The organism is Arthrobacter sp. M2012083 (assembly GCF_000281065.1).
GTDB lineage: Bacteria > Actinomycetota > Actinomycetes > Actinomycetales > Micrococcaceae > Arthrobacter.
In genome coordinates, this window is sequence record NZ_AKKK01000009.1 from 1 (window position 1) to 115,343 (window position 115,343).

The 115,343-nt window shown below is 61.8% G+C and carries 95 protein-coding genes and 4 tRNA genes (1 of these 99 running past the window's edge); 47 read left to right on the top strand and 52 right to left on the bottom strand.

What is annotated here, in order from left to right; translation table 11 throughout:
• Window positions 1-386 precede the first annotated feature (386 nt).
• The 3 genes from A477_RS0105610 to A477_RS0105620 are packed head-to-tail and all read right to left on the bottom strand — an operon-like array spanning window position 387 to window position 7,934.
• Window positions 387-4,049: a 1,4-alpha-glucan branching enzyme gene (locus A477_RS0105610; protein WP_017198041.1), complete on the bottom strand. Its 3,663-nt coding sequence runs from the start codon at window positions 4,047-4,049 to the stop codon at window positions 387-389.
• 1 nt (window position 4,050) lies between these two features.
• Window positions 4,051-5,847, bottom strand: a complete 1,797-nt coding sequence (gene treS / locus A477_RS0105615) for a maltose alpha-D-glucosyltransferase (protein WP_017198042.1) — start codon at window positions 5,845-5,847, stop codon at window positions 4,051-4,053.
• A complete protein-coding gene (locus tag A477_RS0105620; protein ID WP_192811981.1) occupies window positions 5,847-7,934 on the bottom strand; it encodes an alpha-1,4-glucan--maltose-1-phosphate maltosyltransferase in 2,088 nt (695 codons plus the stop codon). The genes treS and A477_RS0105620 overlap by 1 nt, the downstream gene beginning before the upstream one ends.
• A gap of 125 nt (window positions 7,935-8,059) precedes the next feature.
• Here A477_RS0105620 and glgP point away from each other — a divergent pair, with 125 nt between their 5' ends.
• The gene (gene glgP / locus A477_RS0105625) at window positions 8,060-10,684 is read left to right on the top strand and encodes an alpha-glucan family phosphorylase (protein WP_192811979.1); all 2,625 of its coding nucleotides are present in this window, start codon (window positions 8,060-8,062) and stop codon (window positions 10,682-10,684) included.
• Window positions 10,685-11,759: 1,075 nt separating this feature from the next.
• On the opposite strand, the gene A477_RS0105630 is transcribed toward glgP, so the two are convergent.
• The 3 genes from A477_RS0105630 to glgX are packed head-to-tail and all read right to left on the bottom strand — an operon-like array spanning window position 11,760 to window position 14,751.
• Window positions 11,760-12,119, bottom strand: a complete 360-nt coding sequence (locus A477_RS0105630) for a barstar family protein (RefSeq protein ID WP_017198045.1) — start codon at window positions 12,117-12,119, stop codon at window positions 11,760-11,762.
• Between the two features lie 8 nt (window positions 12,120-12,127).
• Window positions 12,128-12,607 carry a guanyl-specific ribonuclease gene (locus A477_RS0105635; protein WP_017198046.1) on the bottom strand — a complete coding sequence of 160 codons (480 nt, stop codon included), beginning with the start codon at window positions 12,605-12,607 and terminating at the stop codon, window positions 12,128-12,130.
• Between the two features lie 29 nt (window positions 12,608-12,636).
• Window positions 12,637-14,751, bottom strand: coding sequence for a glycogen debranching protein GlgX (glgX, locus tag A477_RS0105640; RefSeq protein ID WP_017198047.1), 2,115 nt, complete (start codon window positions 14,749-14,751; stop codon window positions 12,637-12,639).
• A 238-nt stretch (window positions 14,752-14,989) separates the two neighbouring features.
• Here glgX and A477_RS0105645 point away from each other — a divergent pair, with 238 nt between their 5' ends.
• Window positions 14,990-15,799 (top strand): carbon-nitrogen hydrolase family protein, encoded by an 810-nt coding sequence (locus A477_RS0105645; RefSeq protein ID WP_017198048.1) that lies wholly within the window; start codon window positions 14,990-14,992, stop codon window positions 15,797-15,799.
• A gap of 599 nt (window positions 15,800-16,398) precedes the next feature.
• Here A477_RS0105645 and rlmB read toward each other — a convergent pair.
• The 6 genes from rlmB to A477_RS0105675 form a co-directional block, all read right to left on the bottom strand.
• Window positions 16,399-17,388, bottom strand: a complete 990-nt coding sequence (rlmB, locus tag A477_RS0105650) for a 23S rRNA (guanosine(2251)-2'-O)-methyltransferase RlmB (RefSeq protein ID WP_017198049.1) — start codon at window positions 17,386-17,388, stop codon at window positions 16,399-16,401.
• An 80-nt stretch (window positions 17,389-17,468) separates the two neighbouring features.
• Window positions 17,469-18,923 (bottom strand): cysteine--tRNA ligase, encoded by a 1,455-nt coding sequence (gene cysS, locus A477_RS0105655; protein WP_017198050.1) that lies wholly within the window; start codon window positions 18,921-18,923, stop codon window positions 17,469-17,471.
• A 35-nt stretch (window positions 18,924-18,958) separates the two neighbouring features.
• Window positions 18,959-19,312 carry a hypothetical protein gene (locus A477_RS0105660; protein WP_026005376.1) on the bottom strand — a complete coding sequence of 118 codons (354 nt, stop codon included), beginning with the start codon at window positions 19,310-19,312 and terminating at the stop codon, window positions 18,959-18,961.
• Window positions 19,305-19,862: a 2-C-methyl-D-erythritol 2,4-cyclodiphosphate synthase gene (ispF, locus tag A477_RS0105665; protein ID WP_017198052.1), complete on the bottom strand. Its 558-nt coding sequence runs from the start codon at window positions 19,860-19,862 to the stop codon at window positions 19,305-19,307. The genes A477_RS0105660 and ispF overlap by 8 nt, the downstream gene beginning before the upstream one ends.
• The gene (gene ispD, locus A477_RS0105670; RefSeq protein ID WP_026005377.1) at window positions 19,862-20,644 is read right to left on the bottom strand and encodes a 2-C-methyl-D-erythritol 4-phosphate cytidylyltransferase; all 783 of its coding nucleotides are present in this window, start codon (window positions 20,642-20,644) and stop codon (window positions 19,862-19,864) included. The genes ispF and ispD overlap by 1 nt, the downstream gene beginning before the upstream one ends.
• Window positions 20,645-20,709: 65 nt before the next feature.
• Entirely contained in the window at window positions 20,710-21,192 is a 483-nt protein-coding gene (locus A477_RS0105675; RefSeq protein WP_011690592.1) for a CarD family transcriptional regulator, read from the bottom strand.
• Between the two features lie 293 nt (window positions 21,193-21,485).
• On the opposite strand from A477_RS0105675, the gene A477_RS0105680 reads away from it, so the two are divergent.
• Entirely contained in the window at window positions 21,486-22,022 is a 537-nt protein-coding gene (locus A477_RS0105680; protein WP_017198054.1) for a hypothetical protein, read from the top strand.
• A 191-nt stretch (window positions 22,023-22,213) separates the two neighbouring features.
• Here A477_RS0105680 and A477_RS0105685 read toward each other — a convergent pair whose 3' ends face one another.
• Both A477_RS0105685 and A477_RS0105690 read right to left on the bottom strand, forming a co-directional pair.
• Window positions 22,214-22,894, bottom strand: a complete 681-nt coding sequence (locus A477_RS0105685; RefSeq protein ID WP_017198055.1) for a winged helix-turn-helix domain-containing protein — start codon at window positions 22,892-22,894, stop codon at window positions 22,214-22,216.
• A complete protein-coding gene (locus tag A477_RS0105690) occupies window positions 22,891-24,168 on the bottom strand; it encodes a sensor histidine kinase (protein WP_237715739.1) in 1,278 nt (425 codons plus the stop codon). Before A477_RS0105690 ends, A477_RS0105685 begins: the two co-directional genes overlap by 4 nt.
• 199 nt (window positions 24,169-24,367) lie before the next feature.
• On the opposite strand from A477_RS0105690, the gene phoU reads away from it, so the two are divergent.
• Window positions 24,368-25,021 (top strand): phosphate signaling complex protein PhoU, encoded by a 654-nt coding sequence (phoU, locus tag A477_RS0105695; RefSeq protein ID WP_017198057.1) that lies wholly within the window; start codon window positions 24,368-24,370, stop codon window positions 25,019-25,021.
• A 72-nt stretch (window positions 25,022-25,093) separates the two neighbouring features.
• Here phoU and A477_RS0105700 read toward each other — a convergent pair whose 3' ends face one another.
• Complete coding sequence (locus A477_RS0105700) at window positions 25,094-25,843, bottom strand: phosphoglyceromutase (protein ID WP_026005378.1); 750 nt, start codon at window positions 25,841-25,843, stop codon at window positions 25,094-25,096.
• A gap of 96 nt (window positions 25,844-25,939) precedes the next feature.
• On the opposite strand from A477_RS0105700, the gene A477_RS0105705 reads away from it, so the two are divergent.
• The gene (locus A477_RS0105705) at window positions 25,940-26,761 is read left to right on the top strand and encodes a class I SAM-dependent methyltransferase (protein WP_026005379.1); all 822 of its coding nucleotides are present in this window, start codon (window positions 25,940-25,942) and stop codon (window positions 26,759-26,761) included.
• A 22-nt stretch (window positions 26,762-26,783) separates the two neighbouring features.
• Here the strand turns inward: A477_RS0105705 and A477_RS0105710 are convergent, their stop codons facing one another.
• Window positions 26,784-27,125 carry a DUF2516 family protein gene (locus tag A477_RS0105710; protein WP_017198060.1) on the bottom strand — a complete coding sequence of 114 codons (342 nt, stop codon included), beginning with the start codon at window positions 27,123-27,125 and terminating at the stop codon, window positions 26,784-26,786.
• Between the two features lie 10 nt (window positions 27,126-27,135).
• Window positions 27,136-28,320 carry a trans-sulfuration enzyme family protein gene (locus A477_RS0105715; protein WP_017198061.1) on the bottom strand — a complete coding sequence of 395 codons (1,185 nt, stop codon included), beginning with the start codon at window positions 28,318-28,320 and terminating at the stop codon, window positions 27,136-27,138.
• Window positions 28,321-28,393: 73 nt separating this feature from the next.
• Here A477_RS0105715 and tmk point away from each other — a divergent pair, with 73 nt between their 5' ends.
• Genes tmk through A477_RS0105730 form a run of 3 tightly spaced genes read left to right on the top strand, consistent with a single transcriptional unit; the run spans window position 28,394 to window position 31,901 of the window.
• Window positions 28,394-29,092 carry a dTMP kinase gene (gene tmk / locus A477_RS0105720; protein WP_017198062.1) on the top strand — a complete coding sequence of 233 codons (699 nt, stop codon included), beginning with the start codon at window positions 28,394-28,396 and terminating at the stop codon, window positions 29,090-29,092.
• Window positions 29,089-30,240 carry a DNA polymerase III subunit delta' gene (locus A477_RS0105725; RefSeq protein ID WP_017198063.1) on the top strand — a complete coding sequence of 384 codons (1,152 nt, stop codon included), beginning with the start codon at window positions 29,089-29,091 and terminating at the stop codon, window positions 30,238-30,240. Before tmk ends, A477_RS0105725 begins: the two co-directional genes overlap by 4 nt.
• Window positions 30,241-30,248: 8 nt before the next feature.
• A complete protein-coding gene (locus A477_RS0105730; protein ID WP_017198064.1) occupies window positions 30,249-31,901 on the top strand; it encodes an alpha/beta hydrolase in 1,653 nt (550 codons plus the stop codon).
• Here the strand turns inward: A477_RS0105730 and A477_RS0105735 are convergent.
• Window positions 31,898-32,644, bottom strand: a complete 747-nt coding sequence (locus tag A477_RS0105735) for an HAD family hydrolase (RefSeq protein ID WP_017198065.1) — start codon at window positions 32,642-32,644, stop codon at window positions 31,898-31,900. The genes A477_RS0105730 and A477_RS0105735 overlap by 4 nt on opposite strands.
• Before the next feature lie 233 nt (window positions 32,645-32,877).
• Between A477_RS0105735 and A477_RS0105740 the strand changes: the two genes are divergently transcribed.
• A tRNA-Thr gene (locus A477_RS0105740) sits at window positions 32,878-32,950 on the top strand.
• Window positions 32,951-33,123: 173 nt separating this feature from the next.
• Here A477_RS0105740 and A477_RS0105745 read toward each other — a convergent pair.
• Window positions 33,124-34,044 (bottom strand): LysR family transcriptional regulator, encoded by a 921-nt coding sequence (locus A477_RS0105745; protein WP_017198066.1) that lies wholly within the window; start codon window positions 34,042-34,044, stop codon window positions 33,124-33,126.
• Window positions 34,045-34,174: 130 nt separating this feature from the next.
• Between A477_RS0105745 and A477_RS0105750 the strand changes: the two genes are divergently transcribed.
• Window positions 34,175-34,876 (top strand): type 1 glutamine amidotransferase domain-containing protein, encoded by a 702-nt coding sequence (locus tag A477_RS0105750; protein WP_017198067.1) that lies wholly within the window; start codon window positions 34,175-34,177, stop codon window positions 34,874-34,876.
• Window positions 34,877-34,996: 120 nt separating this feature from the next.
• Window positions 34,997-36,850, top strand: a complete 1,854-nt coding sequence (locus A477_RS0105755; protein ID WP_017198068.1) for a helix-turn-helix domain-containing protein — start codon at window positions 34,997-34,999, stop codon at window positions 36,848-36,850.
• Between the two features lie 24 nt (window positions 36,851-36,874).
• Here A477_RS0105755 and A477_RS0105760 read toward each other — a convergent pair whose 3' ends face one another.
• Window positions 36,875-37,321: a MarR family winged helix-turn-helix transcriptional regulator gene (locus tag A477_RS0105760; protein ID WP_017198069.1), complete on the bottom strand. Its 447-nt coding sequence runs from the start codon at window positions 37,319-37,321 to the stop codon at window positions 36,875-36,877.
• Between the two features lie 143 nt (window positions 37,322-37,464).
• Between A477_RS0105760 and A477_RS0105765 the strand changes: the two genes are divergently transcribed.
• Together A477_RS0105765 and A477_RS0105770 are read left to right on the top strand one after the other, a co-directional pair.
• The gene (locus tag A477_RS0105765; protein WP_017198070.1) at window positions 37,465-38,688 is read left to right on the top strand and encodes an MFS transporter; all 1,224 of its coding nucleotides are present in this window, start codon (window positions 37,465-37,467) and stop codon (window positions 38,686-38,688) included.
• A 96-nt stretch (window positions 38,689-38,784) separates the two neighbouring features.
• Window positions 38,785-39,678, top strand: coding sequence for an LLM class oxidoreductase (locus A477_RS0105770; RefSeq protein WP_237715733.1), 894 nt, complete (start codon window positions 38,785-38,787; stop codon window positions 39,676-39,678).
• On the opposite strand, the gene A477_RS0105775 is transcribed toward A477_RS0105770, so the two are convergent.
• A complete protein-coding gene (locus A477_RS0105775; protein WP_017198072.1) occupies window positions 39,675-40,469 on the bottom strand; it encodes an SDR family NAD(P)-dependent oxidoreductase in 795 nt (264 codons plus the stop codon). The two genes, A477_RS0105770 and A477_RS0105775, sit on opposite strands and share 4 nt — an antisense overlap.
• 141 nt (window positions 40,470-40,610) lie before the next feature.
• Here A477_RS0105775 and budC point away from each other — a divergent pair, with 141 nt between their 5' ends.
• Window positions 40,611-41,396, top strand: a complete 786-nt coding sequence (budC, locus tag A477_RS0105780; protein WP_017198073.1) for a meso-2,3-butanediol dehydrogenase — start codon at window positions 40,611-40,613, stop codon at window positions 41,394-41,396.
• Window positions 41,397-41,563: 167 nt separating this feature from the next.
• Here budC and A477_RS0105785 read toward each other — a convergent pair whose 3' ends face one another.
• The 6 genes from A477_RS0105785 to A477_RS0105810 form a co-directional block, all read right to left on the bottom strand.
• Window positions 41,564-42,598 (bottom strand): ABC transporter permease, encoded by a 1,035-nt coding sequence (locus A477_RS0105785; protein ID WP_017198074.1) that lies wholly within the window; start codon window positions 42,596-42,598, stop codon window positions 41,564-41,566.
• 35 nt (window positions 42,599-42,633) lie between these two features.
• Window positions 42,634-44,163 (bottom strand): sugar ABC transporter ATP-binding protein, encoded by a 1,530-nt coding sequence (locus A477_RS0105790; protein WP_017198075.1) that lies wholly within the window; start codon window positions 44,161-44,163, stop codon window positions 42,634-42,636.
• Window positions 44,164-44,224: 61 nt separating this feature from the next.
• Window positions 44,225-45,259 (bottom strand): substrate-binding domain-containing protein, encoded by a 1,035-nt coding sequence (locus A477_RS0105795; RefSeq protein ID WP_083848018.1) that lies wholly within the window; start codon window positions 45,257-45,259, stop codon window positions 44,225-44,227.
• Window positions 45,260-45,482: 223 nt separating this feature from the next.
• Window positions 45,483-46,259, bottom strand: coding sequence for an SDR family oxidoreductase (locus A477_RS0105800; RefSeq protein WP_017198077.1), 777 nt, complete (start codon window positions 46,257-46,259; stop codon window positions 45,483-45,485).
• 1 nt (window position 46,260) lies between these two features.
• Window positions 46,261-46,659, bottom strand: coding sequence for a NifU family protein (locus A477_RS0105805; protein WP_237715740.1), 399 nt, complete (start codon window positions 46,657-46,659; stop codon window positions 46,261-46,263).
• Window positions 46,660-46,661: 2 nt separating this feature from the next.
• Window positions 46,662-47,825, bottom strand: a complete 1,164-nt coding sequence (locus A477_RS0105810; RefSeq protein ID WP_237715734.1) for an amidohydrolase family protein — start codon at window positions 47,823-47,825, stop codon at window positions 46,662-46,664.
• A 16-nt stretch (window positions 47,826-47,841) separates the two neighbouring features.
• Here A477_RS0105810 and A477_RS0105815 point away from each other — a divergent pair, with 16 nt between their 5' ends.
• The 7 genes from A477_RS0105815 to A477_RS0105845 all read left to right on the top strand — a co-directional run bounded on the left by A477_RS0105815 (window position 47,842) and on the right by A477_RS0105845 (window position 53,935).
• Complete coding sequence (locus A477_RS0105815) at window positions 47,842-48,807, top strand: LysR family transcriptional regulator (protein ID WP_157367048.1); 966 nt, start codon at window positions 47,842-47,844, stop codon at window positions 48,805-48,807.
• A gap of 125 nt (window positions 48,808-48,932) precedes the next feature.
• Window positions 48,933-49,820 carry an NAD-dependent epimerase/dehydratase family protein gene (locus A477_RS0105820; protein WP_017198081.1) on the top strand — a complete coding sequence of 296 codons (888 nt, stop codon included), beginning with the start codon at window positions 48,933-48,935 and terminating at the stop codon, window positions 49,818-49,820.
• Window positions 49,821-50,092: 272 nt separating this feature from the next.
• The gene (locus A477_RS0105825; RefSeq protein ID WP_017198082.1) at window positions 50,093-50,887 is read left to right on the top strand and encodes an SDR family NAD(P)-dependent oxidoreductase; all 795 of its coding nucleotides are present in this window, start codon (window positions 50,093-50,095) and stop codon (window positions 50,885-50,887) included.
• 32 nt (window positions 50,888-50,919) lie between these two features.
• On the top strand, window positions 50,920-51,369 hold the full coding sequence (locus tag A477_RS0105830; RefSeq protein WP_017198083.1) for a cupin domain-containing protein: 450 nt from the start codon (window positions 50,920-50,922) through the stop codon (window positions 51,367-51,369).
• Window positions 51,370-51,384: 15 nt separating this feature from the next.
• Window positions 51,385-51,723, top strand: a complete 339-nt coding sequence (locus A477_RS0105835) for a Dabb family protein (protein ID WP_017198084.1) — start codon at window positions 51,385-51,387, stop codon at window positions 51,721-51,723.
• A 43-nt stretch (window positions 51,724-51,766) separates the two neighbouring features.
• The gene (locus A477_RS0105840; RefSeq protein ID WP_017198085.1) at window positions 51,767-52,732 is read left to right on the top strand and encodes an NAD-dependent epimerase/dehydratase family protein; all 966 of its coding nucleotides are present in this window, start codon (window positions 51,767-51,769) and stop codon (window positions 52,730-52,732) included.
• 126 nt (window positions 52,733-52,858) lie between these two features.
• The gene (locus tag A477_RS0105845) at window positions 52,859-53,935 is read left to right on the top strand and encodes an SDR family oxidoreductase (protein ID WP_017198086.1); all 1,077 of its coding nucleotides are present in this window, start codon (window positions 52,859-52,861) and stop codon (window positions 53,933-53,935) included.
• 85 nt (window positions 53,936-54,020) lie between these two features.
• On the opposite strand, the gene A477_RS0105850 is transcribed toward A477_RS0105845, so the two are convergent.
• From A477_RS0105850 to A477_RS0105870, 5 genes are all read right to left on the bottom strand, one after another.
• Window positions 54,021-55,073, bottom strand: coding sequence for a 1-phosphofructokinase family hexose kinase (locus A477_RS0105850; protein WP_237715735.1), 1,053 nt, complete (start codon window positions 55,071-55,073; stop codon window positions 54,021-54,023).
• A gap of 12 nt (window positions 55,074-55,085) precedes the next feature.
• Window positions 55,086-56,027: a transketolase family protein gene (locus A477_RS0105855; protein WP_017198088.1), complete on the bottom strand. Its 942-nt coding sequence runs from the start codon at window positions 56,025-56,027 to the stop codon at window positions 55,086-55,088.
• Window positions 56,024-56,911, bottom strand: a complete 888-nt coding sequence (locus A477_RS0105860; protein WP_017198089.1) for a transketolase — start codon at window positions 56,909-56,911, stop codon at window positions 56,024-56,026. Before A477_RS0105860 ends, A477_RS0105855 begins: the two co-directional genes overlap by 4 nt.
• 140 nt (window positions 56,912-57,051) lie before the next feature.
• Window positions 57,052-57,795: an IclR family transcriptional regulator gene (locus A477_RS0105865; RefSeq protein WP_017198090.1), complete on the bottom strand. Its 744-nt coding sequence runs from the start codon at window positions 57,793-57,795 to the stop codon at window positions 57,052-57,054.
• The gene (locus tag A477_RS0105870; protein ID WP_017198091.1) at window positions 57,767-58,588 is read right to left on the bottom strand and encodes an IclR family transcriptional regulator; all 822 of its coding nucleotides are present in this window, start codon (window positions 58,586-58,588) and stop codon (window positions 57,767-57,769) included. The genes A477_RS0105865 and A477_RS0105870 overlap by 29 nt, the downstream gene beginning before the upstream one ends.
• A gap of 146 nt (window positions 58,589-58,734) precedes the next feature.
• On the opposite strand from A477_RS0105870, the gene A477_RS0105875 reads away from it, so the two are divergent.
• Both A477_RS0105875 and A477_RS0105880 read left to right on the top strand, forming a co-directional pair.
• Complete coding sequence (locus A477_RS0105875; RefSeq protein WP_017198092.1) at window positions 58,735-60,213, top strand: NAD-dependent succinate-semialdehyde dehydrogenase; 1,479 nt, start codon at window positions 58,735-58,737, stop codon at window positions 60,211-60,213.
• Between the two features lie 434 nt (window positions 60,214-60,647).
• Window positions 60,648-60,845, top strand: a complete 198-nt coding sequence (locus tag A477_RS0105880; RefSeq protein ID WP_026005385.1) for a hypothetical protein — start codon at window positions 60,648-60,650, stop codon at window positions 60,843-60,845.
• 416 nt (window positions 60,846-61,261) lie between these two features.
• On the opposite strand, the gene A477_RS0105890 is transcribed toward A477_RS0105880, so the two are convergent.
• Genes A477_RS0105890 through A477_RS0105910 form a run of 5 tightly spaced genes read right to left on the bottom strand, consistent with a single transcriptional unit; the run spans window position 61,262 to window position 66,808 of the window.
• Window positions 61,262-62,761, bottom strand: a complete 1,500-nt coding sequence (locus A477_RS0105890; RefSeq protein ID WP_017198095.1) for a carboxyl transferase domain-containing protein — start codon at window positions 62,759-62,761, stop codon at window positions 61,262-61,264.
• On the bottom strand, window positions 62,762-63,979 hold the full coding sequence (locus A477_RS0105895) for a CaiB/BaiF CoA transferase family protein (protein WP_017198096.1): 1,218 nt from the start codon (window positions 63,977-63,979) through the stop codon (window positions 62,762-62,764).
• A gap of 21 nt (window positions 63,980-64,000) precedes the next feature.
• Window positions 64,001-65,230 (bottom strand): amidohydrolase, encoded by a 1,230-nt coding sequence (locus tag A477_RS0105900; RefSeq protein WP_017198097.1) that lies wholly within the window; start codon window positions 65,228-65,230, stop codon window positions 64,001-64,003.
• Window positions 65,231-65,279: 49 nt separating this feature from the next.
• Window positions 65,280-66,011, bottom strand: a complete 732-nt coding sequence (locus tag A477_RS0105905; RefSeq protein WP_017198098.1) for a hypothetical protein — start codon at window positions 66,009-66,011, stop codon at window positions 65,280-65,282.
• A gap of 50 nt (window positions 66,012-66,061) precedes the next feature.
• Window positions 66,062-66,808, bottom strand: a complete 747-nt coding sequence (locus A477_RS0105910; RefSeq protein ID WP_017198099.1) for a DUF5058 family protein — start codon at window positions 66,806-66,808, stop codon at window positions 66,062-66,064.
• Window positions 66,809-67,082: 274 nt separating this feature from the next.
• Between A477_RS0105910 and A477_RS0105920 the strand changes: the two genes are divergently transcribed.
• A complete protein-coding gene (locus A477_RS0105920; protein WP_017198101.1) occupies window positions 67,083-68,531 on the top strand; it encodes an amidase family protein in 1,449 nt (482 codons plus the stop codon).
• Here the strand turns inward: A477_RS0105920 and A477_RS0105925 are convergent.
• The 8 genes from A477_RS0105925 to A477_RS0105960 all read right to left on the bottom strand — a co-directional run bounded on the left by A477_RS0105925 (window position 68,512) and on the right by A477_RS0105960 (window position 76,019).
• The gene (locus tag A477_RS0105925) at window positions 68,512-69,468 is read right to left on the bottom strand and encodes an Lrp/AsnC family transcriptional regulator (RefSeq protein ID WP_017198102.1); all 957 of its coding nucleotides are present in this window, start codon (window positions 69,466-69,468) and stop codon (window positions 68,512-68,514) included. The genes A477_RS0105920 and A477_RS0105925 overlap by 20 nt on opposite strands.
• Before the next feature lie 142 nt (window positions 69,469-69,610).
• Complete coding sequence (locus A477_RS0105930; protein WP_026005386.1) at window positions 69,611-70,450, bottom strand: aldo/keto reductase; 840 nt, start codon at window positions 70,448-70,450, stop codon at window positions 69,611-69,613.
• Between the two features lie 138 nt (window positions 70,451-70,588).
• On the bottom strand, window positions 70,589-71,029 hold the full coding sequence (locus A477_RS0105935) for a hypothetical protein (RefSeq protein ID WP_017198104.1): 441 nt from the start codon (window positions 71,027-71,029) through the stop codon (window positions 70,589-70,591).
• Window positions 71,030-71,037: 8 nt separating this feature from the next.
• On the bottom strand, window positions 71,038-71,691 hold the full coding sequence (locus A477_RS0105940) for a bacterial proteasome activator family protein (protein WP_017198105.1): 654 nt from the start codon (window positions 71,689-71,691) through the stop codon (window positions 71,038-71,040).
• A gap of 91 nt (window positions 71,692-71,782) precedes the next feature.
• Window positions 71,783-71,974 (bottom strand): YbdD/YjiX family protein, encoded by a 192-nt coding sequence (locus A477_RS0105945; RefSeq protein ID WP_017198106.1) that lies wholly within the window; start codon window positions 71,972-71,974, stop codon window positions 71,783-71,785.
• A 15-nt stretch (window positions 71,975-71,989) separates the two neighbouring features.
• A complete protein-coding gene (locus A477_RS0105950; protein WP_017198107.1) occupies window positions 71,990-74,260 on the bottom strand; it encodes a carbon starvation CstA family protein in 2,271 nt (756 codons plus the stop codon).
• Between the two features lie 158 nt (window positions 74,261-74,418).
• On the bottom strand, window positions 74,419-74,988 hold the full coding sequence (locus A477_RS0105955; protein WP_017198108.1) for a PadR family transcriptional regulator: 570 nt from the start codon (window positions 74,986-74,988) through the stop codon (window positions 74,419-74,421).
• A 47-nt stretch (window positions 74,989-75,035) separates the two neighbouring features.
• Window positions 75,036-76,019, bottom strand: coding sequence for an NAD(P)H-quinone oxidoreductase (locus A477_RS0105960; protein ID WP_017198109.1), 984 nt, complete (start codon window positions 76,017-76,019; stop codon window positions 75,036-75,038).
• Window positions 76,020-76,120: 101 nt separating this feature from the next.
• Here A477_RS0105960 and A477_RS0105965 point away from each other — a divergent pair.
• The 3 genes from A477_RS0105965 to A477_RS0105975 all read left to right on the top strand — a co-directional run bounded on the left by A477_RS0105965 (window position 76,121) and on the right by A477_RS0105975 (window position 81,927).
• A tRNA-Ser gene (locus A477_RS0105965) sits at window positions 76,121-76,208 on the top strand.
• Between the two features lie 213 nt (window positions 76,209-76,421).
• Complete coding sequence (locus tag A477_RS0105970) at window positions 76,422-77,207, top strand: VOC family protein (protein ID WP_017198110.1); 786 nt, start codon at window positions 76,422-76,424, stop codon at window positions 77,205-77,207.
• 190 nt (window positions 77,208-77,397) lie between these two features.
• Entirely contained in the window at window positions 77,398-81,927 is a 4,530-nt protein-coding gene (locus tag A477_RS0105975) for an ExeM/NucH family extracellular endonuclease (protein ID WP_192811980.1), read from the top strand.
• A gap of 113 nt (window positions 81,928-82,040) precedes the next feature.
• On the opposite strand, the gene A477_RS0105980 is transcribed toward A477_RS0105975, so the two are convergent.
• Window positions 82,041-83,990, bottom strand: coding sequence for an FAD/NAD(P)-binding protein (locus tag A477_RS0105980; protein WP_026005387.1), 1,950 nt, complete (start codon window positions 83,988-83,990; stop codon window positions 82,041-82,043).
• A gap of 59 nt (window positions 83,991-84,049) precedes the next feature.
• Between A477_RS0105980 and A477_RS0105985 the strand changes: the two genes are divergently transcribed.
• Both A477_RS0105985 and A477_RS0105990 read left to right on the top strand, forming a co-directional pair.
• Window positions 84,050-86,260, top strand: a complete 2,211-nt coding sequence (locus A477_RS0105985) for a prolyl oligopeptidase family serine peptidase (RefSeq protein WP_017198113.1) — start codon at window positions 84,050-84,052, stop codon at window positions 86,258-86,260.
• Window positions 86,261-86,325: 65 nt separating this feature from the next.
• A tRNA-Ser gene (locus A477_RS0105990) sits at window positions 86,326-86,413 on the top strand.
• A 37-nt stretch (window positions 86,414-86,450) separates the two neighbouring features.
• Here the strand turns inward: A477_RS0105990 and A477_RS0105995 are convergent.
• Window positions 86,451-87,881 (bottom strand): MFS transporter, encoded by a 1,431-nt coding sequence (locus A477_RS0105995; protein WP_017198114.1) that lies wholly within the window; start codon window positions 87,879-87,881, stop codon window positions 86,451-86,453.
• A gap of 141 nt (window positions 87,882-88,022) precedes the next feature.
• Entirely contained in the window at window positions 88,023-90,188 is a 2,166-nt protein-coding gene (locus A477_RS0106000) for a RecQ family ATP-dependent DNA helicase (RefSeq protein ID WP_017198115.1), read from the bottom strand.
• Between the two features lie 125 nt (window positions 90,189-90,313).
• On the opposite strand from A477_RS0106000, the gene A477_RS0106005 reads away from it, so the two are divergent.
• The 5 genes from A477_RS0106005 (at window position 90,314) to A477_RS0106025 (ending at window position 94,915) form a co-directional block, all read left to right on the top strand.
• A complete protein-coding gene (locus tag A477_RS0106005) occupies window positions 90,314-91,732 on the top strand; it encodes a phosphomannomutase/phosphoglucomutase (protein WP_017198116.1) in 1,419 nt (472 codons plus the stop codon).
• Between the two features lie 12 nt (window positions 91,733-91,744).
• Entirely contained in the window at window positions 91,745-92,662 is a 918-nt protein-coding gene (locus tag A477_RS0106010) for a hypothetical protein (protein WP_017198117.1), read from the top strand.
• Window positions 92,659-93,114, top strand: coding sequence for a hypothetical protein (locus A477_RS0106015; protein ID WP_017198118.1), 456 nt, complete (start codon window positions 92,659-92,661; stop codon window positions 93,112-93,114). Before A477_RS0106010 ends, A477_RS0106015 begins: the two co-directional genes overlap by 4 nt.
• Window positions 93,115-93,136: 22 nt before the next feature.
• The gene (locus tag A477_RS0106020) at window positions 93,137-93,607 is read left to right on the top strand and encodes an RrF2 family transcriptional regulator (RefSeq protein ID WP_017198119.1); all 471 of its coding nucleotides are present in this window, start codon (window positions 93,137-93,139) and stop codon (window positions 93,605-93,607) included.
• A 150-nt stretch (window positions 93,608-93,757) separates the two neighbouring features.
• Window positions 93,758-94,915 (top strand): globin domain-containing protein, encoded by a 1,158-nt coding sequence (locus tag A477_RS0106025; protein ID WP_017198120.1) that lies wholly within the window; start codon window positions 93,758-93,760, stop codon window positions 94,913-94,915.
• Window positions 94,916-95,030: 115 nt separating this feature from the next.
• Here A477_RS0106025 and A477_RS0106030 read toward each other — a convergent pair whose 3' ends face one another.
• The gene (locus A477_RS0106030; protein WP_017198121.1) at window positions 95,031-96,857 is read right to left on the bottom strand and encodes a phosphoenolpyruvate carboxykinase (GTP); all 1,827 of its coding nucleotides are present in this window, start codon (window positions 96,855-96,857) and stop codon (window positions 95,031-95,033) included.
• Between the two features lie 284 nt (window positions 96,858-97,141).
• Here A477_RS0106030 and A477_RS0106035 point away from each other — a divergent pair.
• Window positions 97,142-97,215: transfer RNA gene (locus tag A477_RS0106035), tRNA-Arg, on the top strand.
• Between the two features lie 224 nt (window positions 97,216-97,439).
• Here A477_RS0106035 and A477_RS0106040 read toward each other — a convergent pair.
• The gene (locus A477_RS0106040) at window positions 97,440-98,168 is read right to left on the bottom strand and encodes a FadR/GntR family transcriptional regulator (protein ID WP_017198122.1); all 729 of its coding nucleotides are present in this window, start codon (window positions 98,166-98,168) and stop codon (window positions 97,440-97,442) included.
• Window positions 98,169-98,491: 323 nt separating this feature from the next.
• Between A477_RS0106040 and A477_RS0106045 the strand changes: the two genes are divergently transcribed.
• From A477_RS0106045 to A477_RS0106100, 12 genes are all read left to right on the top strand, one after another.
• Window positions 98,492-100,129, top strand: coding sequence for an ABC transporter substrate-binding protein (locus tag A477_RS0106045; protein WP_017198123.1), 1,638 nt, complete (start codon window positions 98,492-98,494; stop codon window positions 100,127-100,129).
• A 101-nt stretch (window positions 100,130-100,230) separates the two neighbouring features.
• Window positions 100,231-101,187, top strand: a complete 957-nt coding sequence (locus A477_RS0106050; protein ID WP_011773574.1) for an ABC transporter permease — start codon at window positions 100,231-100,233, stop codon at window positions 101,185-101,187.
• Window positions 101,188-101,190: 3 nt separating this feature from the next.
• Window positions 101,191-103,302 (top strand): dipeptide/oligopeptide/nickel ABC transporter permease/ATP-binding protein, encoded by a 2,112-nt coding sequence (locus tag A477_RS0106055; protein WP_017198124.1) that lies wholly within the window; start codon window positions 101,191-101,193, stop codon window positions 103,300-103,302.
• Window positions 103,299-104,105, top strand: a complete 807-nt coding sequence (locus tag A477_RS0106060; RefSeq protein ID WP_017198125.1) for an ATP-binding cassette domain-containing protein — start codon at window positions 103,299-103,301, stop codon at window positions 104,103-104,105. The genes A477_RS0106055 and A477_RS0106060 overlap by 4 nt, the downstream gene beginning before the upstream one ends.
• A 37-nt stretch (window positions 104,106-104,142) precedes the next feature.
• The gene (locus tag A477_RS0106065) at window positions 104,143-105,060 is read left to right on the top strand and encodes a dihydrodipicolinate synthase family protein (RefSeq protein ID WP_017198126.1); all 918 of its coding nucleotides are present in this window, start codon (window positions 104,143-104,145) and stop codon (window positions 105,058-105,060) included.
• A 5-nt stretch (window positions 105,061-105,065) separates the two neighbouring features.
• Complete coding sequence (locus tag A477_RS0106070) at window positions 105,066-106,052, top strand: ROK family protein (RefSeq protein ID WP_017198127.1); 987 nt, start codon at window positions 105,066-105,068, stop codon at window positions 106,050-106,052.
• A 10-nt stretch (window positions 106,053-106,062) separates the two neighbouring features.
• Window positions 106,063-106,749: an N-acetylmannosamine-6-phosphate 2-epimerase gene (locus A477_RS0106075; protein ID WP_017198128.1), complete on the top strand. Its 687-nt coding sequence runs from the start codon at window positions 106,063-106,065 to the stop codon at window positions 106,747-106,749.
• 167 nt (window positions 106,750-106,916) lie between these two features.
• Window positions 106,917-108,374: a dihydrolipoyl dehydrogenase family protein gene (locus tag A477_RS0106080; protein WP_017198129.1), complete on the top strand. Its 1,458-nt coding sequence runs from the start codon at window positions 106,917-106,919 to the stop codon at window positions 108,372-108,374.
• Between the two features lie 88 nt (window positions 108,375-108,462).
• Entirely contained in the window at window positions 108,463-109,254 is a 792-nt protein-coding gene (locus A477_RS0106085) for a P-loop NTPase family protein (protein ID WP_017198130.1), read from the top strand.
• Window positions 109,251-111,287, top strand: coding sequence for a YhgE/Pip domain-containing protein (locus A477_RS0106090; protein WP_017198131.1), 2,037 nt, complete (start codon window positions 109,251-109,253; stop codon window positions 111,285-111,287). The genes A477_RS0106085 and A477_RS0106090 overlap by 4 nt, the downstream gene beginning before the upstream one ends.
• Window positions 111,284-111,943: a TetR family transcriptional regulator gene (locus A477_RS0106095; RefSeq protein ID WP_017198132.1), complete on the top strand. Its 660-nt coding sequence runs from the start codon at window positions 111,284-111,286 to the stop codon at window positions 111,941-111,943. The genes A477_RS0106090 and A477_RS0106095 overlap by 4 nt, the downstream gene beginning before the upstream one ends.
• Window positions 111,944-112,087: 144 nt before the next feature.
• Window positions 112,088-112,723, top strand: a complete 636-nt coding sequence (locus A477_RS0106100) for a hypothetical protein (RefSeq protein ID WP_237715736.1) — start codon at window positions 112,088-112,090, stop codon at window positions 112,721-112,723.
• Between the two features lie 170 nt (window positions 112,724-112,893).
• On the opposite strand, the gene A477_RS0106105 is transcribed toward A477_RS0106100, so the two are convergent.
• On the bottom strand, window positions 112,894-114,312 hold the full coding sequence (locus tag A477_RS0106105) for an NAD(P)/FAD-dependent oxidoreductase (RefSeq protein WP_017198133.1): 1,419 nt from the start codon (window positions 114,310-114,312) through the stop codon (window positions 112,894-112,896).
• A gap of 38 nt (window positions 114,313-114,350) precedes the next feature.
• On the bottom strand, window positions 114,351-115,343 hold the 3' portion of the coding sequence (locus A477_RS0106110) for a dipeptide ABC transporter ATP-binding protein (protein WP_017198134.1). 612 nt of this gene lie beyond the right edge of the window; only the last 993 of its 1,605 coding nucleotides appear in the window; its start codon lies beyond the right edge, outside the window; its stop codon occupies window positions 114,351-114,353.

Consider the following 115,343-nt stretch of genomic DNA (forward strand, 5'->3'; position numbering starts at 1 on the left):
AACCAATTGAAAAACAATCGGTATCAACAAACTTGGCACACTATTGAGTTCTCAAACAACAGACACTACCGGCACCACCAAACCCCCACCCAAGGGACCAGGATCGCTCCGGAGCAACTTTTCAAACTTACCGGCTGGATCTCTCAGAGTCAAATCGGCCAGCATGACTTGATATTTTCCTTGCGGTATCTTGTCTGCGTGGCGATCTCCACTCGGGGACCAGCGCGGGTACTAACTATACGCCTACTTCTCCGAGATGGCAAAACCCGGCAGCGACACGCTCCTTCCGCCAGGCAAAATCCCCGGAAACACGGGCGGAACGTCCCGGAAAACACAGGAAAGAGGGCCCGGAAGCCAAGCTTCGGGCCCTCCCCTGACGTAGGTAACTACTCAGCCGGCGTGAACCAGGAAGCCCCAAGCGGGGGAAGCGTGACAGTCAAAGCTGCGGGCTGGCCATCAGTTCCGGGTGTCGAAGCCTTCAAACCTCCAGCGTTGACGACTCCGGAGCCGCCGTACGTTTCAGAGTCGGTGTTCAGGACTTCCGTCCACTCACCTGCTGCCGGCACACCCAGGATGTAGTCCTTGTGAGGCCCCCCCGAGAAGTTCACTGCACAAACCAACGGCTTGCCATCCTGATCCCAGCGGATGAAAGTCAGAACGTTGTGATCGGCATCCGCGCCATTAATCCACTGGAAACCGCCGGGTTCGTTGTCCCGCTGGTAAAGGGCCGGCGTTGACGTGTAGAGCCCGTTGAGGTCCTTAACCAGAAGTTGCAGTCCGCGGTGCGCGGGGATATCAGCAAGGAACCAATCCAGCCCGTACTGTTCGGACCACTCGGCTTCCTGGCCGAACTCCGTACCCATGAAGATCAGCTGCTTGCCCGGGTGCGCCCACTGGTAGGCAAAAAACGCACGCAGGTTTGCCAGCTGCTGCCAGCGGTCGCCGGGCATCTTTCGCAGCATGGAGCCCTTGCCGTGAACTACTTCATCGTGGCTGATGGGTAGCAGGAAGTTCTCGGTGAAGGCATAGACCATGGAGAACGTGATGGTGCCGTGGTGCCACTTGCGGTTGATGGGGTCTTCGGAAATGTACTTGAGCGAGTCATGCATCCAGCCCATGTTCCATTTGAGGCCGAAGCCCAGCCCGCCGTGGTTGGTGGGCGCCGTAACCCCCGGGAATGCCGTGGATTCCTCGGCGATGATGATGGCCCCGGGGTGGGACTTGTAGACGGTGGCGTTGACTTCCTGCATAAAGGAAATAGCCTCGAGGTTCTCCCGGCCGCCGAACTTGTTGGGCCTCCACTGACCTTCTTCACGGGAGTAGTCCAAGTAGATCATTGAGGCCACGGCATCAACGCGCAGGCCGTCGATGTGGAATTCCTCCAGCCAATACAGAGCGTTGGCCACCAGGAAGTTGCGGACCTCGCTGCGTCCGAAGTCGAAGATCAGGGTTCCCCAGTCGGGGTGTTCGCCCAGGGCGGGGTCTGAGTGCTCGTACAGCGGCTGGCCGTCGAACTGGGCCAGCGCCCAGGAGTCCTTGGGGAAGTGTGCGGGCACCCAGTCGAGGAGGACGCCGATGCCGGCTTGGTGGAGCGAATCCACCAGGAACCGGAACTCGTCCGGGTGTCCGAATCGTGAGGTCGGAGCGAAATAGGACGTCACCTGATAGCCCCACGAACCGCCGAAGGGATGCTCCGCGACCGGCATGAACTCAACATGGGAGAACCCAAGCCACTTCACGTAGTCCACGAGTTCCTTGGCGAGTTCCTTATAGCCAAGGCCAAGTCGCCAAGAGCCCAAGTGCACTTCGTAGACGCTCATGGGCGAATTGTGCGGATCCTTCCGGGCGCGGTCATTCATCCACTCCGCATCCTTGAAACGGTAGCTCGCGTCCACCACACGTGAAGCAGTCAGCGGCGGAACCTCAGTTCCGAAGGCCAGCGGGTCGGCTTTTTCCACCCAGTGACCGGCCTTGGTCAGGATCTCGTACTTGTAGCACGCCCCTGCTACAACGCCTGGGATGAAGAGCTCCCAGACACCCGAGGAGCCCAGCGAGCGCATACCGTGGGAACGGCCATCCCACCCGTTGAAGTCGCCCTTCACGCGGACGGCTTGGGCATTCGGGGCCCAAACCGCGAAGGAGACTCCGTCCACCTCGCTCAACGCCGAGCGGTAGTGCTGGACGTGCGCGCCAAGGACATCCCAAAGGCGCTCGTGGCGACCTTCGCCGATCAGGTGCAGGTCCACCTCACCTACGGTAGGCAAGTAGTGGTACGGGTCATCGATGGTGACGGGTTCGGCGTCGTACACCACTTCCAAACGGTAGTCCGGCACGTGGCCGGCCTGCAGCGGTTCCAGGACTGCAGTCCAGACGCCGTGGGCCTCATGGGTCATTTCCGTGCGGCCGGCTTCAGTCACTACAACCACGGACTTTGCCAAGTGTTTCACCGTACGGATAGTGACGTGGCCATGATCGTCCAAGTGCGCGCCAAGTACTGAATGCGGCGCGTGGTAAGCGCCGGCGGCCACGCGTTCCAAGGTCTCGGAGTCCACGTGCAGGGGAACTCGGGGCCGTTCGGTGCGTGCAGAGCCAGTCATGTCATTACCTTCCGCTGTAGCTGCCGCATGCTTGCCGCGGCTTGTGTTGTCGAGGATTCGTCGAGATGCGTTCACCGGGATCGACAGCCAGTCGGGCCGGTTCCGCAACTCGTAAACAACCTCGTATAAGGCCTTGTCCAGCCACAATGCCACAAAGAGCGGCGAGCGGCGGTCTATGGTTCCCGGGGTGACTTCGCTGTACCCCTCAAGGAATGCGGCAGCGCAGTCATCCACCCAGGTCTCAGGCACCTGCACGGCCGCTCTTTCATTTTCGCGCGTGGCGGCGCCGGCTGCGTAGTCGAATGAACGCAGCATGCCCGTGACGTCCCGCAAGGGAAGATCGGGGGTGTTCCGTTGATCGATGGTCCGGAGCGGCTCGCCCTCGAAGTCAAGGATGGCCCACCGTCCCGGCTGCCCCTCAGCCCCGGGAACCCACAGGATCTGCCCCAGGTGGAGGTCGCCATGAACGCGTTGCAACTGGCCGACGTCCCCGGGATTCAGTGCTGCCAGCAGCTCATCAAGGTTGTCGTCATAAGGCCCGACGGCGGATGAGGCTTCCGCCCAGGAGCCGCGGACACGCCTCGCTACAGTCGCGATGATATCCGGCCCCTGTTCCTGTCCGTCCTGGGTGCCGAACGTTTCTGCGAGCCTGGCGTGAACCGTGGCAGTAGCAGCGCCGAGACCGCGGGCTTCTGCCGTGAAATCCTTGCCGGCTGCGGCTGCCTCTACGGCCAGGCGCCAGGCATCCATCCCTCCGGCAAGGAATTCGTGGGCGACCGTCAGCTCACCTGTGGCCGCTATGGAACCGTTCGACGCCGGCTCGTGCCACGAGCCGGTAACCCAGCCGAGCGTCGCGGGAACTTCGCTCGTTCCCGCTGCCGTCAGGGCGGCGCCAAGTTCCACTTCGGGATTCTTGCCGGCGGATAGTACCCGGAAGATTTTAAGGATCGCAGCCGAGTCGCCGTCGTCAACGATGACGGACGTGTTGGACTGCTCGCCGGACAGGACTTTCACAGAGGTAGGTTTTTTCGGCAACGCAACGCGGCCGCGCGTGAGGTGCCCTTGGGCTCCGCCCGCCTTCCCTTCACTGCGCATAAGTTCCAGCCAGGCGGTGACAAAATCCGCATCGTAGACGGCGTCGTACACGAGCTGCAGCCCAAGGTCGGGACCCGCAAGCTCGCCCAGCAAAGCTGTAGGAGCATCAGCCAGGGGTTTGCTTCGGTAACTCAACGGAACCTGAACGACGTCGGTCCGCGAACCGCCGTCGGCTGTCCTGTGGGTCACCGCCATCAGCACAACTTCAAGCACGGCCTCTCCGCCGGTATCCGGCAGCCTGAAACCGCCCACCTGCTCCAAGGCAAAGTCGGGGCTCTTGACCGGGAACCAGCGCTTGCCTGGCAGCCAGTTCCGGAGAAGTCCTTCAATGGAGGGGTTCAAGTTTTCCTTGCTCATCTCATCCTTTGGAGGTCACCACGGGAATCGCCTGGGTAAAAGGCGACGAGGGATTCGAAAATGCCGAGCGCACCCGCAGCCAATAGAAGCTGTGGCTGCCCAGCATCACGGTCAAGTGACCGTTATCGCCGACCGCCGGGAAAGGCTGGCCGCCGAAAATATCGCGCAGGCCGCGGCCTGCAAACTCAGGCACATCCAACGTTGCCGCAACGGGGTGCTGTGAAAGGTTGAAAACGCACAGAATGGTCTCCGCGTCCTCTCCTTCAGGGTTGCCAGCCGGCAACTCCCTGACGTAGGCCAACACGACTTCATGGTCCGCCTCAATATGCCGGAAGCCGCCCAAGCCAAACACCGGGTGGTTCTTCCGAACGCTGAGGATCTGGCGGGTCCAGCGCAGCAGCGAACCGGAGTGCGCGGCCTCGGCTTCAACGTTGGCCATGCTGTAGTTGTAAACCAGCGACTGTATGACCGGAAGGTAAAGCTTGCCCGGATCGGCTCCTGAGAAGCCAGCGTTGCGGTCGGGGTTCCATTGCATCGGGGTACGGACGGCATCGCGGTCGTCGAGCCAAATATTGTCTCCCATGCCGATCTCGTCCCCGTAGTACAGAAAGGGGCTCCCCGGCAGGGAAAGCAGCAACGCGTTGATGAGCTCGATCTCGGAGCGGGAGTTATCCAGCAGCGGAGCCAAACGTCGGCGGATACCGATGTTTGCCCGCATCCGGGGATCCGGGGCATACCAGCCAAGCATGGCGGCGCGCTCTTCCGCAGGTACCATCTCCAGCGTCAGTTCGTCGTGGTTCCTCAGGAAAGTCCCCCACTGCGCACCCTTCGGAATTTCCGGCGTGTTCCGCAGGGTCTCAATGATGGGAGCGGCCTTCTGGTCCCGGAGGGCGTAGTAAAGCCGCGGCATGATGGGGAAATGGAAAGCCATGTGGCATTCCGGGGCTTCCTCGGTGCCGAAGTACTCCACCACTTCATGCGGAGGTTGGTTTGCCTCGGCAATGATCACCCTGCCGGGGTAGTTGGCGTCCACCATCCGGCGAAGGTCCTGCAGGAACGTGTGGGTTGCCGGCAGGTTCTCGCAGTTGGTGCCGTCTTCTTCGAACAGGTAGGGAATGGCGTCGGCCCGGAAGCCATCAATCCCTTGGTCCAGCCAGAACCGGATCACGTCATAGAGCGCCTCGATCACTTTGGGATTCTCGAAGTTCAAGTCTGGCTGGTGACTGAAAAAGCGGTGCCAGAAGAACTGGCGGCGGATGGGATCGAAGGTCCAATTAGATTCTTCGGTGTCAACGAAGATGATGCGTGCGTCCTGGTATTTCTCGTCCGTATCGCTCCACACGTAGAAATCGCCGTAGGGACCCGTTGGATCCTTGCGCGACTCCTGGAACCAAGGATGTTGGTCCGAGGTGTGGTTCAAAGGCAGATCGATGATCACCCGGACGCCACGGGCGTGGGCCTCGGCAACCAGTCGCTTGAAATCGCTGATGGTGCCGAACTCGTCCAGCACGGACGTGTAGTCCGCGATGTCGTAACCGCCATCGCGCAACGGGGAATGGAAGAACGGGGGCAACCACAAGCAATCGACACCCAGCCACTGGAGGTAGTCCAGTTTCTCGATCAGGCCGTGGAAGTCGCCGGAACCATCCCCGTTGGCATCCGCAAAGGCCCGCACCAGTACCTCATAGAAGACTGCCTTGCGGTACCAGTGCGGATCATGCTGGAGACCTGGGGCGTTCAACTCGAAGGTGTTCTTCGGAGTGAAGTACTGGCTGGGGTTCTGCGGAGAAAAACTCACTAAGGCTGCCTCCGGATGCTCAGTATGTGTGCCGGTTCAACGTGGGCGTCCAGCCTGACGTAGTTGTGCTCGCCCCACTCCCAGCTCTGGCCACTGATCAAATCGTCCACCCGGAAGCGGCCGTCCTCGTTGAAGTCCGTGGGGTCCAGTTGCAGGGCCGCCAAGTTCAGCGAGACTGTGCTTTCCCGGGTGCTGTGAGGATCCACGTTGACCACGATGATCAAAGTGTCCTTGGTGCCGTCCGGGAGCGTTTTGTGCTTGGAGTACACAATCGTGGCGTCGTCGGTGCTGCTGTGCAGCGTCAGGTTCTGCAGGTCGCCCAAGGCCAGGTGGTTCTTGCGGATGGTGTTGAGCCTGGTGATGTACGGCGCCAAGGTACGCCCTGACTCAGCCGCACCCTCCCAGTCCCTCGCCTTGTACTCGTACTTCTCGTTGTCGATGTACTCCTCGGCGCCCGGACGGGCCACGTGCTCGTACAACTCATAACCGGCGTAGACGCCCCACAACGGGCTTGCCGTAGCAGCCAATACGGCCCGGATGCGGAACGCGGCCGGACCACCGTACTGCAGGTACTCGGTGAGGATGTCCGGGGTGTTCACGAAGAAGTTCGGACGGAAGAACGCGGCGGTCTCATGGCTGACCTCGTGGAAATACTGCTCCAGCTCAGTCTTGGTGTTCCGCCATGTGAAGTAGGTGTAGGACTGCTGGAATCCTGCGCGGCCCAAAGCATGCATCATTGGCGGGCGTGTGAAGGCCTCCGCCAGGAAGACAACCTCGGGGTTCTTCTTGTTGATCTTGCCGATCAGCCATTCCCAAAACCACACAGGCTTGGTGTGGGGATTGTCCACGCGGAAGACCTTGACGCCGTGGCTGATCCACAGTTGCACGATCCGCAGGATTTCCTTGGAAAGGCCGGCCGGGTCATTGTCGAAGTTCAGGGGATAAATGTCCTGGTACTTCTTCGGCGGGTTCTCTGCGTAGGCAATGGAACCGTCCACGCGTGTGGTGAACCATTCAGGGTTGGACGTCACCCAAGGGTGGTCCGGAGCTGCTTGCAACGCCAGGTCCAGGGCAACTTCGAGTCCCAGCTCGTTAGCGCGCGCCACGAACGCATCAAAGTCCTCAAACGTACCCAGTTCCGGATGGATGGCGTCATGTCCACCGTCCTTGGAACCGATGGCCCACGGCGAACCTGGATCCTGCGGCCCCGGCGTCAGCGTGTTGTTGCGCCCCTTGCGGTGCTGGTAACCGATCGGGTGGATGGGCGGCAGGTAAATGATGTCGAATCCCATTTCCGCCACGGCGTCGAGCCTCCTGGCTGCCGTGCGGAAGTTGCCGGAGGTCCACACGCCGGTGGAGTGATCCAACACGGCGCCCTCTGAACGGGGGAAGAACTCGTACCAGGAACCGCGGCCCGCGAGGTCGCGTTCCACCTGCAGCGGGAAACGTTCCGAAACGGTCACCAACTCACGGATCGGAACGCGTCCGACGGCGGCCAGCACCTCGGGGCTGAAACCGGCACCAAGGCGCTCCTCGGCAGTCTTGGTGGTGTCGGCCAGCACGACGGAAGCGGCACGCAAGGTGCGCTTCTCCACTGCGCTGCGCCCGGCGTCGTCGTCAGCGGCTTCCGCGAGGAGGGCAGCGCCTTCGGCGAGCATCAGCTCGACGTCAATGCCGGCCCCTACCTTGACCTCGGCGTTGTGATGCCAAGTGCCGTACCGGTCATGCCAGGCCTCAATGACGAAGGACCAGGCACCGGTGCCGGTGGGCGTGATCAGGCCCACCCAGCGGTCCAGGCCCTTCCATTGCTCGCCCTGGGCCGGGGTCAGGCGTACTCGCTGACGCTCCTTGCCCCGGGGATCGAGCAGCACAGCGGAGACGCCCAGCTGGTCATGGCCTTCACGGAAGACCGTGGCGCCGACAACCAGGTCCTCGCCTGGCAAAGCCTTCGCCGGGAAACGGCCACCCTCAACCACCGGCTGCACGGCCGTGATGGGGAACCGGCCGAAGCGAAGTCCCTCGGTGATGTCCGTAGTCGTCTTGGATTTCAGAGCGGTGATGGTTCGCGCGGTTTTCGTCACAACCACGACGTTAGCGACAAAAATCACAGAATGCTAAGCACACGACCTATCTCCTTGACGCAAGATGACTTTTACCTAAAAGAAACCCAATCCAGTTCCGGCTGCCATGCGAGTCCGTTAGTGTGGCGCTCGTGAAGGCTATTCGAAGGTTTACAGTCCGTACCGTCCTCCCCGAGCCCATCAGGCCCCTGGCCCGTCTGGCAACCAATTTGCGCTGGTCCTGGCACCGGCCCACACGGGAACTTTTTGCGAGCCTTAACCCGGCTCTCTGGGAGGAATCGCAGCACGACCCCATAGCCCTGCTGGGGTCGATCAGCCGCGAGCAGTTACAGGATCTGGCCAATGACGGCGAGCTGGTGAACCGGGTCCAGAGCGCCGCAGCAGACCTGGACCGATACCTGAGCGAACCGCGCTGGTATCAAGGCCTCGGCGAAGACGCTCCGGCCTGCATCGCGTACTTCTCGCCCGAATTCGGCATCACCGAAGTACTCCCGCAATATTCCGGGGGCCTCGGCATCCTCGCCGGCGACCATCTCAAGGCCGCCTCCGACCTCGGCGTGCCGCTGATCGGCGTCGGGCTTCTGTACCAGGCCGGATACTTCAAGCAGTCGCTCTCCCGCGACGCCTGGCAGCAGGAGACCTACCCTGTACTGGACCCTGACGGCCTGCCGCTGACCTTGCTGCGCCACCCGGCCAAGGACGGCGCCCAAGGTAAGCCGGTCCACATCTCCCTGCCGCTGCCCAACGGCCGCGAGCTCCACGCACACGTGTGGCGTGCCGACGTCGGACGCGTTCCGCTGCTGCTGCTGGACTCGAACGTCCCCTCCAACGACGAAGCCGCGCGTGGCATCACCGACCGCCTGTACGGCGGCGGTGGCGACCACCGGCTCCAGCAGGAACTCCTCCTGGGCATGGGCGGCGTCAAGGCGCTGCGCGTCTACCAGGAACTCACCGGCACACCTGCTCCGGAAGTGTTCCACACCAACGAAGGCCACGCAGGCTTCCTGGGGATCGAACGCATCCAGGAAGCCATGTCCGACGCCAACTCGCCCCTCAGCTGGGACGAAGCCCTCGCCGCCGGCCGCGCGTCCACTGTCTTCACGACGCACACGCCCGTCCCCGCCGGCATCGACCGCTTCGAGACCGTGCAGATCAAGCACTTCTTCGAAGCTGGCTTGGCGCCTGCCGTGCCTACCGAGCGGATCCTTGAACTCGGCCGCGAGAATTTCGACGGCGGCAACCCGTCCGTATTCAACATGGCTGTGATGGGCCTTCGGCTGGCGCAGCGTGCCAACGGTGTGGCCAAGCTGCACGGTGTGGTCTCCCGCGAGATGTTCGCCGGTCTCTGGCCAGGATTCGACCACTCCGAAATCCCCATCACCTCCGTTACCAACGGTGTCCACGTGCCCACGTGGGTGGACCCCCGTATCTCCTCCCTGGCACGAAACCAGTTCGGCGCGGAAGCCGAAGCCCTGGGACGCTGGGACCTCGCGTACAACGTCAGCGACGAAGACGTCTGGGCCCTCCGCCGCGAGCTCCGAGCACAACTCATCGAAGACGTTCGACGCCGGCTCCGGGCCTCCTGGAAGAAGCGCGGCGCTGCCGATGCCGAACTCGGCTGGACCGACTCCGTATTGGACCCCGATGTCCTCACCATCGGATTCGCACGGCGTGTGCCCACCTACAAGCGGCTCACCCTCATGCTGCGCGACCCTGCCCGTTTGAAGGCCTTGCTGCTGGACCCCAAACACCCCATCCAGCTGGTCATCGCCGGAAAATCGCACCCCGCAGACGACGCCGGCAAGAAAATGATCCAGGACCTGGTCAAGTTCACCGACGACCCGCAGGTCCGGCACAGGATCGTGTTCCTGCCCAACTACGACATCGCCATGGCGAGGACATTGTTCCCCGGCTGCGACGTCTGGCTCAACAACCCTCTTCGACCCCTGGAAGCCTGCGGCACCTCCGGCATGAAAGCCGCCATCAACGGCTCGCTCAACCTCTCCGTCCTGGACGGCTGGTGGGACGAAATGTACGACGGCGAAAACGGCTGGGCGATCCCCACAGCCAACAACAACGCATCCTCCGAGGAGCGCGACGACATCGAGGCATCGGCACTTTACGAGCTGCTGGAAACTCAGGTAGCGCCGCGGTTCTACGGAACCACTGTTGCCCAAGGCGCCGGAGCAGCAGGACCCTCCGAATCCAGCCGCGAAACCGTACCCACCCACTGGGTGTCCATGATCAAGCACACGCTGGCTAACCTCGGCCCTGCAGTCTCGGCCGAACGCATGCTCCACGACTACGTCAACAACCTTTACTGCCCGGCCGCTGTATCCGGGCGACGCGCCGTTGCCGAGTCCTTCAAGGAAGCCAAGGAACTCGCAGCCTGGACCACCAAGGTCCGGAACGCCTGGCCCGAGGTAGTGGTGGAACACGTTGACTCCGTGGGCGTCTCCGAGGAACCCCAGGTAGGCGACTCGCTCCAAGTCAACGCCTACGTGGCCCTCAACAACCTCACCCCGGACGACGTCTCCGTGGAAGTGGCCTTCGGCCGCGCGGAAGACACCGACGAGCTCGAGGACATCGTGGTGGCCGAACTGGACTCTTTGGAAGACCTCGGCGGCGGACGCCACCTGTTCAGCGGCTCCCTGGTGATCAACCGCTCAGGGTCCTTCGGCTATACCGTCCGCGTGTTCCCGAAGCACTCGGCGCTGGCTTCCAAGGCTGAACTGGGATTGATCGCGAACGCCTAGACCTTTGTCCTCCGGGACGTTCCTGGCCCGCTTTTCCGTTGTTGTTCAACGACGGATAAGCGGGCCAGCGACGTCGGGGCCTGGCTCCACGTACTTCCTGATTGCTGTCGGCTTCAATCGTGGCGATTCGCCGCCTTGATCCCGGCCGGGATGCTAACAACCGACGTGACATGGTTGTGGTCCAACGAAGAGGGCCTCGTCCGTGGTGCGCTGCGGGGGTTTTTCGCGTTCAGGTCCCGGCCACAAGCAGGACAAGACCCCAGAGGAAACCTAAGGGGCTTATATAGCGATCGTGATCGTCTGCGTCGGAGGCGTGCAACTTGCATGCTGACTAGCGGAAACTGCCTGTCCTGCACGCCTGTTCTTGCCTGTGTCGTCGCACCAGTCGATGTCGAATGGGAATGCCACAACGGCGGCTTCCCCTGGCGCAGTCTCGAGTGGAACTCTAAAAGTGTAAGTAAATCCACCAGCGTCATCCATTGGCGCCAAAGCGTCAAGGACTTTGCGTCCGGATGAATCTTTAATTGTTATCAGAATTCGGGCGTTCTTTCCGTAGCGGGGATCGCATCTCGCATCTTGCGCCTTCACGGTGACCTCTTCGCCGACTCTTGTGGGCGAGGGAGTGACCGAAAAATCAGGTGGGAGACACGGGGGCCGCCCTTGGGAGGAAGAGTTGCATCCTGACATTGCCGCGGCAATGACCAGCACACTCAACGCGGCAACTGGTGCCCGAAGGAAGCCTTGGACTCGAAAAGGACGGCCGGAAGAGAACATCATTTCTTGATTCTCCTCACAGTATTTGTCCTTTGGAATCCGGTCTCAGAGTTTGTAGCCACATCGTTAATTTGCATCGAATGATACAAGTCAAAATGGATAAAGTACTCCAGTGCAGGCCCGCATGAAACGAAGCAATTTGTTGCTAATATGCATCACTTCACCGGGCCAGCTTTGCACTGGAAACTTCAATCTCAAACTTTTGAAATAATCGGAATATCTATAGAAATATTCAATGTTTCGCGTCACGATTGAGTTGCATGCACAAGGACGCCGGTGCCGTAAGGCCCCGCTGGACCGACTAATTCTCGAAGACCGCGATGACTGCCAGGTCTCGTCCGGCGTAGCGCTCGGCGTCTTGGAGGATTTCGCAGACAACACCGAAGGACCGGTCCGTACGGTAGGCCGCGGGGACCTGCCAGAGCATAGTGACGGGGCTTCCGTCGTCCTCCGAGAGGGCGTCGGCGTAGTCGTGCAATGAGTCGTTGAGGGCGTCGAGGTTCACGCCGTAGTACTCGGGGAAATCGAGGACCTGGCCGAAGACCTCGAGGACTGCCTGCTTTGTGGTTGCCGGCGGGACCAGAAGTGTCCTTCGGCCGGCGTCGGAGATCTGCTCTTGCAGTTCTTCGAGGGTCCAGGTGTCCGCGGAGTAGATTTTCATGGGCTCCTCTATTTGCCTTCGACGATAAACATGAACGACTCGTAATGGTCAGGGGTGTAGTACTTGGCGGAGTCCTTGCCCACAATGATCCGGCGGGCACCCCGGTCAGACTCTCCCGGCGTGGGCACGGTGTATTCCTTGTAGAAACCGCTGGACTTCTTAGGCAGCAAACCCTCGAAGTTGCCGAAGTTCACCCCATCACGGTCGTACGGGTACGGGCCGCCTTTGGCGATCAGGGCAAGGGTCTGACGGGCTTCCTTGGGCAGCTGCGAAGCGTTGATCGTGGGCAGCGCCGAGGGGTTCGCAACGGCTGGCGGCGTCGGCGCGGTGCCGGGTGCCGGCGTCGTGCTTTGCCCTGCGGTTGGGACGCCGGAGGGCGGCGCTGTTGTGGGCGCCAGCGAGCCACCGCCCACCATCGCAACCACCAGCACGACGACGGCAATCACCAATGCCGCGAAAGCCGCCAGCTTGTTGGGGTTTCGGCTCATCCGGTGGGCTCCCCTCGACGGTTGCTTGGTTACGTGCGGTAGATGTTGATCGTGTTGGCTTGCAGGATATCCCGCTCACCCGAGGCCACCAACGCGCCCTTCCGGCGCTCGTGCAACACCGACGTAGTAAAGCGGAGCTCGAACATGCGCTTCCCGATGCCCGACTCGCTCAGGATCTCCGGCAAGACCATTTTGACGTCCTGATTGCTGCCGTTCACCGAGATCAAGCCACGAATCTCACTGTCCTCGTGCCCCATCAGCAGCTGGATCGAGCGGACGGTGGGATCATTCCAGCGCGCCGGAGTCATCTTCTTACCCTTGTCGTCAAACCACTGAAGGCTCGAGTCATTGGCCTGCCCTGGGAAGCTTTCAGGTTGGTGACGCAGGAACCAGCGTCGGAGTCGAACCAGTTCACGAGTAGTCCTGAACATGGCGTTGGCTTCCTGGGTCCGGCTCCAGTCCAGCCATGCCGTGGGATTGTCCTGGCAGTAGGCGTTGTTGTTGCCCTGCTGTGTACGGCCGATCTCGTCACCGGCTGTGATCATCGGAACGCCAAAGGACAGCAGCAGCGTCGCCATAAGGTTGCGGATGGACAGTGACCGGGCAGCCACGATGGCCTCGTTCTCGCTGCGGCCCTCGAAACCGTGGTTGTAGCTTCGGTTGTCGCCGTGTCCGTCGCGGTTCTGCTCGCCGTTGGCCTCGTTGTGCTTGCGGTCGTAGCTGACCAGGTCCTTCAGCGTGAAGCCGTCATGGGCGGTGATGAAGTTGACGCTGGCAAGGCGGGTGCGGCCGGATGATGCGAAGAGATTGGCAGAACCCGCCATGAGCTCAGCCAAAGACGCCACCGAGCCACCATGTCCACCGGCCTCCATAGCCGCCCGGTCGGACAGCCAGAAGCTTCGGACTCCGTCGCGGAAGTGGTCATTCCAGTCAGACCATCCCTGCGGGAAACGGCCGGTCTGCCAGCCGCCGTAACCAACATCCCAAGGCTCGGCGATCAGCTTGACCTCAGAGAGCACTGGGTCCTCGGCAATTGCTTGCAAGAAGGGGTGCTGGGGATCGAAAGTGTTGCTGGCATCCCGGCACAGGGTCACTGCGAGGTCGAAGCGGAACCCATCCACATGGAAGTCGTTTACCCAGTACCGCAGGGAATCCAGGGCCAGATCCACCACTACGGGATCACTGAAATCCAAGGTGTTGCCGCACCCGGTGGTGTCCAGGTAGCGGCCGTGGGCATCGTGTCTGTAGTAGCGTTTCTCAGCCAAACCGCGGAAGCTCAGCGGCGGGCCGTCAGGGCCTGCTTCGGCAGTGTGGTTGTACACCACATCCAGGATGACCTCGATCCCCGCCGCATGGAGCAGTTTGATCATCCCCTTGAGCTCGTCCTGCACCGCGTGGGGGCCCGCATTCCGCGCCGCTTCCGTTGCGTAGTCCGAGTGTGGGGCGAAGAACGCTGCGGTGTTGTAGCCCCAGTAGTTGGTCATGCCCAGGTCCTGGAGGTGCGACTCATCCAAGTGGAAATGGATCGGGAGCAGCTGGACAGCAGTAATGCCGAGTTCAGTCAGGTGCTGGATCATCACCGGGTGCGCCATGCCCGCGTACGTTCCGCGAAGGTGCTCCGGGATGTCCGGGTGGAGCATCGTCTGGCCGCGGACATGCGCTTCATAAATCACCGAAGTGCGCATGGGCGTTCGCGGCGCCTGATCATCGCCCCAGTCAAAACCTGTCTCCACGTGGACGCTTGTGAGGAACTCGCCCCGCTGGTCCACCGCGCGGCCGTAGGGATCGAGCAGCAGCGGCTGGTCGCCGTCGTCGTCCAGGTCCAAAGCCGGGATGGACAGAGGGAGGCCGCCCTCGCTGGGGGCAGCGCGGAAACCGTAGCGGGTGCCCGGGGGCATGCCGTCCACCAGGCCAAAGTGCACGCCGTCCTGCACATTGGACAGAATATGCGCGCGCCAAGGTGTGCCTGGTGATTGGAACACCACTTCCACCCGTTCCAGGTCGGGAGCGAAAACGGCCACGTTCACCGAATGGTTCTGCGTGGTTTCGGCGTCGAAAACCCCGGGCTGGGGCGTGCTCAGTCCGAGGGGCCTGGGCTGCGACGCGTCCAGGGCAGCTTCTGTGTCAAAAATTGGCATAACCATTGCTTGCAAGTTTAGTTCCACGCCAAGTATGTACCGCGCGGGCCTGCCATGTGACGACGTTCAGCGTCGTGATTTCATTACTTGCCCGAAACTGGCGGGATTTCATCCGCCGCTCACGTGCTGGAATGCTGCCTTCGCACTCTCCGCGATTGAGCTGGTTCGCATCGATTGTGTCGCGTCCACTGCCCCGGACCAGTCCGCTTGGCATACTGGGACGGAGACAACAGGAGGTCTTATCGTGCGCGTGGCACTTGCCCAAGTCATCACCGGCCGGGATCTGGCCGCGAACCTGCGGCTCCTTGAGGAGTACGCCCGCCGGGCCAAGGACGGGGGTGCCGAGCTGGTCGTCTTCCCGGAAGCGATGATGCGCGCGTTCGGAAACTCGCTGCTGGACATTGCCGAGCCATTGGATGGGCCGTGGGCGAACCAGGTGCGATCCCTCGCTGACGAACTTCAGTTGGTGATCGTGGCTGGCATGTTCACCCCGGGCACTCCCTCCGATTCGGGATCCCCGCGCGTGCGGAACACGCTCCTCGCCACCGGACCCGGCGTGGAAACGAGCTACGACAAGATACATCTTTTCGACGCGTTCGGCTTCGCGGAATCGGACACCGTTGAGGCCGGTACGGATCCGGTAACGTTCGACGCCGGTGGCCTCACCTTTGGGTTGGCCACCTGTTACGACATCCGTTTCCCTGCCTTGTTTACGGCTAACGCACAGCGCGGAGCCATTGTGAATATCGTTTCCGCCTCGTGGGGATCCGGACCGGGTAAGGCCGAGCAGTGGCAACTTCTGGCCCGCGCCCGCGCAGTGGACACCACCACGTTCGTGCTCGCCTGCGGCCAGGGCGATCCCGCCACTCAGGGCGTTGAGGTCAAAGGGACCGCGCCCACCGGAGTGGGGTACTCCGCCGTCGTGTCCCCGTTCGGCCAGGTATTGGAAGCCCTGGAGGGCGAACCGGGCGTCATTTTCTACGATCTCGACCCCGCAGTCGTGGAAGAAGCCCGTACCAAACTCCCAGTGCTGGCCAACCGCCGCGACTTCTAACCCTCTCTCACCTCCCCACCCCTTCCCACCACCCCTCTCTCACCTCCCCACCCCTTCCCACCACCCCTCTCTCACCTCCCCACCCTCACGGTGGCCGTATGGTTTTCTGCGACAGCAAGGTGGGAGATTGCGTTTCGGATGAACACGCCCAGAAGAAAATACGGTGCGGCGTTTCGTGAGGAAAGGTCAGCGCCTTCTTTGCCGTGCAGCAAAAGTAGAGGGCTTCTACGAGTACAACTAAGCGGAGAAGGCCAACCAATCCGGGGCCGCCGTGCCGGCGTTGAAGGTATCCGGCAGAACATCGGCCGCAAGACCGCGGGACATGAGCGAGCGACCCACCCAAGCCCGCGGGACATGAGAGAGCGACCCACCCAAACCCGCGGGACGTGAGAGAGCGACCCACCCAAACCCGCGGGACATGAGAGAGCGACCCACACAAACCCGCGGGACATGAGAGAGCGTTGCACCGCAGGCGCACGAAAGGCGCCGCGAGGGCCATCCGTAAGCGTGCGTCAATGCGACGAAGGAGCAGCACGCGGAGGATGGCGCTTGCGGCGCCTTGGCGAGGAGGATGGCGCTTGCGGCGCCATGACTGAGGACTAGCTGGCGCGCTGCCTCGACACTTCGTACAGCGAGATTCCGACGGCCATGGACGCGTTGAGCGACTCCATGGCGGAGTCGATCGGAATCGAGACGATCTGGTCGCAGTTCTCGCGGACTAGCCTGCTGAGGCCCTTGCCTTCGGAACCGACCACGATGCAGACGGGTTCGGTAGCAACGGTGAGGTCGGGCAGCGAGACGTCGCCGTCGCCGTCCAAGCCAAGGACGTAGATGCCCATGTTCTTGAACTGCTTGAGCGCGTTGTTGAGGTTCGCAGCGCGGGCAACCGGGACGCGCACAGCGGCGCCGGCACTGGTCTTCCATGCGGATGCTGTGACGCCGACGGAGCGACGTTCGGGGACGATGACGCCGTGGCCGCTGAACGCGGATACGGAGCGGATGATCGCGCCAAGGTTGCGGGGGTCGGTGATGCCGTCCAGTGCAACGAAGATGGGGGCGTTGGAGATGTGCCCCTTCTTCCACTTGGCGAGGGTTTCCTCGGCGAGGTCGTAAGCGTCCTCGTATTCGTACGGCGGGATCTGCAGAACGAGGCCCTGGTGGACGGCGTCCTCCGTCATGCGGTCCAGCTCAGCCTTGCCGGTTTCGAGCAGCGGGATGCCACGCTCAGCCGCGAGTTTGAGGGACTCCTTGACGCGGTCGTCCATCTCAATGCGGATGGCGACGTGCAGGGCCTTGGCCGGGATGCCTGCGCGGAGGGCTTCGACCACCGAGTTACGGCCTGTCACGAGCTCTTCAGTGGCACGGCCCTTGGGACCGGAGCGGGCGCCGGCGCCACCGGGACGGGTGCCCGTTCCGCGCTTGGCAGCCGAGCGCTCAGCCAGCTGCTTGTTCTTGTATGCCTTGTGGTAGGTGCGTTCCTCCGCCTTGGGCGTTGGACCCTTGCCCTCCAGGGCCTTGCGGCCGTGGCCACCGGTTCCGGTGGTGGGGCCCTTCTTCTGCTTGACCGACCGGCGACCATTGTTGGCCATGAGATTCCATCCTTGATTTTGTGAGTAAGTCTGGAATCAAGTCTACTGACCCGATGCAATTCGGCCGCCGCGCCGGTTCCTCAGTCGCGTTTGAGGCTCCAAGTGGCGCCATCCGCACCATCTTCGACGACGACGCCGGCCGCGGCAAGTGTGTCCCGGATCGCATCGGATGCTGCCCAGTCCTTGTTGGCCCTGGCAACGGCACGGGCTTCGAGTTGGGCTTCGATCAGCACTTCCAGAGCGGCATGCTCGCGCCCTTGAACAGCTTCCGGGCGTTTCACCGAATCAAGGCCAAGAACTTCGGTCATGGAGAGCACGCTGTAGAGAGCGGTTTTCGTACTCTCCAAGTCGCCGGAAGCCAATGCCGTGTTTCCTGCCCGCACGGTTTCGTGCAGCACGCCGAGGGCCTGAGGCACGTTGAGGTCGTCATCCATGGCCGCGATGAAAGCAGCGGGCATGTTGGCCTGCGGGGACACGTCCGAGGCGCCTGTACCCACCTTGGAGGATGCTTTGTGGATGAAACCGTCAATACGCTCGACGGCGGCTGCGGCTTCCTGCAGCGACGTAGGCCGGTAATCCAGGATGGAGCGGTAGTGTGCTTGGCCGAGGTAATACCGAACCACGCGCGGTGGGGCGAGCTCCAGCATTTCGGCCGGGCTCACGGTGTTGCCGATGGACTTGGACATCTTTTCGCCCTCGTAGGTGACCATGCCGTTGTGCATCCAAAAATTGGCGAATTCGTCACCGGCGGCCTGGGACTGGGCCATCTCGTTCTCGTGGTGCGGGAAGCGAAGATCCAGTCCTCCACCATGGATATCAAACCGCGGGCCCAAATACTTGGTGACCATGGCTGAGCACTCGAGGTGCCATCCGGGACGGCCGGCACCCCAAGGGGATTCCCACTTGGCGGTGACGGGTTCGCCGTCTTTGAAACCCTTCCACAGCGCGAAGTCGCGGGGATCGCGCTTGCCTCGGGGGTCGGCGTCGGGCGCTCCCTGCATGTCATCGATGTTCTGCCGCGTCAGCGAGCCGTACTTGCTCCAGGAACGGACGTCGAAATAGACGTCACCGGAATCATCCAGTGCGGGGTAGGCATGGCCTCGGTCGATGAGACGCTGGATGAGCGCGTGCATTTCCGGGATGTGCCCGGTAGCACGGGGTTCATAAGTGGGCCGTTGGACACCGAGGGATTCATAGGCGTTCTCGAATTCCTGCTCATAGCGGTAGGCCAAGGCCCACCACTCTTCGGCTTGGCGCGCCGACGGTTCAGCGTCCCAGTCCGGACCGAACGACTGCGCGGACTTGGCCAGGATCTTGTCGTCGATGTCCGTGACATTGCGCACTACCGTAACCCGGAGGCCGCGGAATTCGAGCCAGCGGGTCAGTTGGTCGAAGGCTATGGCCGACCTGACGTGCCCCACGTGCGGCATTCCTTGGACGGTGGCCCCGCAGTAGTACACGCTGGCCTTGCCGTCTTCGAGGGGAACGAAGTCACGGACTTCGGCGGAGGCGGTGTCATAGAAGCGCAGGGTCACCGCTCCAGATTAGCCGATGACGCGGCTAGGCCTGCCTACTTGCAGTATTCGCCGATCTTGTTGAACTGCACCTTGAGCTTCTCCTGCTGGTCCTGGGTAGCTGCCCCGAGGGACGACGACGCCGCTTCGTCCATGATCGCAGCCATTTCCTTAATGGGGTTACCGATCTCCGGAGCGAGTTTGCCTGCGATCTGGTGATAGTGCTCGGCGATCTGCTTGGACTGCTGTTGCTGGTTGCCGTCGGGCTTGAAGGTGTCGTTGTTCAGGAACTCGCAGCTGGCTGTTACGTCCATCGTTTGGGTCCCGCCGCAGCCGCTCAGCAGGAGCGATGCAGCCAAGCCTGCGGACACCATAGCGGAGCGCACGACGCCGGCACGTGGCTTAACCATGAGGCGCCCCTTTTGCGGGACCGGGCTCGGTTGCCGTCGTCTCGTGTCCGGAGACCGGGTACACCAGGGCCGTGGCAACAGCGGAGATACCTTCGCCGCGACCGGTGAAACCGAGGCCGTCGCTGGTGGTTGCCGTGACACTGATCGGCGCGCCGGCAGCTTCGCTCAAGACCTTCTGGGATTCTTCCCGGCGCGGACCGAATTTGGGACGGTTGGCCACGAACTGCACTGCCACATTGCCGATCTCGAATCCGGCCGCGCGCACAATGCGTGCCGCTTCGCCAAGAAGCTTGACCCCTGAGGCACCTGCGAACTCGGGACGGTCAGTGCCGAAGTGGGTGCCCAGGTCACCGATTCCGCACGCAGAAAAGAGCGCGTCGGCAGCGGCGTGAGCAACGCAATCGCCGTCGGAATGCCCTGAAAGCCCCTGTTCGCCTTCCCAGAAGAGCCCGCCCAACCACAGCGGCTGCGGGTCATTTTCGGGAGCAAACGCATGGACGTCTATGCCCACACCGGTGCGGGGAAGCACCATGTTTTGGTTCAGTGTCATCAGCCTTCAACCCAACGAATCCCCAGCGGGCCTTCCAGCAATCCCTCGGCAATGATGAGATCCAACGGCGTGGTGATCTTCAGCGACTGGCTGGCCCCGCGGACAGCGTGGACCGGAACGCCGAGGAGTTCCACCAGCATGGCGTCGTCGGTGACAGCTGCGGACTGCTTGTCGTCGAAAAGTTCAGCGGCTTCGTGTGCCCTCCGCAGGACCGCCAGTTCGAAACCCTGCGGGGTTTGCACGGCCCGCAACTGTTCGCGGGGAGCTGTTCCCGTGACAACTTCCGGGGCGATGGAGGAGTCTGAGCCATTCGTCTCGGCAACAGTTTTGATAGTGTCCACCACAGGCATGGTGGGAATGACGGCCTTCGCACCGGACGCCAAAGCGTCGGAGACGCGCTGGAAAACCCGTTCGGGTGTAAGGGCACGTGCGGCGTCGTGGACCAGGACCAGTTCGGTTCCGTCCTCCAAAGCAGCCATGGCAGCCCGGACGGAATCCGCGCGGGAGGAACCGCCGTCGACAACTGAAATTTCGGGGCCGCCGTCCACCAGGTCAATGGTGAACTCGGAGATCGATTCGCGCAGTGCCGTGTCCCCCTTGGGCACGGCGACGCAGATCTGGCGCGCGACATCCGAGGCAACCACCCCACGGAGGGCATGCATCAGGATGGTTTCTCCGCCCAGTGGAACCTGGGCCTTGGGCATGCCGTAGCCGAGTCGCTCACCGGAGCCGGCAGCAACCACGATCACCGCCGTGACGGCGCGCTTGGAAGGAATACTCATGGACACCAGAGTACTTCGTGGCAAAAAGAAACCCGGCGGCGCTTTCGCACCACCGGGCTCAATTCTTAGGAAGCCAAGACCTCGTCGAGAACGCTTGCAGCCTTCTCTTCGTCTGTCTTCTCAGCCAGGGCCAGTTCTGAAATCAGAATCTGCCGCGCCTTGGCCAGCATCCGCTTCTCACCTGCGGAAAGGCCGCGATCGTGATCACGACGCCAAAGATCGCGAACGACCTCTGCCACCTTGATGACATCGCCTGAAGCAAGCTTCTCCAGGTTCGCCTTGTAACGACGTGACCAGTTGGTAGGCTCTTCAGTGAACTCGGCGCGGAGAACGTCAAACACGTGCTCCAAGCCTTCTTTGCCCACTACGTCCCGGACCCCAACAAGGTCAACATTCTCTGCTGGAACTTCAATGGTCAGATCACCCTGAGCCACCTTGAGCTTGAGATACATCTTCTCTTCGCCCTTGATGGTGCGCATCTTGATTTCCTCAATTTTTGCTGCACCGTGGTGAGGGTAAACTACTGTCTCGCCGACCTCAAAAACCATGTGGACTTTCCCCTTTCCCGCAGATTAGTCTATCACGATTAAGGCATACGACTGGCATCGGACAGGCCCTTCTGCCGCGCCAATAAAGGGAATAAGGCCTTAAACGACTTCCTCCAAGGTCTTGACGTATTCCGGTAAAGGTGCTTTGAGCAAGCAACGTGCGATCAAGATCTCCTCCGTTGACGGCGCCACATAGCCTTCCCGAATCCATATTTCCGGGGGTTTGCCGATAGGCTATGGCTGAAAAGTGTTCCAATGACTCTTGAGGAGTAGGTGTCGTGCGCAATACTGCGATGAACCCTGTCCAGCGCGGCAAGCTGGCAATTGCGGCGGCTGCAATCGGCGTCGGTCTTCTGTCCGTCACCGGCTGTGGATTCGTCAACGCCCAGCAGACTACCCACCAGTACTCGGCATCGGACGGGATCAAAGCTGATCTCGGTCCCCTGCAGCTACGCAACATCCTGATTGTTGCCTCGGGCGAGAACGAGCCCGGCCGCGTTATCGGCGCCGTCTTCAACACCTCCGCCACCGACGCCACCCTCACCGTGAGTGGGGCCAACGGCGCCCAGACCGAAATCCCGGTCAAGGCCAACGGGGAGACGTTCCTGAACGACACCGCCGATGCGGCGATCCTCAGCACCGCGGGCGTCATCCCAGGTGGCCTGGTTCCGATCACCATCCGCAGCGGTTCCGACTCCGCTACCGTCAACGTCCCGGTGCTTGACGGCACTCTGCCTGAGTACGCCAAGTACCTGCCCACCACGCCGACCCCGACGGCAACGCCGACGTCCACGGCTACGTCCTCGGAGGCACCGGCCGCCGGTCACTAGGCACGCTACACACCATGCAGCAAAGGAAGGGTCCCGCCTCGGCGGGACCCTTCCTTGTGTGTGTAGCTGCCAAGCTGACGACGCCCAAATTTGCCCGGGCCACCCTGCCGGGCCGACGACACCCAAATCCGGGCATCGTCAGCCGCTTTCCGTGGTGCCAACGAATATGCGCGTCGCCGGTAGGGAAAGCTCTACGGCTCGAACTTGTACCCCAGTCCGCGCACTGTGACCAAGTAACGCGGCGCTGACGGGTCCGGCTCGATCTTGCTGCGAAGCCGCTTCACGTGGACATCGAGTGTCTTGGTGTCCCCCACATAGTCCGAACCCCAGACACGGTCAATCAATTGTCCACGCGTCAATACCCGGCCTGAGTTGCGGAGCAGCATCTCCAGCAGCTCGAACTCCTTGAGCGGCAGCGAAACCTGCTCCCCGTTGACGCTCACCACGTGACGTTCGATGTCCATGCGGACTGGACCGGCCTGCACGGTGGACGTCATGAGTTCCTCCGGCTCACCCTGCCGGCGCAGCACCGCACGGACGCGGGCCACGAGCTCCCGGGACGAATAAGGCTTGGTGACATAGTCATCCGCTCCAAGCTCCAAGCCAACAACCTTGTCGATTTCCGAGTCCTTGGCCGTCAGCATAATGACGGGAACACTGGAACGCTGGCGAAGTTGTCGGCACACTTCCGTGCCCGGCGTTCCCGGCAACTGCAGATCCAGGAGGACAAGGTCGGCACCGTTCCGGTCGAATTCCACCAAGGCGTCGCTGCCGTTGTCCACTACCTCGACGTCAAAACCCTCTTTGCCCAGGAGATAGGACAGGGGGTCGCTGAAGGACTCTTCGTCCTCCACTATCAAAATCCGGCTCAAGCGCTGGCTCCTTGCTCTTGGGCGCCACTGGCGCCCCCTTGATGATTCACGTGATGGGGTTCTTGAATCGCGTGATGAGGCTCGACGGCGGCATCAGCCGCCGGAAGTTCGGAAGATGCAGCCGCAGCGGAAGCCGGAAGGCCGGCGTCGTCATCCTGGCCTTCCATCTCAGGCAGGCGGATGGTGAAGGTTGATCCTTGGCCGGGCTGGGACCACACGGTTACCTCGCCGCCGTGGTTGGACACGACGTGCTTGACGATGCTGAGCCCCAGGCCAGTGCCACCGGTATGCCGCGATCGTGCTGCGTCGACGCGGTAGAACCGCTCGAACACACGCTCCTGGTCCTCCGGAGTCAGGCCTTCGCCTTGGTCCGTGACAGAGATGGCCACCACGCCCTCGCGCGTCCGGACGCCGACACCTACACGCGTGTTTTCCGGTGAATAGCGAATGGCGTTGTCGATCAGGTTGCGGAGTGCTGTCACCAGGAGGTCGCGGTCGCCGAAAACCAGCGACTCGGAGTGCCCGCCCACCACGATCTGGATATTCTTGCTCTCAGCCGGCAGCTGCGAGCGGTCCACGGCCTCGGTGATCACCGTATTGATATCCACCGCGTGGCCCTGCTGGGCAACGTTGGCGCCCTGCAGGCGGGAAAGTTCAATGATGTCCTGGACCAAGGCCGCCAGCCGGCCGGACTCCTTGTGCATGCGCTTGGCGAACCTGCGCACGGCTTCTTCGTCATCAGGCGACGCTTCCAAGGCCTCGGCCAGGAGCGAGATGGCGCCGACGGGTGTCTTGAGTTCGTGGGACACGTTGGCCACGAAGTCGTTGCGGATCTCCTCAGTGCGGGTGATCTCAGTGCGGTCGTCAGCCAGCAGCACGATGTATTCCCAACCGAGCATGGCTGCCCGGACCTGGACCACAATGGTGCCCTTGCCCAGCGGACCGCGCGGGAGTTCGTACTGTTCCTCGAGGATCACCCCGTCCCGGCGGACCTTGGCGGTCATGTCCAGGAGTTGCTTGTGGACCACCGTGTGGCCACGCACCAGGCCATAGGCATACGCTGCCGGACTCGCACGGACTACGCCGTCGATGGCGTCCACCACGACAAAGGCGCGCCCGACGACGGCAAGTACTTCCGCTGCGCCCTCAGGAAGCAGTGGCTCAGTCACGTCCAGGTCCACGATGCTGCGTTGCCGCTCGCTGATCCTGAACGCGAGCATGCCAAAGACGCCCAACGACAGGCCTACGAGACCTGCGACGACACCTATGAGCAATGGATCCACGTGTCCAGCTTATGCTGTGGAAACACGGGCAAGCAGTGATCCAGCGCCAAACGCCGACGGTTCAACTAACGTTCATCTAAAGGAGCCGAACAGTTCACTGGCCCCTGACACAGTTACTGGTTGGACTGTCAATGGTTTTGAAATCCGACCCCCATTGTGGGAATAGGATTTCCAAGGAAAGGACGCCTTAGTGCGCAAGGTTTTTCAGGAGGAGCTCACCCAGGTAGGTGACGACCTCATCGAGATCTCCAAGCTGGTTCACGAAGCAATCACGAAGGCTACTACGTCCTTCGAAGGCGCCGACGTGGATCTTGCCCAGGACGTCATCGCGGCAGATGCCCGCATCGACTTCCTGCAGAACAGCCTCGACGAGCGCGCCATCGACATCCTTGCCCTGCAGGGTCCTGTCGCGAGTGACCTCCGCATGATTGTGGGTTCGCTGCGTATGAGTGCGTCGCTTGAACGCATGGGAGACCTGGCCCGCCACGTTGCCCAGCTGGCGCGCCTGCGCTACCCGGCCACCGTGATTCCGGCGTCGCTGACCCAGACCTTCAAGGCCATGGCCCAGCACGACATCGAAATTACCGCCAAGGTGATCGAACTGCTGGAGACCCGCGATCTTGAGGTAGCCCGCGACATCCTCAAGATCAACATCGCCGTGGACGACCTCCACCTCAGCGTCTTCAAGGCCATTGCTTCCCCCGAGTGGAACGAAAGCCCGTCCACCACGGTGGATGTCGCCCTGGCCAGCCGCTACTTCGAGCGCTTCGCCGACCACGGCGTCTCCGTCGCCCGCAAGGTCACCTACTTGGTGACGGGCGAATGGCAGCCTGAAGGCTTCTAGCCTTTCGCTACTGCAGAACAAACGACGACGGCCGGTCACCTAAGTGACCGGCCGTCGTCGTAGTTTCAACAGTTAGGACTTTTTGCCCTGGTTGGCCACTGCGAGGATGGCCTGTGCTGCTGCGTCGGGGTCCAGGTAGGTTCCGCCCGGGTTGATGGGCTGGAAGTCCTCATCCAGTTCATAGACCAGCGGGATGCCCGTGGGAATGTTCAGCCCGGCGATGGCGTCGTCGCTGATGCCGTCCAAGTGCTTCACGAGGGCACGCAGGGAGTTGCCGTGGGCGGTGACCAGAACGGTCTTGCCGGCCTTGAGGTCTTCCTTGATGTCCGATTCCCAGTAAGGGAGCAGGCGGACCAGGACGTCCTTGAGGCATTCGGTGCGCGGCAGTGCGTCGCCGAGGTCCTTATAGCGGACGTCGTGTGCCTGCGAGAATTCGCTGTCGTCGGACAGGGGCGGCGGCGGGGTGTCGTAGCTGCGGCGCCATTCCATGAACTGCTCTTCGCCGTATTCGGCAAGGGTCTGGGCCTTGTCCTTGCCCTGCAGGGCGCCGTAGTGGCGCTCATTCAGGCGCCAGTCGCGCTTGACGGGGATCCACCCGCGGTCGGCCTTGTCCAAGGCCATGTTGGCGGTGTTGATGGCACGCTTCAGGAGCGAGGTGTAGAGGACGTCCGGAAGGATCTCGTTCTCAACCAGGAGCTCTCCACCGCGCACTGCTTCTTCGCGGCCTTGATCGTTCAGGTCAACGTCCACCCAACCGGTGAACAGGTTCTTGGCGTTCCATTCGCTGTGGCCATGGCGCAGCAGAATCAGCTTGTAAGTCATGGTTTTCATCCTAGCCGAGCACTTACGTGCCCTGCCCGGCGTTACGTCCGGCAACGAACCCCGCGGACTGATGCGGGCAAGGATAAAGTGGGGGCCGTGGTACAAAAAGCGGAACGGGTGGGCTCTCCCCGCAGCCGGGGCGGAAAGCCGGTTGGCAACATCACTCGCGGCACCACGAATCCCAATCGCATGCGCCGCTTGGACCGCTGGTTGGCGGGACCCCAAGCGTGGCGGCTGCGCGCCGCCGTCGACCCCCTTGTTGTGGACCTTGGCTATGGCGCCTCGCCGACCACCGCCGTCGAGCTTTTCGAACGGCTGCAGGCCGTGCGCCCGGATGTCCGGGTCTGCGGGATTGAGATTGAACCGGAGCGCGTGCGCAGCGCCAAAGCACTCGAGCGACCAGGACTGAGCTTCCACGTGGGCGGCTTCGAAGTCCCTGTTCCCGGTGACCCGGTTTTGGTGCGGGCATTCAACGTGCTGCGGCAATATGAGGAAGCGGACGTCGCCGGAATCTGGCGGTTGGTGCAGTCACGGCTGGCGCCCGGCGGCCTGTTCATTGATGGAACCTGCGATGAAATAGGCCGGCGCGTCACGTGGGTGGCGTTGGATGAGGAACGTCCCTTGAGCCTGAGTTTCTCCATGCGGTTCGGCAGTTTCGAACTGCCTTCCGAGGTCGCGGAGCGGCTGCCCAAAGCCCTGATTCACCGCAATGTGCCGGGCGAACCGGTCCACGCGTTCCTACAGGCCATGGATAAGGCCTGGCTGGAAGCGGCACCCTTGGCTTCGTTCGGAAACCGGCAGCGCTGGACGGGCATGTGCCGTTCACTGCGAGACGTCGGATGGCCGCTTCAGGATGGTCCGGCAAGGTGGCGTCTAGGCGAAGTTACCGTGGCATGGGACGCCGTAGCGCCCCGCTAAGCCTTATTTTCCAGTATCGCCTTTACCAGGGGCCGTACGGACCGACATTTCGGTTGCCGCCACTGCCGGCCTCACGCACGGCGGGGCGGACATCGGCAAGGTAGACGCAAGCAGCGGTCACGGCAGCGATGCCAAACAACCCCAGCCCGCTGCCGCCGGTGAGGACGGTCAAGGCGCCGATGGCCAGCGCCACGCCAGTGAGCGCAAGCCAAAAGGTCTTGGTGCGCTTGGAAGCCGCCACGAAGAGCGTCGGCTTATGGCGCAGGCAGTCCGCGAAGGCCCACAGTTCCAAGGCAAGGGCTACCAAGCCAAGGATGAAGTACACCGCGTTGGTGACAATCGCGATCAAGAATTTTCCGTCCACGTTCTCCAGCCTAACCGTCCAGCGACTTCAGCGCTTGCTCAAGGTCGGACCAGAGGTCCTCCACGTTCTCGATCCCGACGCTCAACCGGACCAGATTCTCCGGGACGCTGAGCGGCTCAGCCGTGTGACGGCGTCGGCGTTCAATCAGCGACTCAACCCCGCCCAGGGACGTCGCCGGAAGCCAGAGCTGCAAAGCTCGGACCATTTCGTCTGCGGCGTCGGCACCGCTGCGGTGTTCGTCGCCTGCGATGTGGATGCAGAGAATGGAACCGAAACCCTTCATCTGCTCCTTTGCGCGTTGATGGCCCGGGTCCGTGGGGAGGCCGGGGAACCGGATGGCTTCTACGCGAGGGTGGCTGCTGAGGCGTTCAGCGAGCGTCGCAGCCGAGGCTTGGGAACGCTCGATCCGCAGCGCCAACGTACGGAGGCCGCGCAGTGCCAGCCAGGCCTCAAAGGGTCCGGCGATACCGCCGTGGATGATTCGGTGGTGAAGCAGGGTGGCGCGCAGTTCCGGGTCGGACGTCACCAAGGCACCAAGGACAACGTCCGAATGGCCGGCCAGGTACTTGGTCACTGAATGAAGCACGACGTCGGAACCCAGGCTGAGCGGCTGCTGCACCAAAGGCGTGGAGAAGGTATTGTCCGTGACCACGATTGCGCCCGATGCGTGTGCGGCCTCAGTGAGCGCGCGGACGTCGGCGATGCCGAGCATCGGGTTGGTGGGGCTTTCCAGCCAGAGCAGGTCCGCATTCTTGCCGTTTTCAGGCTTGATGAGGGCTTTCACCGCGTCCGTGTCCGTGATGTCAACGGTCCGAAGCTCCAGGAAGCCCTTCTCCGCCAGTTCAGTGGCCATAACCAGGGAACCTGCGTAACTGTGAGAGGGCATCACCACCACACCGCCGGCGGGAACAAGCGACAACGCTGAGCTGACCGCTGCCAGGCCGGAGGCATACAGCAGGCCCGGCAGGGTGGCGCCTTCAAGTTTGGCCAGCGCATCCTCGAAAGGATCCCAAGTAGGGTTCGCGTAGCGTCCGTAACCGCGGTCGCCGTCGCCTAATGAACCTGTTCCGAAGTATGTGGAGGACAGGACGATTGGCGGATTCACTGGCTCGTCGTGAGCACGGTCGGGGCGACCGGCCGCAACGACAACAGTTTCCGGAGACAAATCGGCGGCGTGCTGATCGGAAAGGCTCATGGTTTCAGCGTAGTCGTGGGCAATGCTGTGGATAAAAGCCGTCTCGTATGCCGGTGGTCGGTAGGCTAGTCGAGTGAGTATTAAGAGCCCAGGCCTTTTCATCGCCTTCGAAGGCGGGGACGGAGCGGGCAAGTCCACGCAGGCCGCCCGGCTCTCTGACGCCCTCGAGTCACGGGGCTTTTCCGTGCTGCGCACGCGCGAACCAGGCGGCACCCCCATCGGCGAGAAACTGCGTTCCCTGGTCCTGGACCACGGGCACGGCACCATCGATCCCCGTACCGAAGCCCTCATGTTCGCCGCCGCCCGCGCAGCCCACGCCAGCCAGGTGATTCGTCCCGCCCTGGCCGACGGAACCGTTGTCATTACGGACCGCTACATCGATTCGTCCGTTGCCTATCAGGGCGCCGGCCGCGGCCTCGGCGCCGAGGGCGTTTTGTCACTCAACGAATGGGCCACCGAAGGCCTGCATCCGGACCTGACAGTACTGCTCGACGTCGACCCCTCCGATGGTCGCCAACGGCGCACAGCCGGGGACGCCACCGAGGACAGGCTGGAGTCTGAGCCTGACGACTTCCATTCCGCCATCCGGCACGCTTTCCTGGACCTTGCAGCAGCTGCACCGTCCAGTTATCTGGTGCTGCCCGCCAACGCCGACATTGAAACGTTGGCCGCCCGGATTTTGGAGCGGGTGGAGTCGCTCCTCGTTGACAACGGAGTGCCTGCTAATTCCGCGTCGCTGGAAAGCGAAACCGTTACGGGCGACCGCCCGTGAGCGTCTGGGACGACCTCCAAGGGCAAGCGCCAGTCGTTGCCCAGCTCAAGCAGGCGGCGCAAGGCGAAACCGGACTTACCCATGCTTGGCTGTTTACCGGCCCGCCGGGATCCGGCCGTTCGAACGCAGCCAAGGCCTTCGCCGCCGCCTTGAACTGCGAGCAGGACGACGTCACCATGCGTGGCTGCGGCGAGTGCGCAGCGTGCCATACGATCCTCGGTGAGACGCACTCGGATGTAACGTTCGTGCGCACCGAGAAGGTCACCATCACCATCGACGAGGCCCGCGAACTCGTGTCCAAGGCGGGCGACCGACCGGCAACGGGGCGGTGGCGGATCATCGTTGTGGAGGATGCTGACCGCATGGCAGAGCGCACCACCAACGTTCTGCTGAAAGCCATTGAAGAACCCACTCCCAGGACCATCTGGATGTTGTGTGCGCCCTCCCCCGCCGACGTCCTTGTCACCATCCGTTCGCGATGCCGTCCCGTGAGCCTGCGGCTGCCGCCAGCCTCCGACGTCGCTGACCTTCTGGTGAGGCGGGACGGCGTCGAGCGCCAACTCGCGGACCGTGCGGCGCGTGCCGCGCAAAGCCACATAGGGATCGCCCGGCGCTTGGCCCGCGACGCTGATGCGAGGCAACGTCGGATGGATACCGTTCGTATCCCGCTTGGCCTGCGAGGCGTCACCGCTGCCGTGATGATGGCCGAAAAGCTGGTCAAGATCGCCACCGAAGAAGCCAACAGCTCCAACGATGAACGCGACGCCGCAGAGAAGATCGCGCTCCTGGCGAGCCTGGGCGCTCCGGAATCCGGCACGCTTCCACCGTCCATGCGTAGCCAGGTCAAGCAACTTGAGGACGACCAGAAACGGCGTGCCAAGCGCTCCATCACCGACTCGTTGGACCGCACGCTGACGGATCTTCTGTCTTTCTACCGGGACGTCCTCATCATCCAATTGGGGAACGCAGTGGAACTGGTCAACGTTGAACTCAAGAGCGAACTGGAAGAATTCGCGGGCCATTCAACGCCGGAAACCACCCTGGCCCGGATGGATGCCATCAACAAAGCCCGTGTCCGAATCACCACCACCAACGTGGCGCCGCTGTTGGCGGTCGAGTCCATGGCCACCAGCCTCATCCAGCAATAGGAGAATGCATGAAGTCCGCACCCCGCCGGTCCGCCGGTACCCCTTCAAGGGACCGGTCTGCCCAGCTTGATGCGGGTGGTGGTTCGGCAGGCCGGGGTGCTACAGGGCGGGGTTTAGCAGGGCAAGGATCCCGCCGTGGGTTCGCGGCGCTATGCATTGCCGTTGCTTCCATGCTGGTATTGAGCGCCTGCACCCTTCCGTTCATGCCAACCCCAACGGCCAAGCCATCCACCAGTACGGTGGATCCGTCCATCGCTGCCTCAGCTCCTGAAGGCTTGGAAAAGTTCTACTCGCAGTCGGTGGAGTGGGGTTCATGCGAAGACGGCTACCATTGCGGCAAGGTTCAGGTGCCGAAGGACTACGCTGATCCGGCGTCCGGGGACATCACGCTTTCCGTCATCAAGTTGCCCAGCACCGGCAACAAGCAAGGGTCCATCCTGGTAAACCCCGGCGGACCTGGTGGCTCCGGCGTCGACTTCATCAAGGATGCCGGCAACACCCACTTCACCGAGAAGCTGCGGGCCAACTACGATGTGGTCGGTTTTGATCCCCGGGGCGTGGGCCGCTCCGCTCCTGTGACCTGCATGACCGACGCCGAACGTGACGCCGCCCGTGAAAAGGTGTTCCGCAAGAACACGGACGAGGGTCTTGCTGCCGCCCTTGCCTTCAACAAAGCCTTCGCTGAGCAGTGCGCCCAGCAGACCGGTGATGTCTTGGGCCACATCGATACCGTGAGCGCCGCCAAGGACCTGGACATCCTTCGCGCCGTGGCGAACGATGCCAAGCTCAACTACCTGGGCTTCTCCTATGGCACGTTCCTCGGATCCACTTATGCTTCGCTCTTCCCGGACAACGTGGGCCGCGTGGTCCTTGACGGCGCCGTGGATCCAGCAATCAGCAACGAGGAGCTAACAGCCGGTCAGGCACGCGCCTTCGAAAGGGCCCTCCGCACCTATGTGACCAGCTGCCAGGGACAGCAGCAGTGTCCCCTGAGTGGATCCGTGGACAACGGTGTGCAGGAAATCCGTGACCTCATCAACGCCGTTGACCAGAATCCCCAGACCGCCAAGGACGGCCGTCTGGTGACGTCCAACGACTTCGTCAACGGCCTCATTCTGCCCCTCTACAACGACCAAAGCTGGCCGGCCCTTACTCAGGCCCTGGAGAGCGCCTTCTCCGGTGACGTCTCGCAGATGATGCGGCTCGCGGACCTGGGTGCAGACCGCGAACCCAACGGAACATACAGCTCCAACTCCGCTTTCGCGTTCCAGGCCATCAACTGCCTGGACTACCCGATGGTTACGGACACTGCCGGCATGCGGGCCGAAGAAGACCGTCTCTTGCAGGACTCCCCCACGTTCGGTGCGTTCTTCGCCTACGGAGGTGTCACCTGCAAGGACTGGCCCTACCCCAGCACCCGCACACCGGCACCCGTGGATTACAACGGTTCTGCGCCCATTGTTGTGGTGGGTACCACCGGCGATCCCGCCACCCCGCTCGAGTGGTCCCAGTCGCTGCGCAAGCAACTTGAGAATGCTTCGCTCGTCACCTGGGAAGGTGAGGGGCACACAGCCTACGGCCGCGCGAACTCGTGCGTCAGCACCGCCGTCGACGACTACTTCGTAGATGGAAAGCTGCCGCAGGACGGCCTCACATGCTAAAGGTGCCTGGCTTCCCGCTTCTCCACCAGGAGGGGGAGCTGCTTGATGGAATCCACGACGACGGTGGCTCCGGCCGCGCGTAGCGTCGCTTCCGAGTGGGAGCCGGTGAGGACGCCCGCCACGAGGGATGCTCCGGAACGAACGCCCGACAGCATGTCCGAACTCGTATCGCCCACCACTGCCACCTCCCGCACGTCGTCGAGGTCCAGTGCGAGCACGGCAGTCAGGATCATGTCCGGGTAGGGACGTCCGCGCCCGGCATCGGCAGGGCAGAGGCTTAAGTCCGCCAGGCCCATCCACCCGAGCGATTCCAGCACCATGTTTTGCGTATGGCGGCCGAATCCCGTGGCCAGGCAAATCTGCATACCGGACTCACGCATCCATAGAATGGCGTCCTCCGCTCCGGCAATGGCGCGGACACCGCCGTCCTCAATGAGATCGTCATAGGTGTTTTCGAAAACTTTGTTGGCGCTTTCGGCCACGGCCGGATCCTCGAAGAGGTGACTGAAGACCGTCATTTTCGAGAAGCCCATGGTGTCCCGGGCATAGCCGAGCATGCTCTCGAACCTGTTGGTGCCCGGTTCGATGCCGTGTTCCACAAGTGCTTTGGACATGGCCCGCTCTGTGCGGCCATCATCGGTGATGGTCGTGCCCACCATGTCCACGACGGCTAGCCTCAGCCGGTTCGGTGCATGGCTGTCGTCCCTGCTAATTTCGTCCCCGTTCAATGCGTCCCCGGTCATGGAGCGGCTCCTTCAGCTTGTTACGCGACTTCGCTTGTATGCATGGCGGATGGATCTCGCCACAGTTGATTCCCCAGCTTCCGGCTGCAGGGAAACCACGGCCTGAACCCGGTCCGACGCGCGGGTGAACATCCCCGCAACGGCCGCCACTGCCCTCGTTTTGACCCGGGTGCGGTGCCTCTATTACAGTTATGTCTTGCGTGATCGCCCGGGAAACCGGTGATGAACGCGGTGCTTCCTTAGCTCAGTCGGTAGAGCGTTTCACTCGTAATGAAAAGGTCATCAGTTCGATTCTGATAGGAAGCTCGTAGACAACCCCCGGAAATCAAGGATTTCCGGGGGTTTTCTGTTTTCTTGACACATCTAGAACCCGTGAAAATCGGCGAGGCATCTAGTGTTCCTGGCGCTGGCACAGAAGATATCAGAGGCGCATGGCGGCCAACTTACTATTGAACCCAACCAAGATGGTGGCCTGACTGTCACGGCTTTGTTGGACTCTTACCAGAGGTCTGACTTAGGCGCTCGATAGCGGATGCGAGGGAGCGTAACGGATGGCTGCGGTTAAGGTCGCCGGTTCGGGTGGCCAGATACACGGTGTTCAGCGGCGCAAACTCGGGGGTGTGCAAGGCCACGAGTTTCCCCGCGACGATATCTTCTTCCACTAAATAGCTGGGCAACACAGACATTCCGGCGCCAGCCAGAACGGCCGCGCGCACTCCGCGAAGATCCGGAACGATGCAGTTGCTCCTGAGATCATCAGGACGTCTCTGGAAGACGGTCCGCCAGTAACGGCGAACGATCGGCAGGTTCTCGGCGTAGGCAACCACAGGAATCCTTGCCAGTTCAGCCTCCATTGGCTCGTCACCCGGGAGGCTGGTTTGCCAGGACGGCGCTGCCACCAGTACAAATTCTTCGTCGAAGAGGGGCGATGCCGTAACACCCTGGAGCCGGGGACGGACTGCGCTGACCACCATGTCCAGGTGGCCGGCGCGCAACTGCTCAAGCAAGTCGTCAACCAGTCCAAAGCGAATCCTTAGCCTGACTCCAATGGCTTGGGTGAGCTCCGGGGTTCCCGGCAAGAGCATGGCCGTGACGAACTCTGCCGGACCGCCTAAGTGAAGAGACTCATCTGCTCCTGAAACGTTGTACACAAAGGCGAGATCGTCCAAGGCGTCGATGTGCGGGCCAACGTCACGCGCCAATTCGTCGGCTTTAGGAGTCGGGGTGACGCCCGCGGGGCTCCGCTCAAAGAGCCGCAAGCCAAGGTTCAGTTCCAGGGAGTGGACATGCGTTGAGGCTGTTGGCTGCGAAATGCCCAGCATTCTTGCGGCTTCGGTCAGGGACCCCACACGGTAAACCGTGAGGAAGGTCCGTAAGTGTTCCATGTTGTGAGTGGCCATCGGTGCAATCCTCGCATGGGCACGCCCAAAGAATTCCTATGGGGGCCACAGCATTCTCTATGCCAATGCGGCAGTCGCGAGGAGCACCATCGAATAGCGACCCGCTTTACCTTCTCCCGAAAGGAACCTCATGTCCCGCATTCTTATGGTTGTTTCAGCAGCCGATTCCCTGGAACTCGCTGACGGCACCCTCCACCCCACGGGCGTCTGGGCCGAGGAACTCGTAGTTGCCCATAAAGCCCTCAAAGCCTCGGGCGCAGCCATCACCATCGCCAGCCCGGGCGGAAAGAAGCCAACGGTGGACCCTGGCTCGTTGAACCCGGACATCGTGGGCGACAAGGAAAAGGTTGAGGAGTTCAAGCAGTACATCGGGGAAATAGCAGACGAACTCGAAACCCCCCACTCCCTGGGCGCCGTCAATGTGGCCGAATTCGACGCCGTCGTCCTGCCGGGCGGGCACGGTCCCATGGCCGATCTTGCCACGGACGCCGAGCTCGGTGCCTTGCTCGTAGCGGCGGACCATAGCGGAAAAATCATCGCTCCCTTCTGCCACGGCCCCGCGGGCTTGCTCAGCGCCACTGCCTCGGACGGCAGCTTCGCTTTCGCTGGCCGTGAGCTGACGGTATTCACAGACGAGGAAGAGCTCACCGGCGGCACCGGCGAGAAAACCCCCTGGCTGGTCGCCACCACGCTCGCCGAGCGGGGCGCGATCGTGAAAGCAGGCCCTGCCTGGAGCAGCTTCGTGGTCCGCGACGGCAACCTCATCAGCGGTCAGAACCCGCAGTCCAGCGAGGCTGTAGCGGCCGCCGTCGTCTCCGCGCTCACCGAGTAAACCCAGCCGCTAAGAACCGCCAACGACGGCGACCCGACCGGACCGCTGTCAACCGCGGCGCGGTGGCGTCGCCGTCGTTTAGCTCTATCCTCCCAATCCAACAATGGCAATACTGAGACTGTGAAAGAGCGGTCAGATCGAGCGGCCGAACGCCTCCGGAACTGGCTGAAGGCGCTCGGCTCCATAGGTTCTGCAGTGAACCAGGGAGTATCCGTTGACGAGCTTCTGACCATGGTGGCCAAAACCGCCAGCGAATTGATGAGTTACGATTTTTCCTCGGTGACAGTCCCCGATGCCACTGGTACGGTCCTGCAGATCCGAGGTTCTTACGGCCTCTCCGATGAGTACATCCGGGACGTCAACTCACTCCACCCGATCCGCTTGCGAGGCACGTCCTTGCGCTCCCCGTCCAGCCAGGCCTTTGCTATGGGCATACCCATCCAAATCCAGGATGCCGGCACCGATCCGTCCCTTGGCCCATGGGCCGCGGCAGCGCTTGAGCAAGGCTACACGTCGATGATCGCTATCCCGCTCAACGCCCCGGGTGGCACCTTGGGGATCCTCAATTGCTTTACACGGCGGGCCCATCATTTCGACCCGGAGGAAGTTTCACTGCTTGCGGTCCTGGCAGACCAAGCTGCAATCGCCATCAACACCGCCCGACTTCGTGCCGATCAAACCAGCACCATCATTAAGCTGAATGCGCTGAATCAGACGTTGGAGGAACAATACGAGCTCCAACGGCAAGTGGCCGAAGTTCACCAGCGGCTTACGTCCTTGGCTCTCAGCGGAGGTGGCTTGGATGACATAGGAACGGCGCTTTCAGAGCTGCTTTCACGCGCCGTGGTGATCCGAAGCGGCCACGAAACGGTAATGTGCGGCTCCGCGTCTAAGTCGGACATGCAGTTGGAAGCGCTGATGAAAGAGGCAACTCAAGGCGTTCGACATCCCGTAAAAGCCGGCACAGGCCTCACCAACGTTACGTTGCGCCTCGGTGATGGGTCACGAGCCTCTGCCATTCGTGCTGCCGTGGTGGTCAAGGAAGAAGTCGTAGCCTGGATATGGACTATCGGCAGCGTAGAAGAATTCACCCCGTTGGACCTGAGAGCGATCGAGCACGCGGCCACAGTTGTTGCCTTGGAACTCCTCAGCGCCCGGAGCGCCGCCGAAGTGGCTTGGCACCAGGCGGGGGAAATCCTCAGGGAGATCCTTACCACCCGGGGTCCGCTGCCAGCCTCACTCATCACACGGGCTGCGCGGATGGGGCACAATCTATCCCAATCGCATGCCCTCATCCTTTGGTCTGGCATCCCGGAGAACACCACTGGCCTGCAGGATCGGCTCGCTGGCGCGGTTCACCACCTGGTGGAGTACACCCGTCCCCAACCGTTGATGGGCTTTCACCATGATTTTGTTGTCACGCTGTGGCCTTTAGGGGACAGCCCAGTGGAGTCCATCCGCCCCGTCGCAGAAAGTCTGCGCCTCGTCCTGAGGGATGGCGGTGAGGGAATCGATGCTTCCCTTTCGGTACTTACGGGACCGCTATCCGGCCCGCAGGGTTACCTCGAGGCGTTCTCCGTGGTCATGGGCGCGGCCCATCTGGCCCGGCTCAGGGGAATCGGCGGGCGAACCCTGCTGGTGTCCGATTTGGGCACGGCGGGGCTATTGCTTCAGGTGCCGGACTCCTCCAAGGTCCGATCCTTTTGCGAAGAAGTCCTGGGGCCTTTACGCCGGCACGACTCGTCCCGACGGACAACCCTGCTTCAGACGCTCAGGACCTTGATGCGGAACAACCTGGACGAGGGCGTGACAGCCGCACAGCTATCACTGGACATAGATGCGATCGCGAGGGACCGACGGTTGGTCGAGAAACTCCTGGGTAGGGAGCTGACGAATGTGGCCACCCTGACGCATCTCGCCGCCGCGTTGGAGCTGGAGGATGTTCTTACCGCGCTTGATGCAGGGGGACACTAAACCTGGTCCCATGAGAGTCGCTGGTCACACGAAGGCTGCTTGCGGCAAAGTGCGCACCAGGGGTGCCAGTTCAGCAATTCCTTCGGCCTCCGCTAGTGCCTGTTCCAATGCGCCGTCATGCACGGGCCGCGCTGAAGCAAGCAATTCACTCCCTTCGGTTGTGAGCTCCGTGTAGATACCGCGCCTGTCATCGGCACAGAGGATCCGCCGAAGTAGTCCGCGCTGCTCAAGCCTGTTCACCAGGCGCGTCGTTGCGCTGGGAGAGAGAGCCGTGGCCCGCGCCAGCTGTTGCATGCGCATGTGCCATCCGTTTTGCCGGTCCAAAGCGTCTAGGACGGTGTACTCAACCACGGACAGGTCCGCCGTAGTTTGGAGCGCTTGTTCAAGCGCTCCTTCAATCAGCCCATGGAGGGCAGTCAACGTTCTCCAGCCTTGGGCGCGCACTTCTACGGCGTCGTCTTTGATGCTCATGGTTGTTCCTTTCGAGGCGGCGTGACACCGAATGAGAGATAGTTGCTTGCGCGCTATATTTTCGTATGCAATGATTTATACAGCGCCTGCAACTAACAGCTTACGCGCACTATCCTCTTCCGTACAGTTAAAAGGAGAACGTCATGCCCATTGGGCTCATAGCCTTGGCCTTAGGTGGCTTCGGAATCGGACTCACGGAGTTCGTCATCATGGGACTTCTCCCCGAGGTCGCCGCTGATTTCGCGGTCAGTGAGGCGACAGCCGGCTGGCTGATCTCGGGTTACGCCCTCGCCGTAGTGGTGGGCGCATTACTGCTGACGCTGGCGATGTCGCGCATGGACAGGAAGACGGCCCTTGCCATACTCCTGGGTGTCTTCATCGTAGGAAACGTCCTATCGGCGTTCGCTCCGGACTATTGGACCATGATGGCGGGCCGGATTATTGCCGCGTTGGCACACGGAGCGTTCTTTGGCATCGGTTCCGTCGTCGCAGCCGGCATGGTGGACCGCACCAAGAAGGCCGCGGCCATTGCCATCATGTTTACCGGCCTCACCGCCGCCAACGTCCTGGGAGTGCCGTTCGGCACCATGCTGGGACAAGCAGCAGGCTGGCGCTCCACTTTCTGGGCCATCAGCGTGATCGGCATCTTGGCTCTCGTGGGAATCCTTACCCTGGTCCCCCGCCCCAAGGACGCCGACTCCACTGAGTCCGCGACCCTTCGCAGCGAACTCAGGGCGTTCAAGTCGGGTCAGGTTTGGCTGTCCATTGCCGTCACCATCCTGGGATATGGCGGAATGTTTGGAGCCTTTACCTACATCGCTTTCACGCTGACCGAGGTTTCGCACTTCCCGGCCGCCACCGTCCCCTGGTTGCTGATCCTCTTCGGTGTGGGACTCTTCGTGGGAAACGCCCTTGGAGGAAAGGCTGCTGACCGAAACGTCGACCGGACCTTGCTGGTGATACTTTCCGTGCTGCTTGTGGTCCTGGTGGCGTTTGCCCTGACCGCGGACAACCAGCCTCTTGCCATCGTGTCCTTGGTACTCATGGGCGGCTTCGGTTTTGCTACCGTCCCAGGTCTGCAAATGCGCGTCATGGCCTATGCCAGGAGTGCCCCCACCCTGGCATCCGGGGCAAACATAGGCGCGTTCAACGTGGGCAACGCTTTGGGAGCCTGGCTGGGCGGCGTCACCATCACGGCGGGCCTCGGCTATACCTCCCCTATTTGGGCAGGTGCGGGGATCACACTACTTGGGCTCATTGTCATGGTGTTCGCTGCAACAGCCGCCCGACGCTCCGCCCAGCGAGTGGCACAATCCCCCGAAGAACAGCAACCAACTGAGCAGCAACTCGCGGGATCCCAACTCTAGCCCTCCCCGGATCGAGAGATGATAATGACCTTGGAAACAGCCCCCTTTCCTGCTCGTTCGCCCGCCCTTAGTGCCCTCTGCCGGAACGGTTCCGGCTTGAGTATCGGCGTCGAGTTCCCCCTGGACAACGACTTTGCCAGGCATGGTCGGCCAGGGTCGTCCGAACAGTTGGGCATTCCGGACCTGACCCACCAGCGGCGCAGGGCCGAATTGGCGGACCGGCTGGGTTTCAAGGCCCTATGGCTGCGCGATGTTCCCCTGTGGGTTCCAGCCTTTGGTGACGCCGGTCAGGTGTTTGACCCGTTCCCTTACCTGGGATACCTGGCCGGGGTCACGGATTCGATCCTGCTGGGAACAGCCGCAGTGGTCTTGCCTCTGCGCAATCCGCTCCACGTAGCCAAGATGGCTGCCTCCATTGATCAGTTGTCCGGAGGCCGCCTCATACTCGGGGTTGCCTCAGGCGACCGGCCCAACGAATATCCGGCGTTCGACGCCGATTTCGACTCCCGCGGGGAGCGGTTCCGTTCGTCAGTGAACGCCATCCGGACGGCCTGGCGGGAGAGTTTGGGACCGAAGGACACCGTGAAGGTCCTGCCCCCGCCCGCCCAGGACGCCATTCCGTTGGTAGCAGTGGGACGCGCGCAACAAACCACTGACTGGATCGCCTCCACCATGGACGGCTACATGACCTACCACCGTCCCGGGCCACTGATGCAACCAGTCGTGAACCGATGGAACCACGCAGTCCCGGACGGCAAGCACAAACCCTTGCTGACAACCATGCTGCTTGACTTGGTCGATGATCCCTGGGCGCCGGCCGACCCGATCCGATTTGGCGCCCGGTTGGGTCGCAACTCACTTATCCGGTACCTCGAGGAGCTGGAGGAGTCCGGCGTCGGGCATGTGGCGCTGAATTTCAGACCCAGCCAGCGCCCCGTCGAAGACGCGCTGGAGGAAGTTGCGAAGCACGTCCTGCCGGCTTTTTCCTAGGGGAAGATCGAGTCGACGTATCCGCCGTCTACCCTCAAGGCGCCTCCCGTGGTGGCCGAGGCCTGGGTCGAGCTGAGGTAAACCACCATGTTGGCAATCTCCAGCGGGTCGATGAGCCGTTTGATCAGGGAGGCAGAACGCTCGGTGGACATGAATTTGTCCTCGGCATCTTCCCACGGCAACTCCGAGCCAAACTTCTCTCTGATGAAGCGGACGGCGCCATCGGTCTTGGTGGGCCCTGCGATCACCGAATTCACCGTCACGCCGGAGCCCGCGGCAACCTTGGCGTAGCCCCTAGCCGCGGCCACCAAGGCAGTTTTGGAAACGGCATAGTGCAGCATGTCATGCGGCACGGAGATGGCTGCATCGCTGGCGAGGTAGAGAACCCTCCCCCATTTTTGGCGCATCATGGCTGGCAGGAGGGCCTGCGTCAGCCGAACAGCGGAAAGGAGATTGACGTCCAGGTACTCTTGCCAGTCCTCGTCCGTAATATCCAAAGCATCCTTCGACTCGTAGATACCGAGGTTGTTCACCAGGATGTCCACTCCTCCTACCTCGCGGGCGAGCGCCGCAACCCCCTGCTTGGTGCCGAGGTCCCCCGCTACGGTCCTGGGCTTGCGGACATCAGCGGCGGCCGAGATGTCGGCAGCGGCGTTGTCCAGCGAATCCTGGCTGCGACCGCTGAGCACCACCGTCGCTCCGGCCTTGGTCAGCTCCTTGGCGATCGCCAAGCCAATACCTTGGGAAGAGCCTGTAACCAAGGCGGTCTTACCGGTGAGATCTATCTTCATGGTGAATGGAATCCCTTCGAAACGACTGTCGAGTGAAGTACTCTATTTTCTATGCTACGGACAAACTGTCCGCAATGCGATATATGCGTCGCTGATTTCTTTGGCGTTCAGGCGCAGGGCTTGATGAAAGTGGAGTAGGAAATGGATCAGAATCGATTCCTGGGAAAAACAGTCATGGTCACGGGCGCTGGGTCCGGGTTGGGCGCTGCTGTCTTCAAGAGGTTCCTCCTTGAAGGAGCAAACGTAATCGGCGTGGACCTCAGCGCAGAATCAATGGAGCGGTTCCGTGAGCGGAACTCCGTCCTGTCCGGTCAAATGACGCTCAAAGTTGGCGACGTCGGTGACTCCGATGCTATCGAAGCAATCATCAATGAAAGCGTGGAAGAACTAGGGGCGTTGGATGTCTTGGTCAACAACGCTGGGATAGCTCCGACCGGGCCCGCAGCGGCTACATCGAACGAACTTTGGCGGTCCGTCATGAAGGTCAACGTGGATGGTTTGTTTTACGCAACACGGGCTGCGCTCCCGCACCTGATCCGGTCCCAAGGCAACATTGTCAATACCGCAAGCGTCTCGGGCATTGGCGCGGACTACAACTATGCCGCCTACGACGCCTCGAAGGGTGCTGTCCTTAACTTCACGCGCAGCGTAGCGGTCGATTACGCCCAACGGGGTGTGCGCTGCAACGCCGTGGCACCCGGGCCAGTCCTCACGCCCTTGCTGCAGAAGAACCTCGACTCCATGGAGGGGCTGAAGGAGGCATTCGGACGCTCCATCCCCCTGGGCCGGATAGCGGCATCCGAAGAAATAGCACCGGTCTTTACCTTCTTGGCCTCGCCTGATGCATCCTATGTCAACGGGCACATCCTCACCGCAGATGGTGGTGTGACGGCCTGGAACGGCCAGCCCAATCCCAACGACCTTTAGACATGACCGCGTCTCCCGGAATCGCATCGGTTACTCCGAGACGGTTCCGGGGGTGGCACCTCTTTCCACCTCACTGCTGGTTAGGGACCCGACGCCCGGTCCGGGTGCCGGAACGAAAAGCTCCCTGCGCAAATCACGCAGGGAGCTTCGCTGGATCAAAGTGTCAATCAAGTCCGTTTGAGAGGAAGATTGCCACGGTCGCTGATGACGGCCAGCACAATGACCACTCCAATGACCACGGGTTGGAGATTCGGCGACACGTTCAACAGGGTAAGCCCGTTGTTGAGAACTCCGATGATGAGAAGACCTATGAACGTACTGAACATCGAGCCAACACCGCCTGACAGACTGGCACCACCGATGACTACTGCCGCGATCACGCTTAGGAGATCTGAAGCACTGCCCGCGGTTGGCTGGGCTGAATCCAGCCGAGCTCCCACAGCCAGGCCCGCCAAGGCGGCCAGGAAACCGGCGATGACGTACACGCGTGCCTGGGCCAGCCTCACACTGATGCCGGAGAGCCGGGCGACCTCTTCATTGCCGCCGATGGCGTAGAGCTGCCGTCCAGAGGGCCGGTACCGCAACCATAGCGCTGCGAGGACGAAGACCAGCAGCATCAGATACACCTGCAAAGGTATGCCCAGCAGTCGCGTCCGGGACAGGCCGAGGAACCACTCAGGGAAGCCGATAACCGGGTTCCCGTTAGTGATGTACAAAGCGAGTCCCGCCCCGGCAAACATGGTTGCCAACGTGGCGATAAATGGCTGGACGTGCCCGAAAGTCACCAAGAGTCCGTTCACCAGTCCGATGAAAGCCCCAAGAATGAGCCCGCAGACCATGGCAAGCCAAAAGGGCAAACCTATTTCCTTGTAAAGGAAAGCGGTGGCCATGAACGACAATGCCATCGTGGAGCCCACGGACAGGTCAATGCCTCCCAGGATAATGACCAAGGCGGCGCCTACGGCCATCATTCCGATGTAGGAAACCTGGCTGAGGACGTTGATGAGGTTGTTCGGCGTCAGGAAGTAGGGCGAGAGCAGGGACATTGCGATGCAGATGACCACCAGCCCTATCACCGGGCCCGGAATATTCTTGGCGAGTTGCTTGATTCTCGTTTGCCATGGCTCCTGGCCAATACCTGCTCCGGTATTCGCCCGGGCGCCTGGCTCGACTTTAGGGCCGACGGTGTTTGTAGAAGGCACAGTCTTATCTTTCTTTTTTGAAGGGTATGGGTGCACTACGGCACTGAGAGTTCCATGACACGGTCAGGGAGGGCCTCGTCACGGCTGAGAATGCCGCGCTGCTGCCCCCCTGCCATGACGAGCACACGATGAGAGAGTCCGAGGACCTCTTCGAGCTCTGAGGAGACAACGATGATGGCTACCCCGTCGGCGGCCAGTTTGCGAACAATTTCATAGATTGCGGCCTTTGCGCCCACGTCCACGCCACGCGTGGGCTCGTCAAGGATGAGGACCTTTGGTTTCCGCACTAGCCACTTCGCCAGGAGGACTTTCTGCTGGTTTCCCCCGGAGAGGAAAAGGACAGGAATGTCCAGGTTCCCACGGATGTCCAACTCCTGTGCCTGTGCGCGCTCGACGCGCTTCACGGTCCTACTGGACACGAAACCACTGGGGGTCAGCGTCTTCTCCCACGGCAGGACCATGTTCTCGCCTCCGCTTCTACCAAGGTTCAACCCTTGGCCTTTGCGGTCCTCTGGAACCATGAAAATGCCTTGTCGAATGGCACTGGCAACGTTGCTGATCTTCACCACTTTGCCGTCGACGACGATCGTGCCGGCGTCCGCACGATCGGCACCGGCAAGGGTCCGGACAACTTCGGTGCGGCCTGCTCCTACAAGACCAGACATCCCAAGAATTTCCCCCTTGCGCACAGAGAAGGAGATATCGCTGAACGCTCCGTGGCGAGCCAAGTTCTTGACCTCCAGCACGACATCCGGCTCAGCGGGTTGAGGGGCCTCGTGTGCGTACACGAACTCGCGGCCCACCATGGCGCGGATCATCTGGTCCTTGCTGACATCGCCTGTGTCCCAGGCCATCGCCCTGTGCCCGTCGCGGAGGCAAAGAATTTCGTCAGCTATAGCCGAGATTTCGTCCAAGCGATGGCTGATGTAAATGACGCCCGCACCCCGGTCACGAAGGACCCTGATTTGGTCGAGAACCTTCTCGGTTTCCTCCTGCCCCAAAGAAGCTGACGGTTCGTCAAAGATCACGTATGACGGGTCCCGCAGGATGGCCTTTGCGATCTCTATTTCCTGCTGCGCGGCCATCGAGAGTCCGGCTACGGGCCGCCGCGGATTGATCTTGGCTCCTAAAACGGCCAGGGCCGCCTCGGCCTGCTCAGCCATGGAGGCAGTGTCCACGCGGCCCCGCTTCTTCGGCCATCGCCCCAGGAACATGTTTTCGGCAACGCTGAGCCGCGGGACCATCTTGATTTCCTGATGAATAATGGCCACGCCGCTGTTTAGCGCAGAAGCCGGACCCGTCGGGGCGTAGGGAAGTCCATTCAGGAACATCTCTCCAGCATCCGGTGACTTGATGCCCGCCAGTATGGAGCTGAGGGTGGATTTACCTGCGCCGTTTTCCCCGATGAATCCAAGAACCGTGCCTGCTCTCAGGGTGATGTCCACTCCATGCAGCACAGTGTTGCCGCCGTACTGTTTTGTGAGGCCTATGCCCCGGAGTGCCTTGGGCTCCTCGGTCAGCGATCCTCCATTGAGAGGTACCGGTCCCGTGCTGAGGATTGACATGTTTTCCTTCTTAGTTTGGGTAGCTCCGGCCCGCCCGCGCTGCGGGCAGGCCGGACTTCTGCTATTTCGCGGGGCCGTAGTATCCGGCGGAACGAGCCTCTTCAAGGTTTTCCTTGGTAACCAGGACCGTGGGCTGCAGCTGTTCTTTCTCAATGGACCCGGCCTCACCGTTCATGGCTTTGATGGCCGTGCGGACTGCAAGCTCACCCATTTGATACGGCTCCTGCGACATCGTGGCCAAAACCTGACCGGACTCGATGGCGTCGTAAACCTGCGGGAAGCCGTCCACACTGACGATCTTGAGGTTGGAGCGCCCGGCTTGGGCTGCCGCCTTGGCCGCACCGAGGGCCATTCCATCGTTCTGGGCGAAGATTGCCTGCAGTTCAGGATTGGCAGTCAGCACGTCTTGCGCCACGTTGTAGGCCTTGTTTTCGTCCCAGTCAGCGTTGGTGGTGGAGACCACTTTGATGTCTGGATTCTTCTCAAGAATGCTTGCGCATCCCTTGGAACGCTCAATTTCCGTGGAAGAACCGAGGACACCCTTGATGATGGCGAGGTTGCCCTTGCCGCCCATCTGCTTGGCCAGGTAGTCACACAGTTCCGTGGATGCCTTGATGCTGTCGCTGCCAATGAAGGTGGTGACATCGCCTTGAGGACGCTGGTCGATGGCAATGACGGGGATGTTGGCGCCCTTTGCCTCAGCCACTCCCGCTGCGCCGGCTGTTGCATCCTGCATGGCGAAGATAACTGCGCCGACTTGCTGCGTCACGAGGTTCTGGACTTGGTTGACCTGCTGCGACGAATTGCCATTCGCGTTGAGGACCACAAGCTCGTAGCCTTCATCGGCAGCAGCCTTCTTCATGCCGTCAACGGCTGCAACGTAAAAGAGGGAATGAAATTCAGGCATGGAAACACCGATTGTCTTCTTGCCCGACCCGCCTGCGTTGGCGGCGTTGTCCGCACTGCAACCAGTCAGCGCCAAGGCGGCCGTGGCGAGCATGGCTAGCGCGACGCCCAACGGGCGACGGTAACGCGGCTTCCTCTGCTGTCCAACGTGGGCTGGCTCTGTTTGCGCTGAGCGGCTTGATTCGTTCATCACGATGGGCCTTACCTCTCTGTAAGAAAATCTCGAACGGTGATGAGTGTTGGGGTGTGGCTCTTCGCAGTGTGGGTGCGTTGCGGGTTGTACCGCGGTGCCGGCGACCAGGCCGAGAACCTGCGAAGGTATTTCCAGTCTGTGAGGACCGTCACGATAAGTCCAAGTCAAAGATGCTTGGTTGCCGATAACCCTGGGTTATCGGCATTCGGCGTAACAGTGCTCACCAAGCGGTGAAGCCGCCATCCACGACGAGGTCCGCGCCCGTGCAAAAGCTGGCGGCAGGAGACAGGAGAAACAGCGCTGGCCCTGCCATCTCAAAAGGATCCGCAGGGCGGCCCAGCGGTGTGTTCCGGGTTACGGCTTCGTCCAAAATGCTCGCCACTTCGGCGCGATCGTTCATAGGCGTTCGCGTGAAACCCGGAGAGATGGAGTTGACGCGTATGCGGTACGGCGCCCATTCGGTGGCCAGCGATTTCGACAAGTGCGCAACAGCGGCCTTGGAACTGTTGTAGTGCGACTGCAACATCTCCCGGTGGGAAACGATCCCGGAGATGGAGGCCAGATTCACGATTGCACCCCCTCCGTTCTGCCTCATGGCCCGAGCTTGCGCCTGGCAGCTGAGGAAGACCCCGGTGACATTCACACGAAAGACGCGCTCGAACTGATCCGCGGTCATATCCTCCGCTGGGACCGCACCGGCTATTCCAGCGGAATTCACTGCCGTGGTCAGGGGCCCCAATGAGCCCTCGGTGCGTCGCACTGCAGCCTCCATCTGCTCAGCACTGGTTACGTCGGCAGCGATAAACTCAGCGTTTCTTCCCTCAGCTTCGATTGCCTCCAATGTTGCCGAAGGATCGCTGGAAGGCAGGTCAACCAAGGCCACATGACTGCCCATCTCCGCCAGGGCGATGGCGATGGCACTACCTATGCCGGACGCCCCACCCGTCACCATCGCGACGCCGTCGTCGAGCCTGAACGAGAGCTTGCCATGGCTCATATCAATGTCCTCCCGCCTCGGCGACTGCCTCCGGCCGGCAGGCAGCGGGCTGCTGGCCGCCTAGGGAAATGGACTGCCTTGAGGCCGGCTGGGCCGGCCTGTAGTGCGCCGAGCCTCCAAGTGTGGCGGCGATGCGATCCAAGGCACGCCGTGATGCATGGACTTGCGAAGACTTGACGTCCTTGACGCCGCCCACCTGCATCAGGCGGGAGCGGACCAGACCGGCAAACGTCACCGAAATAGCAGGGCATGAGTGGCAGGCATTGTGGAAAGCAACCGTGACCACACCGTCCTCAACACCCTCGATTGTCAGGTCGCCTGAGTGGCCCTTAAGCAAGGGACGAATATAGGCGAGCGCCTCCTGAAGATCCTCGTCAAAGGGACCAATGTTCTCTGTCATGGTCACAGCAACCCCAGTTCCTTCTTCTTGAGTTCAAGATCAATCCCAAGTCCCCGGGCGAAATTCAGGCCAAAGACCTGCTCTTTGATCTCAGGGGTCAGCTCCGGGTATCCGTATTTGTCCTGGAGTTCTTCAGGCATCTCGAGGTTGGCCCAAGTGTCGATGTACGTTTGCATGTGAGGCCACAGAAACCCCTCTGATCCATAACAAAGCTTGTCCGCGCCGACGAAGAGCAACGTCTGGCCGAGGCGGTGCAGCATGGGGTAGGGCTGGAGGTAGTACTGGTTATGCCATAGCGGAAGCATCAGGTAGATGTTGGGAAAGCGCGACGCGATGCTAACCAGTTCATCAACGTATGGATCGCCAAGGTGGTGGATACCAAAGTTCAATTCCGGGAAATCATAGGCCGCCATTTGTATGTCGTTAGGACGGAATGCTTCCACTGGCTGCATACCCAAGGGGTATCCCTTGTGAAACTGAACCATCTTGATTCCCAGCTCAATGGCCTTCTCCCATAGTGGGTAGGCGATCTCCTTGTCATCTGCTCGCCAGTGATGGTTCTCGTCGTGATACTGGTAGAACTTGAAGCTGACAGCCCCCCATTCCTTGACCTGCCGCTCCATCTCTTCCAGAGCGAACTCCAGCCCCTGCCACACTGGGTCAACGCCACCTGTGAAGTAAAACCGGGAAGGGTTGGAAGCGGCCAGCTGATAGTTCATTTCCGCTGGTCCCAAAGAGTTCTGCCATTGCCCGAAGAGCGGAACAGTGCACACCATGGCAATATCTGTGTCCGACTCCTCAAAAAGCGTCTTGTTCGCCCAGTCAACGTCCACTGGATCGTAGAAGTCGGGCTTGTCGGCAGGGCCCTTGGTTGCCATGAGCTTGTTGAACTGCCCCTGATTACTGCGGTGGGCCCGGACCTGGCGGCCGTCCCCGCCGGGCCGCACCTGCCGGTCGGTGAAATCCTGAGTGTGAACCACGCAGTCGAAGACGAACATACCGTTTTTCATCGTTTTCCCTCCAAGGATTAATGCAGAGCTGCAGCGAAGGCGATACTCGGCATTCGGGCGGTTGAAATGCGGACGCCAAGCCGCTGGTGATCTGATGCCTCCAGCTTGTGGCGCGGCGCACAGGAAAGTCCAAGAGCTATTTCCAGCCGATCGCATAACTTATGCTTATAAGGTGACTTTGAGACAGATGGAGTACCTACTGGTAGTAGCCGAAGAGGGATCCTTTACGCGCGCCGCTGAGCTCCTTCGCGTTTCACAGCCGGGGCTCAGTCAACAGATCCGGGCTCTTGAGCGCGCGGCTGGTGGAGAACTTATCGAGCGGACCACTGGAACTGTGCGGCTGACGCCCGCTGGCAAGGCCTATGCCGAGCATGCACGAATTGCATTGAAGGCGGCCGAGGACGCTAGGAAGGCCGCCCGCGAGGTCCTAAGTGGAGAAGCGGGAGAACTGGTCATCGCCACGGTACTTTCGATCGCCGCCGGAATCCTTCCCCCGTCCCTGCTCCGTTGGCACACGGACAATCCCAAAATCCCGGTCACACTGTTGGAATACGCCCACAGGAGAACGCTGGAAGAGTCCGTGGCATCCGGTGCCGGCGATCTCGCCGTAGGGCCCACTCCCAAGCAGTGGGGTGGACCCGTCATCGATCTCGGACATGAAATATTCGTGCTGTACCTGGCTCCGGATGATCCCATCCTGAAGAAAGTCCAGCCCTACGAAGGCGAGGTGCCCAAGGGTGCGCCGCAGTCGCGGGGAGTCCTTCCGGTGAGCGCGCTCCATGCGCATTCCTGGATCACTTTCGAGGGCAACCATGGACTGGGCGAGTTCATCCGTGAATACATGCAAGCCGCCAATGTGACGCCGGAGTTCGTGTTCCACACAGGTCAAATAGACAGCGCTGTGAAACTGGCCGGCGCGGGGGCCGGGGTTGCCCTGCTCCCGGCAAATGCCCTGCCAATGGACGGTCCTGGTGTCGCTGTGGAGCCTTTTCCAGCTCTTACCCGCGATCTTGCTGTGTACAGCCGCACCAAGCTCTCACCCACGGCCAAAAGATATGTGGAACTTCTGCAGAAACTTCCCGCCGTTCTTGAGCCTCCCGAAAGCCATCGCCGCAGGCAAAACCCTCTCCAGCCATAACAAATGCTCATGGGTGCCTAAACGGAGTTCTATTAGAGGCCCGGCATTTACCATGAAACGATGTTGGCGGGCGCACAGTGCGGGATCCGCAGCGTCTGGTAGACGTTCAGCCGAAAGGAACAAGAGTGTCTGTACTCGTCACCGGCTCAACCGGATACGTCGGACTGGCCATTGCGTTGCGGCTCAAAGCGGCGGGCCACGAAACATTCGGGCTAACCGATACCGTGACAGGGACGAAAGTCTTGGAATCCAGGGACATAACTCCGATCCTGGCCACGCTTGAAGACGGAGAAACTATCCGGAACGTCACCCAGCTGGTTGATGCAGTGGTGGACGTCTCCGGTCACTTGCCAGCTGCCAAGCTATTCCTTGCCACGTTGGAGGGGACCGGCAAGCGATACATCCGAAACAGCACCGCCAGGGTGTACGTGGACGCTTCGCTCGGTTCGCTGAGCAGGATTGTCCACAAAGAGGGAAAGGCCGTGTCTCCCATTCGCGGACTGGCTGAAATTCTCGAAACGGATGCTCAGGTCCAACAGGCTTCCGAAAGAGGCATTCACACCACCGTCTTACGTCCTTCCATTCCCTACGGAGAGGCCAGCGGGCCGGTGATCGGTGGGCTGATGAAGCGCGCCATCACCGCAGGGCGAAGCCTCTACGTTGGTCTTGGCGCCAACAGGCAATCACACGTGTACCTTGCGGACCTCGCGGAGTCATTTGCCTTGGCGATAGAGAAGGCGCCCTCCGGGAGTTTGTACAACATTGCTGCCGGCGAATCTTCCCTCGCTGACATTGCCCAGGACATCGCCACAATTCTGGGGTACCCGGACGCACAGTCATGCACCATGGACGCTGCCTACGAGGCATACGGCGTGAAATTCGTCGATGGCGTCCTGGCCGGCAACTGCCGTGTTGATGCAACCAAGGCCAGAATCGAGCTTGGATGGCAGCCCAAAGGTCCCGGCCTGCAGGACGAACTCCGCGAGGGATCATACGCCCTGATGTGGTCCTAACCTCCAGGCCAGCCGCCCAATAGCGGCGAGCCAAAGCCATAAGCAGCGCTTTGGTCCGGCATTGCATTCTGGTCTTGGACGCCCCGCCCGCCTTCGTGGAACCATTGAAACAAGCCCAATCGAGGGCTCCAGGATTCTCCAACTCCCACTAACGCAAGAATTCACAGCCAATTCCTGACCCTCGAACCCGAGACCCGCCGCCCCTTGGCAGCTAGGCTCGGTGTCCTCTGCGAACATCTGATTTGCATGAACAGAGGAAGGCAAATGGACCCATGAACAGAACATTCAGTGGCAAAACTGTCCTCATTACAGGTGCGAGCCAAGGAATCGGGCTCGCGGCCGCAGAACATTTCCTCAAGGAAGGAGCGAACGTTGTTGGAGTCAGCCGCGAATCTGCGGAAATGGCAAGCACAACCAGCACGAATGCCAACAATTTTCTCCACATCTCCGCGGACCTATCCCTTCCCGGGACGCCTGGGACCGCGGTGCGGCAGGCCTTGCAACGCTTTGGCGGGATCGACGTCCTGGTCAACAACGCCGGGGCTGTAGCCGTCCGGAAGGGCTTCCTGGATGTCACCGACGAAATGTGGGAATCCACTATGGAGCTCAACTTCATGGGCTACGTGAGGATGAGCCGGGAGGTTCTTCCCCACATGCTTGAAGCCGGTTCCGGATCCATCATCCACGTGGGATCGGAAGCAGGACGAACCCCGTTGGTGGACGCTCCGGACTACAGCGTTTCTAAGGCAGCAATTTTGTCCTTGTCCAAGCTCCTGTCGCGGGAATTCGGGCCAAAAGGAATCCGGTCCAACGTTGTAGCTCCGGCGCATATCTACACACCAATGTGGGATCGGCCCGGAGGTTTCCTTGACTCCCAAGCCCGCAAATTCGATGTGCCACGGGAAGAAGCAATCCAGGCCTTCGTGGAAGATTCAGGACTCCCGGTAGGGAGACTGGGGACAGCCGACGACGTCGCTCCAGTGATCCTCTTCCTCGCCTCACCGGCCGCAGGCTTTATCACGGGGGCCGAATACACCGTCAACGGAGGCGTCACTACGTTTGTGTGATCCTCCCTCGCCCCATCTCGAGAGGACACTTCGTGACAACCCAGGAAAACCAAGCCACCATTCCGCAGGGAAGCCAGCGGGCAGGGATCGTCGTAGCCCGGAACTTCAATGACTGGTCCGCCGAAATCCTCGATGACTTTCATGACAACGCCTACAACTTCACGGTGGGACACCGCATAGTCTCCGAAACGAAGGACGTGAGGGTGTGGGAGATCAGACTGGACCCCGGTCACCGGCTCCCCGCCCACCGCCACGTCCTGGACTACTTTTGGACCGCTGTCAGCGCCGGACACAGCAGGCAGCACGAAGACGATGGAACCACCAGGGAAGTGGACTACGCGGTGGGTGATACCCGTCATTTTCACTTCGGACCCGGCGAATACCTACTTCACGATCTGGAAAACATCGGCCAGTCCCAGCTGGTCTTCGTCACCGTTGAACACAAATCCAATACCGAACAACTGAAACAACAACAGAGATAGGGCGCAGGAAACACGATGTTCTACCAACTCGTCAGCTTCACCTTTCCCGAGGACATCACGAGTGAGGCACGGACCTCCTTTGAGGACGCTCTGCGGAACCTTCCAGAAAAGATCCCGGAACTGGAAGACGTACGGGTTATCCGCGCATTCGACGATGTCAACGTCACCGGTTATGTGTCTGTCTTCGCTTCGGAAGAGGACTACCAACGGTACCTCGAACACCCGGATCACGCCCCGATCGGAGTCCTGGCCGAAAGCGTCTGCTCACGCATTCGACGCCTCCTTCTGGACGACAACCGTCCCAGCATCCTGGCCGCGGGCCAGCAGAATGAGCAGCTAAGCCAACTGGCCTGAAAAGTCCCACCAGAGAAAATTACGCCAACACTAAGGAACCCCAATGCATATCTTCGTCACTGGAGCCACTGGATACATCGGACAGGCCGTTTCCCAACGACTGCTCCAATCCGGCCACACGGTCAGCGGCCTCGTCCGGAGCGAAAGCGGCGCAAAGGCGCTGCGTGCCCGCGGGATCGCTCCTGTACTCGGAGGGCTCGACGATACTGCGGTCCTCCGGGAAGCAGCTTTGGCTGCCGACGCAGTTGTCGATACGGCAACGGCCGATCATGCTGAATCCACCCAGGTGTTCCTCGCGGCATTGGAGGGAACCAACAAGAAATTCATCCGCACCAGCGGAACGGGTATCTACACGGACCTGGCACAGGGCGAGCTAAACCCGACAATCTACACCGAAGAGGTCCAGCATTCCCCTGCTGAGATTGTTGCCACCCGGTATGCCACGGACCTTGCCGTGATCGACGCCGCCAGCAGGGGCATTCACACAGTAGTCCTGCGTCCCTCCATGATCTTTGGCGATGGCGCCAGCGAACAGTTGCCATTGCTCATCCGCCAGGCCATCACATCCGGACGCAGCCTCTACGTAGGACGGGGTGACAACCGTTGGTCCAACGTGTACATCGCTGACCTTGCTGAAGCCTACTTCCTGGCCTTGGACAAGGCTCCGGCCGGCAGCGCCTACAACCTGGCGGCCGGTGAAGCTCGCATGGGAGACATAGCCGAAACCATCGCCCGGCTGGTTGGGCTCCCGGCAGCCGAATCGTGCACGCCCGACGTCGCATACCAGGCATTGGGCCAGCGCTGGGTGGACGTGGCAATTTCCAGCAACAGCCGCGTTGACTCGGCGAAGGCTCGCACGGAGCTGGGTTGGAATCCTGTAGGACCTGACCTCCTGGACGATCTCGGATCCGGCTCATACAAGCGGATCTGGGCTTACAAGGGAGACCCGCACGACCACGTCCAGGCCGTGGCGATCGACGACGCGCTGGAAGGTGTCGACTCGCACTAAGGGCGGGAACCGCCGTCGAACGCTACGGCAACAACGCGCGCACGACGCGTGCATAATGGTTTGGGCCGGGCCTATGGCCCGGCCCAAACCATTTCAGATGAGAACAGCAGTGTGGAATGGAATGTCATGGAAGAAGTTCAGAACGTGAGCCAAGGCCAGGTCATGGTGGTTGGAGCGCACGGAGTCATAGGGCGGGCTGCGGCTTTGCACCTCGCGGACGCAGGGTGGGATGTGGTGACAGTTGCCAGGCGCGGACCCCTGGCGGAATTGAAAGCACGGAGCAACGTCCGGCACATAAGCGTAGACCTCCTCGATCCGGAGTCAGTGAAGGAGCGTTTCGCCTCCCTGACGGCAGTCACCCACGTGGTCTACGCCGCCTACCTGGACATGCCGATGCGGACTGCCGTGGCACCGAACACCGCCATGCTGGTGAACACGCTGGATGCCCTACAGTCGCTGGGTGCCATCCTCACGAGAGTGGTCATGGTGGGAGGCGGAAAGTCCTATGGCGAACACCTCGGCCACTACAAGACACCCGCGAAGGAATCGGATCCGCGCTTCCTGGGGCCGATTTTTTACAACAACCAGGAAGACGCCCTTAAACAGCGCGCTGTCGACCGGCATTTCTCCTGGACAGTTCTGCGCCCCGATGGAGTGTTCGGCTTCAGCGCGGGATCTCCCATGAACATCGTTAACGGATTGGCCGTTTTCGCCGCAGTCAGCAAGGAACAGGGCGTGCCATTACGTTTCCCTGGCCTCCCGGGAACGTGGAACGCCCTGCATCAAGCCACGGATTCGGCGCTGCTGGCACGCGCCATTTTGTGGGCGCTGACCGCTGACCGCGCACATGCAGAGATTTTTAATGTCACCAACGGCGATAATTTCCGTTGGAGCCAGCTTTGGGTCGACCTAGCCGAGTTCTTCGACATGCCGACGGCGGAACCCCAGCCGGTGCCGCTGGTGGAGCACATGAGCGATAAGGAAGACCTCTGGCAGACCATGGTGGCCCAGTACGGACTGCGTCCAACCCCGTGGGACACCATTGCGTCGTGGCCATTTGTCGAAGGCTGGCTGGCGTCCGACTTTGACATGGTGCAGAGCACCATCAAGATCCGGCAGGCCGGTTTCCACGACTGCATCGACTCCCACCTGAGCCTTCGAAACCATTTGGGCTTCCTGCGCAGCAACCGCTACATTCCGTAGGCACTACCCGCTGCCAAAAGAAGCCAGGGCCCGTGGTTGCGAGACGCGGGCCCTGGCGGATTGTGGATGGTAAGTAGTGGCGAACTTACCGGGAGAGAAGGTAGTCGGGGTCCGGGGCGGAAACGGAGATGCCCTCTGGAGAGAAAACTACCCGGGGGAGGATGGTGGTCGGTTCCTGCACGGCGAGCGCGCCCCAGGCAACCGCCCGTGCCAGGGCCTCACGAACCACCTCATGCGTGAAGGGGGCGGCTGAGGCATGGGGCAACGCGCTGAGATATCCGGCCAGGGCAGCGTCCCCGGCCCCGGTGGTGTTGAGGACTTTAGCTGAGGGTCCCCGCGCCCAGAGGACCTCGTGCTCGTTCACTTCAACGAGTCCGTCACTGCCCAGGCTGGCCAAAACCGTCCGAACTCCCCTTTTCCGGAGCAGGTTTGCGGCGTAGACCACATCCCGCATGGTCCTCAGCTGCGTTCCGGTGATATCTGCGAGCTCCTCCTTGTTTGGTTTCACCAGGTCCACGGGATTTGCTGAGGACGCCCACGCTCTGAGGGTTTCACCTGATGTGTCCAGGCAGGTTGAGGCACCAGCCCGGCGTGCCGCCCGAAAGAGGTCCCCGGGATCGACTTCGCGGCCCGTCGTGGTGTCCGCCGGCAGTGATCCTCCGAGGACGAGCCAGTCCGCTTTGACCCGTTCGACTTCGTGAAGTGTTGCCGCGCACAGTTGCTGCCACTTTGCAGTGGACAGAGGTGCGGCACTCTCATTGAAGTTCGTGGTGGCACCGTCCGTGTCGACAATTATCGCGTTCACACGTGTGGGCGCAGTGACCTCCACGGTCCTGAAGACTTTCTTACGAACGCTTTCGCTGCCCTCGGCCAGTTCAAGGTCCTCGGCGTTGATGGGCACTACAGCGGTGGCGACATTCCCAGCGAGGCTAAGGGCGCGTGCAACATTGATGCCCTTGCCTGCGAGGTACGTTTCCACCCTGGTGGCCCTGTTAACGTGGCCCTCGACCATTCGATCAAGAAAGTAGACCCTGTCTATCGCAGGGGCGGGAGTGAGGGTGACGATACGCGACAAAGATGATAGCCCTGTCTGCTTCACTGTTTCACGTGGGCCCAGGGTCTGGAGTGGCTTGGACATAATGGCCTTCATTCACTTCCGCGTGTTCAGGCTGGCCTTGATCTGCTGGGCGACCTTGGCAGGAGACAATCCGTATTTATCCAAAAGGAAATCGTTTGGTGCAGACTCGGACCAGCGATCCTCGAGTCCGATCCGGGTCACCCGCGCGGGCTCTTGTGATCCAGCAGTAAGCTCGCAAACGAGCCCTCCAAGTCCACCCAGCACGCTATGTTCTTCCACCGTGACAATCAGCTGAGTGCCGCCGAGTTCATGCAGCAACTCATGCTCATCCAGGGGCTTCAACATCGGTACGTGAATGTGTTTCGCCCCAATACCTTCCAGCTCGAGGGAATCCAAGGCTTGCGAAACCCTTGAGGTCTGCACGCCCGTGGAAACTACCGTGAGATCGGAGCCGTCCCGCAGGACGACAGGCTTGTACGGGGTAAAGACGTAGTTGTCTTCAAAGACGGCCTGAACGGCGTCCCGCGCGAAGCGAATGTAAACGGGTCCGTCGTACTCCGCCACCCACTTAATCGCCGCGCGCGCTTCCGCCGCATCTGCGGGGGCGATGACGGTCATATTCGGCATGGCCCGCATAATGGCAAAGTCTTCGATATCCTGGTGTGTTTTGCCACTGGAACCGTTCAGTAAGCCGGCATAGGCCGCCGCAATACGAACCGGGGCCTTGGTCTGTGAAACAAGCATTCTCACTTGGTCCAGCGCCCGGTGGGTGAAGAAGACTCCGAACGAGGACAACCATGGTCGGTATCCGAGAGTGCTGAGGCCGAAAGCCATGCCAACAATGTTCTGCTCGGCAATGCCTACTTGGATGAACCTGTCCGGGTGGGACTCAGCCAGGATATCTGCCCTCGTTGACGTTGCAAGATCGCCATCCAGAATGAGGATCCGCTCATCCAGATCCGAAAGCTCAGATAGCGTCTCACCCCAAACCTGACGTTGCGCTTTGGTGCTCACTTGGCTGCCTCCATGTTCTGGCCGAGTTCTTCGCGGGCGATCCGCAGTTGTTCTTCAGTGGCTATGCCGTTGTGCCACTTGTACGTTCCTTGGGTAAATGAGACGCCGAACCCCTTGGTAGTGTTCGAAATAATCGCTGTCGGCTTGCCGGAAACTCCGCGAAACGACTGGGCAAAACTGAGCGCGTCCGAAATTTCCTTCAAGTCGTGCCCATTGATGCTGATCGTGTTCCAGCCAAAGCCAGTGAACACGGCTTCCAAGTCCACGTGCCCCACGGGTTCGCTGCGGTCGAAGCGGTCCCCCGGCCCAGCCGGCCAACCATATTGTTGAAGGCCGTTGACGTCCACGATCGCGGTGAGATTGTCGAGCCCAAACCTTGGCGCGGATAGGACCGTCTCCCACACCATGCCCTCTTCGATCTCGCCGTCACCCAGCATGACCCAGGTATGGAAATCCTTTCCCAGTTTTTTGGCTCCGAGAGCCATCCCCGCACCGCTCGAGAGGCCTTGGCCCAATGATCCAGTGGACGCATCGACTCCCGGGGTCAGAAGCATATCCGGGTGCCCTTGAAGACGAGAGTCTCCGTGATCAAAGCTGGCCAGTTCGTCTACCGAGAAGTACCCACGCAGGGCTAGCACCGTGTAGAGGCCGATGGCGCAATGGCCTTTCGACAGGATGAACCGGTCCCGGTCCGGGTCCTGAGGACTATTTGGATCTATTCGCAGGTGCTTGAAGTACAGCGATACAAGCACGTCCATAGCGGACAAGGGTCCACCGATGTGTCCGGCTTTGCTGGAGGCAACAGTGTCAATGACCCGCCATCGGGCTTCCTGAATGATGCCGCTCAGGTCCAGGTCTGTGAGGACCTCGGTTTTTGTATTCATGGGGTAAACCTCTCTCAACGACGTGATTTCAATTTACCGCCGAGTGGACAATCTGTCTATGGGATGAGAATAGAAAATGAGTGCGCGTATTGAGGGCAGTTGAAAGAGGTGTGGAGTGGCTGCCCCGCGGCAGCAATATATTAGGGGGTCTTGAGCGCTTCCTGGATCCGGGAGGAGGACGTCAGCAACTCGTTGGCATACTCCGACTCGTTCCCCAATATGTCATCAGTCAACCCGGCCAGAGAGATAGCGCAGCTAAGTTCGCCAGCGGGCCCGAAGACCGGAACACCCAGTGCCGAAACACCGAGGGTTACATCTTCGTTTGAGACACTGTAGCCGCGTTCGCGAATCGCCCTGCCGTCGCGTTCCAGGGACTCCAGCGAAGTGAGTGTTTTGGGCGTCAATTGTTCAAATGGGGCACCTGAAAGCCGAGAAAGCAGGCCGGGAGAATACGCAAGGACGGCCCGGCTCGTTGCACCAGCGTTGACCGGCAACGTGCCGCCAGGGCTGAGAGCAAGCAGGGAGACCCGGGTGCCCCTGACCCAATCAAGGCAGGCCACCCGGCTACCCCTGGGGGCGCAAAGATACACAGTTTGGCCTGTGACCTGATTCAACCGTTGAAGTTCGCCTTGCGCCGCCCTGGCTTCGGGGAGCGCGTCCAGAACCGCGCGGGCCAGGTGAAGTACTTCCACACCAAGCTGACTACGCCCATTCTCGGCCGTGGAGACGAGACCTACCAGCTTCAGCGCATCGATCAACCTGTAGACGCTGGGGCGCGGCATATCGAGCTCCTCCGCCAATTCGCTGATTGGCAAGGCTCCCTTCTCGGCCAGGGAGTGGAGCAGCTTACTGCTCTTAGCTAGCAACTGGATTGGCTTGGCCATGGTCCACCCCTCCATCACGTAAATCCGAACCGAGCTTTTCACTCACGGCCCGCGCCGCGTGGGTCACCAACGCGACGGCATCAAATTCGCCGGAAAAGAGGCGGCGCGACAGTCCGCTGATGGACAGGGCAGCAACGACGTGACCCCTATGGTCAAAGATCGGAGCGCCAACACCTCCAATGCCATCAACCCAGTCAGCCTCGGCGACTGCCACACCATGAGCAGCTGTTTCAGCCAACAGCTTCACTAGCTGAGCGCTGTCGGGGGCTATGGCGCTAATAGGGGACTTGGAGGCGAAATCTCGAAGGTATCGGGCCACGAACTCCGGGGCTTCAAAGGCGAGTATCGCCCTGGGGGCAACCCCTTCCCCCAGCGGCAGCGACTCACCCAGCCGAAGGCTGTGTATCTGGACGTCGCGCCCATCAATTCTCTCGATGCACACGGCCGAGAACCCACGACGAATGCAGAGGAACACGGTCTCCCCGGAGGCTTCATGGAGTCTGGTCAGTTCCGGGAGGGCAAGCCGGCGAAGGTCAAGTTGGGCTTCGAGTCGAGATCCCAACAGGAGGAAGTCCAAGCCTAGGCGGAACTTGCCGCGCTTGGTGCCTTGCTCAACCCACCCAATCGCGTCCAGCGACGACAGCAATCGGTACAGCGAGCTCACGGGCTCCTCTGTCGCCGCTGACAACTGCCCAACAGTGAGCTCCCCCGACGCGGCCAGCGCCTGAAGAACGGCGGCCGACTTAGTCACCAAGCCCATGCCTCCGGCGGAAGCGTCCACATTCTCAGTCATATTGCTTCTCTCACCCCGCGGACAACCTTTCACATTGACGATACGGGGCGGGTTAGCCCCAAGCAAGAAACAAATATTCTCGTATTACAGACAGATCGTCCGCATGGCGATAGAATTAGAGGACACCACCCGGCAAGGAGAACAAGATGACATTTGTCCCGCGCGAGAGCGAGTTGCTCGCCTCGGTACCCACTGGCCTACTGATTGGCGGCGAATGGCGTCAGGCTACCTCCGGCGCAATATTCGACGTCGAAGATCCCGCCACTGGAAAGGTCCTGGCAAGCATCTCGGACGCTGGCCCCGAAGACAGCTTGGCTGCCCTCGACGCAGCCGTTGCCGCCCAGGAGTCATGGGCCGCCGTGGCACCGAGGGACCGCGGCGAAATCCTTCGCCGCGCTTTCGAGTTGGTCACAGAGCGGGCCGATGATTTTGCCCTGCTTATGACGCTTGAGATGGGCAAACCTTTGACCGAAGCCCAGGGTGAAGTCGCTTATGGGGCCGAGTTTTTGCGCTGGTTTTCGGAAGAAGCCGTCCGCACATGGGGCCGCTACTCGGTTTCTCCCGATGGGAAGTCACGTCTTCTGGTTCAGAAGAAGCCGGTGGGGCCCTGCCTCCTGATTACACCGTGGAATTTCCCCCTCGCTATGGCCACAAGGAAGATCGCGCCCGCCGTGGCCGCGGGGTGCACCATGGTACTCAAGCCAGCCAGGTTGACTCCACTTACTTCCCAGCTATTTGCCCAGGTCATGCAAGAGGCCGGCCTTCCCGCCGGGGTTCTCAACGTGGTTCCGTCCACGAGGGCTGGCGCCACCACCGGACCGCTGATCAAAGATTCCCGGTTGCGGAAGCTATCCTTCACCGGTTCCACGGAGGTCGGTAGGCGCCTGCTTACCGATGCCTCGGAGACGGTGCTGCGAACCTCGATGGAATTGGGTGGGAATGCGCCGTTCGTAGTCTTCGACGATGCGGACATTGATGCCGCCGTGGATGGCGCCATGTTTGCGAAGCTTCGCAATATGGGCGAAGCCTGCACCGCTGCGAACCGGTTCATCGTCCAGGAGTCAATCGCTGACGAGTTCACGGAGAAATTTGCAGCACGCATGGCCTCACTGACTACCGCCCGCGGAACGGAGCCAGGCTCACAGATCGGGCCCATGATCGATGCCAAAAGCAGGGACAAAATCCACTCCTTGGTGACAGAGGCGGTATCTGCCGGCGCCACGGCAGTTTCCGGCGGGGCCCCCATTGATGGGCCTGGCTACTTCTACGCGCCAACAATTCTCACAGGAGTCTCCGAGGGGTCTCCCATCCTCTCCGAAGAGATATTCGGCCCCGTCGCACCCATCGTTACCTTCTCAACGGAGGAGGAAGCGATCCGACTCGCCAACAACACGGAGTACGGGCTTGCGGCCTATGTTTTCACTAGGGATTTGAACCGTGGTTTGAGGATGAGCGAGAAGCTCGATACCGGCATGCTGGGGCTGAACGCTGGGATCATCTCTAATGCGGCAGCCCCCTTTGGTGGAGTAAAACAATCCGGACTCGGTCGCGAAGGTGGACTTGAGGGTATTGAGGAATACCTTTCCACCCAGTACGTCGGCATCGCTGTTCCGGCTGGGGCTTAGGAAGTCCAAAAGGGGCGGTGACTGCGGTCCGCGCACGTCTTGCAAGGCAACCGCGGGTCGCAGCCGGTCCAATCTGATGCGATGAGATGGGCTAAGAGCGATTTAGACGGCCGAGAGTGGGAAGCTGAAGAGTTTGACCGGCAGGAACCGGAGATACAGCGACATTTGCGACCCTCATTAATCTGTCTCGGGTGCGGCGCCCCGGCAGCCTTTCAGTCCTCGTCGGCCAGGCGAAGACCCACGTTCGGGGCACACCACCGAACTGGCTGCGTCGTCTGCACTCCAGGGTGGGGCGTGTTTCGGTACCTCACGTGAGACGCCCAAAGTGCCACTCGGCACTCCGTGCGGCCTTTCAACGTTTGCAACAGGACTTGCGACAGCCCTTCCGACAAGAAAGACACGGCATGCAAGAAGCGCATAAGAAGCGAAACTCAGTGACTGTACTTGCCGACAATCGCCACGAACGCGACGACCGTCTCGAGGCTGCTGTCGCATCACTGCGCGACATTGCCACAGAACTCCGCATAGGGATACTGGTGACGCGGGAAAGTCCCCAATCTTTCACTGTCGCGGTCAGTCCGTTGGTTCCCTTCGGTATGACACGGGAGATGGACGAAACTGTAGACATCTGATTGTGGTGTCACACTGCACATCCCAATCACTCTGACCATCACGAGTGGCTATTTCGGGAACATGCAGAGGCGCCTTGGCGGAGATGGGCTGGGAATGATTCGTCGCTTTTTCGTCACTGGACACCGCTCCTTTCCAGCTCCTGAGCGAAAAACATGTTCACTCGTTATGAAAAGGTCATCAGTTCGATTCTGATAGGAAGCTCGGCAGAGAACCCCCGGACATCAAGGATTTCCGGGGTTCTCGTGTTTTTCCTCTCATGCTCCGACTGTCGTCCGACCGAAATATTGAACACCACGAGGCGACCCCCTTCCACCGCGCTGTTGATGGGCCTTCCTTGAGGCGCGCGATCAGCGAATCGCGCAAAGAAGCCGGGCTTACCCAGCACGAGCTTGCCAGGCGGCAAGGACTCCGGCAACTAGCTAACCAGCGCCCGGTACCTGGCCCGCCGCCCTTGGCCGCCCGCGCTACCCAGGTTGGCCAGGACGTGGAGTTCGACGGCGATCACGTCACCGAGGCGGCAGCAGAACTCAACCGGTTCGGTTGCCGCGTCCTGAACTTCCTCCAACACCACATCCACCACCCCACTGGCCGCGAGCGCGGCAGCGGTAATGCCTTGGCTTTCGGCGAGCGCCGCAGCAAGAGACGTGCTCCGGTGCACTATTGCGCTGGCACCCTCGGGTGGAAGCGGGGCGAGCCAGGCGTTGCGTGCGGCGATGGTCCGGTCGGCGGGCAGGAGGGCGAGTGCCCCTCCCCCGGTCCCTTGCCCCAGTAGGACTGACAGTGTAGGGGTTCCCAAGTCCAGAAGGTCGTACAGGGACCGGGCGATCTCGGCGGCGAGCCCACCTTCTTCGGCGTCCTTGGACAATGCCGCGCCGGGCGTGTCGATAACCGTAACAAGTGGAATGCGGAGTTCCTTGGCCAAACGCATCCCGCGCCGGGCATCGCGCAATGACGCCGGCCCCATCGCATTGTTCCGTTGATGGCCCACCACCACACAGGAGGTTGTCCCGAACCGGGCAAGAGCCACCAGCATTCCGTCGTCCTTGGTGCCATCCCCCGCACCGCGCAGCAACACCACGCTGCGAGCGGAATGCTGAAGGAGTTCGCTTGTGGATGGCCTCAGAGTGTCCCGCGAGCGGATAACGGAGTCCCAGGCCGTTCCGTCGGCGGGTTCGGCGAGTTCTCCGATGCCGGTTGCCTGCGCACCGACGAAGTCCTCGGTCGGCCGAAGCAGATCCAGCACCCGCCCGAAGTAGTCCCCCAAACCTTCGGGCGGAACCACGGCATCCACGAGCCCATGATCGAACAGGTTCTCCGCGAGCTGGACGCCGGCTGGGAAGGCTTCACCGTGCAGGGCCTCATATACACGCGGTCCAAGGAATCCCGAAAGTGCCCCCGGCTCCGCAGCGGTCACGTGCCCCAGTGATCCCCACGACGCCATGACCCCTCCGGTGGTCGGATGCCGCAGGTACACCAGATACGGCAGGCCCGCAGTTCGATGGGCCTGCACGGCCGCCACGATTTCCACCATGGCCAGGAACGCATTGGTTCCCTCCTGCATGCGAGTCCCTCCGGACGCCGGCATGGCCACCAACGGCAGCCCAAGGTCCGTGGCGCGTTCGACGGCGGCTACCAGTCTTTGCGCTGCATCCCGCCCGATTGATCCGGCAAGGAAAGCAAAGTCGGACACCACAAAAGCAATGCGATGGTTCCGTATGCGTCCCTCGCCTGTGAGGATGGATTCGTCGCTGCCGGATTTCGACCGGGCTGCGGTCAAGTCGGCAGCGTACCCGACGTTGGCAGAGCCAACCACCCCCCGAACGGGAGCATCCCACGAAACGTATGTCCCGGCGTCGAGCACGTGATCCAACAGTTCGCGTGCACCGAGTCGCCGGCGTGTGGCAGTGGCCGCCATTCAGTCCACCTCCATTGAGGCCAGCCATTTTCGGACACCGTCGCCGTGTTGGTTCAGTAGCGGCGGGGCGGTGTGGGAGCGGCGGGTGGATTCTTCGCCGGTAGCATTGTCGAAGAATCGAAGCGGTGGCCCCGGCAAAGTCACAGACCCTAGGAGAGGGTGCTCGACGTCTACCAACAACCCTTGGGATACCAGCTGCGGCCATTCATAAACTTCTTTGAGGGTACGCACTTTACCGGCAGGCACTCCGGCGGCTGCAAGCTTGGCAAGCAGCGGCTCTGAGTCGTAGTTGGCGAACGCGGACTCCACCACTTCAATGATGCGGGTACGGTTACGGACCCGGTCGGAGTTGCTGTCGAGGCCGTTGGCATCGATGCCGAAAGCGGAGGTGAAAGCAGCCCATAGCTTCTCGCTGCCGACGCTGATCTGGACGCTCCCATTCCGGCATCGGAACAGGCCGTAGGGTGCGATGGACGGGTGATGGTTGCCTTGAGCCTCAGGTTCCTCCCCGGCAACTGTGACCTTGGTGCCTTGGAACGCATGAACCCCAACAAGCGAGGCCAGCAACGAGGTTCGAACCACTTGCCCCCGGCCAGTGCGCTCACGCTCCAACAGGGCGGCCACCACCCCGTATGCCCCATACATGCCGGAGAGTAGATCGGCAATCGGGACACCCACGCGCTGTGGATCATCTGGACCGGATCCCGTCAGGGACATCAGCCCGGCCTCGCCCTGAAGAATCTGATCGTAGCCGCTGCGGCGTGACTCCGGGCCGTCGTGGCCGAAGCCCGTGATGGACAAGATGACCAGCCGCGGATTGATGCTATGCATGGCATCAGTGCTGAAGCCGAGCCGCTCCAGGACACCGGGCCGGAAGTTCTCGACCACAACATCGGCACGCTCCAGGAGCTGGCGGAGGACGGTTTTGCCGTCCTCGCTCTTGAGGTCCAGGGCCAGGGATTCCTTGTTGCGGTTGCATGACAGGAAGTACGTCGCCTGCGGCTCCTCCTCGGGTCCCACGAAGGGCGGTCCCCAGCCCCTGGTGTCATCCCCGGAGCCTGGGTTCTCTATCTTGATGACCCGCGCTCCAAGGTCTCCCATCATCATGGACGCGTGCGGGCCTGCGAGCGCCCGGCTGAGGTCCACCACCAGGCGCCCTGCCAGGGGACCATCGGCTGTCTGGAGAACAGGGGCTGTTTCTGTCAGTGCTGAAGTCATGGAGATTCCTTGAAGTGAAGTTCAATTGCCCAGCCGGGACAGGAGGACGGCGACGGCGGCAGAGACTCCGCCTGCCAGCGAACCTTCCAGCTCGGGAGCGAAGAACGGCGAGTGGTTGACTGGGATGGGACCCGGCCCTTCGTGGCCGGCTGTGGGGGTCCCGCCGAACATCCAGAACACGGAAGGCGCTCCGATAGCGGTTCCCAAGTGCCCGAAGTCCTCGCTTCCCATCATTGGCGGGGTGATTGCGACAGCCTCTTGGCCAAGCGCGAGTCGCAAGGCCTCAATAACGGAAGGAACGGCGTCGGGATCGTTGAAGCACTGCGGGAAGCGGTACATTTCCTCGATGTCCGGTTGCGGCGCTCCTGAGGCGGCGGCTTCTGCCGCGATGATGCGGCGGACTGCGGCGAGGACCTGGCTGCGGACGTCCTCGTCGAACGTGCGGATGTTGAGGGTGAACTCGGCCGACTCCGGGATGATGTTCTCCTTGAGACCCGCGTGGAAGGTTCCTACGGTCACGACGGCGGACTTCCGCGGGTCCAGCTCACGGGACACGATGCCCTGCAACCGGGTGACCATATGCGCGGCCATGACGATGGGATCGATGGAATCCTGGGGCTGTGAACCGTGCGACTGCTGGCCGTGAACGGTGACCCTGAGTGAATCTGCCATAGCAGCCACCGGTCCGCTGGAGATGGCGACCGTACCCACGGGCCGGGGCATGACGTGCTGGCCGAAGACCACCTCCGGCCGCGGGGCCTTGTCCCACAGCCCGTCGTCGAGCATCGCGAGTGCACCGGCGGCAGTCTCTTCACCGGGCTGGAAGATCAACACCAGCGTCCCCGACCACGCGTCCAAGTTGCCGGCAAGCACTTCGGCGGCACCCAGCAGGCTGGCCACATGGGTGTCATGGCCGCAGCCATGCATGACCGGGACAGAAGTGCCGTCCGGCAAGGTGCCCATATCGGTGCTGGCGTACTCCAACCCGGTGGCTTCCTCGATAGGCAGGCCGTCCGAGTCGGCACGGAAGGCCACAACGGGACCATCGTCGTTGCGCAGGATCCCCACCACACCGGTGCCCCCGCAACGGAAGTGCTCAATTCCAAGGCCGTCCAGCTGTTCCTCGATCAGAGTGGCGGTGGCAAACTCCTGCATGGACAGTTCCGGATGTGCGTGGAGGTGCCGATAGAGGACATGGAGCTTGGTGATCTGGACTGAATCGAGTTTGAGGGCGGTCACTGTGGACGTCATGGGTCTTGTCTTCCTCTTGGATGCGGGTAGTCACGCTGGCGGGGGCTGGCTACTCTTGACGGATCGCGGGCGCCGCGGGGAATCGCTTCACGCGAAGGATCCACGACAGCAGGATGGTGCCCAACACGACGATGGCGGTGGACACCATCGCGAGCGACGGCACCAACGGCAGCACAACAAACACGACGACGGCTGAAACCAAGAGTGCGAACACGGTGGTCCGGGGCTGCTTCATGGAGACGATGGCCTGCACCAGGACCGCGCCCAGCACGGCGGGCAGTACGTACAGACGAGTGACGAGCAGTACCGATGGCGGGATGACGCTGATCAGCCATGTGCCCAGTAATCCCACAAAGAATGCCAACGAGAATAGGTGCACCACTGCTGCTCCGCAGATGGCTACGACGGCGGCAAGTTCGGCTCGTTTGCTTCCTGGCTTTGCCCCGATATTGGTTTGTGCGATCAGCGCCGCGGGAAGGAGTTTGCTGGAAATGTTTCCGATCATGAACGCTTGGTACATGCCAGCGGGTCCCAGAATCGGGTAGTACGTGAGCGGCTCCACGATCCAGATGATGCCGAAAGTGGCGGCTACGGCGGCGAAGGCGATCCACAACTGGGCGGCAGCTATGTCCAGGCCGCCGAAGAACACCAGGTATAACGGACCTGCGATGGAGATCAAGAGCCCTGCGATCATGGTGATCTGACCCCAGCGGGAGGTGGTGCGGTTGAAGTCCGCCATGCCGGTGCTGCTGGTGGTGGGAGCGGATGTGATGGAAGACATTGGGGATGTTCCTTTCGTGCTCAGAGGAATGACGGCGGCGACAGGTTGGCTCAAGCGCCGACAGCAAGGTACGCGGCGATGAGGCCGACGACGATCGAGAAACCGAGTCCCCATTCCCGGAGCCAACTCGTGCCGAGTCTCTTGGCCAGCAGCAGGCATACCCCCATGACGGCCGCGGAGACAGCGAAGGACAGGAGGTGGGTCCCGGATTTCGGCAGTTCAGTAAGCCCAAGGCAGGAAAACGCACCGATCAGTGCCGCCGCAGGGACAATTGCCATGGCGGCCGGATTCACGGAACGGATTTTCGCGTCGCCTTTGCGGAGCAGTGGCGTCAGGATCAGGGTGGCCAGCATCCACATGGCACCGCCGATGCTCATGACGAAGAACGCCACAGCAAAGACGCTCTGGGTGTAGCTGGCGTCACCCAGTTTCGCTCCCATCGTCCCCGCAGAAACGCTTGCCGCTGACACTTCGTACGCCGCGGACCCTATGAGGCCGATCCGCACAAGGACTGCCGGCGCCCCAAAGAGGCCCAGTAAAGCGATGGCAACGAGGCACACCGCCAAGGAGGGACCGATGGCCGATACAGCGCCGGAGCGGAAGGACGTCTTGATGTCCTGAGTGCTCATGCCCACGGAAGGGGCAGCCCGCCTGGCGGCATTCATGAAAATAACGGACTGAATGATGATCACCCCGAAGACGCCAGCCACACAGATCCAGAGGACGGGGTTGTTGGCGAGGGCCATGATGTCGGTGGCATTGTTGGCGAGCGCTTGAAGAGCCAAGGGTTGATGCAAGGGAACCTCCCAGGTGTTGGCCCCTTGGCAGGTCCCCAACCGGACTACGCTGTGCGGTTCGGGGGCGCTTGGGGGCTAATCCTTACCATCGACCAGATCGGTCAGTGGGATACCAACACCTTCCGCTATGAGACGCATCACATGCAATATCTGACGGAATCAGCCGCAATCTTGGCAGAATCAGTCAAGGCTTGCCTTTGGTTGTTCCGAGGCTTCCGTCGTCTTCTGTGACCGGGCACACTTTCAGGAAGTAGGAATCCAGCAAAGGAGCACCATGCCTGACACCCTTGGCGAGTTGTCCGCCGTCGAACTCTCCGCAGCCATCCGCGATAAGAAGGTTTCCGCGCGCGAAGCCCTGGCCGATCACTTGGATCGCATTTCCGAGGTGAATCCCGCGATCAACGCTGTGGCCACCCTCGACCCGGAAGGCGCCCGGGCACTGGCGCTTCGCGCGGATCAACTCACGGCTTCCGGGGCCGCGTTACCTCCCCTCCACGGCCTGCCCATGACGCACAAGGACACCAATAACACCGCCGGGATGCGTACCACGCAGGGCTCACTGGCCCTACGTGATTATATTCCCGACGCCGACGACCTCATCATTGCGCGCTTGAAGGCTGCCGGCGTGGTGAGCACCGGGAAGTCGAACGTTCCCGAGTTTGGTGCGGGCTCACATACGTTCAACGACCTCTTCGGTACCACCACCAACCCCTACGCTCCCACGCTGAGTGCCGGCGGCAGCAGCGGCGGAGTGGCCGCCGTCGTCGCCGCCCGCGTCCAGAGCATCGGGGACGGCAGCGACATGGGCGGATCGCTCCGCATCCCGGCGTCCTTCTGCAATGTGGTGGGCTTCAGGCCGTCGACGGCGGTGATCCCCATGCCGTCGGACATCAATGCCTACGCGTGGCTGGGCAGGACCGGCCCCATGGCACGCACCGTGGAGGATGTTGCCTTGTTCATGTCTGTGACGGCAGGCAAGGATCCCCGCGTGCCGCATCCGGCCGGCCTCGATCCGGAGGTCTTCCGATCCGGCTTGGAGACGGACATGCGGGGGGTCCGGATCGGCTGGTCCCGCGACTTTGGCATCGGGGTGCCTGTGGAAGCCGAAATCGTTGACCACCTTGAAAGGCAACTGGCCATCTTCGAGGATCTTGGAGCAATCGTGGAAGAAGCCACCCCGGACTTCAGCGAAGCAGACCTGGTGTTCGGCAACACCCGTGCCCTGGACTTCGCCGCGGGCCTGGGGCCGATTCTGGAGCGTGCCGGCGATGTCATCAAGCCTGAAGTGCACTGGAACGTGGAGAAGGGATTTGCCCTCACGGCGCGGGATTTGATTGAGACCGCAGCCGCCCGCAGCCGGCTGGAATTGAGCGTCCAGGGTTTCTTTGGACGCTACGATCTCTTCGCCAGCCCCTGCGCCCAGGTCCTCCCCTTCGACGCAACACTGAGGTACCCCTCCGACGTTGCAGGGGTACCTTCAGGGACATACTTGGACTGGATGCGATCGGCTTGCCTCCTGTCCGCCACAGGGCTTCCCGTGCTCAGCGTTCCGGCTGGATTCAGCTCCACGGGCCTGCCCATCGGCCTTCAGCTCGCCACCAACCACTACACGGACATGCAGTTACTACGTTATGGCCGTGCATTCGAGCAGCAGACCGGGTACGCGTCCGTTGCCCCCGTGATAACGGCTGAGCCGGCGCCGTTTACGACGGCGAGCGCATAACCCGGCCTCCGCGCTTGCGGGCGTCCAGAAGGATGGAAACGTCTACTCCTGCGGCGCTCTGAGCCCACTCCGACGCGGTAATGAAACGGTAGAGGGACGTCATGTCCTCCACTGTCACATCCGCCATGATCTGATAATTTCCGGCGATCGCCACGGCGTAACGGACATTATGCAGCTCGGCCAAGCTTTTTCCCACGTGCTCAACATGCTGCGGCGAAGCCCGGATCCACAGGAGCGCTTCCACACCCAAGCCGAAAGATGACGGTTCGACGATCGCCCTCAAATGAACTTGGTTATTGGCCAATAACCATTCGCTGCGTCGGCGGGCAGTGGCTTCCGAGACTCCCACCCTGCGTCCCAGTGCTTCGAAGCTCATCCGGCCATCAGCACAAAGCGCATCAACGAGCTCATTGTCCTGCCGGCTCAGGTCTTGCCGCGGGACCAGGATGCCGGAATCTTGCGTGAGACTCGAGCGGAGGGCCTCCACTTTGTCTGCGGGAAGAATCTCCGGCCGCCACCCTCGGATAGTCCTGAAATAGCGAAGCACGGGGTAGCTGGTGGAATCACGCAAGCCGATGGTGGATGGCAGCTCATCGGACAAGACGTCACCCATGCGTGCCGGTTCAGTGAGTATTTCCGCCACGCAATCGCCGGTCCCGGTGGTGGTGTAGACAAAAGTGGTGTCTGCCCGTTGCGACAGAGCGTGGGCGGCGGCCCGCAAAGTTCCGGGCGTGCACCGCATCTCCACCAGCACCACCGTCTGCTTTGGCCTGATTCCCACCACGGCTACCGCTCCGGATTCCAAGAGTTGGGAACCCCGGCGAGCAACAGTGCGCTCCGCTTCCCCTAAAACGGCAGCCATCTTCCGCCAGGGGCAACGCGGATCCAATTGGAGGGCAGCAACGATCTGCCGCTCCAAAGCGTCAAACGCCACCATGCCAACTCCGTCCGTCCGTCGATCAATTTCAACACAGACTTCGGTGCGCTGCGTCACTGAGGCGAGGGCCGTCGTCGAGCGTTAACGGCAGGTGCCCCGCCCCCAGGAAGGGGACGGGGCACCGCGGTAAAGCTCGGAGAGGTTAGGCGAAGTCGGAAACTGCCGGGTCCGGTCCGATGCGGCCTTCAGCACCGCGGTCCAGGCCGTTGATGGCCTCGACGTCGGTGGCGTCCAGTGTGACGTTGAGCGCCGCGAAGTTCTCCTGGATGCGGGACTCGGTGACGGACTTGGGGATTACCACGTTGCCGATGGCCAGGTGCCAGGCGATGACGACCTGGGCCGGCGTGGCATCATGCTTGGCGGCGATCTCAGCCACAGTAGCGCTTTCGAGCAGCTCGCCACCCTGGCCCAGCGGGGACCAGGCCTGCGTCAGGATGCCCTTGGAAGCGTTGAACTCGCGAAGGTCGGCCTGGTTGAAGAACGGGTGCAGCTCAACCTGGTTGATGGCCGGAACGACCCCGGTTTCATCGATGATGTGCTGCAAGCCTTCCTTGGTGAAGTTGGAGACGCCAATGGACTTGACCCGGCCGCGCTTCTTGAGCTCGATGAGGGCCTTCCAGGTGTCCACGTACTTTTCCTGCTTGGGCTGCTGCCAGTGGATCAAGTACAGGTCCAGGGTCTCGAGGCCGAGACGATCCATGGACTCCTCGAAGGCTGCGAGAGTGGATTCGTAGCCTTGGTCTGCATTCCACAGCTTGGTGGTGATGAAGATTTCCTCGGCGGAAAGGCCGGAAGAAGCAATGGCCCGGCCGACGCCTGCCTCGTTGCCGTAGATCTTGGCGGTATCAATGTGGCGGAAGCCGGCCTCGAAAGCCTGGCGCACCACCTTTTCGGCTACATCGTCTTCAACTTGCCACACCCCGTAGCCGAGCTGGGGGATGGTGTTGCCGTCGTTGAAAGTAAGTGTTGGTGACGAAGTCATGTCTGCCATCCTGCCAGCACGTGGCCCCCTAAAGCGCCGAATATTACGCAGATCAGCTATACGCTTAACTTTTTGCACGCAAGGAATAAAGGCGCGCGCGGATAGTTGCGAACGCGTTGCATTTAGTTCGGCTGCGATTCAGGCGTCGAGTTGACGCTCCGCGTCTGCAACCTGTTCAAATACAGACTCAGCCCGCCGCCGAACCGACAAAGCACCTACTGGGACGGGCCCAACGGCCAACCTCAACATGGCCGCAGCCTCTGCCGTGGTGGCGAGGGAATTTCCTGCTTTGGACAAAGCCCGGTGCACACCGGCAAGCCCTCCCGGGACATCCAAACCGTCGCTGGGAGACCTTTTCTGCGCCTCAACGCAGATGCTTCTCACCCTTGGCGACAACTCGGCCAGTTCGTTGGCTATTTGCACGAGCTCGTTGTAGAGCTGCTCATCATCCACGCCCTCAAGGACCTGGTGGTACCGATCCAATCCCCGATGGAAACGGTCATGGGCGCGGCGCCACAGCCCCTTGCCAAGCTCCAGATCGTCCTTCCGCCCTTGCCGGACGGCCCCAAAGAAACCCACCTGGGAACTCAGAGGTACTGACCCGGACCGTGGTCGGGGTCTTCCCTGCGGCCCTGGGCGGCAGCGCCGGGCGCACCGGGTGCAGCCGCCCGCTGGGGCTGTCCGTTCTCACCAATGATGATGCCCGGCGCAATCACCGTTCCCGGCGGGAGCTGACGGAGCTGCATCTGCGCGGCCGCGTGCTCTTTGGCAGCCTGCTGAGCGGCGATCGCGGCCTGGATGCCATGAAACAAACCCTCCAGCCAGCCAACCAGCTGCGCCTGCGCAATGCGAAGCTCCGCATCGGAAGGCGCCTTCTCTTCGGGGAAAGGCAAGCTGATTCGTTCCAGCTCCTCAATAAGTTCCGGAGCCAGCCCGTCTTCGAGTTCCTTAATGGAGCGCTCATGGATCTCCGCAAGGCGACCGCGTGCAGCGTCATCCAAAGGTGCGGCCTTCACCTCTTCAAGGAGCTGCCGGACCATGGTGCCGATCCTCATCACCTTGGCCGGCTCATCAACAAGTTCGTGAAGGTTGCCTCCCTTGGGTTTGGCATCCTTCGCCACCCCTTCCGCCGGAGGTTGCTGTGCCGTGGGCTTCTCAAGGCCCTCGTCCAGCGTTGTTCCCTCTACGGGGGTGTCGTCCGAAGCCTCATCCGTGGGCTGAATGTTGTTCAGATCGCTCATTCGTTCATACTCTCACGTGCTTGAAGGGAACCCCGGTCCAAGCCTTGGTTTTGGACTTCGTTCGTAGCGAAACTTCGTCCCGAACGCCGGCTCAGCAGCACCTGCCTTGCGGGTTGCTGTCCTGCCGGTCCATCCGGTCCCGCCAGAACTCGCGTTCAGTCATAGCGGGACCGGAATGGGCCGTAGCTTCAAAATGCTCCAGGTACTTCTGGTACGCGTCCGCCCCCATGAGCGAGCCCATGTAGGTGGCGAAGCCCCGCAGGCCCCTAACGACCGTGTTCATCAGTGCTGAAGTCCATTAGTGGTGGCCCGCCTTCTGGCTCCGTTTCTCCGCAGGCAGGGCGTTCCATTCTGCGAGCAACGTCTTCTCGGCAGCAGTCGGGAACAGCCCGGCCGGTGCGTAAACCTTGGAAGGAACGGGCGGGTCTTCATGGTCCTGGCCGCCGCCGGCGCGGATTGCCTTGATGGTTGCCAGGAGGGCGGCGACGATGACGATAATGCTCAGGGTCACGAAGATGACGGAAAGCACGCCCTGGATCATGGTGTTGCGGACCACGGCTTCCATCGCTGCAACGGTCTTGGCTGTACCAAACTCCGTCTTGCCGTCAGCGAGTGCCTTGGAGAACGCCTGATTGTTGGCGAAGTAACCCACTGCAGGGACTGGCGAGAAGATCTTGTGGAAGCTGGCAGTGATGGTGACTACGGCCGCGAACGTCAGCGGAACCGCCACGATCCACAGCCATTTGAACACTCCACGCTTGGCCGTGATGGCCAGGCACACAGCCAGCGCTATGGCCGCCAGCAGCTGATTGGCTATGCCGAACAGCGGGAAGAGCGTGTTGATGCCACCCAGAGGATCGGTGACGCCCATCAACAGGACTGCGCCCCAGGCACCCACCATGATGGCGGTGCAGAGCCAGGCTCCGGGCCGCCATGAGGCTTCCTTGAACTTGGGAACAAAGTTGCCGATGGAGTCCTGCAGCATGAAGCGGGCAACACGGGTGCCCGCGTCCACTGCGGTAAGGATGAAGAGGGCCTCGAACATGATGGCGAAGTGGTACCAGAAAGCCATCATTCCCGGTCCACCGATGAACTGCTGCATGATGTGCGCCAAACCGACTGCCAGGGTGGGAGCTCCGCCGGAGCGGGAAATAATGCTTTCCTCACCGACGTCCTTTGCCGTTTGAGCCAGCACCTCGGGGGTGATGTTCACATTGGCCAAGCCAAGACTGTTCACCCACTGCGCGGCGGATTCCACGGTGCCGCCGGTCAGGGCGAGGGGCGCGTTCATGGCGAAGTAGATGCCACGGTCGATGGAGATCGCAGCCACCAGCGCCATGATGGCCACGAAAGATTCCATCAGCATTCCGCCGTAACCGATAAAGCGGGTCTGCCGTTCCTTCTCAATCAGTTTGGGGGTTGTTCCCGAGGAGATGAGTGCGTGGAACCCTGACAGGGCGCCGCAGGCGATGGTGACGAACAGGAACGGGAACAGGGCTCCGGAGAACACGGGGCCGTTCTCCCGGCTGGCGAACTCGCTGAACGCAGGGACGGTGATTTCCGGGCGCACCACGATGATGGCGACCGCGAGCATCACGATCACGCCGATCTTCATGAACGTGGAGAGGTAATCACGCGGAGCCAGGAGGAGCCAGACGGGAAGGATTGCGGCGATGAACCCGTAAATGATGATGCCCCAGGCGATGGTGACTTTGTCCAGGTGGAAGAAGGCTGCACCCCACTCGGTACCGGCGACGGCGCCGCCACCAATGATGGCTGCCATCAGGAGCACGAAGCCGATGATGGACACCTCCATGACCTTGCCCGGCCGGATGAAGCGCAGGTAAACGCCCATGAACAAGGCAATGGGAATGGTCATACCCACGGAGAACACGCCCCACGGGCTCTCACCGAGGGCGTTGACCACCACCAAGGCGAGGATGGCCACAATAATGATCATGATGAGCAGCGTGGCCACGAGGGCTGCCGTGCCGCCAATGACGCCGAGTTCCTCGCGCGCCATCTGGCCGAGTGAACGGCCACCGCGTCGCATTGAGAAGAACATGACCAAGTAGTCCTGGACGGCGCCTGCAAGAACGACGCCGATAATGATCCAGATAGTGCCGGGAAGGTAGCCCATCTGGGCCGCGATGACGGGTCCCACCAACGGTCCGGCACCGGCGATGGCGGCGAAGTGGTGGCCGAACAAAACGTTCCTGTCAGTACGGACGTAGTCCTTGCCATCGGCTTTGTATTCGGCAGGGGTAGCGCGGCGATCGTCCGGCTTGAGCAGATAACGCTCAATAACCTTGGAGTAGAACCGGTAACCGATCAGGTACGTGCAGACAGCGGCGAAAACGAACCAGATGGCGTTGACGGTTTCACCGCGCACCAGTGCGAGCATGAACCACGCCACTGCTCCCAGCAGCGAAATGGCAACCCAAAGACCGATCTTGGCCGGGGTCCACGTGCGTTCCTCCGCTTCACGCACGGAGTCCTCCACAGCCGGAGGAGGCAGCGTGGGATCCAATCCTTCCGCAAGCTTGGATTGGTCAGAAATCTTGCCCATATCTCCTCCTTGAGAACTGCTGCGGTGACGAATGTTGCGGTGGGGACCGCGGCGTCGGGTACTTCTCCTCACCTTAACAACCGACACGGACAGGATAGGGCGGTACACGGCAAACGTCTGCAGGTACGCGGTGAACGGTCATGACCCTGCGCCGGACGTCAGCTCTCCCGCCGAGGAGGAGCCTGCTGGCTCGATCCCCCGTTTACCTGGCCTTGGACCATGCGGGCCTCACAGAGATCCAACCAGCGGACTTCAGCTTCGGCTTGGAAAATCAAGGAATCGAGCACCAGGAGCCAGGCAGTGTCGGAGGACCGTTGGTTGGCCGAGACCGCTTTCCTGGCCTGTGTGTGCTCCTGCAGGGCCTTGACCGAAACCTCGCGCTGGGACTGGATCACCGCGGACGTGTCCACGCCGGGAAGCGTCACGGCGAGCGCCAACTTGATGGCAATTTCGTTCCTTGGAGGATTGCCCCGGTCCACTGCACCAGCGAACCAGGCCTCAACTTCCTCAGCCCCCGCGTCCGTGATGCTGTAGACGACGTGCCCGCCGCCGTCGTCGCCGTCCTTGCTGACCAAGCCATCGCGCTCAAGCCTGTCCAGGGTTGTATAAACCTGGCCAATGTTCAACGGCCAGGCGGCGCCGGTTCGGTCCTCAAATTCGACACGCAGCTCATAGCCGTACCGCGGCTGGTCCTGGAGCAGGGCCAGCAGGCTGTGCCGGATGGACATATGGCTCCTCGCTGCGGTGGGCGGATGAAAACAGTTGGGCGGCCGATTCAGAGGAGAAGGAGGACCTTGCCCACATGCTCCCCGGAGTCGAAATACTCGTGCGCTTCCCGAACATTCTCCAGGGGGAAGGACTTTGCGACGAGGGGCCTGATCCTGCCATCAGTGAGCATTGGCCACACGAACTCGCGCACGGCGGACATGATGATTCCCTTTTCGGCGACCGGGCGAGGCCGGAGCGCTGTTCCGATAACGGCTGCACGTTTGCTGAGGAGCTGACCCAAGTTGAGCTCCGCTTTTGTTCCGCCTTGCAGGCCGATGACGATGAGTCGTCCGTAATCGGCGAGCGCCTCGACGTTCTGTTGCAGGTATTTGGCACCCACGACGTCGAGGATCACGTCGGCGCCTTTGCCTCCGTTGTGCGCCTTGAGGCTTTCAGCGAAGTCTTCTTCGGTGTAGTTGATGGCGATATCGGCGCCGAGGAAGGCCTTGGCGGTGCCCACCTTCTCGTCAGTGCCGGCCGTGGTGGCCACCTTTGCGCCATAGGCTTTGGCCAGCTGGATAGCCATGGTGCCGATGCCACCGGTGGCGCCATGGATGAGTACAGTCTCGCCGGGTTGCAGCTGTGCGGTCATGATCAGGTTCGAGTACACGGTGGCGGCAACTTCGGGCAGGGCAGCGGCTGTAACCAAGTCCACGCCTTCAGGGATGCGGAGTACCTGCTCCGCCGGAACGGCCACCTGCTGGGCGTAGCCACCGCCGGACAACAGTGCCACCACTTTGTCTCCGACGGAGAACGCTTTGGTTACGCCGGGGCCGAAAGCCGAAATGCGGCCGGAGACTTCCAGCCCGGGAACTTCCGAGGCTCCTGGGGGCGGCGGGTAGAACCCGCGCCGCTGCTGGACGTCGGCGCGGTTCAAACCCGCAGCCACTACGTCAATGAGGACCTCGCCCTCGCCCGGCACCGGTGACGGGACCTCGCGGACTTCGAGGACTTCGGGCCCGCCTGGCTCTGAGATATAGACGGCTTTCATGAAGAACTCCCGGTTTCTTGCTTGTTTTCCAGCCCCGGGGCAGGGGCAGGAATACGTGATGTTTTGGAACAGCCAACTCCCTATGAAACACTACTAGGCGAGGAAGGTTGTCCGAGCGGCCTAAGGAGCTGGTCTTGAAAACCAGTGTGCGGTAACCCCGTACCAAGGGTTCAAATCCCTTACCTTCCGCGAATGAGATGCCCCGGGTTCCAGGACCCGGGGCATCTTTGCGTCCCCGGGCCTGTCTTGCGGACGAGTGTCTGCGGCAATGCCGCCCGAACTGAGAACTGACACCCGGAAAATCATTGAAAGTGTCAGAGGCCCCGCATAGTGTTCTGTCTGTCTCCACCCCACTGACATCGGCCGCAGCCTGGCTGCGGAATAACAACAGGAGCCTCACCTATGCCCAAGCCTGATATCACTCCCGGTTCCCCTTGCTGGATTGACCTCGTGACGTCCGATACGGAGAAGGCCAAGGCCTTTTACACGGCTCTTTTCGGCTGGACCTATGAAACCGGAGACCAGGAGAAGTACGGCGGCTACATCACGGCTTCCAAGGACGGCCGGATGGTCGCGGGCATCATGGAGAAGCAGGCGGACATGGGCGCAATGCCGGACGTTTGGTCCACTTACCTCCGCACGGATGACATCAAGGCGACCACCGAGGCCGCTGCCGCCAATGGCGGCCAGGTGCTCCTGGAACCCATGGCGGTCCCTGAGCAAGGCAGCATGGCCATGTACGGGGATGCCTCCGGCGCAGCCGTAGGCGCCTGGCAGTTCGGTGAAATGAAGGGCTACGAGGTCGCGGCGGAGGCAGGAGCTCCCGCGTGGCATGAACTTCTGGCAAAGGACTACGAGTCGGCGGTCACGTTCTACCAGAACGTCTTCGGCTGGGACACGGAGGTCATGAGCGACACTCCGGAGTTCCGTTACACAACCCTCGGCGCCGGCGACGACGCCAAGGCAGGCATCATGGACGCTTCCGGATTCCTGCCCGAACAGGTCCCGTCCATGTGGAGTGTGTACTTCGCGGTGGAGGATACGGATGCTGCCGTGGAGCAGGCCGCAGCCCTCGGCGCCACGGTCATGCAGCCCGCTGAGGACACACCGTTCGGGCGTCTGGCCACATTGTCGGACCCAACGGGAGCTGTCTTCAAGGTCATTCAGGACTTGGGGCAGACCGCCTGATCGGCCGCTTTTCGGATCCTTGTCCGGTCCCTCATTGTTGACCCAAGGTCAACCCTCTATTCATCCGTTCGTGTTCAGCTAGGCCCGAGGCAGCTTTACCCGGGAGTAACTTCCGGTACTCGCCCACTTCATAAGACAGTGGGCGCCATTCATGGAGCCCCACAGGGCTCACTGATGAAAGTTCGAGCGGATGAAACGTATGCATTGGAAATCCTTGGCGGGCACTGTCCTGTCGGCGGGGCTTATCACCGCCCCGTTGACGGCCGTGCCGGCCTTTGCAGCTGATGAGCTCGCCGTCGGCCCGTCGACGGTGGTGATCAACGAGGCCTATCTCAGCGGTGGCAGCAGCGGTGCCGCCTTCAAGAACAAGTTCGTTGAGCTCTACAATTCCTCGGACGCGCCGGTCAGCCTGGCGGGCTGGTCGCTGCAATACCGGGGTGCCACGGCCACAGCTGCACCCACGGGAATCACTCCCCTGACGGGCAGCATTCCCGCGAAGGGGTATTTCCTCGTCCAGGGGGCCACCAACAGCAGTACGTCCACCGCACCGGCCCTTCCCACGGCCGATGTGCAGGCCACAGGCACTCTGAACCCCAGCGGAACCACTGGAACACTCGTCCTGGCCAAACAAGCCACTGCTGTCTCCCCGCTGCCAACGGGTTCGGTGACGGGCAACACCGCCATCGCTGACCTCTTGGGCTACGGCACCTCCAACACTTTTGAGACCGCCGCAGCCACCGCACCTACCAGCAACGCGGACGTCAAGAGCCTGAATCGTGCCACTGGTGCGGACACCGACTCCAACGCCGCAGACTTCAGCCTCAGTGCAACCATCACCCCCACCGCCTCCAACGGCGGCGGAACCCCGCCGGTCGATCCCCAGCCGGAGCCCGGCGTCAAGACCATTGCCGAGATCCAGGGCACCGGTACGGCCAGTCCGTTTGTCGGCAGCACCGTGACCACCAGCGGTAAGGTCACCGCCGTCTACGCAACCGGCGGCTTCAACGGCTACTACGTGCAGACCGCCGGAAGCGGCGGTGAAAGCGCGGGGGCGGCAAGGACGGCGTCGGACGCTTTGTTCGTCTACTCACCCTCCACAACGTCAGCGGTCCAGCCCGGCGACTACGTGCAACTCACCGGTGTCGTCAGCGAATTCGCAAACCAGACCCAGCTCACCGTTGAGGCGGCGGGGTTGAAGAAGCTGACCGAAGCCGCGCCGGAGGTTAAGTCCACGCCGTTCACGCTGCCAGCCAATGAGGCCGCCCGGGAAAGCCTGGAGGGCATGCTCCTGGCTCCCCAAGGTGACTTCACGGTCACGGACAACTACTCCCTGAACCAATACGGCGAGATTGGCCTCGCGGCCGGTACGTCTCCGTTGGTGCAGCCGACGGCGGTAGCGAGCTACGGTTCGCCGGAGTACGCCGCTGTGGTGGCGGACAACGCGCTGCGCGGCATCAAGCTCGACGACGGCGCATCCACCAACTTCCTCAAAGACGCCACCACCAAAGCCCAGCAGTTGCCGTACCTGACAACATCGGATCCTGTACGCGTTGGCTCCCCGGCGACGTTCCGGACCGACGTCATCCTGGGCTATGGCAACAACTCCTGGAAGTTCCAGCCCCTTGCCGCGCTGAGTCCGGCCAATGCTGAGTCGGTCCAGCCGGCAAGCTTCACCGCGACCCGGCCCGAAGGTCCCGCCGATGTGGGAGGCAATCTCAAACTGGCTTCCTTCAATGTGCTGAACTACTTTCCCACCACCGGTGACCAGCTCGCCGGTTGCGTTTTCTACACCGACCGCGACGGCAACCCGATCACGGTTAAGGAAGGCTGCAACGCCCGCGGTGCTGCCAACGCCGAGAACTTCGAGCGCCAGCAGACCAAGATCATCGCCGCCATCGCCAAGTCCGGCGCCGACGTCGTGTCCCTTGAAGAGATCGAAAACTCAGCACAATTCGGCAAGAACCGCGACGACGCCCTCTCCAAGCTGGTGGGCGCCCTTAACGTCGAGGCCCCCGGAGTCTGGGACTACGTGCGCACACCCGCAAATGCTCCCCCGCTCAGCGACGAGGACATGATTCGCACTGCATTCATCTACAAGAAGGCAGCGGCAGAGCCCGTGGGTGAATCCATCATCCACAACGACACCGTTGCCTTTGCCAGTGCTCGCAAGCCACTGGCCCAGGTCTTCAAGCCGGTTGGTGGAGATGACGACAAGAAGTTCATCGCGATCGTGAACCATTTCAAGTCCAAGGGCTCCGCCGCCACCCCGGATGACACGGACAAGGGCCAGGGCGCCTCGAACATTGCCCGCACCAAGCAGGCTGAATCGCTCCTTAACTTCTCCAAGGACCTCCAAGCTTCCAAGGGAACGGACAAGGTCTTCCTGATCGGTGACTTCAACGCCTACGCCAAGGAAGACCCCATCAACGTCCTCACCGCAGCCGGCTACACCGACCTCGAGGCAGGTACCGGCAAGCACTCCTACCTCTTCGGCGGCATGGTGGGCTCCTTGGACCACATCCTGGCTTCCCCGGCAGCCCACAAGGTGGTCACCGGAACCGATATCTGGAACATCAACTCTGTGGAGTCCGTCGCGCTGGAGTACAGCAGGTATAACAACAATGTGACCAACTACTATGCCGGGGACGAGTTCCGGGCAAGCGACCACGATCCCGTGGTGGTGGGCCTGAACCTGACCGCTGACCAGCCGGCAACCGTTGACCTGCAGTTCCTGGGTATCAACGACTTCCATGGCCGGATCGACTCCAACACAGTCCTCTTCGCCGGAACGGTTGAAAGGCTCCGCGCTGCAGCAGCTTCTGGCGCTACGGCCTTCATTTCCGCAGGTGACAACATCGGTGCTTCCCTGTTCGCTTCTTCGGTAGCGAAGGACCAGCCCACCATCGACGTCCTTAACGCGCTCGAACTGCAGGCTTCGGCTGTGGGCAACCACGAGTTCGACGGCGGTTGGGCAGACCTGCGCGACCGCGTCGCAGCTGGCGGTACCAACGCGAAATTCGCCTACCTCGGTGCGAACGTCTACCAGAAGGGCACCACCACTCCTGTCCTGCCGGAGTACAAGGTCCTGGACATGAACGGCATGCGGGTAGCAGTTATCGGCACTGTCACGCAGGAAGTTCCTTCCCTGGTGACCCCTGCTGGAATCACCGATCTTGAGTTCGGCGATCCTGTGGAAGCGATCAACCGGGTGGCCGCGAAGATCAAAGCCGACAACCTGGCGGACCTCATCATCGTGGAAAACCACGACGGCGCTGCTTCAGGAACGCCCGAGGGCGCCACCTTAGAGCAGGAAGTTGCGGCCGGCGGACCATTCGCCAAGCTGGTCAACGAAACCACCCCCGACGTCGCCGCGATCTTCACGGGGCACACGCACAAGGAGTACGCCTGGGACGCCCCGGTACTGGACGCCAACGGCCAGTCGACCGGCAAGACCCGACCCATCGTACAGACCGGCAACTACGGCGAGAACGTGGGCAGCGTGACCCTTACGGTGGATACCGCAAGCAAGTCAGTCACTGCTTACCGGGCCGCCATCGTGGACCGGACAACCGATACCGCTGAAAGCCTCGTAGCTGCCTACCCACGGGTGGCGACTGTGAAGACCATCGTGGACAAAGCACTCGCCGAGGCTGCCATCATCGGCAACCAGCCGGTGGGCGCAGTGACCGCTGATATCACCACGGCCTTCACCCCGGATCCGGCCGGCGGTGCCCCCAAGCGCGACGATCGCGCGAACGAATCCACGCTCGGCAACCTGGTGGCGGACTCCCTGGTGGATACGCTCAAGGCGCCCGAACTGGGTGCCGCGGAGATCGGCGTCGTGAACCCCGGCGGGCTGCGTAACGAGCTGTACTACGCGCCGGACGGCACCATCACTTACGCGGAGGCCAACGCGGTCCTGCCTTTCGTGAACAACCTTTGGACCACGTCCCTCACAGGTGCGCAGTTCAAGACGCTCCTGGAGCAGCAGTGGCAGACAAATGCTGACGGGACCATCCCCAGCCGCCCGTACCAGCAGCTGGGAGTGTCCAAGAACGTCAACTACACCTACGATGCCGCCCGCCCCGCAGGTGACCGCGTCACCGGCATCTGGGTCAACGGCGCTGTGATCGATCCTGCCAAGCAGTACAGGATCGGAACGTTCAGTTTCCTGGCTACCGGCGGTGACAATTTCCGGATCTTCAAGGAGGGCACGAACACGAAGGACACGGGCCTGGTGGACCGCGATGCGTGGATCAAATACCTGCGCGAGCACAATCCTGTCTCACCGGACTTCGCGCGCCGTTCCGTTGCCGTGGCCAACACCACAGCGGCTGAGGTCAAGGCCGGCGACTCCATTACCCTGGCCGTCACCAAACTGAACCTCACCTCGATCGGCAGCCCGGCCAACGCAACGTTGAACGCCGCGTTCGTGGACGCCAAGGGCGCCGCAGTGACGCTCGGTTCCGTCCCCGTGACCTCTGGGGCCGCCACATTGGACCTTAAGGTTCCCGCCGCGGCGGCTGCAGGCACCGGCACAGTGGTCCTCACCGCCGTCGAAAGTGGAACCGTGGTGAAGGCCTTGGTGACAGTGGCTGAGAGCGGTCCGAACCCGCCGCAGTGCACTGCCCCTACCAAGCCGTCCAAGTGGTACGACATCGCAGGATGGCTCCGGTACGCCTTTGCGTGGCTGGAGTATCAGAGGTGCCTGAGGGGCTAATCCCCTCAGCCATCCGGCCTTCCAAGAGCAACGGTAGGGCCCCTTACGATCTTCTTCGTAAGGGGCCCTGCGTTTTCCGGGCTTACTGGCGGTTCCGGCCTAGCTGATGCCCGTCACCGTCCGAGAATGCTCCGCGCTATCTCATCTGCATCGCGGAGGGTCCGCTGGCCGCTCGCGTAGGCAGGTCCGGTGCGCGGACGGGCCTCAGCGGCAATGGCTGTCCCCCACTGCGACGCGGACAGTTGGAGGCCCAGGACATACAGGTTCCTGGTGATGGAACCGTTCGCCGCCAGGGGCCTGTAAGGATGCGGTTCAACGTCAAGGCCAGTGGTCTGCATGGGCGTGCCCTCAACACTCATCATGATCTTGGTGCGCACCAGCCCATCGGCCATGAGCTGTTCGAGAAGGGGCGACAGGTTGATGCCCACCCTATTTGCCGGCGACATCGCCTCTACAAGAGTCCTTGCTTCAACCGGAGCGTCGCGCACCCATGGCGAAACCGCCCGGAACACCTTGGCTCCGCGGTCCACGCTGAACTTCGGGTCCGGCCCCACGAAGCTCACGACGCCGGCACGCGCCAAAGCGGCCAGCTGCTCCGATCGCAGTGCAGGCGCTCCGCTTGCCAGACCTTCTACAAAAGATTCGAACCAGCCGCGCAAACCACCCAGCCACGATTCATCGGTGATTCCCCCGTCAGCGACCACGGATTTGAGGATCGCCCGCCCGGTGTGGAGGGCACCGATCGCCATCTTGACAGGGTCCGCCTCACCCAGTGCTGATCGTCGCGCATCATCATCAAGGTAGGCCGTGATGGTGGCGTCCAGCTCGCGCCGGGAAGCGAAGGTCCGCCCAGCGAGCGGCGCCGCGAGCCCCCTCAGGTTCAGCCGGCGGGAGGCCACCACGTGTTTTTCCACGACGTTTCCCACCTCGACTTCCCAGTTCGCGGTGGTGTGCGCATGCGGTTGGAGCGCATCCTCAAGGTCGGCAAGGAACTGGGCGGGGTCCTTGATCGCGGCAGGCTGGGACCGCGCAAGCGTTGAGTAATAGGCCCAAAGTGCATCCCGGTGAAGCAACGGCCAGAGGTCATGATCGAACCCCGGCTGGATACCGGCTGCACGGAAACGGTCTACGGCGTCTTCCGTGAGGTAGCGCATGGTGATGCTGCTGGGGTAATAGCCCGCCAGCCCGGCCTTCGCGCGGTACGGGGTGCCTCTGCGGGACGCTGCAATGATCTTGGGCTCCCGGCCCGAAGCCCGGTACTCGAGGATACCTGCGCCGGGCGTGCCAGCCTCGACGAACTTGCCGCCGCGCCCCTCCGTCAACTGGCCCATGACATCGAAGAAGTTCAGACCCATGCCGCGAACCAGTACGGGCTCGTTATCCGGCACCGCCTGCCAATCAACATCGGCAGGCGGTGCCGGCGGGAAATACATCAGGCCCTGATCCTCCGCGGCGCTCTTGAAGGCCCTCTGCTCGGGGTTCAGCCGGGACTCAATGTGGCCCAAAGCGAGGACCACGGAACCGACGGTGAGCGTCCCGCCGTTGTCGAGTTCGACGTCGAACCCGTCTTCCTTTTCGCCCTTCGCGGGCCGCGCTGCGACGGCGAGCGCCTCATGGAAGGTGACCTCGACGCCGTCGGGCAGCCGTTCCAGCAGCCCTTCCAAAGTTTGGCGCAGGTACCGCCCGTACAGCGCGCGGCTGGGGAAGTCGTGCGATTCAAGGGTGGCCAGTTCCGCCTTCTCGGCATCGTTCAGTCCCTGGCCGTCACGACGACGGGCCTCCCGCCATTGATCGAACGAACCGCCAGCGAGCGGACGTGCGAGCTGGGGGTCCTCGGGGATGAGGGTGGGATAGAACGATTGGGTGTTCATCAAGTAGAGACGTGACTGCTCCGGCTGCCACACGTGCCCGGAACCGGCCGGATAAGGGTCCACAACATCGATGAGAAGGGTGGTTCCCGGCACGCTGTCCGCAGCCCAATTCGCGAGCAACCGCTCGAGGACACTGGTGCCCCGAGGGCCGGCCCCGATCAGGGCAACACGGTTGGTTTGCGATTTAGCCACGCTCAAGCCTAACTTCCTGTGACTTGCTTACTGTTGAAGAGTGTTGCTTGGATGGGGCGATGACCACCACAGAAGCTGATCAGTCGCCACTTCCCGAGAATGAAACTGCGTCGGCCCCCGGCCCGCGGCATGCAGCGGAGGTCGCGCCTGAGCCCACGGATGAAAACGTTTGGCTTGAGGACATCCACGGCGAAGAGCAGCTGGCGTGGGTCCGCGAGCAGAACGCCCGCACCGAGGAATTACTGGAGGACTCGGAGTACGCGGCCGTTGAGGCTGGCATCCTGGAGGTCCTCGACTCCACCGATCGCATCGCAATGGTCTCCAAACGCGGCGATTTCTACTACAACTTCTGGAAAGACCAGGAACACCCCAAGGGCCTCTGGCGTCGAACGACGTGGGACAGCTATCTCACTGAGGAACCTGAATGGGACGTCCTGCTGGATATCGACGCCCTTGCCGCCGCCGAAGGCATTGAGTGGGTCTTCCATGGTGTCGGCTTCCTCCGTCCTGCCGAGGGGTCCGGGTACCGCCTGGCCATGGTTTCGCTCTCCCCCGACGGCGGCGACGCTGACCGCCATCGCGAGTTCGACGTCGAGTCCCGCACCTTTGTGGAGGGGGGCTTTGACGTGCCAACAGCCAAAGGCAACGTCAGCTGGCTGGATGCCGACACTTTGCTTGTGTCCAGCACGGCGGACGGGCTCCCCGCAACGACGTCCTCCTATGCCCGCACCGGAGTGAAGCTTCGCCGCGGCCAATCACTGGCCCAGGCAGAGCGCCTCTTCGAAATCCCTGAGGACCACATGTTGGCCATGGTGGCCCACGATTCCACCCCGGGCTATGAGCGGACCTTCGCCGTGGACTACATCGATTTCTACAACCGGAGTACGTCACTGCTGCGTGACGACTCCTGGGTGGTCATCGATGTTCCCACAGATGTGAACATCAGCGCCCACCGTGATTGGCTGCTGTTCCGTCCGCAGAAGGACTGGGATGTTGCGGGTGTTCTGTACCCTGCCGGTTCCTTGCTGGCCGCGGACTTCGAGTCCTACCTGGCGGGTTCCCGGTCATTGCTGGTCCTGTTCACGCCGGACGCCCACACGTCGCTGCAGTCCTGGAGCTGGACCAAGGACTACCTCCTGCTGAACCTCCTGCACGATGTGTCCTCCGAAATTCGGGTGTTGGATCCAGCCCGTCCCGATTCTGAAGGCGGCTGGACCTCCACCGTCCTGGACGCCTGCCCTCCCCTGCATGACGTCAATGCCTATGCCGTGGATGACGAAGACCCGGGCGCTGAAGGCAACGATTTCTGGCTGGTGGCCACCGGCTTCACCACGCCCACCACCCTGACCAGGGGGACACTTGTGGCCGGCGCGGCGAGCCGGCACGCCGAGGTGAAGCGGTCGCCGTCGTTCTTCAACGAGTCCGACTACGAGGTCCAGCAGCACTTCGCCGTCTCCGAGGATGGGACCAAGGTTCCCTACTTCCAGGTCGCATCCAAGGACCTGGTGTTGGACGGTCAAAACCCCACCCAGCTCTCCGGTTATGGCGGGTTCGAAGTTTCCCGGACTCCGGCCTACAGCGGAACCATTGGCCGGGCCTGGCTGGAGCGCCGCACCTTGGGCGTATCCTCCGACGACGGAGCTGCCGCACACTCACGCGGTGGTGTCTACGTTGTTGCCAACATCCGCGGCGGTGGCGAATACGGTCCGTCCTGGCACCGTGCAGCGCTCCAGGAGAAACGGCACCGCGCCTACGAGGACTTCGCAGCCGTGGCGAAGGACCTCATCTCGCGAGGCGTCACCAGCCGCCGTCGACTCGGTTGCGTAGGCGGTTCCAACGGCGGCCTCCTGGTGGGCAACATGCTGACCCAGTACCCGGAACTGTTCGGGGCTGTTTCCTGCGGGGTGCCACTCCTGGACATGCGCCGCTACACCAAGCTCTCCGCCGGATACTCCTGGATCGCCGAATACGGCGACCCTGATGTTCCGGTCCAGTGGGAGTTCATCCGTACTTTCTCGCCGTACCACTTGCTTCACGACGGTGTGGAATACCCAGAGACGTTCATTTGGACAGCCACCTCCGATGACCGTGTGGGACCCGTCCAAGCCCGCAAGATGGCGGCGCGAATGCAGGCCATGGGTATCCCGAACGTCTGGTTCCATGAAGCTCTTGAAGGCGGCCATGCGGGCGCCTCTGACAATAGGCAGGCGGCGGCTTTGCAGGCGCGGAGCAACCACTTCCTGTGGCGTTCCCTGGCTGGAAGTAACTGACACTCCGTCTGTTTTGCGCTCGACGGCACGTTCTGCGTATCCTTGGTGGGCTAGCAATAGCAAAGGGAGACGTGCCAGAGCGGCCGAATGGGCTTCACTGCTAATGAAGTGTGGGGCACAACTCCACCGGGGGTTCAAATCCCCCCGTCTCCGCGAATAGGTCCCGGTTTTCGAACCGGGACCTTTTGCGTTAAGCCCTCTTCGCTCCGCCGCTGACTTCAGCCCCGGCGTGACGATGGAGGGCAAGGCTGTCCCCCGTGCTGATCAGCATCAGGACGGCCATGGCAATGAACGCGCCCTTGTAAGCTGCCACGTGGTCCGCCCCGAACACCTGGGTGGATTCGAACAGGCGCAGGAACAGGGCACCCACCGCTATGCCTGCCGCCGCCGCCAATTGAACCAGCGTCGCGGAGATGGCGTTGGCTGAGGGCAGCTGGCCCGGGACGATGTCTGCGTACTGCACCGAGGCGTAAGCGGAAAAACCGATGGAACGGAATGCGCCGCTGAACAGCAGCAACGCAAAGATCAGTGGCTCCGGTGTTTTGGCGTCCAGGAAAGCGCACAACGCAAACGTCACGGCTGAAGCAAACGATGCAAAGACGAGCACCGGCTTGAACCCGAATCGCCTTATGAGTGGCGTGGTGGCCGGCTTGATTCCGATGTTGCCTACGAACACTGCGGCGACCATGACTCCAGCTTTGAGTGGATCCCAGCCAAAGCCGTCCTGGAACATCAACGGCAGCAGGAAAGGGACCGAACTAATGGTCAGCCGGTAAATGAAACCACCGGTGGAAGTCGCCCTGAAAGTCCTGGTGCCAAAGACGCTGAGATTGAACAGGGGGACATGGGCTTTTCTCATCCACCACACGGCACCAGCCAGTGACAGCACTCCGGCAGCAACTACCGCCGCGGCAAGAACATTGGACGCATGGCCTCCCAAGGTCTCCAGCCCCACAACCAGGGCACCCACGCCCAGCGTGGTGAGCAGCAGCCCGAACCAGTCCAACCGCCTCTTGGCATCAAATTGTGTTCGCGGCACCAGCCTGAGGGCGGCAATGAAGGCGGCCAGACCGAGGGGGACGTTGATGATGAAGATCCAGTGCCATGACAGGAAGGTGGTGAGAGCACCGCCCACCATCGGGGCCAAGACCGGAGCCAGCAAACCCGGCCACACAAGATATGCGGTGGCGCGGAGAAGCTCCGACTTGGGGGTGCCTCTCAACACCACCAGAGTGCCAACCGGAACCATCATGGCTCCGCCCATGCCTTGGGCCACGCGGCTCAGCGTCAGCATGGTCAGGTCCGAGCTGATGGCGCAGAGCAGGGAGGCAATGGTGAACACCGATATCGCCAGACAGAAGATCTGCCTGGCACCGAACCGCTCGGCGAGCCAACTGCTCAAAGGAATTCCCATCGCCACCGTCACCAAATATGCGGTCATGGTGATGTTGATGTCTGCCGGCGCCACCCGGAAATCGGAGGCGATGCTGGGAATGGCAGTGGTGAGGATGGTCCCGTCCAGGAACTCCATGAAGAACGTTGCCGCCACCAACAAGGCCAGCCGTGGCCGCCAACTGGTCTCGTTGGCCGAATCGACGTCCGTGTTGGGTTTTGTGCTCATGGCTCCGGTCCAAGTTCAGGCTGGTGGCCCGCGACAGGCGAGCAGGCGTGTTTGCTCGATCCTATAGACGCAGAGTGGGAGCGATCACAACATGACGTAGTTCTACCGCCCCCTACCTGCCCTCACTGGCCCGCGTAGGGGCTAACCGGCCTGGGCCAACGCCAGTGGCAGAACCGCGCCCACACCGGCTTGGCGCAGTGCCCTCGCAGATACGGTCATTGTCCAGCGGCTGTCTATGAGGTCGTCCACCAGCAACACAGGCTGCCCACCCGTACCCGCCAAGGCTTGGGCAAGTTCGGGACCAACAACAAGCCTGTCCCAGACTCCGGCCAGCCTGTAAGCGCTGTTGCCTCCACGTGCCCCCGTCGGCCCTCCGTGCTGGGTTTGCAGCTGGCCGAGGTACGGCATTCGTCCTATCCCGGCAATTCCTTGTGCCAAGGACTCCACCAGCTGCGGCTTGCTCCGGGACGGGACGCTGACCACCGCCGAGGGCCGTCCGACGCCGCTCCACGGAGTTCCGCCCTCGGCTCCCGACCACTCGCGGAGTACTTGAACGCAGGCCTGCAGCATGGCCGGATCCACTGCCCGATCAGGCGCCCCTGCGGCAAACAGCTCCCGTAGAGCGCCGCCCCAGCCCAAGTCGGTTAGCCTGGCCAGGATCCGCCCCTCGGAAACACTCTCGTCGGGCTTGATCTTTCCCTTGACGGTCACGCCGAGCCGATCCATGCCACTGGGCCACTGAAGGCGCGGTTCCACGGCTATGCCGGCACGCCGGAGAGTTTGGCCTGCGGCGTCGGCTGCCGACGCTGCGACGTCCACCGGGAACCAGCGGCCGGCGCAGTTGTCGCAGCGTCCACATGCTGCGGCTGTTTCGTCGTCCAGGACCGAGGTGATGTATTCCATGCGGCAACCAGCCGTGTCCTGGTAGATCACCATGGAATCCTGCTCATCCACGCGGGCCTCTGCGATGCGGGCATATCGCTCGGCGTCATAGTTCCACGGCTTGCCGGTGGATCGCCAACCGCCTCCAACGCGCTCTACGGCTCCATCCACCGCCAGGACTTTGAGGAGGAGTTCCAATGGCGTGCGGCGAAGGTCCACCCTGGCTTCCAGCGCAACGGTGGAAAGGGCGGAGCCTGCTTCCCCAAGAGCCCTCAGCACAGACTCGGCCTTCTCGGCCGAGGGCATGGACGCGGTGGCGAAGTACTGCCAGATTTCCCGGTCTTCAGAGCCCGGCAGCAACAGGACGTCTGCGTTGGCTGCTCCACGTCCTGCACGGCCAACCTGTTGGTAGTAGGCAACAGGTGACGACGGAGCCCCAAGGTGGATAACGAAGCCCAAGTCCGGTTTGTCGAATCCCATTCCCAAGGCGGACGTAGCCACGAGAGCCTTAACCTGGTTCTCCTTCAACAGTTGCTCAGCACGTTCCCGGTCCGCAGGGTCCGTCCTCCCCGTGTAGGACAAGACGTTATGCCCGGACTCCGCAAGAAGCCGCGCAGTGTCCTCGGCCGCCGAAACGGTGAGGGTGTAGATGATGCCACTACCGGGCATGCGGGCGAGGTGTGTCAGCAGCCATCCCAGCCGATCCCTGGAATCGGGCAGCGTCAGGACACCTAGCCGCAGCGATTCGCGCCCTAGTGCGCCACGTATGGTCAAGACTCCGGCGCCAAGTTGTTCCTCAATGTCATGCACCACCCTGGAATTGGCGGTGGCGGTGGTGGCCAGAACGGGAACTGACTTTGGCAACTGTGCAATGAGGTCCGCGATGCGGCGGTAATCAGGGCGGAAGTCGTGTCCCCAGTCCGAGATACAGTGTGCCTCGTCAATCACCAGGAGCCCGGTGCGACGAATGAGCTCCGGAAGCTGGTTCTCCCTGAAGGAGGGGTTGGTAAGCCGCTCCGGAGAAACCAAAAGGACATCGACCTCATCCGCGGCAAGCTGAGCCAGGACAGTGTCCCATTCCAAAGCATTGGCGGAGTTGATGGCGACGGCGCGCACTCCTGCCCGGGCAGCTGCGGCCACTTGGTCACGCATGAGCGCAAGCAACGGCGACACAATCAACGTTGGACCGGCGCCCCGCCGGCGCAACAACAATGACGCCACGAAGTAAACCGCTGATTTCCCCCAACCTGTGCGCTGGACTACCAGCGCCCGCCGGCCCGCATCCACTAACGCCTCAATGGCTTCATACTGTCCGTCGTGGAACCGCGCTTCGGGGTTGCCCACCAGCTCACGAAGGCACGCCAGCGCCTGCTGATGGGTAGGTGATTGCACTGAAACGGCAGCGTTTGGGGAGTTGTTGGCCATCAACCCAGTATTCCAGCCGACCCTGACAGCCAGAACCTGGGTGCCCTGCTATGTGGATAACGGCTATCCACAGGTCATCTCATCAAGTTCAACCCCAGCTGCCTTGCCACAGTAGGATTGAGCCCGTGACTAGCGAGCAGAACAAGACATTCGACCTCTCGGCTTCCTTCAAGGCGTACGACGTCCGGGGCATCGTGGGTGAAACCATCACGGCTGAAATCGTAGAGGCCGTTGGCGCTGCCTTCATCGACGTCCTGGGCTTGGAGGGCGAAACGGTACTGGTTGGCGGCGACATGCGTCCCTCCTCTCCGGAGTTCAGCCAAGCCTTTGCCAACGGGGCAGCCACGCGTGGCGCGAACGTCCAGTTGCTGGACCTCATCTCAACCGACGAGCTCTACTATGCATGCGGGGCCTTGAACGCAGCCGGCGCAACGTTTACCGCCAGTCACAACCCGGCCGCCTATAACGGGATCAAGATGGCCAAGGCCGGCGCTCAGCCCATCTCTTCGGAGAGCGGACTCAAGGAAATCCAAGCCCTCGCTGAGCAGTACCTGAACACCGGCGTTATCCCGGCGGCGGGCACCCGGGGCGAGATCGGCGTCCATGACGTCCTGAAGGACTACTCCGAGTACCTGCGGAAGCTCGTTGACCTTTCCGGCTCCCGCCCACTGAAGATCGTGGTGGATGCAGGTAACGGCATGGCCGGGCTCACCACCCCTGCCGTACTCGGCGACAAACTCCTCCCGGCGCTGCCCTTCGACATTGTTCCCCTCTATTTCGAACTCGACGGCTCGTTCCCCAACCACCCGGCCAACCCTTTGGAGCCGGAAAACCTGCGCGACCTCCAGGCCGCCGTCGTCAAACACGGTGCCGACATCGGCCTCGCCTTCGACGGCGACGCGGACCGCTGCTTCGTCATTGATGAAAAGGGCGAGCCCGTTTCCCCGTCTGCGATCACCGGCATGGTGGCCCGTCGTGAGATCGCCCGAGCCCAGGCTGCAGGTGAAGAGACCCCGGTGATCATCCACAACCTCCTCACCTCCAAGGCCGTGCCCGAGCTCGTAGCCAAGGATGGCGGCCGTGCTGTACGGACCCGGGTGGGTCACTCGTTCATCAAGGCCGTCATGGCCGAGGAAGGCGCAGTGTTCGGTGGAGAGCACTCGGCGCACTTCTACTTCCGGGATTTCTGGAACGCTGACACCGGCATGCTTGCCGCCATGCACGTCCTCGCTGCTTTGGGTGAGCAAGACGGCCCGCTCTCCGAACTCGGCCGCCAATACGAACCCTATGTTTCCTCTGGCGAGATCAACTCCGAGATCGAAGACAAAGCCGGTGCCGTGGAGCGGGTTCGAGTCGACTTCGAAACCGAAGACATCGACATTGACCACATGGACGGCAGCACGTTCACGGCCAAGGACGGCAGCTGGTGGTTCAACCTTCGCCCATCCAACACCGAGCCGTTCCTGCGCCTGAACGCCGAAGCCAAGGACCAGGCAACCATGGAGAAGATCCGTGACCGTGTCCTTGCGCTGGTTCGGGCCTAGGAACGGGCTGGCATGACGCAGATTCCGTCCGAGGCTCGAATCTCGCCTGAATCCGAATTGGCCGCAGTCGTGACCGAAGCCCTTGGACTGGCCGACGCTCAGTTAGTCCTCAACAAGAGCTTTGCCCCGTTCGTCTTGATGCTCGGCACCGACGGCACCATCCACCGCGGCGAAGTCCCCAAGGAAATTCGGGGGACCATGCCCCCGGACCCACTGCTGTCCGTGAAGCTGACCATTGATCTCTTCTCGGGCCATGCCGAAAACTTCCTCGCGATGGTTGCTGTACTGGATCCGCAGACGGGCAAGAACGAGGACACGCTGCACTTCTGGGCTGAACACCGCAGTGGCATCAGCCAAGTCATCCGTGTGGACTTCACCCGCAAGAAATTCCTGAAGCACCCCAGCTTGAGTGACCCCCGGGTCGAAACCCAGGAGCCCTACGTATGGGCCGGCCGAGCCGCTCCTGCTGAGGAATGGTGGCATGAGGGGCTCTCCGAGCAGGCCATTGAGGATGTTTTCGATCTTGTTGGTGCCGCCGTACCCTTCGCCCAGGATCAATTGGGGAAGACCGGCTCGTTGGCGCCATATGGTGTCACCACAGATCTCAAAGGTGCGATCGGGCACCATATGGGCTACCAAGAGCCCAACGAGGACGACGAGGTTGATTCGGAAGAGTCCCTCCAGTTACTGACAGACGGTTTCCGCCAAGGGATGCAGTCGTTGCGGGGTACGTGCGTCATCAGCGATGTCCGCCTAACACCCAGTAACGGCGAAGGCGATGCCCTTGACGCTCTTAGGCTCCACATCGAACACACAGAAGGTCTTTCGATGCTCCTTCTCAAGCCCTATGAAATCGACGAACAGACCCGGACGGTCGCGTTCGGCGAGACAGCAGTGATGCCAACTCCTGCACGGGTGTGGTCAGCATGAGCGAACAGCCCACCAGCGCGCCGCGTGAAGGCGAATCAGTCCAGGACCGCGAACTCCGCGAGACGCTGGGCACTGCACTTGGTACCGCCCAGGAGCACATCCAACAGAATGGCGGATTCTTCCCGTTTGGCGTCACGCTCTCAAATGATGATGAACTGCGGCTAGTGATGATTGCCCCGGGCGAGCCTGACGAAAACGGCGATGTGGATGCCGGACAGATGTTGACCGACATCCATGAACTGCTACGGCAAGGCCGCGATGATTTCAAGGCTGTAGCAGTTGTGAGTGACGTCAGCCTGCCGGATCATGGTTCTGACGGCATCCATGGTGCCGCCGAGCACCGGGACGGCGAGGTCCGTGCTGCAATTATTCCGTATTTTCCAACACTGGACGGTTTTGAGTTCAGTGCCATGGAGCCCGATACCCACGAACCATCCATCTGGGTGGACTAGACCTTATCCGTGAGCTGATCCCATGAAAATCAACGCCTTCGCAGATGTCAGTCTCCGCGCGATCATGGTGTTGGCCGCGGCTCCAGAGGGCATGCTGCTGACTACCCAAGCGGTGGCGGATGCCGTGGGGACACCGTACAACCATGTCAGCAAGGCAATGGTCCGCTTGCGTGCACTGGGCTACATCGATGTTGAACGGGGACGGCTAGGCGGTTCCCGGCTCAATGAAACCGGTCGGAGGGCCACCGTCGGCGAAGTCCTTCGGCATCTGGACAGCCGACAGGATCCGGCTGAGTGCCAATCCCCCACCAAGAACTGCCCTCTCATCAATGAGTGCGGACTGCGCCATGCAATGAACCGGGCCAGGGAAGCGTTCTACACAGAGCTCGATGCCGTGGTTATCGCTTCCCTCCCCCATGCCCGGCAGATGAACCCGGTGTTCCAATCCATAGGGCTTCGGCCGGAGTTCAGGACCACTGCGGCGCAGTCCTAGTCGCAACAGGAACAACAGCACCTCCCAAAAGCCTGTTCTGTCAGGTTTGCACATCTCTTCTACGCAGTGTAGAAATTGGGATATAAATATAAGCATTTCGCGTGCTTATATATTCGGTCGGCGAAACCGGCCCCTACAGCCAGGAGAATCATGCTCTCGGAAAAGTCCCGCCCCATCATTGAAGCCACGTTGCCACTGGTTGGTTCAAGGATCGGCGCGATAACCGTCGACTTCTACAATCGGCTCTTCGCGGCGCACCCTGAGCTGCTCGACGGGCTCTTCAGCCGTTCCAACCAGCGTTCCGGAGATCAGCAGCGGGCGCTTGCCGGGAGTATTGCCGCGTTCGCAACCCATCTCATCAACAACCCGGACACCCTTCCGGAAAGGGTGCTTTCCCGCGTTGCGCACAAGCACGCCTCCCTCGGAATCACCGAGGATCAATACGGAGTGGTCTACGAGCACCTCTTTGCAGCCATCGCCGCCGACTTGGCCGACGTCATCACTCCGGAGATCGCCGAAGCCTGGACAGAGGTGTACTGGCTCATGGCAGACGCCCTGATCAAGCTGGAGAAGGACCTCTACGCATCCCAGGCGAACCACGCAATGTGGACGCCGTGGCGTGTGACCAGCAAGGAACCGGCAGGCAAGGATTCGGTCACGTTCACCTTGGAACCGGCAGACGACACCCCGGTTACGCCAGCAGAACCCGGTCAATACGTCAGCGTCAAGGTCCAACTTCCGGATGGCCTGCGCCAGGTGCGCCAGTATTCGCTATCCGGCGACGCGGGCATCAGCCGGACCTTCACTACCAAGCTGAACGACGGCGGTGAGGTGTCCACCGCCCTTCACACCGGCGTCGAGCCCGGCGACATCCTCGAAATTTCAAACCCGTACGGGGAAATTACCCTCAGGAACGGTGACGGCCCCGTCATCCTGGCCTCTGCCGGTATTGGCTGCACCCCAACGGCTTCCATTCTGCGGTCGCTCGCCGAGGCTGGCACGGATCGGCAGGTCTTGGTCCTTCACGCCGAGAAGACCATGGACAACTGGGCACTCAGCAGCCAGATGACCGCGGACGCAGCGCGAATCCACGCTGACCTGCAGCTTTGGCTCGAGTCTCCCCACCCCGGAACCAACCACGGCTTCATGTCGCTGCGTGAACTGGACATGCCCGCAGACGCTTCGCTTTACCTTTGCGGCCCCCTCCCCTTCATGAAGAAAATCCGCGATGAAGCCATCGATGCGGGAATTCCGGCCACCCGCATTCACTACGAAGTGTTCGGCCCGGACGTGTGGCTCGCCAACTAGGGCACGCACGCCAACCGGGACAATAGCCCCAAGCACGACGGCGGCCCGCCACCTTTCATTCGAAAGGTGACGGGCCGTCGTCGTTCACTTAAGAACGCCGTTGTTCCTAAGAGGTCTAGCCCAGACGGGTCTTGAGACCGTCCAGCTCGGACTGAAGTGCCGCCGGAAGCGACTCGCCGAAGTTTGCGAACCATTCCTCGATGGACGCCAGCTCGGTTGCCCATTCCTCGGGGTCGACACGAACGGCCGACTCAACCTCGGCCGGGGTCATGTCCAGGCCCTCAAGGTCGATGGATTCACCGGTCGGCACGAAACCGATCGGAGTTTCCACGGCGTCAGCCTTGCCCTCGAGGCGCTCGATGGCCCACTTGAGCACACGGGCGTTGTCTCCGAAGCCAGGCCAGGCGAAACCGCCTTCAGCCGTGCGACGGAACCAGTTGACCAGGAAGATCTTGGGCAGACGCTCCGGGTTGGCCTTGGCGGACAGGTTCACCCAGTGGTTCAGGTAATCACCTGCGTCGTAGCCAATAAACGGCAGCATGGCCATTGGGTCGCGGCGGACCACGCCAACGGCGCCGGCGGCAGCAGCCGTGGTTTCGGAGGACAGCGTGGAACCCATGAAGATGCCGTTTGACCAGTCACGGGCCTCGGTGACCAGCGGGATAGTGGTCTTGCGGCGGCCACCGAACAGAATCGCGGACAGTTCCACGCCTTCCGGGCTGAAGTATTCTTCGGCCAGCATGTCGATCTGGTCGATCGGTGTGCAGAAGCGGGAGTTCGGGTGCGCAGCCGGGGCGTCGGAGTCCGGAGTCCAGGACTCACCGCGCCAGTCGGTCAGGTGTGCCGGAGTTTCCTCCGTCATGCCTTCCCACCAGACGCCACCGTCGTCGGTCAGTGCGACGTTGGTAAAGATGCTGTTGCCCTTGGCGATGGCGCGCATGGCATTGGGGTTGGTGCCCCAACCGGTGCCCGGCGCAACGCCGAAGAGGCCGGCTTCAGGGTTGACGGCGCGGAGTTCGCCTTCCTTGCCGAAGCGCATCCACGTGATGTCGTCGCCAAGGGTCTCAACCTTCCAGCCCTTGATGGTGGGATCGAGCAATGCGAGGTTGGTCTTGCCGCAGGCGGACGGGAAAGCGGCGGAGACGTAGTAGGTCTTCTGCTCAGGGGAGGTCAGCTTGAGGATGAGCATGTGCTCGGCCAGCCAGCCTTCGTCGCGGGCCATCACCGAAGCGATGCGCAGCGCGTAGCACTTCTTACCCAGGAGGGCATTGCCACCGTATCCGGAGCCGAAGGACCAGATGGAGCGTTCTTCGGGGAAGTGCACAATCCACTTGTCGGTGTTGCACGGCCATGCGACGTCGGCCTGGCCGGCTTCCAGTGGCGCGCCCAGCGAGTGGAGGGCCGGAACAAAGAAAGCGTCGGTCTGCGTGATGCGGTCCAGGACGTCCGTTCCGATGCGGGCCATGATGCGCATGGAGGCAACAACGTAGGCGGAGTCGGTGATCTCGACGCCAAACTTCGGGTCCTCGGCATCCAGGTGGCCCATGACGAACGGAATGACGTACATGGTGCGGCCTCGCATGGAGCCGGCGAAGAGTCCGCGCAGCTTCTGCTTCATCTCGGCCGGGGCCATCCAGTTGTTGGTGAAGCCTGCGTCGCGCTCGTTCTCGGAGCAGATAAAGGTCTGCTCTTCTACTCGGGCAACGTCGGCAGGGTCAGAGAACGCCGCGAAGGAATTCGGGAACGTTTCCGGGTTCAGCCGCTTCAGCGTTCCGGCCTCGACGAGTTCGTCGGTGAGCTTCTTGTTTTCTGCTTCGCTGCCATCAACCCAGTGGATGCGGTCCGGCTGAGTCAGCTCGGCAACTTCCTCAACCCAGGCCAGCAGGCGTGCATGCGTAGTAGGTGCCTTCTCAAGCAGCGGCAGTCGCGCCAGATCGCCCATTGCGGTTCCCTTCCTCGGGTTCAGTGGTGTGTCCTAAACGATAGGGGCCGCGGACCAGACCAATCCGCTGTCAGACATCGGACATCCCAAGGCGCAGGAGGCCAAAACCGCTAGAAATCAAGGTTTGGCGATTGAGAAAGACGAATTTAAGTGACAAAGGTCACGTAGACCGGTCTAGTTGCGTAGATTACAGCTTTTCGATTTGGAACTTCACATGAACTTCTGTAAAGTTTATTGAGGTTCGAGGGGGTCAGAGAAACAGACCGCCGGGAATCACACGAAATGCGCCCATAGCTCAGCTGGATAGAGCGTCTGTCTACGGAACAGAAGGTCAGGGGTTCGAATCCCTTTGGGCGCACAGATCAAGACCCGCACCGGTTCGCCGGTGCGGGTCTTTTGTTTTCTTGAATGAACCCACCTAAGCAGCAGTTCAGGCCGTTTAGCGGGTTCAGAGCGGGCGTTAGCTGTGACTCAGTTGGGTGAGCCACAGCGGAAGGTGACCCGCACGCAGAAACGCAAGGGCCGCCGTCGTACTTTCCAAAGAAGTACGACGGCGGCCGCTTCCGTTAAGGTCCGGAGCGTTTACTCCCCCACAGCGTCACTGATGCGGCGTCGGATGCCGTCAAAGTGCCGGTTGAGCAGTTCAGAAGCAGAAACCTTGTCGCCGGCAGCGACTGCTGCATAGATGCCGCGGTGCATCGCAGCGGTTTTCGCCAAGTCCTCGTTGCCCGGGCCAATCTCTACGTGGATCTTCCGGTAGACCTTCCAAAAGACACCCATGAGGTTGATCAGGAGCTCGTTGTTGAGGGGCTCGAACAGCCTGCGGTGGAACTCGGCATCAGCGGCGACGAAGTTCTCGCCGGCGGCAGCCAGCTCTTCCATCTGCTTCACGGCTTCTTCGATGGAGGTGAGCTGCTCTTGGGTCATGACATCCATGGAGGAACCAATCAGCCCGGATTCGAGCGCCTGGCGCACATCCACCAGCTGCAAAGCTTCGAGTCCCTGATGGCGCAGCGAAAGCCGGCCGCGGAACGTCAGGCCGTCCGCGAGGGCGTCAAAGTTGCTCGGTGCCACAAACATGCCGAAGCCATGCCGGATCTCAATGACACCCAAGGCTTGAAGCACTTTGAGGGATTCGCGGAGGGTGTTTCGCCCTACGCCAAGCGCGGCAGAGAGCTCACTTTCGGTCGGCAACGGGTCGCCTGCCTCAAGCTCCCGCTCAAGGATCAGTTCCATAATGTCCGACTGCAAGGCGCGCAGCCGGGCCTGCGCGCTGAACCGCGCCTGCGGAACCACACCGGAAGTTGTCATGGCTTCTCCTTGCCGATGCACCTGCCCCGGGCTCCGGCGAAAGCCGGTTTGGGAAACATGTGCGGTGTTAATATTGAAGCGAGCCTAGTGCCCGCCCAAGAATGAGTGACTCGCAACATACAATATCGGATGTCCCACCTCCCCGATAGCTAACAGCCGGGAATTCCCCGAGATTTCCCCCACGGACCGGCCGCAGCCGGCAATTCCTCAGACTCACGGTCTCCAAGCAAGCGTCATTTCTCACTTGACGTTCCGTTGTGACCGCCCTTACAGTTTCACTACGAGCATCGGACGTCCTACATCCGATAACCCACGAAATGCGAATGGTGAGGCACCTTATGAGCAAGACGATCCAAAGCCTGCCGCTGGTCAACGACGCCAGCCGCCGGAACTTCCTGAAGCTAAGCGGCGCAGTTGGTGCAGCAGCCGCCTTCACGGCAACCCTCTCCGCGTGCGGCGGCGCTGCCAGCACCACTACCGGGTCAACTGCCAACACCGCGGCCGTCAATAAGGACCTCATCATTGAGGCAGGCATCTCCTACGCACTGTCCACCGGTTTCGATCCCCTGAGTTCGTCCGGAGCCACACCGATGGCAGCGAACCTGCACATCTTCGAAGGCCTCATTGAACTCCACCCGGCCACGCGTCAGCCCTACAACGCCCTGGCAGCTACGGATCCCATAAAGGTCAACGACACCACCTACCGGGTGACCATCCGCGACGGTGCCAAGTTCCACGACGGCTCCCCCGTCACCACCGAAGACGTCGCTTTCTCCTTCACGCGCGTCATGGATCCGGCGAACAAGTCACTGTTCTCCCAGTTCATTCCCTTCATCCAGGACGTCAAGCCGCTCGATGCCAAGACAGTGGAGTTCACGCTCAAGTACGCTTTCCCCGGCTTCGGACCGCGCATCTCCGTAGTGAAGATTGTCCCCAAAGCACTCGCCACCGATCTAAAAGCCTTCGACGCCGCACCCGTTGGCTCCGGCCCTTACAAGCTTGTCTCAGCGGTCAAGGACGACAAGATCGTCTTCGAAGCATTTGCCGATTACAACGGTCCCAAACCTGCACTGGCCAAGGGCATGACCTGGCTGCTGCTCTCGGACGCCGCAGCCCGCGTTACCGCAGTCCAATCCGGCCGCGTCCAAGCGATCGAAGACGTTCCCTACCTGGACGTCGACGGTCTGAAGTCCAAGGTCAAGGTTGAATCCGTCCAGTCCTTCGGGCTGTTGTTCCTCATGTTCAACTGCGCCAAGGCCCCGTTCGACAACAAGCTTGTCCGGCAGGCACTTCACTACGGCATGGACAAGGAATCCATCATCAAGAAGGCCCTGTTCGGCAACGCCAAGGCCGCGACTTCCTACTTCCAGGAAGGCCATCCGGACTACGTCAAGGCCAAGAACGTCTACGGTTTCGATACTTCCAAAGCCGAGGAACTGCTGAAGCAGGCGGGCGTCACCAACCTTGAGTTCGAGCTCCTCACCACGGACACCGCCTGGGTCAAGGACGTCGCCCCGTTGATCCTCGAATCCTGGAACAAGATCCCGGGCGTCAAGGTCACCGTCAAGAGCCTTCAGTCCGGCGCTTTGTACAGCGACCGCGTTGGCAAGGGCGACTTCTCCGTGGTGGCGGCACCGGGCGACCCCTCGGTGTTTGGCAACGATGCAGACCTTCTTCTGAGCTGGTTCTACTCGGGTGCGACCTGGATGGACAAGCGCGCCTTTTGGACCACCCCGGAGCGCACCCGCCTGCAGGAACTCATGAACAAGGGCTCGCAGGCTTCCGGTGACGAGGCCAAGAAGATCGTCGGCGAAATCGTGGACATGGTCTCGGACGAAGTCCCGCTATATCCGGTCTTCCACCGCCAGTTGCCCAGCGCCTGGGACGAGAAGAAGCTCAACGGTTTCCAGCCCCTGCCCACCACCGGCCTGTCGTTCATCGACGTCGGACGAACTGCCTAAGCACCCTTCGAGTTGTGAGGCCTGCTCTGCGGCCTGAATCCCTCAAATAGCCCGCAGAGCAGGCCCCGCAACCAGCAGCACCCAACCAACCGGAGAACAAATTGGTCACGATATTGCGTCTGCTTGGCCGCAGACTTGCAGCATTGCCATTGATGATCCTGGGCATCACGTTGCTCGTCTTCCTCGTCCTGCAGGCCGCTCCCGGCGACCAGGCAAGCTCGGCCCTCGGCGACGGTGCCAGTGAAGAAGCGAAGCAACAGTACCGCCAGGAAAATGGCCTCAACGATTCCCTGGTCTTGCAGTACTTCCGATTCCTCGGCAAGCTCCTGCAGTTCGACCTCGGCGTCACTACCCCGCCGGCCAAGTCGGTGGCTTCCATGATTGGCTCGGCGTTCCCCCTGACGTTGCAGCTCACCTTCCTGGGAGTCCTCATCGCGATAGTGCTCTCGCTCGCGTTCGGCATCCTCGGCGCCCTCTACCGCGACAAGTGGCAGGACCAGTTGGTCCGGGTCTTCTCCATAGCCGCGATCGCCACGCCGTCGTTTTGGCTGGGCATCCTCCTCATCCAGTGGTTCGCTCTCGGAGCCAACCCGATGTTCCCCTCAGGCGGAATTGCGACGCCGGAGTCCGGCTTCGGCGGTTGGCTCAATTCGATGGCCCTCCCGGCTTTGGCGCTCGGCATCCCTGTGTCAGCGTCGCTGATCCGCGTGGTCCGTACCTCCATGGTTGAAGAGCTGGACCGCGACTATGTCCGCACCGCTATCGGGAACGGCGTCCCCTACCGCGAAGTGGTTTCAAAGAATGTCCTCCGCAACGCGCTCGTCACCCCGGTGACCGTGCTAGGACTCCGCGTGGGCTACTTGCTGGGTGGCGCCGTCGTGATTGAAATGATCTTTGCCCTGCCCGGCATGGGCCAGCTGATCCTCAACGGCATCACCAACCTGGACGTCAACCTGGTCCAGGGTGTGGTGCTCACCATCTCCGTCACCTTCGTTCTGGTGAACATCGTGGTGGACCTTCTCTACCTGCTCATCAACCCCCGAATCAGGACGGTATAGCTCATGCGCAGCAAGCTCGCAGAACGGCTAAGTGCCCCGGGCATTCGTTTCAAGGCCCTGCCCTGGGGCTCCCGCATCGCCCTGCTCTTCCTCATCATGATTGTCCTGGCGGCCATCTTCGCACCGGTCATCGCCCCGCACGATCCGCTGGAGACCTTCATTCCGGCCACGCCCCCTGGCGCTGAGCACTTCTTCGGCACCGACCGGCTGGGCCGCGACATCTTCTCGCGACTCCTCTTCGGTGCACAGTCGTCGCTCTTGATCGGCCTCGGCGCGGTTGCGCTGGCCATCCTTGCCGGCGCGCTCCTCGGTTCCTTTGCCGCGACGTCAAGCAAGTCCGTAAATGAGATCATCATGCGGCTCATGGACATCCTCATGGCATTCCCCGGCATCGCGTTGGCTGCCGTGTTGCTGGCCGCATTCGGCAACTCGGTTCCGACGATCATCATCGCGATCGCCATCATCTACACTCCCCAACTGGCACGCGTGGTCCGCGCCAACGTGCTGGCCCAGTACGGCGAAGACTACGTCCGTGCCGAACGCGTGATTGGTGCCGGCCGTTTCTACATCCTGGTCAAACACATCGTCCGTAACACCGCAGCTCCTGTGCTGGTGTTCGCCACGGTCATGGTTGCCGACGCCATCATCCTCGAAGCCTCGCTCTCTTTCCTGGGCGCCGGTGTTCAGGATCCTGCGCCATCGTGGGGCAACGTGATTTCCTACGGCCGCAACCTGGTCCTGTCCGGCGGTTGGTGGGCCACAACGTTCGCCGGTGTGACCATCCTGCTGACCGTACTGTCCCTGAACATCCTGGCCGAGGGCCTCACCGACGCCATGGTGAACCCGAAGCTGCGCCGGGCACCGGTGGTGAAGGACGACGACGGCTCCACCGCAGTCCTGGCCGTGGACACCGAGGTTGCAACGTCCGTAGCCCAGCCTTCCGTGGTTGAGGAACACGAGCTCGACGGCGTCCCCGGGGCTTCCGGCGCCACCGTCACTTCTGACGTCGGCACTTCAGCCGTCCTCACTGATGTGAAGCTGGCCGCCGCCAACCCGCACCTCCTGTTAGACCGCGAACTGGAACTTCTGGCAGCCATCGAAGCTAAGCGCACCGACCGACTCCCGCAGGTATCTCCCGGTACCCGCAACGTTCTGGAAGTGAAGAACCTGTCCATCCGCTTCCCGGGCCGCTTCGGTGACATCGCGATCGTGGACAACGTCTCCTTCACAGTCCGCGAAGGAGAAACCATGGGCTTGGTTGGCGAATCCGGCTGCGGTAAATCCATCACCTCCTTGGCTGTCATGGGCCTGCTGCCCAAGACCGCCCAGGTCACCGGCTCCATCAAGTTCGATGGCAAGGAACTTCTGGACGCGAAGACCCAGCACAGCAACCCCAAGGCCTACGAAGGCCTGCGCGGCGAACAAATTGCCATGGTCTACCAAGATGCGCTCAGCTCGCTGAATCCGTCCATGAAGATCAAGGACCAGATGGAGCAGCTCACCAAGCGCGGAGGCCGCAAGACTCCCGCCGAGCTGCTGGAAATGGTGAAGCTTGACCCCGTCCGGACGCTCGCCAGCTACCCGCACGAGCTCTCCGGAGGCCAGCGCCAGCGTGTGCTGATTGCCATGGCCTTGTCCCGTTCGCCAAAGATCGTTGTTGCCGACGAGCCCACCACTGCCCTGGATGTCACCGTCCAGAAGCAGGTAGTGGATTTGCTCAACGAACTGCGTGAGCAGCTCGGGTTCGCCATGGTCTTCGTCAGCCACGACCTCGCCCTGGTGGCCTCGCTGGCGCACCGCATCACGGTCATGTATGCCGGCCAAGTGGTGGAATCCGCACAGGCTTCCGAGCTCCTGCGAAACCCCAAGCACGAGTACACCCGCGGGCTGCTCGGTGCCGTCCTCTCCATCGAGGCCGACGCCATCCGCCTGCACCAGATCCCCGGCACCGTCCCCTCCCCACGGGACTTCGCCACGGGAGACCGGTTCGCCGCACGTTCGCTGCGCGCCGACGCAGACCCGAAGCAGAAGCTGGTCCTCACCACCGTTGCCTCCGCAAACGGCGATGATGCCGACCACTACTGGGCCAGCCACTTGAAGGAGGACGCGAAATGAGCGAATCAACCGGAAAGCCGGTCATCGAGCTCAAGGACGTCAAGGTCTACCACCACGCGCGGACCGGTGGCCTCTTCCGGCCGAACATCGTCAAAGCCGTGGATGGTGTGGACTTCACCATCAGCCGCGGCGAAACCGTGGGCATCGTCGGTGAGTCCGGCTGCGGCAAGTCCACACTCGCGTCTGTGCTCGTGGGACTTCAGCCGCCGACGTCGGGCAAGGTTTTGTTCCACGGAAAGCCGGCCATCAAGCGGAACGCGGCCATGCGCAAGCAGTTCGGCCGCTCAGTCTCCGTGGTCTTCCAGGACCCGGCGACGGCGCTGAACCCGCGCATGACCATCCAGGACATCCTCACAGATCCGCTGCAGATCCACGGCATCGGCAACGCTTCCTCCCGCGCTGCCAAGGTCAAGGAACTGTTGGCGCTGGTGGGTTTGCCCCAATCGGCGGCCGAAGTGACGCCGTCGCAGGTTTCCGGCGGCCAGCGACAGCGTGTGGCGATCGCCCGCGCGTTGGCTTTGGACCCGGACATCATCGTGGCTGACGAGCCGACGTCGGCCCTGGACGTTTCCGTCCGCGCGCAGGTCCTGAACCTGCTGTCCGACCTGAAGACCCAGTTGAACCTGGGCATGGTGTTCATCTCTCACGACATCCAGACCGTCCGCTACGTCTCTGACCGCATCTGCGTCATGTACTTCGGCAAAATCGTCGAGCAAGGCACAGCCACCCAGGTCTTCGACAACCCCAGCAACGACTACACCAAGAAGCTGCTGGGCGCCGCGCCGAGCCTGCTCCACATCTAGTTTTTCCCTTCACAAGCTACAAACAACGGAGAATTCTGTGTCCACTCAGTTCCAGGGCGTCATCCCCCCGGTCATCACCCCCCGCCACGCAGACGGCAGCATCGACACCGCGTCGCTGAAAAACGTCACCAAGCACCTGATCGACGGCGGTGTGTCCGGCCTTTTCGTCCTGGGCTCCTCCGGCGAAGTCCCCTACCTGACCAACGACGAGCGTGAGCTGGTGGTCTCCACCATCGCCGATGCCAACGCCGGAGCTGTCCCGTTGATCGTGGGCGCCAACGAGCAAACCACCAACCGCGTGATCGAAGAGGCCCGCAAGGTGGTTGACCTCGGTGCTGACGCGATCGTAGTCACCTCCATGTACTACGCGATCGGCAATGCCGCAGAGACCGAAACGCACTTCCGCAGCATTCACGCCGCTATCGAGAAGCCGATCTTCGCCTACGACGTCCCGGTCCGCACGCACTTCAAGCTGCCCACCGACCTCCTGGTCCGCCTCGGCCGCGATGGCGTCATTGCCGGCGTCAAGGACTCCTCCGGCGACGACGTTTCTTTCCGCCAGCTGCTGCTCGCCGCTAAGGACATCCCAAACTTCGACATCTTCACCGGTCACGAAGTTGTGGTGGACGGCGCACTCCTGGGCGGCGCGCAGGGCGTTGTTCCGGGCCTTGGCAACGTCGATCCGGCCGGTTACCGCCGCCTGTTCGATGCCGCGAATGCCGGCGACTGGGCTCTCGCGGCAAGGGAGCAGGACCGCTTGGCGGACGTCTTCGAGATCGTGTACACCCCCAACGGTCGCGTCTCCGGTGGCGCCGCTGGTCTGGGTGCGTTCAAGACGGCACTGCAGGTGATGGGTGTCATCGAGTCCAACACCATGAGCTCGCCGATGCTTTCCTTGAACGATTCCGAGACTGCAGCGATTCGCGAAATCCTGGAGCGGAACGGGCTGGTCTAAGCTTCATGACCCACGTGATCGGCGTTGACCTCGGCGGCACCAAGACTGCCGCCGGGGTTGTTTCCCCTGCAGGTGAAGTGCTCATGTCGGAGACCTTCCCGACGTTGAACCGGGCCGGTGGCGAAGCCATCCTCGACGCCACCGCTGCGCTGATCGCGGGCTTGGTAGAGCGCGCTGCCGACGCCGGAATCTCGGTTTCCGGCGTCGGTATCGGCTCCGCCGGGGTCATCGACGCTTCTTCCGGGGCTGTCTTGTCTGCGACGGATGCGATTCATGATTGGGCCGGAACTGAGCTTGTTTCGGGCTTGTCCTCGCGGCTTTCGCTCGCTCCTTCGATGGTCCGTGCCGTCAACGACGTCCACGCCCACGCCCTCGGCGAAGCTTGGCTGGGCGCTGCTGCGGGATCCTCGAGTTCGCTCATGGTGGCCTTCGGGACCGGAGTCGGCGGCAGTTTCGTGCTGGATGGTTCCCCGGTTTTGGGTCACCGCTTTGTTGGCGGGCATGTGGGGCACTTTGCTTCTCCATACGCCGCTTTTGAAGGGTCGCCGCTGCCCTGCGTGTGTGGCGGTTCCGGGCACGTTGAGGCGATTGCTTCCGGCCCTGCCCTTTATGAGGCGTTCCTGCGGTTTGGGGGTTCTACCCTGGATGCGGCGGACTCCCGGGGCGTGTTTGCGCTGGCGACTTCTGCAACTGACGGGCTCGACGGCGGTGCTGGCGCAGCCTTTGCGGACAGCCGCGCCGCCGCACTGCGTGCCATCGAGGTTGCGGCAGCAGCAGCGGGCCAAGCCGTGGGCGGACTCATCAATATCCTCGACCCCGAAACCGTGGTGATCTCCGGTGGCTTGGCCGACGCCGGCGAGCTCTGGTGGAAGCCCATGGAGTTCGCCTTGCGTCAGGAACTCCTGGCTCCGTTGGTTTCCGTGCCAGTTGTCCGGGCAACTCTCGGCAACACCGCTGCCATTGTCGGCGCCGCAAAACTCGTCCTTAAGTAAGGGAGACATCATGATTCTCACCCCCGAAGGCCTCGAAGCGTTACGCTCCCAGTTGATCGTCTCTTGCCAGGCCTATCCCGGGGAGCCCATGCGCGATCCCCGGACAACCGCCCAAGTGGCCGCGTCAGCGGTCATTGGCGGGGCTGCGGCGATCCGCGTCCAAGGGTTGGCCGACGTGCAGTTCACGCGCACCGCCGTCGAGGTTCCTGTCATTGGCCTCTGGAAGGACGGCCACGACGGCGTCTTCATCACCCCCACGCTCTGTCATGCTTTGGCCGTCGCGAATGCCGGCGCGCATGTTGTAGCGATCGATGGAACGCGGCGTGCCCGCCCGGATGGGCTTACCCTGACTGCGACCGTGGCCGGAATTCACGCGGAATCGCACGCTTTGGTCATGGCTGATTGTGGCTCGTTCGATGACGCCTTGGCAGCCGTGGAGGCCGGAGCTGACCTCATTGGCACCACATTGTCCGGTTACACCGGCGAGCGCCCCAAGACGGAGGGCCCGGACTTGCCGCTCTTGGAGCAGATCGCTTCCGCTGAGTTGGGTAAGCCGCTCATAGCGGAAGGCCGCATCCATACCCCGGCCCAAGCGCGGCAAGCCCTCGACGCCGGCGCCTTTGCTGTGGTGGTGGGCACCGCCATCACCCACCCGGCCAGCATCACCGGCTGGTTCAAGGGCGCGATGCACGCCTAGCCACGCGTTGCGGGGCCCGCTCTGCACCCTAAAACCCACGCAAACCCTGCAAAACGGGCCTCACAACAAAGGGGCACAACTTGCGGGGCCCGCTCTGCACCCTAAAACCCACGCAAACCCTGCAAAACAGGCCTCACAACGCTTAGGGAGCGGCGTAGGCTTTCCCCATGACTGCCGAGAGCTCCCGGGAATTCGACGTAATCGTGATCGGCGCGGGCGCCGTAGGGGAAAACGTGGCGGACCGGGTGGTTCGCGGCGGCCTGACGGCGGTGATTGTCGAGAGCGAATTGGTGGGTGGTGAGTGCTCTTACTGGGCGTGCATCCCGTCCAAGGCGCTCCTCCGTCCGGGGAGTGTGCTCCACGCTGCCCAAGTGGTGCCGGGAGCGAAGGAAGCGATCACGGGAACGATTGATGCCGAGGCCGCACTGAAGCATCGGGATTGGTTCACCAACAATTGGCAGGACGGCAGCCAGGTTGAATGGCTGGACAGCGCAGGCATTGAGTTGATCCGTGGACGCGGCCGCGTTACAGGCCCGCGCGAGGTCCAGGTGGAGGGGCTCGACGGCAACAGCTACGCACTGAAGGCCCATCATGCCGTGGTGATCGCGACAGGTTCAACCCCTACCATTCCGGACATCAAAGGCTTGAAAGACATACCCGCCTGGACAACCCGCGGCGCCACGGCGGCAAAGGAAATTCCCAAGCGTCTTGTGGTGCTCGGCGGCGGTGTGGCGGGCGTGGAAATGGCGCAGGCATTCGCCCGGCTCGGTTCGGATGTCACGTTGATCGCCCGCGGCCGCTTGCTGAGCAGCTACCCGGAGGAAGCTGCAAATCTGGTCCTGGCAGGGCTTCGGGCCGACGGCGTCGCTGTGCATCTGCACACCGACGTGAAGAAAACGCAGAAGAACGACGACGGCACAGTGACGGTCACGTTCGACGACAAAACCGCCACCGCCGACAAACTACTGGTCGCGTCCGGACGGCACCCCGCTTTGGCCAATCTGGGCCTGGAAAATGTGGGAGTCGAAGCACAGGACGGCAAGCCCCTCCAGCTCACAACCGATGCCAGCGGACTCGTCGAGGGCCCGGCCAGCGACGGCACCAGTGGGCTTTGGCTCTACGCCGCCGGGGATGCCGCTGGCAAAGTGCTGTTGACCCATCAGGGAAAGTACGAGGCCCGCGCCACGGGCGATGCGATCGTCGCGCGGGCAACCGGCAAACTCACCGGCACCCCGAAACCATGGAGCCCATGGGCCCACACGGCGAACGACCATGCCGTCCCCAGCGTTGTCTTCACCGATCCCGAAGTGGCATCGGTGGGCCCAAGCCTTGAGCAGGCACTCTTGCAAGGCAGGAACGTCACCGGCGTGGAACTTCCCATCGACGTGTCCGGCTCCCAATTGCACTCTCCCGACTACAAAGGCTGGGCGCAGCTAGTGGTGGATGAGGACCGGAAAGTGATCCTGGGCGCTACCTTCGTAGGCCCCGGCGTCGCCGAGCTCCTCCACTCTGCAACCATCGCGATCGTGGGCGAAGTCCCATTGGACCGCCTCTGGCACGCAGTTCCGTCCTATCCGACCATCAGTGAAGTATGGCTGCGGCTCCTGGAGAAGTACGGCCTCTGAAAAGTACGAGCTCCAAAAGCTCTATTTGAACTGACCGGTCAGTTTAGTTAGACTTTCAGCAGACACCATTTCTGCGAAAGGCTTCATTGTGCTGTCCGTACAGCAACTCCAGATCAACGGCCGCCGGGACGATCTCCTCCCGGCAACATCACTCCAAGTCCGGCGCGGCGAACTCCTGCTCGTGGCCGGAGAGGGCCAGGACCAGCGGACCGCTTTGGCTTTGGCTCTGAGCGGCCGCATGAAGCCAAGCGACGGCATCCTGAGCTGGGACAACACCACCAAGACCAAAAAGATCCGCCTCGCAAGCGCCTTGGTGGACTCCCCGGGCGTCAACGAACCCGAGCAGCACCTGAGTGTCCGCGATCTGGTTACCGAAGACCTCTCCCTCATCCCTCGCCGTTACCGTGGCGCCCTCCTGAGCAAGCCCTGGCTGAAGGTCAACAGCTTCGAGGACATCGCCGGACTCTGGATAGAACAAATTCCGGCCGCCCGCCGGCTCGAACTTCTCACCGCGCTTGCCCTGGCAGATCCGGCCACCGATCTCCTTGTTGTCGACTCCCCGGATCGCCACAGTGCCGATCCCGAGGCTTGGTTGCCCCGGCTTCAGGCATTGGCGTCCGACGCCGGGCGGCCCCTTGCCGTCGTCGCCGTCGTGGGTGCCCTCCCGGAGAACTGGACCGGCCCCGCTGCGGTGATCGGCAACTCCGTCTCGCATCCACCTGAACCGGAAGCGGAACCCGCCCCCGCCCACATCAAGCCAGGCCAGGCCAAGCACGCGGCCGAGCCGGCAGCGGAAGCACCCCACAAGCCTGAAACCTCCGCAGCGACCACAGCAGCTGCCAAAACTGAATCCGAAAACCTTCAAAGGACTGCAAAGTGACTGTTCTGCGGCTCGCCCGCTCCGAACTCAAGCGCATGACCGGCGGGCTCCTGCCCAAGCTGACCATCCTCGCCCTGACCATGGTCCCGCTGCTCTACGGCGCCGTGTACCTGTACGCGAACTGGGACCCGTACGGCAACCTGAACCAGATCGACGCCGCCTTGGTGGTGGAGGACACGGGAGCAACGTCGTCGGACGGTACTGAGCTGCAGGCCGGCAGGAAGGTGGCCGACAGCTTGGTTGAAGGCCACGTCTTCAACTGGAAGCAGGTGTCCAGCGCGGAGGACGCAGACGCGGGTGTTCGTACGGGTGAATACGCCTTCGCGTTGCGCATTCCCAAGGATTTCTCCGCCAACTTGGTCTCGCCCGGCAGCTTCGACGCCGCCAACCAGGCCATGCTGCACGTCACCACCAACGACGCCAACAACTACCTCCTGAGCACCATCGTGGACAAGCTCACAACAGCCGTACATTCAACGGTGGCCAAGGAAGTGGGCGAGGAAACAGCCAACCAGCTCCTCACCGGTTTCGGCACCATCCATGCCTCCATCGTGAAGGCTGCTGATGGCGCGTCGGAACTGGCCACTGGCGTCGGGAAACTCAGCGACGGCGCCGCGACACTCCACAGCGGCACCACCCAACTGGTCACAGGCGCCGACCAACTCGTGGCCGGACAGACCCAGTTGCGGGACGGCGCGGCACAACTGAACACCGGTGCCGGGCAGCTAAGTTCGGGACTGACCGAGCTCAAGAACGAAACCGCTACCCTACCAACTGATTCGCAGAAACTCGCCGACGGCGCAGCACAAGTAGCCGCAGGAAACGCCGAGCTGAACGCGAAAGTCCAGGACGTCGTCGGGCAGCTCGAAGCGGCGGACAAAGGCCTCCGCAACCGTGTGGTGGAATCGAACGCACGACTGGTGACTGCGGGTGTCCTGACTCAGGAGCAGGCCGACAAGGTCCTGGCGGACTTTGACGCCGCCGCAGCATCGAGCCCGGTAACGGACGCGAAGACCAAGATCACTGGTGATGCTGCCAAGATCCAGCAGCTATCGGACGGTTCAGCTGCCGTCAGTGCCGGAGCATCCAAGCTCGCCGCCGCGACACCAGCCCTGACCGACGCGATCTCGAAGGCTGCCGACGGAGCCGGACAGCTGAGCACCGGCGCATCAACGTTGGCCGCCGGGCAGCAAACCGCCCTGGACGGGGCCGCCAAGCTCGACGACGGCGCTCGCCAACTGGACAGCGGCGCCAGCCAGCTCGCCAGCGGCGGAGTCACAGCCTCCGACGGCGCCCACACCCTGGCCACCGAGCTCGCCAAAGGCGCGGGAGACATCCCCAACCCAAACGATGAACAGAAGAGCAGCGTGTCCAAGGTGATCGCGGATCCAGTGGCGGTGGACAACGTTTCCCAGGCTAAGGCAGGTTCCTATGGCGCCGGGCTGGCACCATTCTTCCTGACCCTCGCACTGTGGATCGGCGTATTCATGCTGGTCCAAGCCATGCGACCCATCACCCAACGGGCCCTCGCCTCTAACGCCCCCGCGTGGAAAATCGCCGTCGGAGGCTGGCTGCCATTCTTCGTGGTCTCCGTGCTGCAGGCCACCATCCTCACCCTCGTGGTGAATCTCGGCCTGGGCCTGAACCCTGCGCACCCCATAGGGATGTGGCTGTTCATGCTCGCCGCAGTGATGGCGTTCAGCGCGATCATCCAAGGCATCGTGGCGCTCATGGGAACGCCCGGAAAGTTCGTGGTGCTGATCCTGCTGGTCCTGCAGCTCGTGTCCTCAGGCGGTACGTTCCCGTGGCAGACCACGCCGATGCCGCTCCATGTTGTTCACGAGGTCCTGCCTATGGGATACGTGGTGACCGGCATGAGGCACCTGATCTACGGAGGTGAGCTCAGCATGATCTGGCCCACCGTACTTGGCCTGCTTGGATACACTTTGCTGGGAGCGGCACTATCAACGCTCGCCGTCCGCAAGCACAAGATGTGGACCCTTAAGACGCTGAAGCCGGAGATCGCAGTATGAACACCATGGAGCCGGTTCCTTTCCAGGCAGATTCGCGGGCGGAAGAACACGGCCCCGCGGAGAAGAAACTTCGTCCCGGCCGCACTAACGCCACTAAGCAACGCCTGTTCGAAGCCTCCATGGAGCTGATCGGCGAGCGCGGCGCTGCGGGCGTGACCGTGGATGAAATCGCGGCCGCCGCCGGGGTGTCCAAGGGGACTGTCTATTACAACTTCGGCAGCAAGTCCGACCTCATCGCGCAGCTCTTGCGGCACGGTGTGGACATCATGCTGGTCCGGCTCCAGGATGTCCGTGGACAGGCCAACGACCCCCTGGAATCCATGACCAACATGGTGGGGCAGGCTATGGAGTTTATGGACGATTACCCCTCCTTCGCCCGCCTGTGGGTCAGTGAAAACTGGCGCACTCCCGGCGAATGGAGTGCCGTGTTTGCCGAGCTTCGCGCTGAGCTCCTGGCCGTGATTGGTTCGGCCGTCGAGAGCGTCGCGTCCGGGTACAAGGTTGACGAGAGCATTGCCCGGGGGTCCCTGGAGGCGGCGATTTTCGGAGCGATTTTCGTGGTTGGCCTCGACCGGCAGACGTACAACCCTGAGCGCACCCGCGAGCAGAGCGTCGCAGCCGTCATGACCATCATGCATGGGTACGTCATCAAGTAGCCCTACCTAGCCCGTTGTGAGGCCCACTCTGCAGGTTCTTATTGGCTCTTAGCGTGCAGAGCGGGCCCCGCAACGGTATCCAACTGCAATGTACGACGGCGTGGCGTGGCCACCTGGTCGGCGATGATTAACCTCATGCGTCACATGGGGAACAGTGGGAAGCTTGCGGTGGTGTCCGCGTTCGTCTCCCTCGGGCTATTGGTTCTGGCCGCTGTGGTGCTTGAGGAACTGGTGTTGTACCTTTTCCTGGGTTCCGTGCTGATCTGCTACTTGGCGTCCATCGTGCAGGTCTTCAACCGGCGACGCTACTTAGTGGTCCTCCTCGGCGCAGCGGGGACCAGCCTTTTCATCGGTTGCAGCATCGCCTTCCTGCGAATGTGGGGCATCGCGTTCAATCAGGACGCCAACGCCTTGGGCAGTGCCGTGAGCACCCAGGATTCAGATATCTACTTCTACTTGGCCGCCGTGGCAGGGTTTGGGACGCTGGGCGTGCTTTTCCTGGGTGCTGTTGTGCCATCGTTCGGTTCGCGAACTGCAGCTCCCGTTCGACCGCGTCCGGCTGTTCAGCGCACCCCTTCACCCCGCAAACCTGCTCCGCGTGCAGGAACCCCCACCAAGCGCCCTGCTGCTACGGTCCCGCGGTCGTCCGGCGCAGCGAAGGCCCCCAGTGCAGCGAAGGCCCCTGCCGTGAAGCGTCCCACTTCCCGTACACCAACCACGGCAGCCAAGCGTCCGGCGTCGAGCGCTTCCACCCCACGAAAGCCAGCCCCCAAACGCTAGCTCACCCAACCAACCCTGCATTGCGAGGCCCGCTCTACACGCTTCCACGAGATCTAAACGTGCAAAGCAGGCCCCACAACGAACCAACCCTGCATTGCGAGGCCCGCTCTACACGCTTCCACGAGATCTAAACGTGCAAAGCAGGCCCCACAACGAACCAACCGGGCGGGTCAGGAGTCAAAGCCCAACCCGACGGCGTCGAGCGCTTTGAGGATCAGGTTCCGTTTTCCCTGATTGTGGTCGGCGCGGTCCATGGACCAGCGCGTCAGGTTGATGCCCAGGGAAGCCAGGGGCTCAGGAGGGAACGGCAAAGGGCGCTTCCGGACCATTTCCACCCGGGTGCGTTCGGTATCCAGGCCGGCCAGGAGATCCAACAGGACGTCGGCGGCAAATGCCGTGGCACCCACGCCAAGTCCGGTGAAACCTGCCGCGTACGCCACCCGTCCCTTCCGCGCCGTACCGAAGAACGCGCAAAACTGCGTGCTGGAATCAATAGGTCCGGCCCACTTGTGCGTGAACTTCAGCCCTTCCAACTGCGGGAAAGTCGTGAAGAAGTGCGAGGCGATCTTCTCCCACGTCGCGGGCTGGTGCTCGTGCCGCTGGTCCACCCGCCGACCCCAGAAGTAGAGGGCGTCATAGCCACCGAACAGGATCCTGTGGTCCTTGGTCATGCGGTAGTAGTGGAATTGATTCGCAACATCCCCAATCCCCTGGCGTCGGGACCAGCCGATGGACTCCAACTGTTCCGCGCTAAGCGGCTCGGTCATCAGCGCGTAGTCATACACGGGCACCGTCATCAGCTGGTTCCGTTTGAGCAGTGACGGAAACACGTTGGTACCCAGGACCACGTTGTCCGCTTCAACGTTGCCTCGTTCCGTAACAACGGTGACGCCCTGTTCGTGGTCCTTCAGCTCGCGCACACGGGTGTCCTCGTAGATCACCACGCCGAGCTCTGTTGCCACCCGGGCCAGCTCAAGTCCCAGTTTGTAAGGGTGGACCATCGCCACGGAGTCTTTATGCCAGCGGCCTGCCAGGTAGGTGGGCGAGTTGACCTCTGCCCGCACGGCTTCCTGGTCCAGGAAGACGCTGCCGGGGCTGTCGTCCTCCCGGAGCCAAGCCACCTGGTGTGGTTCCACGGCAACGTTGAGCTCGCCGGTGCGCTCCCATTCGCAGTCCATGCCGTACTTTTCAATGGCTTCCTGCATACGATCCAGGTTCTCCATGCCTAATCGATCGAGCGTTTCCAATTCATCAGGCCAGCGGTTCTTGCCATTCTCGTGGCCGTGGGTGAGGCTCGCCTCGCAGAAACCGCCGTTGCGTCCCGAAGCCGCCCATGCCACCCGCTCCCCTTCCAGCAGGATCACCGTCCGGCCAGGATCGCGTTCCTTGGCGCGCAGCGCCGTCCACAATCCGGTATAGCCGGCACCGACGATCACGAGGTCCGCGGCAGCATCGCCGTCAAGCCGTGGATAGCGCGTGGCTGAGTCCTTGAGGTGGTCGATCCAGAACGGCCGGTGGGCGGCGCCCTCCAGCGCACGGGATACGACGGCGGCCTGCGGGACATTCCGTTCGAAAACGGTGGTATTCACGGGAATTTCTCCTACTTCAATGGTTAGTCTCTTGCCGGTCAGGCAGTGACCGGCTCGGCGTCCCACAATGGCCGGGGACGGGAGGCGATGAGGTTCCGCGTGTAGTCGTCACCGGGGTCCTCAAGGATTCGAGCCGTTGGCCCCTGCTCCACGATCCGTCCCTCATGCATCACCAGGAGCTCGGAACAAAGTCGTGAAACCACAGCCAGATCGTGGGTGACAAACAAGATGGTCAGCCCGAGCTGGTCCCGCAGTTCCTCCACGAGCTCCAGAACTTGGGCTTGGACAGAGACGTCCAAGGCACTGGTGGCCTCGTCCAGCACCAGGAGCCGGGGGCGGGCAGCGAGCGCCTTGGCCAACGCAACCCGCTGCCTCTGCCCACCCGAGAGTGCGCGAGGCCGTGCATCAAAGCGTTCCGCTCCGATGCCCACCCGCCCCAACAGCACCCGGGCGCTGTCTTTGGCTTCCTTGCGCCCTTGCTTCTGATGCAGGCGGAAGACATCTGCCACTGCGTTTCCTACGGGGATGCGCGGGTCCAATGAGAGGTATGGATCCTGGAACACAATTTGGACATCCTTGGCCAGGACTTTCCGTTCTGAGGCTTTCAGGGGCCTGCGCGGCCTACGAACGTCCCGCAGCGTGAGTTCACCCGATGTTGCAGTTTCCAGCGCCACTACCAGCCGGGCCAGGGTGGACTTTCCGGAACCCGACTCCCCCACGATGCCCAAAGACCCACCCTCAGGCAGGGCGAAACCGGCGTCGTCCAACGCGGTGATGATTTCGCCGCGAGGCAGTTGGTAAGTTTTGGATAACCCTGAAACCTTCAGCAGGGGTGACCCTGCGACCACCGGCGTAGCCAAGCCGCCCACTTCAATCACGGGGGTAGCCTCAACCAACTGCCTGGTGTAGTCCTGCTGGGGGGTCAGGAAAACGGTTTGGGTTTGCCCCTGCTCCACCACTTCGCCCCGGCGAAGCACGTAGACGCGTTCACACAAGCTGGCGGCAAGATTGAGGTCGTGCGTAATGAAGAG

Excerpts from the sequence above, each read along its gene's own strand:
- A477_RS0105610 (WP_017198041.1), bottom strand. The coding sequence starts at position 4,049 with ATGAGCAAGGAAAACTTGAACCCCTCCATTGAAGGACTTCTCCGGAAC.
- A477_RS0105630 (WP_017198045.1), bottom strand. The coding sequence starts at position 12,119 with ATGAAAATCTACTCCGCGGACACCTGGACCCTCGAAGAACTGCAAGAG.
- A477_RS0105635 (WP_017198046.1), bottom strand. The coding sequence starts at position 12,607 with ATGAGCCGAAACCCCAACAAGCTGGCGGCTTTCGCGGCATTGGTGATT.
- glgX (WP_017198047.1), bottom strand. The coding sequence starts at position 14,751 with ATGGTTATGCCAATTTTTGACACAGAAGCTGCCCTGGACGCGTCGCAG.
- rlmB (WP_017198049.1), bottom strand. The coding sequence starts at position 17,388 with ATGGCCAACAATGGTCGCCGGTCGGTCAAGCAGAAGAAGGGCCCCACC.
- A477_RS0105660 (WP_026005376.1), bottom strand. The coding sequence starts at position 19,312 with ATGGTTAAGCCACGTGCCGGCGTCGTGCGCTCCGCTATGGTGTCCGCA.
- ispF (WP_017198052.1), bottom strand. The coding sequence starts at position 19,862 with ATGACACTGAACCAAAACATGGTGCTTCCCCGCACCGGTGTGGGCATA.
- ispD (WP_026005377.1), bottom strand. The coding sequence starts at position 20,644 with ATGAGTATTCCTTCCAAGCGCGCCGTCACGGCGGTGATCGTGGTTGCT.
- A477_RS0105675 (WP_011690592.1), bottom strand. The coding sequence starts at position 21,192 with ATGGTTTTTGAGGTCGGCGAGACAGTAGTTTACCCTCACCACGGTGCA.
- A477_RS0105680 (WP_017198054.1), top strand. The coding sequence starts at position 21,486 with ATGAACCCTGTCCAGCGCGGCAAGCTGGCAATTGCGGCGGCTGCAATC.
- A477_RS0105700 (WP_026005378.1), bottom strand. The coding sequence starts at position 25,843 with ATGACTTACAAGCTGATTCTGCTGCGCCATGGCCACAGCGAATGGAAC.
- A477_RS0105715 (WP_017198061.1), bottom strand. The coding sequence starts at position 28,320 with ATGAGCCTTTCCGATCAGCACGCCGCCGATTTGTCTCCGGAAACTGTT.
- A477_RS0105730 (WP_017198064.1), top strand. The coding sequence starts at position 30,249 with ATGAAGTCCGCACCCCGCCGGTCCGCCGGTACCCCTTCAAGGGACCGG.
- A477_RS0105735 (WP_017198065.1), bottom strand. The coding sequence starts at position 32,644 with ATGACCGGGGACGCATTGAACGGGGACGAAATTAGCAGGGACGACAGC.
- A477_RS0105745 (WP_017198066.1), bottom strand. The coding sequence starts at position 34,044 with ATGGCCACTCACAACATGGAACACTTACGGACCTTCCTCACGGTTTAC.
- A477_RS0105750 (WP_017198067.1), top strand. The coding sequence starts at position 34,175 with ATGTCCCGCATTCTTATGGTTGTTTCAGCAGCCGATTCCCTGGAACTC.
- A477_RS0105760 (WP_017198069.1), bottom strand. The coding sequence starts at position 37,321 with ATGAGCATCAAAGACGACGCCGTAGAAGTGCGCGCCCAAGGCTGGAGA.
- A477_RS0105765 (WP_017198070.1), top strand. The coding sequence starts at position 37,465 with ATGCCCATTGGGCTCATAGCCTTGGCCTTAGGTGGCTTCGGAATCGGA.
- A477_RS0105775 (WP_017198072.1), bottom strand. The coding sequence starts at position 40,469 with ATGAAGATAGATCTCACCGGTAAGACCGCCTTGGTTACAGGCTCTTCC.
- budC (WP_017198073.1), top strand. The coding sequence starts at position 40,611 with ATGGATCAGAATCGATTCCTGGGAAAAACAGTCATGGTCACGGGCGCT.
- A477_RS0105790 (WP_017198075.1), bottom strand. The coding sequence starts at position 44,163 with ATGTCAATCCTCAGCACGGGACCGGTACCTCTCAATGGAGGATCGCTG.
- A477_RS0105795 (WP_083848018.1), bottom strand. The coding sequence starts at position 45,259 with ATGAACGAATCAAGCCGCTCAGCGCAAACAGAGCCAGCCCACGTTGGA.
- A477_RS0105800 (WP_017198077.1), bottom strand. The coding sequence starts at position 46,259 with ATGAGCCATGGCAAGCTCTCGTTCAGGCTCGACGACGGCGTCGCGATG.
- A477_RS0105805 (WP_237715740.1), bottom strand. The coding sequence starts at position 46,659 with ATGACAGAGAACATTGGTCCCTTTGACGAGGATCTTCAGGAGGCGCTC.
- A477_RS0105810 (WP_237715734.1), bottom strand. The coding sequence starts at position 47,825 with ATGCGATCGGCTGGAAATAGCTCTTGGACTTTCCTGTGCGCCGCGCCA.
- A477_RS0105825 (WP_017198082.1), top strand. The coding sequence starts at position 50,093 with ATGAACAGAACATTCAGTGGCAAAACTGTCCTCATTACAGGTGCGAGC.
- A477_RS0105835 (WP_017198084.1), top strand. The coding sequence starts at position 51,385 with ATGTTCTACCAACTCGTCAGCTTCACCTTTCCCGAGGACATCACGAGT.
- A477_RS0105840 (WP_017198085.1), top strand. The coding sequence starts at position 51,767 with ATGCATATCTTCGTCACTGGAGCCACTGGATACATCGGACAGGCCGTT.
- A477_RS0105845 (WP_017198086.1), top strand. The coding sequence starts at position 52,859 with ATGGAAGAAGTTCAGAACGTGAGCCAAGGCCAGGTCATGGTGGTTGGA.
- A477_RS0105850 (WP_237715735.1), bottom strand. The coding sequence starts at position 55,073 with ATGTCCAAGCCACTCCAGACCCTGGGCCCACGTGAAACAGTGAAGCAG.
- A477_RS0105860 (WP_017198089.1), bottom strand. The coding sequence starts at position 56,911 with ATGAATACAAAAACCGAGGTCCTCACAGACCTGGACCTGAGCGGCATC.
- A477_RS0105865 (WP_017198090.1), bottom strand. The coding sequence starts at position 57,795 with ATGGCCAAGCCAATCCAGTTGCTAGCTAAGAGCAGTAAGCTGCTCCAC.
- A477_RS0105870 (WP_017198091.1), bottom strand. The coding sequence starts at position 58,588 with ATGACTGAGAATGTGGACGCTTCCGCCGGAGGCATGGGCTTGGTGACT.
- A477_RS0105875 (WP_017198092.1), top strand. The coding sequence starts at position 58,735 with ATGACATTTGTCCCGCGCGAGAGCGAGTTGCTCGCCTCGGTACCCACT.
- A477_RS0105890 (WP_017198095.1), bottom strand. The coding sequence starts at position 62,761 with ATGGCGGCCACTGCCACACGCCGGCGACTCGGTGCACGCGAACTGTTG.
- A477_RS0105895 (WP_017198096.1), bottom strand. The coding sequence starts at position 63,979 with ATGACTTCAGCACTGACAGAAACAGCCCCTGTTCTCCAGACAGCCGAT.
- A477_RS0105900 (WP_017198097.1), bottom strand. The coding sequence starts at position 65,230 with ATGACGTCCACAGTGACCGCCCTCAAACTCGATTCAGTCCAGATCACC.
- A477_RS0105905 (WP_017198098.1), bottom strand. The coding sequence starts at position 66,011 with ATGTCTTCCATCACATCCGCTCCCACCACCAGCAGCACCGGCATGGCG.
- A477_RS0105920 (WP_017198101.1), top strand. The coding sequence starts at position 67,083 with ATGCCTGACACCCTTGGCGAGTTGTCCGCCGTCGAACTCTCCGCAGCC.
- A477_RS0105925 (WP_017198102.1), bottom strand. The coding sequence starts at position 69,468 with ATGGTGGCGTTTGACGCTTTGGAGCGGCAGATCGTTGCTGCCCTCCAA.
- A477_RS0105930 (WP_026005386.1), bottom strand. The coding sequence starts at position 70,450 with ATGACTTCGTCACCAACACTTACTTTCAACGACGGCAACACCATCCCC.
- A477_RS0105940 (WP_017198105.1), bottom strand. The coding sequence starts at position 71,691 with ATGAGCGATCTGAACAACATTCAGCCCACGGATGAGGCTTCGGACGAC.
- A477_RS0105945 (WP_017198106.1), bottom strand. The coding sequence starts at position 71,974 with ATGAACACGGTCGTTAGGGGCCTGCGGGGCTTCGCCACCTACATGGGC.
- A477_RS0105950 (WP_017198107.1), bottom strand. The coding sequence starts at position 74,260 with ATGGGCAAGATTTCTGACCAATCCAAGCTTGCGGAAGGATTGGATCCC.
- A477_RS0105955 (WP_017198108.1), bottom strand. The coding sequence starts at position 74,988 with ATGTCCATCCGGCACAGCCTGCTGGCCCTGCTCCAGGACCAGCCGCGG.
- A477_RS0105960 (WP_017198109.1), bottom strand. The coding sequence starts at position 76,019 with ATGAAAGCCGTCTATATCTCAGAGCCAGGCGGGCCCGAAGTCCTCGAA.
- A477_RS0105970 (WP_017198110.1), top strand. The coding sequence starts at position 76,422 with ATGCCCAAGCCTGATATCACTCCCGGTTCCCCTTGCTGGATTGACCTC.
- A477_RS0105975 (WP_192811980.1), top strand. The coding sequence starts at position 77,398 with ATGAAACGTATGCATTGGAAATCCTTGGCGGGCACTGTCCTGTCGGCG.
- A477_RS0105985 (WP_017198113.1), top strand. The coding sequence starts at position 84,050 with ATGACCACCACAGAAGCTGATCAGTCGCCACTTCCCGAGAATGAAACT.
- A477_RS0105995 (WP_017198114.1), bottom strand. The coding sequence starts at position 87,881 with ATGAGCACAAAACCCAACACGGACGTCGATTCGGCCAACGAGACCAGT.
- A477_RS0106000 (WP_017198115.1), bottom strand. The coding sequence starts at position 90,188 with ATGGCCAACAACTCCCCAAACGCTGCCGTTTCAGTGCAATCACCTACC.
- A477_RS0106010 (WP_017198117.1), top strand. The coding sequence starts at position 91,745 with ATGACGCAGATTCCGTCCGAGGCTCGAATCTCGCCTGAATCCGAATTG.
- A477_RS0106015 (WP_017198118.1), top strand. The coding sequence starts at position 92,659 with ATGAGCGAACAGCCCACCAGCGCGCCGCGTGAAGGCGAATCAGTCCAG.
- A477_RS0106020 (WP_017198119.1), top strand. The coding sequence starts at position 93,137 with ATGAAAATCAACGCCTTCGCAGATGTCAGTCTCCGCGCGATCATGGTG.
- A477_RS0106025 (WP_017198120.1), top strand. The coding sequence starts at position 93,758 with ATGCTCTCGGAAAAGTCCCGCCCCATCATTGAAGCCACGTTGCCACTG.
- A477_RS0106030 (WP_017198121.1), bottom strand. The coding sequence starts at position 96,857 with ATGGGCGATCTGGCGCGACTGCCGCTGCTTGAGAAGGCACCTACTACG.
- A477_RS0106040 (WP_017198122.1), bottom strand. The coding sequence starts at position 98,168 with ATGACAACTTCCGGTGTGGTTCCGCAGGCGCGGTTCAGCGCGCAGGCC.
- A477_RS0106045 (WP_017198123.1), top strand. The coding sequence starts at position 98,492 with ATGGTGAGGCACCTTATGAGCAAGACGATCCAAAGCCTGCCGCTGGTC.
- A477_RS0106055 (WP_017198124.1), top strand. The coding sequence starts at position 101,191 with ATGCGCAGCAAGCTCGCAGAACGGCTAAGTGCCCCGGGCATTCGTTTC.
- A477_RS0106060 (WP_017198125.1), top strand. The coding sequence starts at position 103,299 with ATGAGCGAATCAACCGGAAAGCCGGTCATCGAGCTCAAGGACGTCAAG.
- A477_RS0106070 (WP_017198127.1), top strand. The coding sequence starts at position 105,066 with ATGACCCACGTGATCGGCGTTGACCTCGGCGGCACCAAGACTGCCGCC.
- A477_RS0106075 (WP_017198128.1), top strand. The coding sequence starts at position 106,063 with ATGATTCTCACCCCCGAAGGCCTCGAAGCGTTACGCTCCCAGTTGATC.
- A477_RS0106080 (WP_017198129.1), top strand. The coding sequence starts at position 106,917 with ATGACTGCCGAGAGCTCCCGGGAATTCGACGTAATCGTGATCGGCGCG.
- A477_RS0106095 (WP_017198132.1), top strand. The coding sequence starts at position 111,284 with ATGAACACCATGGAGCCGGTTCCTTTCCAGGCAGATTCGCGGGCGGAA.
- A477_RS0106100 (WP_237715736.1), top strand. The coding sequence starts at position 112,088 with ATGGGGAACAGTGGGAAGCTTGCGGTGGTGTCCGCGTTCGTCTCCCTC.